Here is a 115343-nt window from a genome sequence, read left to right as displayed (position 1 = left end):
GGCAGCATTGTTGGCGCAGGGAATGTCGATGGAACAAGCGATCAGCGCTGCGCAGACGTATTGTCAGCAAACGTTGACATCGTCATACGGCATCGCCGATGGGCAGCGCATACCGAATCGTTTAAAGCAACTTGCTTAACCCACATCGGCTAACTTTGGCGTCGGCATTTTTTTAGAATACGAAGGAGTCGTTATGAAAACGTTTAACCTGAAAGGCCTCTATATTGTCACGCCGGACTGGGATGATACGGCCAAATTGCTCGCGGTAAGCGAGCAAGCATTGCAAGGCGGTGCGACGTTACTACAGTATCGTCATAAGACCGCAGATGCCGCGTTACGTCAGGAGCAAGCCGCATTATTATTTGCATTGTGTCGGCGCTACCAGCGACCGTTCATCATCAATGATCATGTTGATCTTTGTCTGGCTTTGGACGCGGACGGCATTCACGTTGGTGGCACTGACGCCAGCGTGGCAGAAATACGTGCCAAAGTCGGTCCAGATAAAATCGTTGGTGCATCCTGTTACGGCAGCTTGGAACTGGCGCACGATGCTGTACGTTGTGGTGCTAGTTATGTTGCATTCGGTGGATTCTATCCATCCAAAGTAAAAAAATACGACGTGACGACGCAAGCGTCAATCATGACAATCGCTAAAACTGAGATCGCGTTACCAAATGTCGTTATCGGCGGCATGACGGCACAAAATGCGATGCCATTAGTGGCGGCTGGCGCTGATATGGTGGCGGCGATTAGTAGTGTTTATCTGGCTGATGATCCGGTCGCAGCAGCGCGTGAATTCGTCGCTCTGTTTACGCGTTAGCACTTCGAAATTGCTCACGACGGTGAAAAAAAACGGCGCTGATTGCGCCGTTTTAATATCTTCATACGATTGGCCACGGCCTAAAAATTAGCCCTCTAGCAAACTACGCAACATCCATGCATTTTTTTCATGCAGCTGCATGCGTTGCGTCAAAAGATCCGCCGTTGGCTCATCAGATGCGGCGTCGACTACTGGGAAAATTGAGCGAGCAGTGCGTGTGACGGACTCTTGTCCTGCGACGAGTTGTTGAATCATTTCTGTTGCGGTCGGGACGCCAACTGCCTCGGCGATTGTCGATAATTTAGCAAACGCAGCATATGAACCAGGTGCCGGGTAACCCAATGCGCGGATGCGTTCAGCAATCAGGTCAACGGCAAGCGAGAGTTCTGTGTACTGACCTTCAAACATCAAATGCAATGTGTTGAACATTGGACCGGTCACATTCCAATGGAAATTGTGCGTTTTCAGATATAACGTGTACGTGTCGGCGAGTAATTTGCTGAGGCCGTCTGCAATTTTCTTGCGGTCTTTATCGTTGATGCCGATGTTGATGACTGCGACGTTTTTCTTTGCGGCTATCTTTGCCATTGGATTACTCCTTCTGTGGGCTACGGGTTTTGGAATTGCCAAAATACTTATATGTTTGTTTGCAACTATTCTATGTCAATTTGATGCATAGCGACACCAGACGTCTAAATCCGATTGCCTTGTCACGATTGAAGTTACGTTCAATCGTGTAGGACGCGCTGTTAACCAATCACTCAATCGACATATTTCCCATCGACTGTTCCGAGCGTCTATACAGAGTGATCGTTAAGGCAACACCTGCAAGCGCAGCCAGGGCAGCGAACAGGAATACTTCGGGATAACCAAATGCGGTGGCGATTAATCCCGCTAACGGTCCGGTAATGCCGAGCGCCACGTCTAAAAACATGGAGTAAGCGCCTAGCGCACTTCCGCGATTATGCTGCGGCACCCTGCGCACGGCCTCGACACCTAGTGCAGGAAAAACCAGCGCAAAGCCACAGCCGGTTAGGGCCGCTCCGCATAACGCGACCCAAGAAGCGGTGGAGAAGCCAAGCAACAGCAATCCCACTGCCTCGACTGCAAAGCAGGCAACTGCCACGCGAAAGCCGCCAAATCGTGTAATCACCGAACCAAATAAGAGCCGGGCACCCACAAAAAAGCCACCAAATAATGTGAGAGCGAAGGCGGCGTTAGACCAATGATGGCTCGCATAAAAGAGGGTAATAAAAGTAGCAATTGATCCAAATCCGACTGACCCAAGGGCCAGCCCGAGACCATGCGGCAACACGCGGCGCAACACGTTTCTAAACGGAAGGTGATCACCTTTAATCACTGCGGTGGCTTGTTTGCGCCGGGCTAGATAGTAACCAAGCCCGCCCAGCCCGATAATGGCAACGCCGACCCATGCCAAACCCCATGCGTGAACGATCACGACGCCCAATGGCGCTCCCACTGCAAGTGCGCCGTAGGTAGCAATGCCGTTCCACGAAATCATGCGTGCGGTATGTTGAGATCCAACGCGACCAATGCCCCAGGCAATGGCCCCGGTGCCAACCAGACTTTCCGAGTAACCGAGCACTAACCTGCTAAGCATCAATATAACCAAGCTGAGCCATGGGATGGATGGCAATAATGCCGCGACAATTAATATTGCTCCACTTGCCGTACATCCAATTAAGCCATACAACACCGATGTTTTGGGACCGACTGAATCAGCAATGCGGCCAGCGCGCGGGCGGCTTAGCATGGTGGCCAGATATTGAATACTGATGGCGAGGCCAGCTAGCACCGAACTGTAGCCTAAATCTACATGGACGTAGCCAGGCAATACCGCCAATGGCAGGCCAATTGACAGGTAGCAGATAAAAGTAAAAAAAGAAGTGGCGATAATATGGAAGCTAACGGCACCCTCTGAAAGGGGCTGCGCGTCTAGCTTTGACGCTTGCTGTAAATCAGGCGCAGGCGACATGCCAGGTTCGGAAGTGGACGGCTTACCGCGGTTGAAGCGGGCTGGTTCGGACATGGTAGTTAACGTAGAAAGATGAGGAAGCGAGAGTAATCGACAAAAAGCGGTGTAACCAGGATGTAACCTAAGAGGTCAACGCAGACAGGATTTTTGCTTTGCTGCAACGCAGTATTTTACTCTTTGGAGTGAATTATTGCTTGCCGTGTGCCGATGTTATAGCGTATACCCTTCCTAACAGTCTCGGCACTCTCGTGGAACGCGCTTCTTTTATAGCCGCGCAGTTATAATGATGGGATGCAAAATCTTCTTCAGAATCTCAATCCCGAACAACTCGCCGCAGTCACTTTGCCCGCTCAACCAGCCTTGATTCTCGCCGGTGCCGGATCCGGTAAGACGCGCGTACTGATCACCCGCATTGCGTGGCTTATTCAAACCGGACAAGTTTCACCGTCAGGCGTACTAGCCGTCACCTTTACCAATAAGGCGGCCAAAGAAATGATGATGCGATTATCAGCGATGTTGCCGATTAATACACGCGGGATGTGGATAGGGACGTTCCACGGCCTCTGCAACCGCCTGCTACGTGCGCATCACAAGGATGCCGCGCTGACGCCGACGTTTCAGATTCTTGATTCGCAAGATCAGTTATCGGCGATCAAACGGTTGCTTAAATCATTGAGCATCGATGATGAGAAGTATCCGCCGCGTAACTTGATGTACTTTATCAATGGTGCAAAAGATCAGGGTTTGCGTGCGCACGATGTCGAAGCTAACGATGACTACAATCGCAAATTTGTCGAGTTATACGCCCTTTATGATCAGCAATGCCAGCGCGAAGGGGTCGTTGATTTTGCCGAACTATTATTGCGCACCTATGAATTGATGGTCAGAAATCAGCCTTTGCGTGAGCATTATCAAGCCCGTTTTAAACATATTTTGGTGGACGAATTTCAAGATACCAACGATCTTCAATATAAATGGTTAAAGTTGATGGCAGGGCAAGGCGGCGCGGTGTTTGCCGTTGGCGATGACGATCAAAGTATTTATGCATTTCGCGGCGCGAATGTCGGCAACATGAGTACCTTTCAGCGTGAATTTCAGGTCGAAAATTTGATCAAGCTGGAGCAAAACTATCGCTCGCAAGGTCATATTCTAGACTCTGCCAATACGCTAATCGCTAATAATAGCAAGCGTCTGGGTAAAAACTTGCGTACCGATGCTGGGCACGGCGAGCCGGTGAGAATTTACGAGTCAACCAGTGATTTACTCGAAGCCCAGTGGATTATCGAGGAAGCCAAGAGCCTGATCAATGAGGGTGCAACGCGTAGCGAAATAGCGATCCTGTATCGTTCAAACGCGCAATCGCGGGTGATTGAGCATGCGTTATTTTCAGCTGGCATTCCGTATCGGGTGTATGGCGGTCAACGCTATTTTGAGCGTGCAGAAGTCAAGCATGCAATCGCGTATTTGCAACTGATGGACAATCCCCATAACGATTCAGCATTTTTGCGCGTCGTGAATTTTCCAACACGCGGTATTGGCGCGCGTTCTCTCGAACACCTACAGGATGCCGCACGTCAGCAAGGTATTTCGCTGTATGCAGCGGTACCGTACGTGGCGGGAAAGGCCGGCACCTCTCTCGGCGCATTTCTCAAGTTAATTGAAGGTGCACGCTTTGAAACGCAGCATTTGCCGTTGCCAGAAATGGTGCAGATTATGCTCGGCATGAGTGGGCTAATAACGCATTACGGTACCGAGCGCGAGGGCGCCGACCGCATCGAAAATCTGGAGCAATTGGTCAACGCTGCGACCTTATTCGTCTCAGAAGAAGGATTTGGAGTAGAAGCGCCGGCATTGCTCGGCCCGCAAGCCGATGTGTTGGCAGCGGCCTCTATTACGACCGCGGATGGGATTGAAATTATTGATGCGGACGCACGGCTGTCGTTCATCATGTCGCCGTTGTCAGCATTTTTGTCACATGCCTCGTTAGAGGCGGGAGATAATCAGGCTAAAACCGGGCAAGACGCCTTGCAGCTAATGACGGTGCATTCATCCAAAGGTCTGGAGTTTGAAGCGGTATTTATTACAGGGCTGGAAGAGGGATTGTTTCCCCATGAGAATTCCCAAAAAGAAGACTCTGGCGTGGAAGAAGAGCGGCGTCTGATGTATGTCGCTATCACGCGTGCTAAAAAGCGCCTTTACATGAGTTTCTCGCAGACGCGAATGCTGCACGGGCAGACGCGTTATAACCTGCGGTCACGATTCTTCGATGAGTTGCCTGAAGACTCGCTCAAGTGGTTGTCACCCAAAATACAACCACAGCAACAAAGCTGGTTTGCGCACCCGAAAGCGGCATGGGTTGATGAGCCCCAATATGGCGCCAATGCCATTGCAAACAAAATCACGAAACAGGATGTGGGTTGGCGCATTGGGGAAAATGTCGCCCATCAAAAATTCGGTGAAGGCGTGATTGTCAATATCGAAGGTGGTGGTGGAAACGCCCGCGCGCAAATTAACTTTGGCAAGCATGGAATGAAATTGCTGGACTTAACGATCGCCAAGCTGGATAAGGTGTAGGCATCAGATCTCTTATAATTCACTTCTCCGGGGAGACCGGGGAAGTGAACAAGCTACAAGAGTTTACTTTTCAGAGGGTTCCGGCTCGCCAAATACCTGCTTGTAGGTGGGATAAAACGAGCAATACATGACGACTGTTAGCAGGATCGACAGTGGCAACAGCACCATAAGCGTAATCGATGCATTACCTACTAACAGCGCGACGATCACGCTGATAATGGCAGGGAACAATACGCCGAAAACGACCCATGAAAGTCCGTACACCATAAACGCTTTTGTCTCACGCTGAACCGCGAAAAAGCTATAAAAAATCGCCTTGAATACGCTCATTTTTTGCCACGCAATAAGAGGAGCCGCGTACCAGAATCCCATGGCAAAGGGCACGTACACGGCGGCAGAGAACATCATGGCTAATGTCATATTCGATTCTTGCGCCGTTTTGGCATCAAGTGGAATCTGTCCGGTCATAGCTTCCCAGAAAACGCCGCCATCAATCAATGCCGAGGCGCCAATGGCGATCATTGCGGCGAGTAAATATAAGCACCCAAGTAGTAACAGATTTTTCACTGCAGGCGAACGAAATCCCGTCAGCAGTAAATTTGGGAAAACGCGTTTGTCGTTCTCAATTTGCACACAGGCCTGCATGAACGCCATTGAAAATACAGGTATCAGTATCAGCGGTAGCAGTTGACCCAATACAGGTACGATACCGACAGCCAGCATCAGGAACATATAGGCAAGGAAAAGAGTCGAGATTTCAGCTGGTTGTTTGCGGAATAACGCAAAGCCACTTTTTACCCAGATCCAACCAGTTTTTGCAGGTAATTTTTCCATTATATTCAGAGCAGGGCCGGAGCCGGGTGAGCGATGCGTTGTCGCAAGATCCGTTCAAAATGCGCCGGATCATGCGGCGTCAGCATTTCTGCTGCGCGAGGTAAGTAAAAGTCATAAAGACGAGATAGCCAGAAGCGCAATGCGGCGGCGCGTAACATGGGTTGCCAGGCGGTTTGATCGTCACTACTAAACGCTTGCACTGAGCGGTAGCCGTCCAGCATTGCCGCTACGCGCACCTCGTCAAGTTCTCCTGTATCGACGTCGATACACCAATCGTTAACGGTGACGGCAAGATCGAATAGCCAAGTATCGCATCCAGCAAAATAAAAGTCGAAAAAGCCCGATAATTTATCGCCGTCAAACATCACATTATTGCGGAAAAGATCGGCATGCACGGGCCCTTTGGACAGGCTTTGATAAGTGGCAGTTACCGCAAAATCCTCCTGAAACTTAATTTCGGAACCGAGCAGCTGTTTAATCTCTGCAGGCAAAAATGGCAGCACGGCAGGTGCTGTGTCCCGCCACCATGCGAGTCCACGCAAGTTAGGCTGATAAATCGGAAAATCTTGTGCCGCCAGATGCATTTTTGCCAGCATGACCCCGACTTCGCGGCAATGCACAGGACCCGGCGACATTTCGGATTCGCCACGCAGTTTGCTAACGATCGCAGCGGGTTTGCCGTGTAGTGCATTAATAAGCGCGCCATGCTGATTGGCTATGGGAGCAGGCACCGCCACGCCACGCTGCGCCAGGTGACGCATAAGTTCAAGGTAAAAAGGCAATTGTTCGAACGTCAGTTTTTCAAAAACTGTCAGCACGTATTCGCCGGCCTCGGTATTGATGAAAAAATTACTATTTTCGATACCGGACGAAATACCTTTGATCGCCAGTGCTTTGCCTAAGGGAAATTGTGAAAGCCATTGGCTAAGGTCATCGAGGCTGACCGGGGTAAATACTGCCATGAGAAAAATTTAAAAAAAGAGATTTCGGAAAAAGTCGAAAGGTCACGCTATTTGTGAGAATGTAGAAAAAAGACCCAACATTTGAATCTCTCATCAACATTTGCCGCAGGGCTACAAAAAGCACCAGAAAAGCCGCCTTATTGGGCTGGCGTGGTAGGTGGCATTGGCGCTGTTTTACTATCAACAGCCTGTTCTTGGCCGGGAGTTGCTGGCTTTTCTTTCTTTTGGCCCCAATCGAACTCCTTAATCACCCATCGCGCACCGTTCGCTGGTGCACTTGGCGTATCGCCCGGCAACGACGTGCCGGCTGTTCTAGGTACGATGTGATAAGTACTGCCGCCGCTGTTAACCTTGATGTCCGTGACAACGCCTTGCTGGCGCTGCTGCGTGATGGTGTCTTCCGGCGCTTTCTCGTTTTTTTGAATGGTAATGGCAGGTTTTTCACCCTCTTCCAGATTCTGTAGTTCGGGCGGCGGCGGTGCCAGATTTGCAGGCCGCGGCGTATTCGTCTGCTGCTGTGCCTGCACCATTGATGTCGTCATTACACCAACCGCAGCAATTAAAAGCGCTGATAACGTTGCCACTGGCCAGACTTTAAGGTTATTCATGGTTTTTTGGATGCCATAGTTGTTCGTTGGTATCGAACTAGTAAAAAAATCTAGTGAGATGCAATGGTTCCATTGTAGCAAACCGGCCGTAACGATAGGGCACAAGTCGTAGATCAAGCCCAATTAGCACAGATAAATCGCACCTTTTTGGGGCTGTTGTTGTTGCTTGGCGATGTCACTGCCATTCATAGCGCAACGCTGTCGACCGGCAGGCTGGAAAGTCAGCGCTTAATCTTGTTTAAGCGAAGCCAATAGGAGTCGGACGAAATCGTCCAAATCCAGCTATCCTGGCCATAGGCAGGACCGACACTTTATATGTCGATCCCGTTGTAGTGCGGGTAAAAATTACAACAATGCGCCGGTGTCGGTATGACGGTCTACAGAATCTGCCAGCGATGTTTCACCTTTGTCATAAAAGTCGAAGACGGCATCTACAATCAGCGCAGGATCGTCGATAACCTGAATCAGATCAAGGTCTTTTGCGCCGATCATTCCAGTGGTAACCAACGTCGTACGGAACCACTCCAGCAGGCCTTCCCAGAACGTACTGCCGACTAAAATGATCGGAATCTTTCGACATTTCCCGGTCTGAATCAAGGTCAGGACCTCGGTTAGCTCATCCATGGTGCCAAAGCCGCCGGGTAATACGATATAGGCATCCGCATGCCGTACGAAGGCAACCTTACGCGCAAAAAAGTGGCGGAAACTTAACGAAATATCTTGCCACTTATTACTGCTTTGCTCGTGTGGTAGCTCAATATTGAGGCCAATCGAGGGTGACTTTCCTTCAAACGCGCCCTTATTGGCCGCTTCCATCAAACCAGGACCGCCGCCTGAAATAACCGCGAATCCAGCGTCCGAAAAGCGTCGTGCAATATCCGAACATTGTTCGTAATACGGGTTATCTTCTTTAATCCGCGCCGAGCCAAAGATGGAGACTGCAGGATGTAACTCAGACAGACGTTCGGTCGACTCGATAAACTCTGCCATAATTGTGAACATATGCCATGATTCGCGCGCCTTCTTGGAGGTAGCACGTTCGATGTCCGTCACTTGCCGCAACCGCGGTACATTTTTTCCGTTCGAGTTCGATTCCATATGCAAAAAACCCTGCTGTTAGTTGATGGTTCCAGTTACCTTTATCGGGCTTTTCATGCTCTGCCCGATATGCGCAATGCCGACAACGAGCCGACCGGCGCGTTGTACGGTATTTTAAATATGCTTCGTCGTTTACGTCTTGATTACCCTGCAGCTTACATTGCCTGCGTGTTCGATGCAAAAGGGAAAACGTTTCGTGACGATATGTATACCGAGTACAAGGCTACACGCGCTTCAATGCCGGAAGACCTAGTTAAACAGATTACGCCTATTCACGCTGCAGTGCGCGCTATGGGATGGCCTATTTTAATGGTTGAAGGTGTTGAAGCCGACGATGTCATCGGTACCTTGACAGTTCAGGCGGTCGCGCACGGGATGACCGCGGTGGTTTCCACCGGCGACAAGGACCTGGCGCAACTGGTTAATCAGCACGTGACACTGATTAACACAATGAATAATGAGAAATTGGATCCGCCGGGGGTAATTGCCAAATTTGGCGTTCCCCCAGACCGTATTGTTGACTACCTGACCTTGATCGGTGATACGGTCGATAATATTCCCGGCGTCTCTAAAGTTGGTCCGAAAACCGCGGTGAAATGGCTGGCCCAATACGATACGGTGGATCAAGTGATTGCCAATGCCGCAAACATCGGTGGCGCGGTGGGCGAAAATCTGCGGAAGGCGGTCGATTGGCTACCTCAGGCTAAAGCGCTGGTTACCGTTAAGACCGATTGCGATCTTAGCGAACACATGGGCTTATTTCCAGATTCACTGGCTATTTTGCCGCAAGATAAAGAAACATTAATCTCGCTTTATACGCGTTACAATTTTAAAACATGGCTACGTGAGCTTAGTAGTAGTGTGGCTAGCAGTGTGGCTGCAACGGCCAAAGTAGAAAATACCAGTAAAGCGGATGGCGATGAAAAAGTCGACCTGATCGATGCCGTCACGACGGCAGTGGAAAGTCTGGGGCAAAGTAGTTTGTTTCCGCGGGCGGTAACAAATTATGAGGCCGTCACGACCGAACAGCAACTTGATCACTGGATGACCGTCATTGCCGATGCGCCATTAACCTCGGTCGATACTGAGACAACCTCGCTTGATCCGATGACTGCACAATTAGTCGGTATTTCGCTCAGTTGCACTATAGGCGTGGCCGCGTATATTCCAGTAGCGCATCGGACGCAAGACGGCGCGCAACAGCTATCGTTGGAATTTGTATTGGGAAAAATGAAATCCTGGCTGGAAGATCCAATTAAGTTAAAAGTCGGCCAAAATTTAAAATACGACAGTCATATTTTTGCCAATCAAGGCGTGACACTACGCGGCATCGAGCACGATACGATGCTGGAATCGTATGTTTTCGAATCCCACCGTCCGCATGACATGGACAGCATGGCGTTGCGCCATCTTGGACATAAAACGATTACTTTTCAAGAGGTCTGCGGAAAAGGCGCGTCACAAATTTGTTTCGATGAAGTCGAGATTGCACGTGCCACTGAATATGCCGCGGAAGATGCTGACGTCACTTTGCGCTTGCATCAGACTATGTGGCCGCATATTGAGAGCGACGAAAAGCTGCGTTTTATTTACGAAAGTATCGAAGTCCCAACCGCGGTTGTTTTACAAAAAATTGAACGCAATGGCGTCTTGATCGATGCGGGTTTGTTGAAGACCCAATCGAATGAAATAGGTAAACGCCTGTTGGAAATTGAACAGCAAGCTTATATCCTGGCGGGTCAGCCATTCAATCTTAATTCTCCTAAACAATTGGGAGAAATTTTCTTTGAAAAGCTGCAATTACCAATCATCAAGAAAACGCCTTCCGGTGCACCGTCGACCGATGAAGAAGTACTGCAAAAGCTAGCGGAAGACTATCCGCTACCGAAGATTTTGCTCGATTATCGTAGTCTTTCAAAGTTGAAGTCGACCTATACTGACAAGTTGCCGAAAATGGTCAATCAGTCTACTGGACGGGTGCATACCAACTACGCACAGGCGGTGGCGGTGACGGGGCGATTGGCTTCGAACGATCCGAATTTACAAAACATTCCCATCCGCACCGCCGAAGGGCGTCGTATCAGGGAGGCGTTCGTTGCGCCTGAAAATAGCGTGATCGTCTCGGCTGATTATTCGCAAATTGAACTACGTATCATGGCGCACATTTCCGGCGATGAAAACATGTTGCGGGCGTTTGCTGATGGTATTGATATTCACCGCGCAACCGGGGCCGAAATTTTCGGTGTAACAGCTTCGGATGTCAGTAGCGAGCAGCGTCGTTACGCCAAGGTGATTAACTTCGGTTTGATTTATGGCATGAGCGCGTTCGGTCTGGCAGGTAATCTGGGTATCGAGCGGGCGGCGGCGCAAATGTATATCGAAAAATATTTTATGCGCTTTTCCGGCGTCAAATTGTTTATGGACAACACGCGCTTGCAGGCCAAAGCGCAAGGTTACGTTGAAACGGTTTTCGGCCGTCGTTTATGGTTGCCAGAAATCAACTCGCCAAACGGACCACGCCGCCAAGGTGCAGAGCGCGCTGCGATTAACGCACCGATGCAAGGCACCGCTGCCGACTTGATTAAGTTGTCCATGATTGCCGTGCAGGGCTGGCTTGAGGCAGAACAGCTAAAATCCAAAATGGTGATGCAGGTCCATGATGAATTGGTGCTTGAAGTGCCGCAAGAAGAGTTGGAATTAGTTCGCGTAAAGTTGCCTGAACTGATGGCTAGCGTAGCAAAGTTACGGGTCCCGCTGATTGCCGAAGTCGGGGTTGGAAAAAATTGGGATGAAGCACATTGATGCTGGTTTGAATTGAGTCTGTATGAACGATGCGACGGTTTGTATCGTGTTGATGTCGCTCTCAGCGTACAAATGCTGAGAGCAGTTCATGCAAAGGAGTTAGACGTGGTTAGACAGTCTTAACCGTTTTTTAAATAATTCCATGTGTATTTCATCGCTTTCACGACGACAACTTGACCCACGATAGTTTCACCACTTTTTAGGAGAATCTGAGTGCCGAACTTAAAAGATGATTTTGATAGCCTGGTAGGAAAAGCGCGGTTATCCGACGACGTTGATCGCAGGACCTTTATTAAGACCGCCCTGGGCACCGGCTTTGCGGCTGCGGTTTTGCCGGTCTGCGCACAGACTGTGATTAAGACCGATACCATTGGATTGACCGCCGGTACTGTTGAAGTACAAATCAATGGTCTGACCGTGCCAATATACCGGGCCCAACCGGAAGGTAAGCGCAACTTGCCGGTAGTGCTGGTAATCTCCGAAATTTTTGGTGTACATGAACATATCGCGGACGTGGCACGACGTTTTGCGAAGCTTGGCTATCTGGCTATCGCACCCGATTTGTTTATTCGTCAGGGAAATCCGGCGGCCTTCGCCTCGATTGCGGAACTGCAAAAAGAAGTGATTTCGAAGGTGCCGGACGATCAGGTACTTGGGGATTTGGATGCCTGCGTAGCTTGGGCCAAAGAAAATGGTGGAAATATCGATAAGCTTGCCATTAACGGATTTTGTTGGGGCGGTCGCATTACGTGGTTGTACTGTGCCCACAATCCTAAAGTCACAGCGGGAGCGGCATGGTACGGCCGTCTGGTCGGCGATAAGAGCGCGCTCAATCCCCATCAACCGGTCGATATCGCAGCCGCATTGAAAGTGCCGGTACTCGGTTTATATGGCGGCAAAGATGAGGGAATTACGCAAGATAGTATTCAGCAAATGAAGGCTGCACTTGCAAAGGGCAGCAGCAAATCGACCTTTGTCGTGTATCCAAACTCAGGCCACGCGTTTAACGCGGATTATCGTTCGAGTTATGTTGAAGCTGACGCCAGGGATGGCTGGAAACGCGCCCTGGAATGGTTTAAAAGCCACGGTGTTAGTTGAGCTGAATTGAACGGCGTTGCTCTCGTTAGAGTAGTGCAATTTGAGTGACGCGCATCGTCGGAAGAGTGTGTAGGTCAGTTGCCTTTGCGACTAACCAAACACTCTTTTATTTACTACCGCCAGCGCTGTTTGGAAGGAATATCAAGCACCGGTGGCAATCGGGCGACTTGGATCTGCGCACCATTCGCTCCACGATCCAGGATACAACGCTGCGCCGTGCAAGCCAGCAATTTCCAAAGCCAGCAAGTTGTGACATGCAGTTACGCCAGATCCGCATTGCATCACTGCAGCCTGGGATGCACTGATAATGTTACTAAACTCTTCGTGCAGTTGATGACCCGGTTTAAAGCGTCCATCGGCTTGTAAATTATTTTTAAAGAAGCGATTTTTTGCACCAGGAATATGACCGCCGATGGGGTCTATGGTCTCGTTTTCGCCACGGAAGCGGTCCGGTGCGCGGGCATCGACCACAGTACGTTGTGGATTGGTTAAATTATTTAAAACATCCTGCGCATCAACGTTGGTGACTAACGCGGGTTTGATGCTGATAGTACCCTTCACGTTTGTAGTGACTGTGGTTGATAGCGTTTGCCCTTCTGCTAGCCAAGCCGCTAATCCACCATCAAGCACCGCTACGGAGGCATGACCAATTGAGCGCAGCAGCCACCAAAGTCGCGCAGCAAAGATGCCGCCTTGCGCATCGTAAGCAACGACCTGCGTATCGTCATTGATACCCCATTGGCGCAAAGTCGCGATCAGGGCATCTTGTTCTGGTAACGGATGGCGTCCTTTGAAAACGCCATCTGCAGCTAGCTTGGCACCAGATAAATCTTGATCGAGATGCGCGAATTGCGCCATAGGAATATGGCCAGAAGTATAGGCTGCGCGGCCAGCATCCAGATCGGCCAAATCGTGACGGCAATCGATTATGACCCAGTTCGCTTGCGGCGCATTTTGCAACAGGTTGGCAGCTGAAATCAGCGTGGTGTAAGGATGTTTGTTTGGCATAGCGATCTCCTGTAGTTCTTGCATGTAGCAGCGAATATATTGTACCCAAGCTTGCCATTTAAGTTCGCAATAGTGCCTTGAAATTCAATCTCACATTTGATACTTGGTTTATCGCTCGCTTTTGAGGCGATAAGCGATTTAGCAGTCGAGAATGTTCACTTTAATTATAGAGCGTTGTTGTCGATCAGCCGTTGATAATTAATGGCGGTAGCGACCACATAAAGGGGATTACAAAAAAATCATCAAACTTGGAAAATAAGATAAAGCAACTATCTCAGTAAATGTCGCAGTTGATGCGGACTAAATGCCACAAAGCGCTGCTAATCTTTGATGGCGCACTTATCGCTGCGAGGAACAAATTTGATGGTGTTTCAGCCATAATCAAGTTGAAAAGCGCGGGAGTACGAGCGATAAGTCAAAAACGAGGGAGAAGAAAGGAAGAGAAGAATGAATCTGAACGACTGATTTTTCGAAGTCGTACAGATTAAAGTAATTGATCAGCGGGTGTTAGTCGACGTTAGTTTTTGGTAGGTCCATCTGGCTGCGATACCATTCGTGGAAATGCTGCATACCATCCTCCATCGGTGATTGATATGGCCCGACTTCGCTTACGCCTCGCGCCATTAAAATACTGCGGCCAGCGTCCATGCGTAGCGCAATTTCATCATCTTCGACACAGGTTTCCATGTATGCAGCGCGTTCGGCCTCTACCATTTCGCGCTCGAATAACGCGATTTCTTCAGGGTAGTAGAACTCAACCACATTCGTTGTCTTTTGAGGCCCCCTTGGCCACAAAGTGGATACCACCAATACGTGGGGATACCATTCGACCATGATGTTTGGATATATTGTTAGCCAAATTGCACCGAATTTTGGTGGTTTGCCGTTGCCAAATTTGAGAACCTGTTCTTGCCATTTTTTGTAAGCCGGTGATCCGGATTTTGCCAGACCATGATTGACACCGACTGTTTGTACGCTGTAATCCTTGCTGAATTCCCACGTGAGATCGTCGCAACTGACAAAACTACCCAATCCGGGGTGAAACGGCTCAACGTGATAATCCTCCAGATAAACCTCAATAAAAGTTTTCCAGTTGTAATCGCATTCATGCACTTCAACGTGATCAAACAAATAGTTGCTGAAATCAAGGTCTTTCGACACCCCTAACTTGTTGAGTTTTTCCCCGACATTAAAGCCGTTTTCTTCAAACAGTAAGCCGTTCCAGCTTTGCAGCGGTGTTTGAGACAGGTTCATACATGGAGTTTCGCCGAAATGCGGCGCTCCGATGAGTTCACCTTTGAGGTCATAAGTCCAGCGATGTAGCGGACAGACGATAGTGCGGGCGTTGCCATGACCGTCGAGCATCTTCGCTTGACGATGACGACAGACGTTAGAAACTAGCACAATGCCCTCAGGATTGCGCACTAACATGCGGCCTTCATTTTCGGATGCCATTGTGGCGTAATCGCCAACATTGGGTACCATTAACTCGTGGCCAACATAACGTGGACCACTTTGAAATAGCTGTTGTATTTCGCGTTTTAACAGTGTTTCGTCAAAATAGACGTCGACTGGAAGTTGCGCATCAGACCGCGCCAGCGTGGCAAAAATAGCCAGATCGGACATTCCCGTCCCCCAAATTAATCTGCACCAACCTAAGAGAGAAAGAATCCGTAAAAATCTGTATTCAAATAATATAAAATTAATATGAAGCGGAAGTTTCGGACATAACCTACTATTATGCCACAGCTAGACTTGCTTTTCTCTATTTGACCATAAATTGCCGGATAATCCCTCAGAAATTCAACGGGTTATAACTGTTTGCACTAAAATAGCGGACACCACAATTAAGCACTCGCCTAGAGTTTCTGACTTTAGCTTTTGCTTCCCCGCAATCAGGCGTTACCATCTGCAGTGCTCGGCTTGGTATTGATTCAGATCAACGACGACATCGTGCAGGCTGGCCAATGACTGATGGTAAGGCAACATTATTTTGAACAGGCTTTAACAATTATGGCAAAGAACGCACTTTCTGCCAGTAATCCGGCATCATTTGAACAGGCAATGGCTGAATTGGAGCAACTTGTTGCCCAGATGGAAGCCGGTGAGTTACCGTTGGAGGCGTCGGTAGCGGCTTATAAACGCGGCTCAGAACTGGTTAAATTTTGCGCAGTACAACTCGATAAAGTTGATAGTCAGGTAAAAGTTCTGGAGGGAGATATGTTGAAACCTTTCGCCGCGCCCGCTGATCAGTCCGATGGAAGCGATGCATGACGGGTGCTGACAATACGACGGAAGCTATAGAGTCGCTTCACGCAATTGGAGTGCCGGATGATATTGCTGGGTTTTCTGAATGGATGCGGCAGATTCAGTCAGTAACTGAAGCTGCATTGACAACATTTTTGCCCTTGCCTACGGATGTTCCGGTACGCTTGCACCAGGCTATGCGTTATGCGGTTTTAGATGGCGGCAAGCGGATACGGCCTCTTTTGGTATTCGCGGCTGGTGAGCTGTTCGGAGCACCTCAACCTATGTTGGAACGCGCAGCAGCAGCAGTCGAAATGATTCATGCGTATTCGCTGGTGCATGACGATATGCCGTGTATGGACGACGACGCACTACGCCGCGGTAAACCGACCGTGCATGTGCAATATGATGAACCAACCGCATTATTAGTTGGCGATGCATTGCAGTCGCAAGCGTTTATTGTGTTGTCTGCCAATGTCGAGACTGTTGATCCGGTGCGCCAGATGATGATGTTGCGCTTGCTGGCGGCGGCGTCCGGGTCTTTCGGTATGTGCGGCGGTCAGGCAATTGATTTGGATAGTGTCGGTTTGCAGCTATCTCTGGATGCGCTGGAGTTGATGCATCGATTGAAGACCGGCGCCTTACTACGCGCCTCAGTCCTATTGGGGGCCACCAGCGGCAAGACGTTATCGTTTACGGAAGTGCAAGCATTAGAAGCATACGGTACGGCGATTGGGTTGGCGTTTCAGGTGGTCGACGATATCCTTGATGCGACTGCCGATTCAGCAACTTTAGGCAAGACAGCGGGCAAGGACGCAGCGAATAATAAACCAACCTATGTATCGATCATCGGGTTGACGGAATCGCAGGTATTGGCAGATAAGTTGCGTAACGACGCTCACGCGGCGATTGCGCCCTTTGGAAATAAAGCCCGTCGCCTGCGTGAATTGGCAGATTTGATTGTGCAGCGGAAAGCTTAGTCCCATGAATTTACTTAATACAATAAACAGCCCGGCCGACTTGCGCCTTTTAACGCGTGCGCAATTGCGACCGCTGGCTGATGAACTACGCGAATTCGTTATTGATTCCGTGTCCCAGACTGGCGGCCATTTGTCGTCAAATTTAGGAACCGTTGAACTGACAATCGCGCTGCATTACGTTTTTAATACGCCCGAAGATCGTATCGTATGGGACGTAGGTCACCAAACCTACCCGCACAAAATACTGACAGGTCGTCGTGATCAAATGAAAACCTTACGTCAGTTTGAAGGTATTTCGGGATTTCCTCGTCGTGACGAGAGTGAATACGATACCTTTGGGACGGCGCATTCCTCAACATCGATTTCGGCAGCGCTGGGCATGGCCTTGGCCGCCAAGACCAAAGGTGAAAAGGATCGTCACGCTGTCGCAGTGATCGGTGACGGTGCAATGACCGCCGGTATGGTTTTTGAGGCGATGAACAACGCTGGCGTGTATGACGATATCAATCTGTTGGTTATCTTAAATGACAACGATATGTCGATCTCTCCACCGGTCGGCGCATTGAATCGTTATCTGGCGCGCTTGATGTCCGGTCAATTTTATGCCAAGGCCAAAAATGTCGGCAAATCGATGCTGCCGGGACCAGTGTTGCAATTGGCCAAGCGGTTTGAAGAGCACGCCAAAGGCATGATTGTACCTGCCACCATGTTTGAGGAATTAGGTTTCAATTACATCGGCCCTATTGATGGGCATGATTTGGAATCGCTGATTCCAACGTTGCAAAATCTGAAGCATTTGAAAGGTCCGCAATTTTTGCACGTGGTAACAAAAAAAGGTCAGGGTTATAAGTTGGCTGAGGCCGATCCCGTGCTTTATCACGGGCCCGGAAAGTTTAATCCAGCCGTCGGCATCAAGCCAGCGACGTCCAGCAAGATGACGTATACACAAGTTTTCAGTGACTGGCTATGCGATATGGCAGCGCAAGATGAAAAACTAATCGGTATTACGCCAGCAATGGCGGGCGGCTCTGGATTGGTGGAGTTTGAGCAGCGCTTTCCAGAGCGTTACTACGATGTTGGTATCGCCGAGCAACACGCGGTGACTTTTGCCGCTGGCCTTGCTTGCGAAGGCCTCAAGCCAGTTGTGGCGATTTATTCGACCTTCTTGCAACGTGCTTATGATCAATTGATACATGATGTCGCGCTGCAAAATCTGGATGTCACCTTTGCGCTTGATCGTGCTGGTCTGGTCGGAGCTGATGGCGCGACTCACGCTGGTAATTATGACATCGCTTTCTTGCGTTGTATTCCCAACATGGTGGTCATGGCTGCGTCTGACGAAAACGAATGTCGCCAGATGTTGTCGACAGCTTATCTCTACAAAGGGCCAGCCGCCGTGCGCTATCCCCGTGGCAGTGGTGTTGGCGCAGTGATTGATCAGGCATTAGTTGGGTTGCCATTTGGCAAAGGCGAGATTCGGCGCGAAGGTAAGGGAATAGCGATTTTGGCCTTTGGTACGATGGTTGCGCCAAGTCTTGAAGCGGCCGAAGCATTGAATGCGACCGTCGCTAATATGCGCTTCATTAAACCGCTGGATGTTGCGCTGTTACTCGAACTGGCAAATTCGCACGAGGCAATTGTCACTGTAGAAGAAGGTTCGATCATGGGTGGCGCTGGCGCCGCGGTGGCAGAAGCTTTGGCGGCGGCAGGATGTGTCAAACCGCTTCTGAATCTGGGTTTGCCCGATCGTTTTATCGATCATGGTGACGCTACACAGTTATTGGCGATGTGTGGTTTGAATGCAGAAGGAATTGCGGCGAGTATTCGTCAACGATTTGGCAAAGAGGTATTGCATTTGGTGGCTATGCAGAATTAGATTGGGTTTTTGATTCCCTCTGATGATGGGTGATTAAGTGTGTTGTCAGCTACGGTCTTCGATAGGTAATTTACAAAGACCGTAGTGAGTGCATTAGTGGACGATCCGGCCAATAAAAAAGTCTTCATCGGTGCAGTCTGATTTGCTTTGTTGGAGCATCTGCCCGAAGCAGAAAAGGAACGCATTACGCAACCGATCCAGATCACCATCGACGCTAAAATCTTGTCAACGCTCAGGTCTCATCAATAGCGCAATAGCGATCAAAGCGGCTCAAACGTCACTGCGCCCGACATTTTTCCACAAAACATCACTGCCGCCATCCAACCGATTTAACACCCGCGACAACACAAACAACAAATCCGATAGTCGATTGACGTAAAGCCGCACAGGAACGTTGACCGTTTCACTCTTGCCCAGCGTGATGATACTGCGCTCAGCGCGGCGACACACTGTCCGGCAAACATGTGCCAGCGCCGCTGTGCGTGCTCCGCCAGGTAAAATAAATTCCCGTAACGGTGGCAAGTCTGCATTATATTTTTCGAGCAATGCGTCAAGTCGCGCCACTTGTGACTCCTTGATCATCACGTAACCCGGAATACACAACTCGCCACCGAGATCGAATAAATCATGCTGAATCGTCAGCAGATCATCGCGCAAAGTAGTCGGTAATACCTCGCAGAGTAAAACACCGAGATGTGAGTTCAGTTCATCGACATCGCCGATTGCGTGAATCCGCAGACTATCTTTGTCTGTGCGGCTACCGTCGCCAAGGCCAGTTGTGCCGTTGTCGCCCGTGCGCGTAGCTATTTTTGAGAGTCGATTACCCATGTTGGTTGTATATAGTGAAATTATAGTGAGATAGGCGATTACTTTACACTAGTGGCCCAATGCCGTGACAAATTCCCGGCAATCGCTATCGAAGAGTAAAATCTTAACAAAACGGAGACTCTTATGAATCATATCGCCACATTGGCAGCATTAAAAAAGCCGCTGCCTGACGCGTTGCTTGTTGTACTCAAAACCTTATTTGGGGACCGCTTCTCCACTACGCATGCCATGCGCGCGCATCACGGTAGTGACGAATCGTCCTACGATCCGATGTTGCCTGATGCCGTGGTGTTTGCTGAGTCGACCGAAGATGTCGCGGCGACCGTCAAATTGTGCAGTGAATATCAAATACCGCTCATTCCGTACGGTTGCGGGACATCTCTGGAAGGCCATATATTGGCCTTGCAAGGCGGTATTTCGATCGACTTGTCACGCATGAATCGTCTGTTGGCGGTGCACGCTGAAGATATGACCGCTACGGTTCAGGCCGGTGTGACGCGCAAGCAGATCAATCACGAAATCAAAGATAGCGGACTGTTTTTCCCCATTGATCCGGGTGCTGATGCGTCGCTTGGTGGCATGGCCGCGACGCGTGCGTCCGGGACTAACGCCGTGCGTTACGGCACCATGCGTGAGAACACTTTGGCGCTGACCGTCGTCACATCGGATGGCCGTATTATCAAAACCGGCACGCGCGCTAAAAAATCTTCCGCTGGCTATGATCTGACGCGCATATTTGTCGGTAGTGAAGGGACGTTGGGCATTATTACAGAGGTGACCGTTCGGCTATATCCGCAGCCCGAAGCTATTTCTGCGGCGGTGTGTTCGTTCGAGACTATCGGTGACGCCGTCACCTCAGTGATTCAGATTATTCAGCTTGGTGTACCGATTGCGCGGGTCGAATTTCTCGATGAAAATAGTGTCAAGGCGATTAATGCCAATGCTAAATTTTTCTTGCCAGAAAAACCATTATTACTATTTGAGTTTCACGGCAGCGAAAACGGCGTGAAAGAACAAGCCGAAGTGGTCCAGTCCGTGGTCAATGAGTTCCACGCAATTGGCTTCGAATGGGCGACGCAGCCTGAAGATCGTTCACGTTTGTGGGCTGCGCGACATAACGCTTTTTTTTCGCTCTTGCAGTTGCGTCCGGGATCTCGCGCCATATCAACCGATTGTTGCGTGCCGATTTCGCGCTTAGCAGAATGCATGTTGTCGACCAAAGCAGATTGCGATGCTCACGGCATGATTTATTCGATATTAGGCCATGTTGGTGATGGCAATTTTCATGTGCAAATGCTGGTTGATCCAGATAATGCGGAGGAGATTGCTTGCGCCGAAGGTATTAATAGTCGCATGGTGGCGTTAGCGATTTCGATGGATGGAACTTGCACCGGTGAACATGGTGTCGGCTTGCATAAGATGGATTTTTTGATCGCTGAACATGGCGACGCCGCGATTGAGACTATGCGGGTGCTGAAGCATGCTTTTGATCCGAAGAATATTCTTAATCCCGGTAAAATTATTCGTTGGTAGGGCGATACGACTATCTATAAAAGCAAAATGGATACTTTCAGTTAGTCCTAAAAGTATCTTCGGCCCTAAGCCTTGCAGCGCGGTATGCTACAGCGTTCAGTGATTGCAACATCAGATCAGTGAATCACTAAATCGCACTTTCGGATATCGAATGAAAATTGCCTCATACGGAATATGCTAAACAAGTCCTCCATCGCGACCCGATTGCCACCGGTCCACGCCCTGTCGGCGTTCGAGGCCGCAGCGCGCCATAACTCATTTGCACTCGCTGCCGATGAGTTATGCATTACGCCTTCGGCGCTGTCGCACCGGATTCGCTTGCTTGAGGATTTCGTCGGTGAGCGGCTGTTTAGTCGTGAAGGGCGCACCGTCACTTTGTCGGAATTTGGCCGCCGGTATCTGGACGTGGTACGCAATGCTTTGCGCACATTAATTGAGTTTCCGATGCCGCATCGCGCTTCTCAGGCGCAGCCGCGGATCAAAATAACAGTGCCACCCACCTTTGCACGCTATTTGCTGATTCCGCATTTAGGCAGTTTTATCGCAGAGCATCCGGACATAGTTGTAGAAATATTCTTGTCGGTTCCGCTGTACGACTTAAGTCTTTCGGAAAGTGATATTGAAGTGCGTTTTGGCGCTGGCAGATATCCCAACACCACGACCGAAAAACTCTTCGAGGAACCTGCGTTTGCCGTTGCTACGCCGGATTATTTGCGTCAAATCGGTGGTATTGATACGCCTGCCGATTTGCGCAAGGCAACACTATTACGCTCTGCTTTAGAGCCTTGGCAGCCTTGGTTTGAGGCAGCCGGATTGGATTGGCCGGAGCCTGCGTCGGGATTGCGCGCAGACGATTTAGGATTGCTGCTTGAGTTGATTCGAAATGGATTTGGCGTCGGATTGACGCGCAAACACTTTGCACAAAAAATGATCGCAGATGGAGAGTTGGTGCAATTGTTTGACGTGAGTCTGACTTCTCCGCCGCATGCTTATTATCTGGTGTACGAGCAAAAGCCCTATGAACGTCCGGAAGTGACGATTTTCATTGCCTGGATGAAAAAAACCTTCAAACGACTTTAAAAAATCGATTTGCGTAGCCTGTCTTACTCGAGCGGTTTTGAAACACGTGAAAAAAATTCATCCGCACAGCATAAGAGTTTCAGCCGCAGATGTTACATAAGCGCCGCCTGACAATGACATTTTCGCTATACTCTGCACTACAAAGCGTGCGCGGGCGGGCGAGAGTGATGGCGTATTCATGGCCTGTTCGGCATGGTTAAAGTCAGGTAACTGATTCCCTTCTCTCTTAAAGTCTGAATTAAAGTTTGTCATTTAGCCTCCGACAGCACGTTACTACCTTACAGTTATCTCGCATAGGAATCGCATGAACGCCCCCGCAGAGACTTCAATTACACCTTCTTTTACTGCTGAACGGCAACGTCAGGTTGCTGCTGCGTTGCGTGCTGTTCTGCCGACGCATTCAGTGCTATTCAATGAGGAGGACACGCGCCCCTACGAGTGTGATGGTTTGGCCGCGTATCGGCAATTACCAATGGTCGTCGCGTTGCCGGAAAACGAGGCGCAAGTTGCCGCGATTCTCAAGATTTGCCGTGATCTGAAAGTACCGATCGTGCCACGCGGCGCGGGAACGGGCTTGTCCGGTGGGGCAATGCCGATTGCCGATGGCGTTGTAGTGTCGACGGCCAAACTTAACCGTATCGTCAAAATGGACGCCTATTCCCGTACCGCGGTTGTCCAGCCGGGCGTGCGTAATCTAGCCATTTCTGACGCTGCGGCGGCACATAATTTGTATTACGCACCAGACCCGTCATCGCAGATTGCCTGCACGATAGGTGGTAACGTTGCAGAAAACTCGGGCGGCGTTCATTGCCTGAAATACGGCCTCACGGTGCATAACGTCATGCGCGTGCGTATGGTTACGATTGATGGTGAGATCGTCGAACTGGGCGGCGCGTCGCTGGACGCACCGGGCCTCGATTTGCTTTCCGTTTTTGTCGGCTCCGAAGGCATGCTCGGTATCGTCACTGAAGTCACCGTCAAGCTCATTCCAAAACCACAACTGGCTCGCGTCATTATGGCGTCGTTCGACGATGTCGTAAAAAGCGGCAATGCTGTTGCCAACGTGATTGCCGCCGGGATTATTCCCGCCGGTTTGGAGATGATGGATAAAACCAGTTCGCGCATGGTTGAACCGTTTGTCAAAGCCGGTTACGACATTGATGCCGCCGCAATTTTGCTATGCGAGTCGGACGGTACAACGGAAGAAGTAGAGGAAGAAATCGGTCGTATGAGCGCGGTACTTGATGCCAGCGGCGCGACCCGGATTGAGGTGTCGCAATCGGAAGCTGAGCGACTGCGGTTTTGGTCTGGACGCAAAAATGCGTTCCCGGCGGCAGGGCGTATTTCACCTGATTATTATTGTATGGACGGGACGATTCCAAGGAAAAATCTGGCGCAAGTATTGCTGCGGATTGAAGAAATGGAAACCAAACATGGCTTACGTTGCGCTAACGTGTTCCATGCCGGTGATGGTAATTTGCACCCTTTGATTTTGTTCGATGCAAACGTGCCGGGCGAGTTTCATCGTGCTGAAGCTTTTGGCGCTGAAATTCTGGAGTTGTGTGTCGAAGTCGGTGGCACGATTACCGGTGAACATGGTGTTGGAATTGAAAAAATTAATTCGATGTGTGTGCAGTTTTCGCCACTCGAGCGTGAGGCATTCTTTGGCGTAAAGCGAGCGTTTGACACGGCGTTTTTGCTCAACCCCGATAAGGCAATCCCGACGTTACAACGATGTGCCGAATACGGGAAAATGCACGTAAAGCGTGGTCAACTAAAATTCCCGGATTTACCGCGGTTCTAAAAAATAGTGCGACGTTGCCAGAAAAAATGAAAACAGGTCTGGAAATCAGGCCAAAAGCGAGACCAGAAACGAGACGATGGATAATCAAAAATTTAAGGATCAGATCCTTTCCGCCAACAGCACAGGAAGTGCGCTGCAAATTCGCGGCGGCGGGACCAAAGATTGGTACGGCCAAACGCCGCAAGGCGCGGTGCTTGACACCCGCGAACACAGCGGCATCATCGATTACGAGCCTACCGAACTAGTGATTACCGCACGTTGCGGCACGCCCTTGGCAGACATTGAGACCGCACTCGCAGAACGCGGTCAGGCGCTTGCATTTGAGCCTCCGCACTTTGGCGCAAATGCCACCGTCGGCGGTATGGTGGCGGGTGGATTATCTGGTCCTTCTCGGCAGTCGGTTGGCGCTTTACGCGATTATGTATTAGGCGTGGTGTTGATGGATGGCAAAGGCGATGTGCTACATTTTGGCGGTCAAGTCATGAAGAACGTTGCTGGCTATGATGTCTCACGTTTATTAACCGGATCGATGGGTACGCTGGGTTTGATACTTGAAGCGTCTATCAAAGTGCTGCCACGCGCAATTGCGAGCAGCAGTCGCCGTTTTGTGGTCGCCGAGGCTGAAGCGCTACGTTGGTTGAACGAATGGGGTGGTCAACCATTGCCGATTTCTGCCAGTTGCTGGTGTGATGGCGTATTGACCGTTCGATTAGCCGGCGCACAAGCTGCGGTCAGCGCAGCAGAGAAAAAAATGGGCGGCGAAGCAGTGTCCGATGCCGACGCTTTCTGGCAGGGAGTACGTGAGCAAACGCATGCATTTTTTGATACACAATCGCCAATTTGGCGTTTGTCGGTGCCATCTGTAACACCTCCGCTTGCGTTATCAGGAACGTCAATGATTGAGTGGGGCGGCGCGCAACGCTGGTTGCTCACTGATGCCAATCCTTTGGATATACGGGCCGCTGCCAGTGCAGTCGGAGGACACGCGACTCTGTATCGCGGTGGCGATAAGAATGTCGGCGTATTCCAGCCGTTAGCGCCAGCAGTCTCAAAAATTCATCATAATTTGAAAGCGACGTTTGATCCGGCCAGAATTTTTAATCGCGGACGAATGTATCAGGATTTATAAGATAAAAATGTTTTTTTGCGAACGGTCATTGTGCGATACAAGTGACGCGTTTTCTACGACACATTTTTTTGCGTTTAATTTAATGCACCGACTGCGTCAGGCATGCGCAATTGTTAGCACGCCAGCATAGAGAAGGGTAGTGAATTTCCCCGCAAGGATATTTGCCAACTCTCGATGCAAGCCAATAACTGAACCTCAGGATTCTATGCAAACCAATTTAGCGCCATTCATCAAAGATACCCGCGAAGGCCAGGAGGCCGAGGCAATTTTGCGCGCCTGTGTGCATTGCGGATTTTGCACTGCCACCTGTCCCACCTATCAGATTTTGGGTGATGAGCTGGATGGACCGCGTGGACGGATTTATCTCATCAAGCAAGTTCTGGAAGGACAACCCGCCACGGCCAAGACACAGCTGCATTTGGATCGCTGCCTGACATGCCGCAATTGCGAATCGACTTGCCCATCCGGTGTGGAATACGGCCGACTACTGGATATTGGTCGCAAGGTTGTCGACGATCAAGTACCAAGATCATTAGAGCAGCGCATCACACGGACGGCATTGAAACAACTGCTACCGCGCAAATGGCTATTCACGCCTGCGTTTAAAACGGGGCAAGCTTTGCGTTCCTGGATGCCGCAAAAACTGAAAGAAAAATTACCGGCAAAACAGGCGGCCGGAAGCTGGCCGCAACGCCAGCATGCACGCAAAATGTTACTTCTCGATGGCTGCGTGCAACCAGCGATGGCACCCAATATCAATAGCGCAACCGCGCGAGTATTGGACGCGCTGGAAGTACAAGTATTAATTGCCCCCAAAGCAGGTTGTTGCGGGGCGATTCGTTATCACCTTAACGACCACGAAGGCGGCCTTGATGATATGCGCCGCAATATCGACGCATGGTGGCCGTATGTCGATGGTAGCAATGGTCAAAAGATTGAGGCGATTGTGATGACTGCATCGGGTTGCGGCACTACCGTCAAAGAATACGGACACTTGTTGGCTGCCGATGCTGAGTACGCCGAAAAAGCGCAAAAAATCTCTGCGCTGACACGTGATTTAAGTGAGATTTTGCCTGAGCTTGAGACGCCGTTACTCGCTAAATTAAAAGGGAAAATCAGTAAGCGTGTTGTCTTTCATCCGCCGTGTACTTTGCAGCATGGTCAACAAATTCGCGGCAAGGTAGAGGGTTTGCTACGTGGCGCTGGCGTTGACGTGCAACTGTGTGCTGACAGTCACCTGTGTTGCGGTTCAGCCGGGACTTATTCTGTGTTGCAACCAGAACTCTCGCATCAGTTGCGGGATAACAAATTGCGTAATCTGGAAGCTACGCAGCCTGAGATGATCGTATCTGCCAACATTGGTTGTCTGACGCATTTACAGTCGGGAACGCAGACGCCTGTGAAGCATTGGATTGAGCTGTTGGATCAGGCTTTAGGGCAGCCTGCGGTGCATTAAACAAGTTGCACCTTTCACGCTAATGTGGTCGCCATGCAATGCTATGGCGGCCTTTTTTTTTGCATCAGAATCTTTATTTTCGTGCGGTTTGAAGAGGCTTATTAAAATAAATATGCTTATTAAAAAAGACAAATCTAACAAGTTTATTGTTATTTAGTTAAATATATTTTGGCAAAATAATATTGCTATCGCACAATAAATGTCTATAAAAAAATTTGCCTTTCAATGTTCGAATTCGAACATTATAATTTCGAATGTAAATATTTAATGTCCATTTGCAACTAAAGTGCTCAACTTGAGTCAATTAACGGTAAATAGTTGACGATTATCAGTAGACGAAATCGAGGGGAAATTGTGAGCGCAGGAAAAATTGTTGATTTGTTAGTGGTGGGTGGCGGTGTTAATGGCGCAGGCATTGCGCGAGATGCTGCCGGGCGAGGTCTAAGCGTGTTTCTGTGCGAGCAGGACGATTTGGCCGCGCACACGTCCTCCGCCAGCACAAAGCTGATCCACGGTGGCCTTCGCTATTTAGAACACTACGAATTTAGTCTCGTGCGCAAGGCATTACAAGAGCGGGAAATATTGCTGCGTCTCGCACCGCATATCATTTCACCTTTGCGCTTCGTTATGCCGCATGTCTCCAGCCTGCGGCCAGCATGGATGATCCGTGCGGGCTTATTTTTGTATGACCATCTGAGCAAACGTGAAGTATTACCTAGTTCACATGGCATTGATTTCCGCACGCATATCTCTGGCGGACCGTTAAAAAAGTCGTTGAAAAAAGGTTTTGTCTATTCAGACGCCGCAGTGCAGGATGCGCGCCTAGTAGTTCTCAATGCGATGGATGCGCGGGAGCGTGGCGCGACCATTCTCACTAAAACACGCTTGATTGCAGCAAAGCAAGGACCGCAACATTGGGATGCGACGTTGCAGTCGACGCTTAACGGCGAAACCACGCTCGTGCAAGCGCGCTGTGTTGTCAACGCAGCGGGGCCTTGGGTCGGGAGTTTGCTAAGCGGTGCATTGAATACCTCGGCACGACACCATGTCCGCCTGGTTAAGGGTAGCCATATCGTGACAAAACGGTTGTTTGATCATGATTACGCTTATATTTTTCAAAATCCGGATAAACGGATCGTGTTCGCGATTCCTTACGAAAACGATTTCACCGCAATTGGTACGACCGATGTCGAATACAGCGGCGACCCAAGCAAGGTTGATATTTCGGAAGAAGAAACAGCTTATCTATGCGAATCGGTGAATCGCTATTTCGATATCCCTGTATCGCCATCGCAAGTTGTCTGGTCGTGGTCCGGCGTTCGCCCATTGCTTGAGGAAGAAGTTGCGAATCCTTCTGCCGTGACCCGAGACTATCGTCTGGACCTGACGGCTGAAAACAATCTCGCCCCGGTGTTATCTGTGTTTGGCGGAAAAATCACCACCTACCGGCGTTTGGCGGAAGAGGCGATGGAAAAGTTGCAGCCGTTGTTCAGCTATATGGAAACAGAAGACTGGACGGCACACGCGCCATTACCAGGTGGAGATATTGAAAATGCAGATTTTGCGCGGTTCCTGACGCAATTTCGGCAACGTTGCCCTTGGTTGCCAGTGGTGACCGCCAAGCGTTACGCGCATGCGTATGGGACCCGCGTAGACATGTTGTTGGACGGTATCCACGATGTGACGGAGCTCGGCGAATTATTCGGAGCTGATCTGTACGAGGTTGAGGTGCGCTATCTTATTGAACATGAGTGGGCGCTTACAGCAGAAGATATTATCTGGCGTCGTTCCAAGTTGGGTTTACGTTTAAATGCTGCTGAAGTCGCACGATTAACCGCATGGTTGCAAACTCAAAATAGCGTGAACATTAGTGCGCCGACCATTGAATGCACAGAAGGTATTTGAACCACTGGAAAATCCAGTGACAAAGCAGGCGACGGTTCATTCTTAACTAGTCAACGTTACTGTGATTGGTCAGCAGTTTTAGGGATAAAAATAATGGCGCATCTATGCGCCTCCAACCTTGGAGTAGACAGTTGAAAGATAAATATATATTGGCCTTGGATCAAGGCACTACCAGTTCGCGTGCGATCCTTTTTGACCGGCAAGGAAACATCGTTTCATCTGCCCAGAAAGAATTCCACCAAATCTATCCGCAACCAGGTTGGGTTGAGCATGATCCGCAGGAAATCTGGTCGACGCAGGTTGGCGTGGCCGCCGAAGCGACGACTAGCGTTGGTTTGAATGGTGCTTCAATCGCCGCTATCGGCATTACCAATCAGCGCGAAACAACGATAGTCTGGGATCGCGAAACCGGCAAAGCAATTTATAACGCCATCGTTTGGCAGGATCGCCGGACTGCTTTATTTTGCGACGACCTAAAGCGTCAGGGTCTGGCAGATCAAATTCGTGAAAAAACCGGACTATTAGTAGACTCATATTTTTCGGGTACTAAAATACGCTGGATTCTGGATAATGTCGACGGTGCGCGACAACTGGCGGATCAAGGTCGTCTGGCGTTCGGCACTGTTGATACCTGGCTAGTCTGGAATATGACGCGTGGCAAACTTCACATTACTGATGTGTCGAATGCCTCTCGCACTATGTTGTTTAACATTCATACGCTGGATTGGGACGACGAACTTTTGAATATTATCGGCGTCCCGCGCAGTATGTTGCCGACGGTAAAATCATCCAGCGAAGTGTATGGTCATACTGAAAAATCAGGCTTCGGTGCCGAAATTCCGATCGCTGGTATTGCCGGTGATCAGCAAGCGGCGCTGTTCGGGCAAATGTGTACAGAACCGGGGATGGTGAAAAACACCTACGGTACGGGTTGTTTCATGGTGATGAACACCGGCACTAAGCCTATCGTTTCCAAAAATAACTTACTCACGACCGTCGCATGGAAAATCGGTGATGAAGTAAATTATGCGTTAGAGGGCAGTATTTTTATCGGCGGCGCTGTCGTGCAATGGTTACGTGATGGGTTAGGAATCATCAAAAAATCCAGCGAAGTTGAGGGTCTGGCGCGCAGTGTCAAGAATACAGACGGTGTCTATCTGGTACCAGCGTTCGCCGGTCTGGGTGCGCCACATTGGAATCCGCATGCACGCGGCACCGTATTTGGTGTGACGCGTGGCACCACCTCCGCTCATTACGCCCGCGCGGCGCTGGACAGTATCGCCTATCAGACGATGGACGTATTAAAGGCCATGGAAGCGGATTCAGGAATTGTTATTCCTGAATTGCGCGTTGATGGTGGCGCGACTGCAAATAATTTACTGATGCAATTTCAGTCGGACATTCTAGGCGTCGACGTGGTTCGCCCAACAGTCACCGAAACCACGGCACTAGGCGCAGCGTATCTTGCGGGTCTGGCTGTCGGGTATTGGAGCAGCATTGACGAAGTGCGCGGTCAATGGCAGCTAGACAAACGCTTTCATTCCGAGATGCCGATTGACGAGGTCAATGCCAATATCAAAGGCTGGCAACGTGCCATCGTAGCCGCTATCGCTTGGGCCGATGATCGTACCTAAAACATAATTTATGGTGGCGTTGCGCTATTCAATGTCGGACCTTGTTATTCGAAAGATTTTCTATGCATCCCTTATTAGGTGAATTTGTGGGGACAACGTTGGTTGTCTTGCTGGGAAATGGCGTCGTTGCCAATGTCATCTTGAGTAAAACAAAAGGTCATGGCGGCGGATTGATCGTGATTACTGTTGGTTGGGCAATGGCGGTTTTTGTCGGTGTTTTTACCGTAGCTTCGGCTAGCGGCGCGCATCTTAATCCTGCTGTGACAGTCGCTTTGGCGGTCGCCGGAAAATTTCCGTGGGGAAGTGTGCCGGGATATATTGCGGCCCAAATGTTAGGTGGCATGACGGGTGCTTTTTTAGTCTGGTTAGTATATCGAAAGCATTTTGAACAGACGACAGATGGCGATACCAAGCTCGCCGTATTTTGTACGGGGCCAGCGATACGCAACATCTTTGGCAATTTGATATCCGAGATTGTCGGGACATTTGTCCTGGTATTTGGCGTATTAAGTATTGCTTCACCAAAATTTGGACTGGGTGCGCTCGATGCGTTGCCAGTCGCGTTGCTGGTAATGAGTATCGGTGTTTCGTTAGGCGGTACTACCGGCTATGCGATTAACCCGGCACGCGATCTGGGGCCGCGTCTGATGCATGCTTTGTTACCCATCCCGGGCAAACGTGACAGTGACTGGGGTTATGCTTTTGTGCCGGTGTTTGGTTCCATTGCAGGTGGCGTCCTGGCGGCATTGTTATATGGTTTAGGTTCTACGATGACGCATTAAAGCCATCGTGAAAGGTTCTCTCCGCAGTCCCTTTGCGCAGCCTTTCGGTTGCGCTTTTTTTATCGTATTGGTAAGTTTACAGTGCCAGCAATTTTTCAATGTCTGTCGTTAGTGCTTCGGGTTTTGTTTGTGGTGCGTAACGATCAAATACCGTACCGTCTTTGTTGATTAGAAATTTGGTGAAATTCCATTTGATTCCTTCACTTCCGAGTAAGCCTGGCGCGGAATTTTTCAGATATTGGAAAAGCGGTGCAGCGTGATCTCCATTGACGTCGATTTTGGCGAAAAGTGGAAAGTTCACGCCGAAGTTTTTTTCGCAAAATGCACCGATTTCCTCTGCGGTTCCTGGCTCTTGCGACCCGAACTGATTACAGGGGAAACCAAGTACCTCAAATCCCTGAGAGTGATATTTATCATACAGTTCTTCAAGCCCTTTGTATTGGGGCGTGAATCCGCATTTGCTGGCGGTATTGACGATGAGTACCACCTTGCCGCGGTAGTCTGCCAATGTTGTGGGTGTGCCGTCGAGTCGCTCAACGGCGAAATCGTAGATGTTGGTCGGTTGATGATTCATATTATTCCCAAATGTTCGGTGCCCGCACTTAAGTCGCGCGTGTTGGCATCTTTGCTGCGTAACTTGATGGCTAGTCGAAGATCGTTGAGCGAGTCGGCATTGCGCAACGCATCTTCATAGGTAATTTTATCCGCTTCGTACAAATCGAACAACGCCTGATCAAAAGTTTGCATGCCGAGTTCACGTGATTTCTTCATGATTTCTTTAATTTCGAGTACATCACCCTTAAAAATTAATTCAGAAATCAGTGGTGAATTAAGCATAATTTCCACAGCAAGACAGCGTCCCTTGGTCTTTTTCAGAGGAATTAATCGTTGCGATACGACGCCTTTTAAATTTAAAGAAAGATCCATCAATAATTGTGCGCGCCGCTCTTCGGGGAAAAAGTTGATGATGCGATCCAGTGCCTGGTTCGCGCTATTGGCATGTAATGTTGCCAGGCACAAATGACCAGTCTCAGCAAAAGAAATCGCATAATCCATGGTCTCGCGGTCGCGAATTTCGCCGATTAAAATGACGTCTGGCGCTTGACGTAATGTATTCTTCAGCGCGACGCCCCAACTTTCAGTATCCACACCGATCTCACGCTGTGTGATGATGCAGTTCTTGTGTGGATGCACGTATTCGACCGGGTCCTCCAGCGTGATGATGTGACCGTGACTGTTCTCGTTACGAAAGCCGATCATCGCCGCTAACGTGGTCGATTTGCCGGATCCGGTAGCGCCGACCATGATCACCAGACCGCGCTTGGTCATCGCGATTTCTTTTAACGATTCGGGTAAGCCAAGGTCGTCGAAGTTTGGAATCTCCGTGGTGATCATTCGAAGCACCATTCCCACGCGTCCTTGTTGTATAAACGCAGATACCCGAAAGCGTCCGACTCCAGTCGGGGTAATCGCAAAATTGCACTCTTTTGACGCCTCAAAATCTGCTGCTTGCTTGTCATTCATGATCGCGCGCGCGAGCTCCATCGTGTGCGCCGTGCTCAGCGGTTGATTCGATACCGGTGTGATTTTGCCATCGATTTTGAAGGCTGGCGGAAAGTCCGCTGTGATGAACAGGTCGGAGCCGCGCTTACTAACCATCAAGCGCAGCAGGTCGTGCATGAATTTGGTAGCCTGATCCCGTTCCATAATACTTTTGCCTAACAAAAAAAATAGTGCGAATAGTGGATAAGGAGTAATTTTTTAAATACTAACCTGGAAAATTATCTGGCGTCTTCGCCGCAGCGCGGGCCGTGGCCACGGAGATAATATTGCGTTTTACCAGATCGGTCAGATTACTATCAAGTGTTTGCATGCCAACGTTGCTGCTCGTTTGAATGGTTGAATACATCTGTGCAATTTTGCTATCGCGAATCAGACTACGGATCGCTGGGGTTCCCAGCATGATTTCATGGGCAGCGACGCGACCGGTGCCGTCTTTTGTTTTAAGAAGTGTTTGCGAAATCACAGCTTGCAAGGATTCAGACAGCATCGCCCTCACCATTTCTTTTTCCTCGCCCGGAAATACGTCGACTATGCGGTCAATGGTCTTGGCTGCGGAAGAGGTGTGCAATGTACCGAACACCAAATGACCGGTTTCAGCCGCTGTCAGGGCCAGTCGGATGGTTTCCAGATCGCGTAATTCGCCGACCAGAATGACATCTGGATCTTCCCGCAATGCTGATCGCAGTGCATTGTCGAACGAGTGGGTGTGCGGCCCGACTTCGCGTTGATTGATCAGACATTTATTCGACTGATGAACAAATTCAATCGGATCTTCAATCGTCAGAATGTGGGCATATTCGTTTTCATTGACGTGATTAACCATCGCTGCCAGCGTAGTGGATTTGCCAGAACCGGTCGGCCCCGTAACCAACACCAAACCACGCGGTTTCAACGCAAGCTCAGTAAAAATACGCGGTGTATTAAGTTGTTCAAGAGAAAGAATTTTGGACGGAATCGTCCGCATGACCGCTGCCGCACCGCGATCCTGATTAAAGGCATTCACGCGAAATCGGGCTAATCCAGGAATTTCAAACGAAAAATCGCATTCCAGATTTTCTTCATATACTTTACGTTGGCCGTCGTTCATGATGTCATAAATCATGCTGTGAACGGCTTTGTGATCCAGCGGCGGCAGATTAATGCGGCGTACATCGCCATTTACCCGGATCATTGGTGGCAGCCCCGCAGATAAATGCAAGTCGGAAGCCTTGTTCTTAACCGAAAAGGCCAGAAGTTCGGTAATGTCCATTTATAATCCCTGAGCTATTTTGTTTCGCTAACGATGAAAAGTGTTGCTGGTCCGCTCGCGGTACCGGCGCGTTTGAATGAGTATTAATGCAGTGTATTTACGGGTATTACGTTTGACCATGTGCCGAACGGCAAATTCAACCAAGTCGATTATGTCCTCAATCTCTCAGAAGTTGCAAGCTGTGCACGAAAGTATCCTGAACGCGACGACCCGGGCGTCGCGTCCGCTCGACACCGTGGCGTTATTAGCCGTATCAAAAACATTTGGTGCCGAAGCGGTATTAGAGGCAATTGCCGCTGGTCAACGTGCCTTTGGTGAGAATTATCTGCAGGAAGCATTAGACAAGATGGTGAAGGTCAGTGCATCTGGATTGGCCAGCGGTATTGAATGGCATTTTATTGGGCCAATTCAAAGCAATAAGACACGACCAATTGCCGAGCATTTTGACTGGGTCCATACGATTGAGCGTGAAAAAATTGCACAGCGTTTGTCCGATCAACGGCCGCCGGAACGCGTGCCGTTGAATGTTTGCCTGCAAATAAATATTAGCGGTGAGGCTAGCAAAAGTGGCGTGTCACCCGATCAGGCGCTCACCGTAGCACATGCCATTGCCGCTTTGCCCCGTTTGAGGTTAAGAGGTTTGATGGCGATCCCGGAAGCTACTGACGACGTGGTTCGGCAGCGCGCAGCATTCCGCCAGGTGAGAGAATTATTTGAACATTTACAAGGTGGCGGATTGGCATTGGATACCTTATCAATGGGGATGTCGGCTGACATGGATTCCGCAATTGCAGAAGGCGCCACGATTATACGTATTGGCAGTGCTATTTTTGGGCAGCGGGATTATTCCTGATGCTGATTCTGGCCGATCATGATCGATCAGCCCAGATTGTTGCTGAAACCACGTGCTGTGATTGATGCGCAATATTATACAAAAAACACCTATTAATAATGATTGGGAAATAAGATGGAACAGAAGCTAAAAATAAGCTTTATCGGCGGTGGCAACATGGCGACTGCCTTGATTGGCGGTTTGGCTGGGACCGTCACCGAGGGTGTAAATATACATGTGGTGGATGTTAATTCTGCGGCGCTTCAAAAACTTGCACAGCGATTTTTAGTCACCACATCGACCGAAATCGATGCCACCGTCAGCGGCAGTGATGTTGTCGTTTTAGCCGTAAAACCGCAACAAATGAAGCAGGTAATTACCGCTTTGTTGCCTTACGTCAATGGTCAGCTAATACTTTCCATTGCTGCTGGAATTCAAGCTGTGGATTTATCTCGTTGGTTAAATGGCCACAATGCGATCGTCCGTTGTATGCCCAATACCCCCGCACTTATCGGTAAAGGAATTACCGGCATGGTCGCAACCGCTGGAGTATCCCCACAGCAGCACGCTATGGCCGACTTGATTATGTGTGCAGTTGGTTCAACTATTTGGCTGGATGATGAAGCGTTGATTGATTCTGTTACCGCGATTTCCGGCAGCGGCCCGGCTTATGTGTTTTACTTTATCGAGGCGATGCAGCAAGCGGCCCAGGAATTGGGGTTGACTCCTGAACAAGGCAACGCATTAGCGATTGCGACCTTTGTTGGCGCATCCCAGTTAGCTGTAGAGTCTTCCGATCCGGTGTCGATTTTACGTGAGCGGGTAACGTCAAAAGGCGGCACCACTTATGCAGCCTTAAACAGTTTGGAGGCGAGCGGAGTAAAGGCGTCCATCATCGAGGCAGCGAAAGCGGCAGCGTTGCGTGGCAAGGAGTTAGGCGAAGAATTTGGGCGTGATTAACGAAGCGATAAAAACAGGGATATTTTGCTCTTCCTGGACAGCTTAACGAAAGATTGCCGGAAGGCCGACCCAGTTTAAAAAGGCGTAAACGATTTTCGTTTGCGCCTTTTTTTACCAAAATTTATGTAATTCTTACTTGCTGCGACCAATCACGATGCCAGCCAGCAGACCAATCGCCGCAGCCACGCCGACAGCTTTCCATGGATTCCCGCCAACGTATTCGTCGGTGACATGTGCGGCGTGCTTGCTTTTTTCTACCGCTTTTTTTGTCACTTTCGGGAGTTCTGATTTTGCGCTCTGTAAGGCTGCTTTCAGCTTCTCACGGGCGACTTTGAAACGGTCATCTACCTGATCACCTGTTGCATCGATAAGGTCTTGCGCATCTTGCATAACAGATTTCAGTCCGCCGCCTAAGTTCTCGCGACCGTCTTTTATGGATTCGTTATTAATAGCCATAATTTACCTCTTTCATGTGAGTGAGCAAAACAATTAATTCGAAATGGTTCTATAGGAAAATTAGAATAATTGTATGATTTATTATCGTAAAGCATAGTCAAGTACAACGCCACAAAATAGTGCCGCACCGAGCCAATTGTTATGCCGGAATGCGGCGAAACAACGGGCTCGATCACGACCTCGTATCAGAATGTAATGATAGATTGCAAACAAACTTGCTACCAATAAACCCGCGCTGAACCACCCACGCAAACCGTACTGCCAGCCAACAAAAAACAGCAATAAAAAACAGATGGCATAGCAGATCATCACAGCTAAAACATCAAAACGACCAAATGTAATGGCTGAGGTTTTTATGCCGATATGGAGATCATCTTCACGATCCACCATTGCATATTCAGTGTCGTAGGCAATCGCCCAAAATACATTTGAGATCAACAAAATCCATACTAGTAGTGGTACAGCATTTTGAACGGCAGCAAAACTCATTGGTATGCCAAAGCCGAATGCGATACCCAGATATGCTTGCGGTATTGCAAAAAAACGTTTGAAATAAGGATACGTTCCAGCGATGATCACGGCCGCGACCGAGAGTTGTTTGGTATAGGTGTTCAGGGGTATGATCAGCAATAATGCCGCGACAGCCAACACAGCCGCTACCATCAATGCTTCCCAACTGGCAATCTTGCCGCTTGTTAAAGGGCGCAGAGCGGTACGTGAAACATGTTTATCGAAATCGCGATCAGCATAATCGTTGATGGCGCAACCGGCGGACCGCATCAAAACCGTGCCCACTGCAAAAATCAAGACTAGCTTCCAATCCGGTTTGCCATCGCTCGCTAACCAGAGAGCGATGAGAGTCGGCCACAGCAATAACAGGATGCCGATGGGTTTGTCGATGCGGATGAGTTGGCAGTAAAGTTTAAATCGGTTCATGGTTTCTAATCGTGGTGTCTTTATCTATCTGCACTCTTTGCGTTTGGATAGATAAAGAACATGCTGGCGCGCTAACAGTCGTTTCTTTATTTGGTAAATATTGATGATGCAAAAAATAAATAAAGAGCTTACATAACCAGCGGTGACACTTTCCAGTCGGTATGTCGTTTATTCTGCTTTACTCTTGGTGCCGTTTGCCTGATGGTCGGCCAAAGACTCCGTGCTAGTAAGCCAATAGTTGGCCGGATGCTGCCATTTAAACGATGGTTTCTGAAGCGGCGATTAACCCGCAATCATCCCTCAATCACTTTTTCATCTGGCAGAAAGCTCACTCCTGGCAAACCGCATGCCAGCACCGCTTGCCGGACTGACTCGATTGCGGCAAGTCGGGTAAAACTTTTGCGCCACGCAATCACGACGCGTCGTGATGGACGAGGAGAGGAAAACGGAATGTAGCGCAGGTTACCTTCTTTCGTATCCATGTCGGGCACGGATGCACGTGGTAACGCAGTGATGCCGATACCGGACGCGACCATGTGGCGGATTGTTTCCAATGATGAACCTTCAAAAGTTCGGGCTATACCGTCACCGGTTGTGGAGAAGCGAGACATTTCTGGGCACACTTCTAACACCTGATCGCGGAAGCAATGGCCGTTGCCAAGCAGCAGCATGGTTTCTGATTTTAAATCTTCTGCACTAATATTTTTACGACTGGCCCAGTCGTGATCCTTAGGTAGCGCGACGACAAATTCTTCGTCGTAAAGCGGTTGCACCATCAGACCGTGCTCCTGAAATGGCAATGCCATGATGGCAGCGTCTAACTCCCCTTGACGTAATAATTCTAGCAGCCGCACTGTAAAATTTTCTTGCAAAACCAAGGGCATTTGGGGGACGCGGTCGATCATGGTTTTGACCAGCGGCGGTAGCAAATAAGGGCCAACGGTATAAATAATGCCAAGTCTTAGCGGGCCAGCTAACGGGTCTTTATTTTGATTTGCGATCTCGCGGATGGTGGCTGTTTGTTCCAATACCCGTTCGGCCTGCGCGACAATTTGCAAACCCAATGGCGTGATGGAAATTTCACTGCCACCGCGCTCAAAAATCACAACACCCAGTTCCTCTTCCAGCTTTCTAATGGCAACGGACAGAGTCGGTTGTGCGACAAAGCAGGCTTCCGCTGCATGGCCAAAATGTTTTACGCGGGCTACGGCGACGATATATTTTAGTTCGGTTAGAGTCATGTCATTATCTTCGCATATTTTTTAAGACGTTTTTTTACAATTGAATAATTGGGACATCATCGTGATGTACATCAAGCGGGCATCAAGGCGTGCATTAAAGGATGCACCAACCGCGCATCAAGTCGCACACCGTATCCAATATATTCAGGGCAGCAGCACAATAAAACTGACAATAATACGATGGCCGCTACGTTACTGTACGGCGTGTGACCGTAGCAGATTTTACACCTTCAAAAAATCTTCGCGGCCAGCAAGCCAGCGCGCCAGATGTGCCTCGACTGTTATCACGTTTTCTGGCGTTGAATGGTGCAAAAGACTCTCTGCGAGCGCGCTTGCCTGATCGACGATCCATTGATCAGTACTCAAGTCCGCAAAGCGCAGCATGGCTTGTCCAGATTGACGCGCTCCTAAAAATTCTCCAGGGCCGCGTATTTCCAGATCACGACGTGCAATCTCAAAGCCATCCGTCGTTTCTCTCATTGTCATGAGACGCTGCTTAGCAATCGGGCCTAATGGACTTTGATATAGTAACAAACATACGCTGGCCGCGAGGCCACGTCCAACCCGGCCCCGTAATTGATGTAATTGCGACAAGCCAAAGCGCTCTGCGTGTTCGATTACCATCAAAGAGGCATTGGGTACGTCGACACCGACTTCGATCACGGTTGTGGCGACCAGCACGTGAATATTACCGGCTATGAAGGCCTCCATGACAGCTTGCTTTTCGGCGGGTTTAAGACGCCCGTGCACCAGGCCAATCTGCAAGTCTGGCAGCGCTTCGACCAGCATCGCATAGGTATCCGTCGCAGTTTGTAATTGCAAGGCCTCAGACTCTTCGATCAAGGGGCAGACCCAATACACCTGGCGACCTTCCTGTGCCGCGGCGTGGACGCGCTGGATGACTTCTTCACGACGATTCTGGTCGACGCTGCGGGTTACGATCGGGGTGCGTCCAGGTGGGAGCTCGTCGATGACAGAAATTTCCAGATCTGCGTAATAGGTCATCGCTAGCGTACGCGGAATCGGCGTTGCGCTCATCATCAATTGATGTGGCACTACCTCGGATGCGACGGCATCCGGATTACTGCTTTCGGTCGTCGATTTTTGCCTTAGCGTCAGGCGCTGACCGACACCGAAACGATGCTGTTCATCGACAATTACTAGCCCAAGTTTAAAAAATTGCACGGTTTCCTGGATCAACGCATGCGTGCCGATGACCAATTGCGCCTCTCCGGACGCAATGCGCACCAACGATGCGAGTTTTTCTTTTTTCTTTAAACTACCGGTTAGCCAAGCCACGCTGATACCTAACGGTTCCATCCAGCCAGCAATTTTACGGAAATGCTGATCTGCCAGGATTTCCGTCGGGGCCATCAAAACTGCTTGAAAGCCGCTATCGATTGCTTGCGCAGCGGCCAGCGCGGCAACCACGGTTTTGCCGCTGCCGACATCGCCTTGAAGCAAGCGCTGCATCGGAAATGGCTCCTTGATATCGGTGCGAATCTCTGCCATCACCCGCTGTTGTGCGGCAGTCAGGGTGAACGGCAACGTTTTTAAAAAAGCATCGGATAATGCGCCGATCAACGGAAGCGCCCGCGCATTTTGGGCGCGACGTGCGAATTGCGCACGTTTTAGCGACAACTGTTGGGCCAATAGTTCATCAAATTTCATTCGTACCCACGCAGGGTGAGAACGATCTGCCAACGCTCCTTCGTCAATTTCAGGCGGTGGATTATGTAATAAACGGACAGCTGGCTCAAACGGGACTAATTGATAGGTTTTTAGCTGGGCCGGGGATAAAGTGTCACGCCATTCTATTTTTTGCATGGCATCGGCGATTGATTTGCGCAGAAAAAGTTGCGACAAACCTTCGCCTGACGGATAAACGGGCGTTAATGCGCTTGGCAGCGGCGCACCCTCAAGGACGATTTTGTAGGTTGGATGGACTACCTCGGCACCAAAAAAACCGTGCCGGATTTCGCCGCGCGCACGAACGCGTGTGCCGACCGCCAATTGCGTGATTTGGCTGCCGTAAAAATTGAGAAACCGCATCATCAACTGACCACTGTCATCTGCCAATGTCACAACCAGTTGGCGCCGTGGCCGATATTGAACGTCGCAGGCGCTGACAATGCCTTCGACTTGTGCGACGGTGGTTCCCATCATACTAGCCTGATGGATGGTGACGACCTGGGTTTCGTCCTCATAGCGGGCTGGCAGATGCAACACCAGATCCATATCGGTACGTAAGCCGAGGCGTGCTAACTTGGTTTCCCTGCTCGCAGCAGGGGCTTTGGCGGGCTTACGAAGTTTGGTGGCAGATGATGGTTTTCGCGTTGGTTCAGGCATATAGGCCGTAAATGTGGCGGCTGGGCGTAAAATAGCGGGTTGTTTGAGGTTAATACAGAACTTATGCAAAACTTATGCAATATAAGCGCAACGCCTGGTCCTTAGAGTTGTGCCATTGTAAAGGCTACTCGACACATTCGTAAGGTGCATAAACCTTAAGTGTTGATAGATCGGATATTTTTAATCTTATTATTTACTCAGTTATTAGTTAAGTATGCATTCTCTTTCCGATTACGATTTCACCCTACCACCCGAATTGATTGCGCAATTGCCGTTGAGCGAGCGTAGCGCCTCCCGTTTATTGCATGTTGACGATGCATCGTTTGGCGCATTAGATGGTGCGTCATTAATTGATCGCCAGTTTACGGATGTGGTGGATTTGCTATCACCCGGTGATTTATTGGTATTCAACGATACCCGCGTATTGAAAGCCCGTTTCTTTGGTGTCAAAGCGACTGGCGGCAAAGTCGAGGTACTGGTCGAACGCGTGATCGATAACCGCACCGTGCACGCGCAGGTGCGCGCGTCAAAATCGCCGCAAACGGGGACGCAGATACGTTTAGCTGAAGCTTTTGACGTCACCGTCGGCGAGCGTGTCGGTGAGTTTTTTACACTGATATTCCCAGCGGATGTATTCGAACTGATCGAGACGCATGGTCGCTTGCCGTTGCCGCCCTACATAGAGCACACGGCAGACGCGTTCGACGAGACGCGCTATCAGACCGTCTATGCGAAGCAACCTGGTGCCGTAGCGGCGCCGACTGCAGGCTTGCATTTCGATTTGGCGTTGCTCGAGCGTTTGCGTGAAAAAGGCATCGGTTTTGCCTACGTCACCTTGCACGTCGGGGCCGGGACTTTCCAGCCGGTACGTACTGAAAACCTTGCCGACCATAAAATGCATACAGAGTGGTACACAATCGATTCTGCGACTGTGGAGGCAGTCCGGGCGACCAAGGCCGCTGGTGGTAACGTCGTCGCTGTGGGAACTACTAGCTTGCGTGCGCTGGAATCAGCTTCCCAAACCGGTGAATTGCTGGCCGGCGGTGCCGATACTGCGTTATTTATAACGCCGGGTTATCGCTTTAAGACTGTTGATCGTCTCATTACCAATTTCCATTTGCCGAAATCGACATTGCTGATGTTAGTGTCGGCTTTTGCCGGTTACGATGTGATCAAGGCAGCTTACGCGCACGCGATTTTACAAAAGTATCGGTTTTTTAGCTATGGCGATGCCATGTTGCTTACTTATCGGCGAAGTAGCGGTAAAGGTGCCGAAAAATGAAATGATATTGCGTTTATGCTGGGCTACGTTGTAGAGCATTTGTTCTGTGATCGCCCGCAATATAAAATGCAAAGCGCGTGACGGCGCGTTTGATGATGTCAGGCGTGCCAAAGTGCGTGCCAAAAATACAATTGAGAATCCATATGCTTGAATTTACGCTGCTTAAAACTGAAGGAAACGCACGCCGAGGCCGCGTTAAACTCAATCACGGTATAGTCGAAACACCGATTTTCATGCCAGTCGGCACATACGGTTCAGTCAAGGCCATGTCGCCGCTGGAACTAAAAGAGATCGACGCACATATTATCTTGGGTAATACCTTTCATCTGTGGTTGCGCCCGGGTATCGAAGTCGTCAAAAAGTTTGGTGGTCTTCATAAATTTATGGGCTGGGACAAGCCGATCTTGACAGATTCCGGCGGATTTCAGGTGTTTTCTCTCGGGGCGATGCGCAAGATTACCGAAGAAGGTGTCAAGTTTTCATCGCCTATTAATGGTGATAAGTTATTTTTGTCGCCGGAAGTATCGATGCAAATTCAGAAAGTCCTGAATTCTGACATCGTGATGCAGTTTGATGAGTGTACGCCGTACGAAATTGACGGTCGTCCTGCCACGCAAGTTGAGGCAGCTGAGTCGATGCGCATGTCTTTACGCTGGGCCAAGCGCTCGCAAGATGAGTTCAATGGCGGCGAAAACCCCAATGCTTTGTTCGGTATCGTCCAGGGCGGGATGTTTGAACATTTGCGCGATGAGTCGTTGGCGGGTCTAAGCGAGCTGGATTTCCATGGCGTGGCGATTGGCGGTCTGTCGGTCGGCGAGCCAAAAGAAGAAATGATGCGCGTACTGGAACATATCGGCCCTAAGTTGCCAGCCAACAAGCCGCATTATTTAATGGGTGTCGGCACGCCGGAAGATCTGGTGGCCGGTGTTCAAAGCGGCATTGACATGTTTGACTGCGTTATGCCGACGCGAAACGCGCGAAACGGTTGGTTGTTCACGCGTTTTGGTGATGTGAAAATCAAAAATGCGCGCTATAAAGAGGATATTCAACCGCTTGATGAAACCTGCGGTTGCTATGCATGCCAAAACTTTTCACGTGCTTATTTACATCATTTGCACCGCACTGGCGAGATTCTGGGCGCGCGTTTAAATACGATTCATAACTTGCATTACTACCTCGATTTAATGCAAAACATTCGTAATTCTCTCGATGTCGGGGGATTTTCGGCATTTGTAGAGCAATTTCATGCAGATCGCGCGCGCGGGGTTTAACGAAGAAATACTGCAAAAAAGTGCCAAAAACTGGCAAAAAATAGGTAATTAAGAGGGGGAAGTCGCAAATCACTCAGCGTTGCCCCATAAGCATCTGCCTAGTATTTAGGCAGTATGCTATTCCTGGGCCGCCCAATGCTAAAATGCGAGGCTATTTTAAAACAACCATCAGGAGCATTCTCGTGTTTATTACTACTGCACATGCGCAGACTGCGCCCGCCGCCACAGCATCTACAGGCCCTTTTGGTCTGGGTGGCAATCTGACTAGTTTCCTGCCGATCATCTTGATGTTCGTCGTTTTATACTTCCTGATGATTCGTCCGCAGATGAAACGTCAGAAAGAACAAAAATCCATGATGGATGCTTTGGGTAAGGGCGACGAAGTCGTCACAACCGGCGGCATTCTGGGTAAAGTTGTAAAAGTCGCTGATGGTTACGTGACGTTGGAAATCGCCAGTGGCACTGAAGTTACTCTGCAAAAAAACGCAGTGACAACATTGCTGCCTAAAGGCACGATCAAAGCACTGTAAGCACCTCGCTGATTGCTGGCGTGATAAGAACGTTCACTGATAATTTTACGATTTGGGCGTTAAGAGTGAGTTTATTGGTTGCATAGTGGTTGCTTACTATTCACCCATTGCTCGCTCTCATAAATTGTGATTTTATCGGTGAGGCGTTCTTAATATCATCAGGTTCAGTAGTGGTTGTGGATGTGAGTATTGAATCGTAAAAGTTGAAAAGCCAAATTTTTGCCGTTTTGCCAATAGCTTCGCTATTGATCATAAAAACCGACAAAATTTGTTTTTCTTAGTAATTTTTCGCCTTGAATCCTCGCCTTGATTCCTGAAGTGAGACGCTGTCTGTTTTATCAGACGTTTCTATCGGTATCGGGCATTATTTTTAGTAGTACGAGTATGTTGCAAATTGCGTTTTGCAAGTTGCGGACTCACACCAAACGCTGAATCACTATGAATCGCTATCCAATCTGGAAATATATTGTGATCGTCATCGCGCTGTTGTTTGGCGTGCTGTACACACTGCCGAATTTTTTTGGCGAATCACCTGCGGTACAAATCAGCAGCATAAAGTCTACCCTGAAGGTAGATAGTGCGTTGAGTGGGAGGGTGGAACAGGTTCTGGACCAAGCCAATCTGGCGCCCCTCAATGTTATCTTTGATAATGCCGGTGCCGAAGGCTCGGTGCGTGCGCGTTTCAAGGATACGGACACCCAGTTCAAGGCTAAGACCGTACTGGAAAAAGCATTAAATACCGATCCGACCGATCCAACTTATAGCGTCGCGTTTAATCTGGTCCCGAATACGCCGCAATGGCTACAAAGTATTCACGCGTTCCCTATGTTTCTTGGGCTTGATTTGCGCGGCGGAGTGTATTTCCTGATGCAAGTTGATGTTAAGGCGGTCGCCAACAAGCGCATTCAGGGTTTGCAATCAAGTGCTCGCAGCATTTTGCGCGACAAGGATATACGTTATAGCGGTATTGATCGTAACGGTGATGCGATTGAAATCAGTTTCCGCGATCAAGATACTCTGGGCAAGGCAAAAACCTTACTGGCAGATCAATTGCCGGAGCTGACGCTGACCGATGGACCAGTTGGTGCCGATCCAAAGCTGATTGCGACCTTGAAAGCGGATGTGTTGAAAACAACCACTGATCAGAGCGTGCAGCAAAATATTCTGACGTTGTCCAAGCGCGTCAACGAGTTGGGTGTTGCCGAACCGATCATTCAACGCCAAGGCGCTGATCGCATCGTGGTGCAGTTGCCGGGTGTGCAAGATGTAGCGCGCGCCAAGGACATTATTGGTCGTACCGCCACCCTGGAAGTGCGGATGGTCGATGAGTCAGTTACGCGCGGTACCGAGGCAACTGCCGCTGTGCCGTTTGGTTCTGAATTGTTCAAGATTGGCAAGAACGCCCCGGTGGTTTTGTACAAAGATCCCGTACTGACCGGCGACTATATCTCTAACGCGTCTGTGTCGTTTGATCAAAATCATCAGCCAGCGGTGAGTATTGATTTGAATGGTGATGGCGGGCGCAAGATGCGCGCTGCTACACGCGACAAAATCGGTAAAGCGATGGCAGTCGTTCTGTTTGAAAAAGGCAAGGGCGAAGTCCTGACGGTAGCAACAATTCAAAGTGAGTTGGGTTCCAGCTTTCAGATTACGGGCATGGGTACGCCACAAGCGGCTGCCGATCTGTCGTTGTTGATGCGTGCTGGTTCGCTGGCTGCACCAATGGAAATTATTGAAGAGCGGACCATCGGACCGCAACTCGGTGCCGAGAATATCAAAAAAGGTTTTGATTCAACCATGTACGGCTTCCTGGTGGTCTCGATCTTCATGATCGCGTACTACTTGTTATTTGGTGCGTTTAGTGTGATTGCGTTGTCGGTCAATCTGTTGCTTCTGGTAGCAGTATTATCGACGCTGCAAGCAACCTTGACGCTGCCCGGTATCGCCGCGATCGCGTTGACACTCGGTATGGCAATTGATGCCAACGTGCTGGTGAACGAGCGGATACGAGAAGAATTACGCAAAGGGAACTCACCGCAAGCGGCGATTGCTTTGGGCTTCGAGCATGCCTGGCATACCATTCTCGACTCTAATGTGACCGCATTAATTGCCGGTATTGCGTTGCTGACGTTTGGTTCAGGTGCGATTCGCGGCTTTGCAGTGGTGCATTGCCTTGGTATTCTGACCTCGATGTTTTCAGCGGTGTTCTTCTCGCGTGGTTTGGCCAATTTGTGGTACGGCCGCCGTAAGAAACTGACATCATTGTCGATTGGTAAAGTCTGGACGCCGGGCGATTAATTGTTTGTCTGTTGTCTGATAAAAATTGCTAAAGTAATTGTTGATATGACCGGAGTGCCAATTTTTACTCCCTGCAGTGCAGGTTAGAAAGATGGCACGGTCGAACTGAAAGGTCTGTGATGGAATTTTTCCGAATTAAAAAAGATATTCCGTTTATGCGCCACGCATTGATTTTGAATGCGGTGTCAGCGCTAACGTTTGTCTTAGCCGTGTTTTTCCTTTTTCATAAAGGATTGCATTTATCGATCGAATTCACCGGTGGTACAGTGATGGAGCTGACGTACAGTCAACCGGCAAATATCGACGGCATCCGCAAGACGGTCGAAGATATTGGTTTTACTGACAATCAGATCCAAAGTTTTGGTACTGCGCAGGATGTCTTGATTCGCCTTCCAGCCAAAAAAGGCGTCAGTTCATCTCAACAGAGTGAGACTGTTTTGACTGCGTTGAAGGCCGTGAATCCTGACGTTCAGTTGAAACGCACCGAGTTTGTCGGGCCGCAGGTTGGTGACGAACTGGCACATGACGGTTTGATGGCATTGCTGTTCGTGATTATTGGTATCGTTATCTATCTGGCGATTCGCTTTGAGTGGAAATACGCAGTCGCAGCGATCATCGCTAACTTGCATGATGTGGTGATTATTCTAGGATTTTTTGCCTTCTTCCAGTGGGAATTTTCTCTTACCGTATTGGCGGCAGTATTGGCCGTATTGGGATATTCGGTCAATGAATCGGTGGTGGTGTTTGACCGGGTTCGCGAGACATTCCGTGACCGAAAATACGGCAAAATGGCGACGCCGGATGTATTGAATCACGCGATTACAAGCACAATCTCTCGCACAATTATCACTCACGGTAGTACCGAAATCATGGTGTTATCAATGCTGATATTCGGCGGCCCAACGCTGCATTATTTTGCTGCTGCGCTGACCATCGGTATTCTGTTTGGTATTTATTCTTCGGTATTTGTCGCTGCTGCGCTGGCTATGTGGTTGGGTGTTAAGCGCGAAGATCTGATCAAGCCGATTAAAGAAAAAGATGAAACTGAAGGCGCTGTAGTTTAAGTGTCAGTTTGAAATCCCAGTTTGACTCCCGATCAGCCCCGTTAAGAAAAACGGGGCTTTTTTTCGTCTGTTGCTGACGTCTTTGCAATTATCAGTATGGATATGACTGCTCAGTTATTTATGCGGCCACTGAGCACTTTAAGCGTCAGGGATGTTGAGACTCAGTAACGCTGAACTAAGGCATTTTCCATGTGCATCAAGCGCTAGCGAGCGAGTAACGCCGCCGCCGAGTGCTTTCTGCAAAACAAAATTCATAGCGCCGAGGTTGGGTAGCATATAGCGGACGACTTCGCCAAATACGATATCGGCGAAGTGCGCTTTCACTACCTCGGCGGTGACATATTTTTCTAATAGTGGATAGTCTTTGCCATCATAAGCAATGAGCGAAAGGTTAGAAATATCTCCCTTGTCGCCAGCGCGAGAATGGGCAATATCGCGAAGCTTCATGTCAGGTCTCCTTATGCTGAATAGTGAATAGAGGTCATGACCGAAGCCTCCGGCAGCAACGTTGAGCGCACGGCAACCACATCTTTCGCCACCTTGGTTGCACCGCCGCCGCCAGCTGGTCCGCAGGTATATAAAGTCTCAACTTCATTACCGATGCGGATGGCTTCTTTCAGGCTGTCGGTACGCGCTACTACGCGGATGCGGACTTCGTACGGCTCCGAATCTGGCATACTTAAGCCAGCGCCATGGATAGCATTGACGCCGATTAAGTCATACCGGATTTCGTCAACTTTCACTTCGGTTGTTTTCAATCTTTCAGCAACAATATCTAGCGCGAATTGAGCGCGTGCCAAGGCACCGGGACCGGCATACGACATTTGTCCTTCACCGATATAACTATCGATGTAGCCAATCGATACCTTTAGCATGCCGGTCTTTGGATGGCCTGTCGCGCCATGAATGGCGACCCGATCCGTGCCGATTTCGGAGATCGTTACTGCAGAGAAGTCGGCCACGACATCTGGCGTCAAATAGGCCGCCGGATTATGAATTTCGTAGAGCAGTTGTTCCTTGCATGTCGCGGCCGTGACCCGCCCGCCAGAACCAGCCACCTTGGTAATAATCACGCTGCCATCCTCGGATACCTCGCCAATCGGAAAGCCCAACCGTGCCAGGTCAGGGACGTCCTTATAACCTGGGTCAGCAAAATAGCCACCGGTAATTTGCCCTGCGCATTCGAGCAAATGGCCTACTAACGTACCTTGCCCGAGTCGATGCCAATCGTCCATCTCCCATCCAAACGCATGAATCAGCGGTGCGAGAACTAAGGCCGGATCGGCCACACGGCCGGTGACGATCACGTCTGCGCCCTGGGCCAAGGCATCCACCAACGGTTGGGCGCCAAGATAAGCGTTGGCAGACAGTAAGCGCTCGCCCAATGCCATCACTGGACTGCCACTATCGTCTACATAATGACCTTGCTGAAGGATGGACAAAACGTCATCGCCAGAAATCGCAGCAATTTTCAGTTTGGTCAAACCCAGTGATAACGCAATCTCCTTAATCTTGGCGGCGGCGCCAAGTGGGTTTGCGGCACCCATATTGGTAATGATTTTGATCCCTTTTTCGCTGCAAATCCGCAATACCGCCTGCATCCTGTCTGCGAGCAGCGGATCGTAACCCAGCGTAGGATCTTTCATTTTTGCTTGTTGGGCCAAGGCAATCGTGCGCTCTGCAAGGCATTCGAATATCAAATAGTCGATATTGCCTTTTTCGGCCAGTTCAATTGCTGGCTCAATGCGGTCGCCCGAGTAGCCAGCACCGGCTCCAATACGGATATGTTTCATTATTTCTCCTTTCACCTAGCGCCTGTATTCGGACGCCAGCCATCAAAGTGGACATTATTAATTCGGCACTATCGATATAAAAATACCAACGTAGATAACACTGGTCACGGTCATCATTGGGCCTGACGTTACAGCGGAAAAATCCCGAGAATAACGCAAGCGATGGTCATCACAATTGATGCTGCAAATAGATATTTGAACGTGTATTTTTGATGATCAGCCAGATCGATTCCGGCAAGTCCTGCGACCAAAAATGTGGCTGGTGTCAGCGGACTGATAGGAAATCCTGTCGTCATCTGACCCAATAATGCCGCCTGTGCCACCTGGATCGGCGGCACACCCAGCATATGACTGATCTCCGCGACTACCGGAAGCACGCCGAAATAAAACGAGTCGGGATCGAACAGTAAAGAGAGCGGCATCGACAGCAATCCCAGCACCACAGGAATATGCGACGCCATTGAGGGTGGCACCAAGGCGACCGCTGCCTTTGCCATCGCCGAAAGCATGCCTGATTTGGTCATGATGCCGGTAAATACGCCTGCCGCAAATAGAATGCTGGCCATCAGCAATGCCGCTTTAGCATGTGCGTCGACGCGGGCGCGTTGCATGTCCACGTTCGGGTAATTGATCATCAGCGCGAGGACGACGCCAACCATAAACATCACCACTGGATCAATCTTGCCGCTGATCATGACGCCAAGGACGATCACTGTTAGTGCAATGTTGATCCAGAAATTGCGAGGCCGACGAATCTGCTTTTCGAGATCGGTCAATTCATGCTTGTGGACAAATCCGATCGGCGCGCCGTTGGTCAGACCTAAACGGATTTCCTCTTTCCGGCCCAACCAATAGGACACTCCGAAAACAAATACCAGACCGATCAGTTGAATCGGTATCAATGGAGTGAAAATTTCGCTTACCGGTATATGAAGCGCAGCCGAAGCACGGATCATCGGGCCAGTCCATGGTAAAAAATTTACGCCGGCTGCCAGCGATGCAACACAAGCGAGAACCCGTTTGTCTATACCAAGCCGCGTATACAGCGGCAGCATCGCTGGAATTGTCACCAGAAAGGTTACCGCGCCCGAGCCGTCAAGATGGATCAGCAATGCCAGCAACGCTGTGCCGGGAACAATGCGCGTCGGACGACTTCCCACCACCCGCAAGATGCCGCTGATGACGGGGTCGAGCATGCCTGCGTCAGTGACGATTCCGAAGAACAAAATAGCAAATACGAACATTCCTGCGACGGGCGCAATATTGGTAATGCCGGCGACAATGAATTTTGAGGTTTCCAGCCCGAAGCCACCGATCAGCGCGGCAATAATTGGTATGGCAATAAGCGCCACCAACGGCGACATTTTTTTGGTGAGGATCATCGTCAGCAATACGATAATCGTGATAAATCCGAGCAGTGCCAGCATGTTGTCTCCAGGTTTTTTAAATATGCTTATCTAGGTAGCATTTGGGTATATTCTGAATGGCTTTATTTATATTGTAAAATTAGATTTTTAGATGAATTAATCGGTAATTGAGATTAATTGACCGTCAAATCAAAATGCGAGTGGTGGGTAGCGAACACTAACTTTTCTCAATCTATCGTTGAGCCGAACGTATGCAGCCTAATATCTCCACAAAGTTACTCCACGCGTTTCTTGCCCTCAACGAGTGCCGGCATTTTACGCGGGCGGCGCAGCGATGCCATTTGTCGCAGTCGGCATTTAGCGTGGTGATTCAAAAATTGGAGACGACAGTCGGTACGCAACTGGTCGAGCGCGATACACGTAACGTCACACTCACTGCAGAAGGTGAAATTTTTGTGGAAGTGGCGCGCAGTCTTGTTGCTGATATCGAATCCGCATTTTCGGATATGGCCGATTACGTGGCTCGCCGTAAAGGACGGGTATCCATGGCGGCACTGCCATCGTTGGCCGCCAATGGCTTACCGGCGGTGATTGCGGCGTATAAAAAACAATTTCCGGGGATTAGCGTTCAGCTTTATGACGCGCTATCCGATCAATGTCTGGAATTGTTGCGATTGGGAAAGGTCGATCTGGTGGTGACCGCACCTGGCGCTCGTTTGATGGAGTTTGAGACGAGAACGCTTTGCAGTGATCCGTTTTACCTCGTTTGCCGACGGGATCATCCTTTGGCGGAAAAAACGAGTATCGCCTTAACCGACTTAACCGGCTGCGATTTGATTCACCTGGCGAAGTCCACTAGCGTGCGGCAAAAGGTCGATCTTCTTATCCGCAATATAGCGGTCAACGATACGGGATTCGAAGTCGAGCATTTAGCGACAGTAGCGGGGCTAATCGAGCACGGCTTGGGCATAAGCTTGGTTCCTGCGCTCACTTTATTCCAATTTCGACAGTTGAATCTGAAGGCGATTCCGGTCGAAACCGAGGGCGTAATCCGTCCGATATATATCGTGAAACAAAAGGATCGCAATCTCTCTATCGCCGCACGGGGAATGTTCGATTTGATCGTGGCAAGCTTTCAAAACCCTGCATTGCCAGATCCATACCTATGATCTCGATTCTGCGCTGACCGTTTAGCTAATCGGCTCTTTCAGGCAATTATCCAGCGAAGATGATGGTAGCGCTAGCCGAGAAGACATGCCGTAACCAGAGCGCTCCGTTACATCTATTGAATGAGATCCAGCGTATAAAAAAGCAAGATATCAAGTCTACAGGCATAATTAGATCGGTCGTGAACTGAGGCGTGCTCCTATCGTCATAACGCTATCCACCAAAAAATGTTTGGCATTGTCGGCATTGGATTTTTGTACAGAATTGTTGTAAATCAATATTCAAAAAAATGATGCGCCAATTGGCGATTAGCGGACAGGAGTAAAGATGGATTGGAATAATGCGCTGCTGGAAAGCCTGATATGGATCAGTAAGGCTTTCGTTATCAGCATTATCTGCTTGACCCTGATCGTGCTGATTCTGGCGCGTTTTACAACCTGGGGGAAACAGTTTAGCCGGCTAACAGCGGATTTTTTTAATCCTGCAAGAAGTAAGCAACCATTAATCTGGTTAGTTGGGATTGTTATTCTGACCCTTTCTTCGGTGCGAATGACTGTTCTATTTTCATTTTGGAGCAACGGTCTTTACAGTGCGTTGCAAAAATTGGATGCCAAAACGTTTTGGGCCATGATGATGATTTTTTCCATCTTGGCTACCGTTCACGTTTTCCGTGTGTTAGTTAATTTTTATGTGCGGCAGGCTTTTTTGATTCATTGGCGCGTGTGGCTTACCAACAATTTGGTGGATCGCTGGCTGGCCAATCAAGCCTATCACCGCACACAATTTGTTGCGCAAAAAATCGATAACCCCGACCAACGTATTCAGCAGGATGTAGAAGGTTTTGTGTCAAGTTCGCTGACCTTATCGATGGGCGTGCTGGATTCGGTCGTTTCACTCTTCTCGTTTAGTATTATCTTATGGGGCTTGTCTGGCGCGCTGGCAATGTTTGGTATTGAGATCCCGCGCGGCATGGTATTTGTGGTTTATATTTACGTACTGATCGCCACAATTTTTGCAGTAAAAGTTGGTCATCCATTGATGCGATTAGCGTTCTTAAGCGAAAAATTTAACGCGGATTTTCGTTATGCATTGGTCCGCATACGCGAATATGCGGAAAGTATCGCTTTTTTTCGTGGTGAGAATGTTGAGCGCAACACGTTGGGTATCCGTTTCGGCAATTTGATTGGCAACATGTGGGCGATCGTTTCTCGATCCCTGAAGTTTCAAGGCTTGAATCTCGTCATTAGTCAGATCGCGGTAGTGTTTCCCCTAATCATTCAAGCGCCACGTTTTTTCAGTAAACAGATTACGTTGGGCGACATGATGCAAACGGCGCAAGCATTTGGGCAAGTCCAGGATGCGCTTTCGTTCTTCCGTAATGCGTATGATGATTTTGCAAGCTATCGGGCGATTATGAATCGCCTTACAGGCTTCCTTGATTCGATCGACGCCGCACAACAGTTACCGGGCGCTCAGATCGATTATCAACAGAATGCGTTTATCGTCGACGGGCTGACGGTCAAAACGCCAACGCAGGTGGCTTTGGTAGAAAATCTAAGTTTTAGTTTGATGCCAGCGTCGTCGCTTCTAATACGCGGTCGTTCGGGTGTCGGAAAGACTACATTGTTGCGTGCAGTTTCTGGATTGTGGCCTTACGTTGAGGGCGATGTGGTACGTCCGGACGTTGAGCACACTTTATTTCTACCGCAAAAGCCGTATCTTCCTTTGGGTACGCTGCGTACCGCCTTGCATTATCCAAACCTTGTGCTTAACGATGATAGTGCAGCTGAAGTGCTGCGCCAGTGCCAACTCGGACATTTGATTGGGCGGCTCGATGATCCGGCTGACTGGACGCAAATACTATCGCTAGGTGAACAACAACGGCTGGCAATTGGCCGCGTGTTATTGAGTCGACCGCAAGTCGTTTTTCTCGATGAGGCGAGTTCGGCAATGGATGAAGGGTTGGAGCATGCGATGTATCAATTAATGCGCGAATCGTTGCCGCAATTGATCATGGTCAGCGTTGGGCATAGGAGCAGTTTAGCGATGTTCCACGCCCAGGAATTGGTCTTGCTTGGCAGTGGAAAATGGCGGCTCGGGGCGATGGAAGGTTGGCTGGATGCTTCCGAAACGCCGCTGCTACCGGTGGTTTGACGGGTTTGCACACCCGGTCAGTTTAATCGAATGATTTTGTTTTTGATTTGGTTACGCCGGGTCAAGAGCTTCAAAATACTTTTTATGGTGCGACTATTTTTATAGTCCTAAAATATTAAGTCGAAAAAAATGGCTACCGTAAGTAGCCATTTTTTTGTCGGGCAAGGGAAACGCAGCAACCTAAACTACGTTTCTATTAAATCTTCTTCGCAAGTTCAGCTGCATAGCCGATGTAATTTGCTGGCGTCATTGCCAGCAAAAGATCTTTTGCTTCTTGCGGAATGGCCAGTGTCAAAATGAACGTCCGCAATGCGTCTTTGGAAATGCCTTTGCCACGGGTTAGTTCCTTTAATTGCTCGTAGGGATTTTCGATACCATAGCGACGCATCACGGTTTGGACCGGTTCTGCCAATACTTCCCACGTTGCATCAAGGTCTTCCGCCAGGCGGGATGGATTGACTTCCAGCTTGTTCAGGCCGCGCAAGCAACTGTCATAAGCCAGCAGCGAATAGCCAAGTCCGACACCGATATTGCGCAGCACGGTGGAGTCGGTCAAGTCACGCTGCCAGCGCGAGACCGGCAATTTTTCCGACATGTGTTTGAGTACAGCGTTGGCCATACCCAGATTGCCTTCGGAGTTTTCAAAGTCAATAGGATTGACCTTATGCGGCATTGTCGACGAGCCGATTTCACCAGCCTTAAGGCGCTGCTTGAAATAACCAAGGGCAACATAGCCCCAAATATCGCGATTCAGGTCGAGCAATATCGTGTTGGTGCGGGCAACCGCATCAAACAGTTCCGCCATGTAATCGTGTGGCTCAATTTGAATTGTGTAGGGGTTGTAAATCAGGCCGAGGCGTTGTTCAATCACATTTTTCGAGAATGCTTCCCAATCAAATGTTGGGTAGGCAGAAAGGTGGGCGTTGTAGTTGCCGACTGCACCATTCATTTTGCCCAGTATTTCCACATCAGCTATACGCTTGGCGGCACGCTGAAGGCGGGCGACGACGTTTGCCATTTCCTTGCCAAGCGTTGTCGGACTTGCCGGTTGACCATGCGTGCGCGACAGCATCGGTAGTTCGGCGTTCTCGTGCGCCATTGCGGTGAGCTTGGCGATTAATTGTTGTAGCGATGGCAGCAAAACAGTGTCTCGCGCTGCCTTCAACATCATACCGTGGGATGTATTATTAATGTCTTCTGAGGTGCAGGCAAAATGGATGAATTCCGATGCTGCGACGAGTTCGGGCACGTCCTTGACTTGCTCTTTAAGCCAGTATTCCACTGCTTTTACGTCGTGGTTGGTGATTGCTTCTATTTCTTTAATTCTCGCGGCGTCTGACTCAGTAAATTCAGCGGCTATCCTATCCAACTGTGCGTTTGCGATTGCCGAAAACGGTTTGATTTCGGTAAAACCAGCGTTAGATAGAGCTTGCAGCCACGATATTTCTACTTTGACACGGTGGTGCATGAAGCCGGACTCAGACAAGATCGGGCGCAGTTTGTCGGTTTTTGCGGCATAACGACCGTCTAGCGGAGACAAGGCAGAAAGTGCGGTAAGGGACATGGTAGTGAAGATCAGAAAGTGTGAATCAAAGCGCCGAGAATTTCTTTGGCGAAACTATTGTATTGGTGTCAATTGAGCGAGCACCATCGCTATTGCGTGTTCTGTACGATGTTACTGCGATGCGCGTGATCCGGAAGTCTAGGATAACCAACAACTTCTGCATTGCCGCAGGCACGACCAGAGTCGAATTTTACCATTTGCGAGGGTGATGATCTGTTGTTTTGCATGTCGGCCAGTGATGGGAGTTGCCGAAAATGATAAACCCCGAGTTATAATCGGGGCCAATTATTTCTATAAGTAGCATATGAAGCTGATCGGATCTCTAGGTAGTCCCTACGTGCGTAAAGTCCGCGTTGTCATGGCGGAAAAAAAACTCGACTATACTTTTGTCCTGGAGGACGTCTGGTCTGATAACACCGCGATTCAGATATCCAACCCACTGGGCAAGGTACCGTGCCTGGTGATGGAAGATGGCGGCGCGATGTTTGACTCACATGTGATTGTTGAATATCTCGACACCCTGACCCCGGTCGGTAAATTGATTCCGGTGAACACTCGCGAGCGTGCTGAAGTTAAATGCTGGGAAGCATTAGCCGACGGTGTGTCGGATGCGGCAATCTTAATGCGGCTGGAGCGCTTGCAACGTCCCGTCGAACATCAAAGTGAAGCGTGGGTTGCGCGTCAGCGCAGCAAGGTTGATGCGGGATTGAAAGCGATGGCGGCCGGTTTGGGCGAGAAGCCATTTTGTTCAGGTAATCATTACACGCTGGCGGACGTTGCTGTCGGTTGCGCACTGGCCTGGATCAGCTTTAGATTTCCTGAAATCGAATGGCGCGAGACTTATCCTACGCTTGCGAAGTTGGTTGATAAAGTATCAGAGCGTCCATCTTTTAAAGATACTGCGCCACAATAATTACACCATAGCTCAGTGATTGTGCAGTAAAGGCGCAGCAAAAAGCTGAGTAAAAGTATTTCGACTACTCATTCGGATGGTTAATCTTAGTGGGTAGCTGACTTTTTTTAGTCGTGAAAAAAGTCGATGGTGACTCTCCAAACGTCTTCTTGAACATTGCAGAAAATGCGGATTGGCTAGCGTAGCCCAATTCGGTAGCGACCAAAGAGAGTGGCATGCCACGGGTGATCATCGGTGCTGCGTGCGCAAGCCTGATTTGCTGCCTCCATTGTCCAAATGTCATTCCTAAATCGCGCTCAAATAAACGCGCTAACGTTCTTTCAGATGCGCCCACCCGTTGTGCCCAATCACCAAGTGTCATCGCAGAACCTGGATCGTTAAGCAACGCCTTGCATAGCGTCACCAGGCGTTTTTCGGTCGGTAACGCGACACGAATCGCTTGTGTCTCTGCGAGCGTCAGTTCGTTCAAAATAAGTTGGCTTAGAAGCGATTCACGCACGCTCTCCTTGTCAGCATCGACTAACGTTAATGCAGCGATCAATTCACGCAACAGCGAGGAAACTTCCACAACGATGCATTGACCACCCTGAAATGGTGTGGCGCTGGTATGGATATATAGTGCACGCAACTGTGCTTTCTCGATGGTCTTGATTTCATGTACGACTTGCGGAGGAATCCAGATTGCACGAAGCGGCGGTACGATCCACGTGCTGTTGCCGACTGAAACACGAAGCGTGCCTTCAGGCGCATATGTGACTTGACCCCAAGCGTGCATATGCGGGTGCAATACCGCAGATGCGGCAAGATCGCGTGCTCGCATCCGAACAGGGTGACGTTGATCCGGCACCGAATCTCTAAGGTCTGTCTCAGTATGAGTCAGTATTGGAATTGGCATGATGGTGGCAATCGGTATGAGCGAATGGCAGAAATGCGATAGAAGATGACATTTTATCTTAAAACAGTCGCCGTGTTTTTGCTTACACTGCAGTGAGTAGCGGTGTAATCTGTCCGCTTTAAAAGTGATTTTCGCCTGATACCCAGAGTTGTTAAGCCCGGCCATCCAAAAGGTATCCGGGAGATAATTAGCGTAACAAGATCAGGATTAAGTCAAAGTCAGCAAATGTTGAGGCAAGTTGCTGGCACCGTCGGCCCTAAGCCTTATTGAGCTTATGCCTTCCACCATCAGTTTTTATACTTTTTTCTACTCGCCATGCAAACAGCTATCAATCAATTACCCGTTTCGCAGAAAGAGCAAAGTTCGGAAAAAACCGGCTTTCGCGTTCTAGGCGCGATCAGTTTTGCCCATTTTTTGAATGACATGATTCAGTCGCTGATTCTGGCGATTTATCCGTTGTTAAAGGCTAACTTTAGCCTCAGTTTTGCTGAAATCGGGCTTATTACCTTAACCTATCAGATTACTGCCTCGATTTTGCAACCAGTGGTTGGTCTCTACACTGACAAGCATCCAAAGCCGTATTCGTTGGCGGCAGGAATGTGTTTCACGCTGGTCGGGTTGGTAACGTTGGCAATGGCACCAAGTTTTGGGGTGTTATTGGTCGCAGCGGCGCTGGTCGGTACTGGATCATCTATCTTTCATCCAGAGTCATCGCGTGTGGCGCGTATGGCGTCAGGTGGGCGGCACGGTCTGGCGCAATCAATATTTCAGGTCGGCGGCAATGCGGGTAGCTCGATGGGACCGTTGCTGGCCGCATGGATTATTATTCCACACGGACAAACCAGCATTGCCTGGTTTTCGTTGGCGGCGTTGTTAGCCATTGCAGTGTTATGGCAAATTGGCAACTGGTACAAACAACAGGGGCGGATAAAAAAGAGCGCCAAAGCACATCAGGTCTTCGTTGCTTTACCACGCAAAAAAGTACTATTTTCAATTGGTATTTTGCTGCTACTCATTTTTTCTAAGTATTTTTACATGGCTAGTTTGAGCAGCTATTTTACTTTTTACCTGATTGATAAATTTCATTTGTCAGTGCAGTCGGCGCAAGTGCATCTGTTCATATTTTTGTTTGCGGTTGCGGCTGGCACAATGCTGGGCGGTCCAATCGGCGACCGCGTCGGGCGCAAGTTGGTGATTTGGGTATCGATATTAGGCGTTGCGCCTTTTACGCTGATGTTGCCCTATGCTAATTTGTTCTGGACCGGCATTTTGACGGTTGTGATTGGCTTAATTCTGGCTTCTGCGTTCTCAGCCATTTTGGTATTCGCTCAGGAGTTGGTGCCGGGCAAAGTTGGTACTGTGTCTGGTTTATTCTTTGGATTTGCGTTCGGCATGGGAGGGATTGGCGCGGCAGCTTTGGGTAAATTAGCCGATATGACCGATATTCACTTTGTTTATCAGGTGTGTTCGTTCCTCCCTTTGATTGGGTTATTCGCGGCTTTTCTACCTAATCTTGATGCGCACAGACAAAAAGCGGTGGCTAGCTAAAAAGCTAACCGCTCAAGGTGGCGCGACAGCAGGATGTCAACAGTAATAATTGGCATGAGAAGCAAGATTATTGTCAATTTACGACTGTCGATAGCCACACCTGAAGCTATTACCTTTATGCAGATTTGGAAGCTAGAAATATAAAAGCGCGCTTACTCATCGTAAGCGCGCTTTTTTGTATGCTTTAGCAACAATACTCAACGTTAGTCGTTAAATTATTTTTTATTGTTCGTGACCCATTGCTGCAATGCCTGCATTGTATTTTCAACGTGCTTTTCAGGGCTCAAGCTGCTGTATTCGTAAATAATATTGCCATTCGGGGCAATAACATAAGATACGCGATCGGCATAACTGGTCTTGGATAGCAGAACTGAGTCGTATGACTTCATGATGCTTTGGGTAGTATCGGCTGCAACAGCAAATTTACTACGACATTCGCTGAGAGAAAATTTATTGAGTGTGTCAATATTGTCGTTGGAAACACCGATTACAGTCGCGCCGAGAGCCTTGTATTTATCGGTTGCATCAGCAAACAAGTGGGCTTCAATCGTGCAGCCTTTAGTGAATGCCGCGGGATAAAAATACAATACGACCGGCCCCTTTTTCAGCTCATTGGCTAAAGAATAAGTAAAGACCTTGCCACCCAAAGATGCCTCGGTGGTGAAGTTGGGCGCTTTTTCGCCAACTTTCAGTGCTGCCAGCGCAGGCACGATTACAGTCGCGCTCACCACAAGTCCAGCTAGTGCGGCAATCCATCGTCTCATGTCAATTCCTTTAGAGATAACCATTAAAAGTATTGGTTATCATGCGGCCTTAACGTTGCTTTGTCGACTGGATTTTGATTGCTGCGGAGACTCTTAGCGTCCGCCGCCCCAATGACCGCCTCCGCCACGTCCACCTCCACCGCGCCCGCCGTGACCCCATCCGCCGTGACCCCATCCGCCGCCGCGACCACCATGCCAACCGTTACCCCAGCGATACGGGCTGTACCCAAAGTTAGAGTATCCGAACCCTAACGATACTGCTGGTGCTGCGTAAACGGGGCCCCCGCCGACATAGGCGCCATCTACCGCACCATAAGGCGTATAGCCACCGCCATAACCGTAGCCGGAGTTTCCATAACCGTCATAAGGGACGGCAACACAGCCACCGAGTAGCAGCATTGCGCCCACGGCGCCTAATAAAAGAATTTTTTTCATGATCCCTGCTTCCTTGTCGTGATGCAATATTGGACGCGGAACGACAGGTGAAGTTCATAAGCGGTTTTTATTGATCTTAACAATGAAAAAAATGCAATGAACCACGATAAGGGGCGAAATATTCTGATCTTCGCTTAAATAGTAGCTATTTAAGCGCAATTTAGCTTCGGGTTATGAGCGCCCTCATGATTTCCGGTTAAACTTTGATTATCATTTTACAATTGGTAACCAAATGCCTTTTGAAAACGATCATCGATTTCTGCGCGAGTTGGAGCATGATTTTGCGGTCCTTGCTCAGCGATTTTTATACTACCCATTAAATTGGACAGTCGCGTAATCGTAGGCCAGTCCATACCCGTTGTAAGTCCGTATAACATTCCGGCGCGGAAAGCATCGCCGCATCCGGTCGGATCTAGCAAGCGTTCAGCCTCCACGCAAGGAATCGTGACTTTGTTGCCACTGGTAAAGACATCCGCTCCTAACTCGCCACGTGTCACCACCAGCGCAGTTACTTGATCAGCAATTTGTGACAGCGACAGACCTGTCCGTGAAGTCAGTAATTCAGCCTCGTAATCATTGACCGCAATGTAGGTTGCCCAATCAATAAAACGCCGCAACTCCGCGCCGTCAAACATGGGCATACCTTGGCCTGGATCAAAGATCAGCGGAATGCCATGTGATACCGCATGCTCAGCATGTTGCAGCATCCCGTCACGACCATCCGGTGCGACGATGGCGTATTTGATAGCGCTACGCGTGCTTAAATCAGCCATGGTCACTTCGTGTGAGTGCGTCATTGCACCTGGGTGGAAAGCGGTAATCTGGTTGTTATTTGCATCCGTGGTGATAAAGCATTGTGCGGTGTAGATGGAGTCGATGGTGCGAATGCCGGCACATGAAATATCCAACTGTTTCAACCGTTCCAGATAGGGGGCCGCATCATTGCCAACGGTCGCCATGATCAATGGTTCGCCACCCAGCAATTTTAAATTGTAAGCAATATTGCCAGCGCACCCGCCGAAATCCCGGCGCATGGTGGGTACTAAAAAGGACACGTTTATTTTATGCAATTGATCCGGCAGAAGGGCATCCGCAAAGCGGCCCGGATATTGCATGATGACGTCGTAAGCTAATGAACCGGAGATGAGGGATGTCATAGGTGGTTTTCAGAATAAGGAGAAATCGGTTGGAATGTGGTTGTAAATCAGTTCGGTAATCAGTTTAGCAATAATGCCGAAAACAGATCAGAATACCCACTTTAAAATTTGGTAGTTGACGCGCAGAAACTATGGGTAAAAGAGGTAAACCCGATATCCGGATGGCTTTAACTGTAACAGTTCAAACGTCAATATGACGGGATGTTCGGTGTTACGGCGGAATCCATCTGCTGTATCCGCCACGGTCGTTAGATAGTCGCTTGGCGCAAAGACACGTCGCGCTATCGCTTTTTCGCTAGCGTCATTCAATGTCAGTTCGACTGTTGGCCAAGCTTGCGCCGTGCTGCTGCGATTACGCATCAGCAATGTTAAGGCAAACAGATTACGCGCAGGCGCGATTAATTGCAGTTCATTAGATTCGATCGATATATCGTCGATGCTGGTTGGTAAGTTTATCTGGCATCCAAATTTGCCGCATGCCCTCTGCAGTAATGGTTTGAGCATGGGGACACTTGCCGCGAGTTGATCCCGATAGCGATAACCCGTTTGTCCAATCAAGCCAACGGTCAGGATCACACTAGCGATCCACATGAAGGTCCTAACCACGCCGCCGACACGCTGTTTGCGTTTTGCTTGCTGCATAAATCGCGGTTCTGCTAGGACATCGTGCATGCCTTGGTCGGCCTGGCGCGGGTTTTCTTGACTGGTTTCATTGCTGCGGCCCTTGAAAGTAACGTCTACGCCACTCTCAATGGTTGGCTCTGGCGGATTCTTCTTTTTTCCATTCCAGTGCCTATTTTGCAGCTCGTCAATCAGTCGATCAAGCTCTTCATCTTCAGCAGTATCTGTGCCGTCCGGCAAGAATACGTTTTCAGCATGAGGCGAATTGCCAGAGGCTACCTGAAATAAGGTCATCCGCTGCAACGGGTCTTCCTCGTCGACCGGACTATTTATTCCACTTAGATCTGGTTCGTTGGTCTGAAGACGATGCCACACATCTGGTAATTTTATGCTGCTAGTCGCAGAAGTTGTATGCTGAACGTCAACCCCAACTTGTGGGGTCGCTTCGCCTGGCGCTTCTACTTCGGTTGGCTTAACGTCCTGATCTGAAGATGGCGCAAACGTTGGCTCAAACGGATGGCCTTCCACGCCCTCTGTGAATGCGAGAGGTTTAGTTGGCGGAGAGTATAGCGTTGACGAAAGCGCCGAGGACAGATATTCAGAAGTTGACGACGGCGGTTGTGCTGAATCAGGTAAATAAACTGGACGACGTTCCAGTGGCCCAAACCACTTACTGTTGGCGATGGCAGTGGAAGAGGTTTTTGTCAGTACTATTTCTGGAGCAATTGGCGCAGGTGCTGAAAATGTGGTGCGATCTGGAAAAGCTGTTGAGGCCTGAAATGCAGGCGTCGTTTGAGACGGATCGCTATGGTCTTTAGCTGTTAGGCTTATAGGGATTTCGGTCGGCGCTGAATGGTCTGGCCTTACCAAGTGTTCGATGCCATTGAACACTTCACGGCAGGAGCCGCATCGGACCAACCCTGCGCGCAATTTCAATTGATCATTAGCGACCCGAAAGGTGGTCTGACAATGGGGGCATCGCGTCGCCAGCGCCATAATTACCTAGGTAATCCAGCTGACACTGTCGGTAAAGTGCCCGACAATGCAACCCAGCCATCCTGCTCGCGCCAGACCGTCAGCTCTATCCACGGTGCATAAGCCGCAATGACGTCCTGTGCTTGCTCTGCTAAAACGCCTGACAACGTGAGGCTGCCGCCAAGTGCAATGCGCGCGCACAACATCGCAGACATCAGCTGTAACGGACCTGACAAAATGTTTGCCACGACGATGTCGAATGTCTCTTGTCCTGCGCGTTTCACGAAATCATCTGGCAAATAATAATTAATATCACAGTGATTGCGGGCGCTATTGTCGCTCGCGGACACGATCGCCTGGGGATCAATGTCCACCCCAATGACGCTCGCTGCGCCGAGTTTTTTAGCTACCATCGCCAAAATACCTGAGCCGCATCCGTAATCGAGTACAGACTCCACCTTTTGTTCGCCAAGATGGGTTTCTAGCCACTCCATGCACAAACGTGTGGTCGGATGGCTGCCGGTGCCGAATGCGAGGCCGGGATCCAGTTCGAGGATCAGTCCATTTGCTTCAGGCGCATCGTGCCAGCTTGGCACGACCCAAATATTTTTACCGATATGAATGGGAGCAAACTGTGACTGCGTTAACCGCACCCAGTCTTGCTCGCCAACCGAGCGCAACGTGTATACCGGTGCTGATTGCAAGCCGCACGCTAATGCGGCGGCGGTGACAATGGCGTCATGATCAACGTCGACGTCACTCAACGCGACAACACGGCTCCGCTCCCATGCTGCTTCTTCCGGTTCCATGCCCGGTTCGCCGAACAAAGGTTGTTCGGCTGCCGTGCCTTCGTCCGCGTCTTCCACTGAGACCGATAATGCGCCAGCTTCCATCAATGCGTCTGACAACGCTTCAGCGTGACTGCGCGCTACTTCTATAACAATTTCGGTCCAGCTCATGTGCAGCCTTACTTCTTTTCAGGTTTAGGTAAATCCGGTCTTTCGGCCAGTTTATGTTCCAGATAGTGGATGTTGGTACCGCCTTCAATAAAGCGCGCATCGATCATTAACTCACGATGCAGTGGAATATTGGTGCTAATACCTTCGACTACCATCTCGGAGAGCGCAATTTGCATGCGCTTGATCGCTTGTTCGCGGGTAGTGCCGTATGAGATCACCTTGCCGATCATTGAATCATAGTGTGGCGGTACGTAATAGCCAGCGTATGCATGCGAGTCAACCCGAATTCCAGGGCCGCCCGGGACATGCCACGTGAGAATTTTACCCGGCGATGGCGTGAACTTGAACGCATCTTCGGCGTTGATGCGACATTCTATCGAATGACCGGTCAGATGAATATCGCGTTGGCGATACCGCAATTTTTCGCCTGCAGCGATATGAATTTGCTCTTGAACGATGTCAACACCGGTAATCATTTCGGTGATCGGATGTTCAACCTGGACGCGTGTATTCATTTCGATGAAATAGAACTCACCGTTTTCATACAAAAATTCAAACGTCCCAGCGCCGCGATAATCCATCTTGCGACAGGCTTCGGCACAACGATCGCCAATTTTTTCAACGACTTTGCGCGGGATGCCCGGTGCTGGTGCTTCTTCAATCACTTTTTGGTGGCGGCGTTGCATGGAGCAGTCGCGCTCACCGAGCCAAATGGCATTCTTATACTGATCGGCCAAAATCTGAATTTCCACGTGACGCGGATTTTCCAGATATTTTTCCATATAGACTTCTGGATTGCCGAAAGCTGCGCCAGCTTCAGTTTTTGTCATCGTGACGGCATTAGCCAATGCTGCTTCCGTATGGACAACACGCATACCGCGTCCGCCACCACCGCCTGATGCTTTAATAATGACCGGATAACCGACTTTACGAGCAATCTTAATTACTTCTTTCGGATCGTCTGGCAGTGCGCCTTCTGAACCTGGAACGCATGGCACGCCAGCACGGATCATTGCTTGTTTGGCGGAGACTTTATCGCCCATCAAGCGGATATTTGCTGGCCGCGGTCCAATAAAGACAAAACCGGATTGTTCAACACGTTCAGCAAAATCGGCATTTTCGGATAGGAAACCGTAGCCGGGATGAATTGCTTCAGCATCAGTTACTTCTGCCGCGCTAATAATCGCTGGCATATTTAGATAACTAAGACTTGAGGGTGCGGGGCCGATACAAACTGATTCATCTGCCAACTTCACATATTTGGCGTCGCGGTCAGCTTCTGAGTGGACCACCACGGTTTTGATGCCCATTTCGCGGCATGCGCGCTGGATTCGCAAAGCAATTTCGCCGCGATTGGCGATGAGAATTTTTTCAAACATAGTAAATGGTATTCCGTGGCTAGTATTTAAGCGTTAATTCGAACGATATCAAGCGTTCGGGCGGCAGATGCGTGAAAGGCGTACGACGACACTTCTGAGAAGAGCCGCTGTCTACATAAATACGCCGGTATCATGCTCAATGCCGTCCGCAAGTTTATTCGGTTCTCCCGAATAAACTCTCCGTTGGCGCGAACTTAACCGATGATAAACAAAGGTTGACCGAATTCTACCGGTTGGCCATTTTCCACCAGAATTTTTTTCACCACACCAGAAACGTCGGCTTCGATTTCATTCAGCAGCTTCATCGCTTCAATGATGCACAACGTTTCGCCTTCCTTGATTTCCGAGCCGACCTCTACAAATACTCCCGCGCCTGGCGCTGACGAACGATAAAACGTGCCGACCATAGGTGATTTGACGATGTGACCTTCTGGGACCGCAGGGACTTCTACCGCTGGCGCGCTGACTGGTGCCGCCATTTGCGCCTGGTACGGTTGTTGAGCAACTTGCGGTTGCATCATCACGACCTGATTGTGCGATGACTTAACAATACGTACTTTGCTTTCACCCTCGGTGACTTCCAGCTCTTCGATATCCGATTCAGCGACTAGGTCGATTAACGTTTTAAGTTTTCTCAAATCCATAATGCAATCCTTCAGTGTATGTTTTAAGAATAAAAAGTGTTAACGAATGAATTACTGCCATTCTTGTTTTTTAGTAGGCAGAACCATCCGTTTGGTACGAATTAATGTTTGTAAGCCTAAAGTTGATCGATTGCGAACGAAATCGCGATGCGATAACCCTCTACGCCCAACCCGCAGATGACGCCAACGGCAATGCCTGATAGATAAGAGTGATGCCTAAACTCTTCTCGTTGGTGAATATTGGAAATATGCATTTCCACAAAGCGTATTGCCACGCCAGATAATGCATCTCTCAATGCAACACTGGTGTGTGTCAGTCCACCGGGGTTGATAACAATAGCATCTACCCCTTCAGCTTTTGCGGCATGGATACGATCAATCAGCGCACCTTCGTGGTTGCTCTGAAAATGCGCCAGGCGAACACCAGCATCGGCTGCTTGAGCCTGCGCTGCGAGCACAATATCTGCTAGCGTAGTTGATCCGTAGACTTCTGGCTCACGCCTGCCCAACAAATTCAGGTTAGGACCATTGAGGAGAAGTAAATTTTTTGCCATGGAGATCGTGCTTCGTTTGACGACGTTGAGCGCATTTTGCCGTTAAATGACTTTAACTGGCAAGCGGAATTTTGTTATGGTTCGATTGGGTTTATTTTTTCGCGTCCATAAATCCCAATTATCTCAGCGCAGACGATAGTTATTTTAATTGCTAATGATCAACTATTTAGTGCTGCAATAATGACAAATCTTTGCGTAATTCATCAAATTTAATGCTTCCAAGGTAAGTCTTTTTTACCTGCCCGTCAGCGCCGATCAATACGGTAAATGGCAATCCGCCAGCGGCATTACCAAATTGTCGCAAGAGAGATGTGCCGTCTGTTCCTGCAACATATAAAGGATAGGTAATTTTATATTTCTCAGCAAACTTAGCGATCGCCTCTTGTGAGTCAATACCGACGCCAATCACATGAATATCTTTTTTAACAAGTTCAGTGCGTAATGCATTCAATTCTGGCATTTCTTCGACGCAAGGGCCGCACCAGGTCGCCCAAAAATTCACTATGAGCGGTTTCCCTTTCCATTGGGATAACGGCGTTTGCTTACCGCTAGTGTCTGCCATCGATTGAGCGAATAGATTAGCAACAGCCGGCGCTTGAGGAGGAGATGGTGTCAGTCGTTGAAGATTGAAATAGACGCCGATAGCGCAAAATAGGATCGCAATCGGTATATATAGGAACAATTTTTTTTTCATTCGGTATCGTTTGTCTTTGAAAGTGTGGCTCTTACTTGCTCTGTAGTAATGCCAATTTGTTGTTCAAGCAACAAGCGTGCTGCAACCAGATCCAGTCGGTCGCTGCGCGATAAGTGTGTTCGGCTCGGCCTGATACTACCGCGTAAGGCGTTACTTTCATATAGCGCTAAGTGTATACCCTCGTTTTTATAGGCAAAATGAAGAATTTCAGCTGGATCGTTACCCGTATGATGGCGATGGCGTTTTTCGGTCTGGTTATCGCTCTCCAGGTCGGACACAGTGAATTGCACATTTTTATTAAGCAGGTAAATTTCCACATCTTTAGGACTATCAACGAATAACTGTAAATGGATATCAGAGTGTTCGCCAGCGGTGCCATTGCACACTGCCCCGGTCAAATAAGGGCAAAAGGCCGAAAGTTCAGACATTACCTCAATCGCAATTTTTCTTAAATGCAATAGCCTGACGGGCTGGGTCTCAGCCAAGAACAATGCATTATATGAACGCACTTCCTCTTCTATCTGACTATTATTTGGTATGAAATCACTATCAATTCGCCTATTGCCCAGTAACTGTTGCGCGGCTTTTCGCTTGGCGCTAGCGTAATCTGCCCCATCTTCTGCAATCAAACGTGCCGCGGCGACGGCAATTTCTGATCTTAGTTGATGCGATGGATTAAATTCAGAGGATTTTTTGTAAGCCATAGCAATCATCATAATGTTATTCGCTACTGATTTCTTGCTAGACCTCATTTGCGGTCGCCAAGAAATAGCGGTGTAAACAAGCGTCACTTAAGCATAATTGATAAATACGCGTTCGACTTTTAACGGCGGCGCTGGCGTGTCAGGTAAAATTCACTATTCTTCTTTTACGAATGTTGACACTTTAGAATGCACATCCATATCCTGGGTATTTGTGGCACCTTTATGGGCGGTTTGGCCGTTCTCGCAAAACAAGCCGGACATAAAGTCACAGGCTGCGATGCGAACGTCTATCCCCCAATGAGTACGCAACTCGAAGCGCAAGGGATACAGTTAATTCAGGGCTTTGGGGCCGAGCAGACCGCACTGACACCGGATTTGTTCGTGATAGGCAACGTCGTCTCCCGTGGCAATCCTTTAATGGAAGAGATTCTTAATCGCGGTTTACCTTACACTTCTGGCCCCCAATGGATCGGTGAGCACATCCTGGCCGACAAATGGGTACTGGCCGTTGCCGGTACGCATGGCAAAACCACCACCTCGGCAATGCTCGCGTGGATATTGGAAGATGCTGGTTACAATCCGGGCTTTTTGATTGGTGGCGTGCCGATGAATTTTGGTATTTCGGCGCGATTATCGGGTAACGGGATCGAGACGTCTGCGTCTCCTTTTTTTGTGATCGAAGCAGATGAATACGATACGGCTTTCTTCGATAAGCGTAGTAAGTTCGTGCATTACCACGCAAAGACTGCAATTCTGAATAATCTCGAATACGATCATGCCGACATTTTCCCCGATCTTGCCGCGATAGAGACGCAGTTTCACCACTTGGTGCGCACCGTGCCAGGAATAGGTCGATTAGTTGTCAACGCGCGCGAACCCGCTTTGCAGCGCGTATTGACGCGTGGCTGTTGGAGCGAGCAAGAGTTATTCGGGATTGACGCACAAGCCGCCCAACATAACCCGACGCAGCTGGGCTGGTCCTTGACCACTCATACGGATGGCAACTTTGACGTGATTTTCAACGGCGATCACCAGGGAACCGTGGTGTGGTCGCTGACTGGCGAGCATAATCGCATGAATGCGATCGCGGCGATTGCTGCAGCGCGCCATGTTGGCATACCAACTGTTCAGGCTATCAAGGCACTCGGACGGTTTGAGAACGTGAAGCGCAGGATGGAATTGCGCGGCACCGTCAATCAGATTGCGGTGTATGACGACTTTGCGCATCACCCGACGGCGATTACCACCACCATCGCAGGTTTACGTAAAAAGATTGGCAATGCCCGCATTTTGGCTGTTTTGGAGCCGCGTTCCAATACGATGAAACTTGGGGCCATGAAAGAGGCGTTGCCGGATAGTCTGATTGATGCCGATCTGGTGTTTGGTTATGGGGCCAAGGGTGAAGGTAAGGAAGCGCTCGGATGGGATCTCGGTCAGGCCTTGGCTCCGTTAGGCAATAAGGCGCAAGCTTTCGACGTGCTGGATCGATTGATCGGCGCGGTTGCGCAGGCCGCACACCCGGGCGATCAGATATTGGTGATGAGCAATGGCGGATTTGGCGGTGTTCATCAAAAAATCCTGGATGCGTTGGCAAATCCGGGTACACACTCTTTGCCAGAGTCAGCGCCACATTCTGGCAATGCATCGGCCACGGCGTCAGTGATCATTCCAGCGCGATCATGATCCTTTACTTGCACGGCTTTCGCTCATCGCCCTCGTCATTTAAGGCGCGTTTTCTGGCTGAGCGACTACAAAGTTTAGGACTGCAAGACAAGTATATCTGTCCTCAATTACCAGCCTCACCTCAGGCTGCGATCCAACTCGCGCAGGCTTGTATCGCGCACGTCAACCCAGGCGATCTGACGGTAATCGGTTCTTCACTTGGCGGTTTTTATGCAACGTGGCTGGCCGAACAGACCGGTTGTCGGGCGGTATTGCTCAATCCTGCGGTAAAGCCGCCGCGCGATCTGGAAAAATATGTGGGTATGCATACGCAGTATCACTCTGACGCACCTTTTGAATTCAAGCGCGAATATATTGCTGAACTTGAAGTGCTTGTTTCGGCGAAAATTACGCTGCCGTCACGCTATTTCCTTGTTGCAGCCACCGGCGACGAGGTTCTCGATTGGCACGAAATGGTTGATCACTATCCATTGACGAAGCAATTGATTATCAATGGAGGTGATCACGGTCTCAGCGACTTTGCGGATTATGCCGATGCCATACTGACGTTTTGCGGAGTAGACGTTCCTCCTTTGCCGAGTGATCGCTGATGGCGCGCTCGCCGAGTTTTGCGCATTGGCATGATCATCCAAATGGTGTTCACCCAACGGCGTCGATGCGCGACTGGTTGATTGATCGCGCGTCGCTGACCTATAAGTTAATGGCAAACAGCACGCAATTTCGAGTGCAGCGTTTGCATCAGCATCGTGCAATGTGTCTTGCTGACGAATGCGCTGCAATTTTGTTGCCTCAGCGGCAAGTGGTGCAAGAGCGGGATGTATTGCTAATCTGCGATGGTCATCCTGTGGTGTTAGGTCATACTGTCTTGTCATTGGGCGCGACAACTGCCGAGTGGCCATTTTTCGGCACATTGGGTGAGCGCTCATTAGGCACCACACTGTTTGGCGATCCACTTGTGGCGCGGGGACAATTGCAATATGCCCGTTTGTATAATGGTCATCCGTTGGTCCGTCGGATGCGCGCGGCGACTGGTTTGGCAACACTGCCGACTCCCCTATTTGCGCGGCGTTCGACGTTTCGTCGCAAAGGCGGCGTAATGCTGGTGACTGAAGTGTTTTTTCCGGAAATTAAATTTTTACGGAATGTTTTAACGGGTTAGTCGAATGAATCCGGCGTTATTTTGTTGATCATCATTTTTTTTGAATGATAAAAGTTGTTCTTTGCCGTTATCGATTAAAAACAGATACGGGATTTACGCAAGATGCGTGCTGCAGCATGTCACTATTTGTTGCCGATGTGGTGGTGATGTTAATGCAACGCAATGCACCATCTTGCGTAAGTCATCATTACACCATGCAGGCGGTATCAACTAGCAAAGTAGTCATCACCGCAATACTCAGAATCCATAATTAAAGTAATCAATGAATCGTAATCAATGAATCTATTTTTTGAAGAGTCCGGCGACTTTAAAGCAGGGTCTGTTTTGTCACAGCAGGGCGAGGCTTATCAGGTCGAACTACCTACCGGAAAGCGTAGCAAAATTAAGTCAAAAGACGTATTGATACAGTTTGGCGCCCCGACACCGCAACAACTGCTCGATGACGCAAAACTTATCGCACAAGAAGTTGATGTTGATTTCTTATGGGAAGTTGCGGGTCAGGAAGAGTTTGGTTTTGCAGAATTGGGTGCCGAGTATTTTGGTCATGCTCCAATACCGTCTGAAGCCGCCGGATTGTTGATGTGCTTACATTCGGCACCGATATATTTTTATAAAAAGGGTCGTGGGCGCTATAAGGCTGCGCCTGAAGCGTCGCTTAAAGCCGCGCAGGCTGGCGTCGAAAAAAAGCGCCAGCAAGCGCTCATACAGGCTGAATATGTCGAACAATTGGTCGCTAATCAGTTGCCCGATGCGATGAAGCCGTTGGCTTTGCAGTTATTATTTAAACCAGATAAAAATAGTATTGAATACAAGGCGCTTGATGCCGCTTGCGTTTTCTTGCAAACCACACCGCAGCGTTTGATGCTGGTCGTTGGGGGCATTGCATCGCCAAAGGATCTGCATTTTTCCAAGTTTCTGTTTGAGTTTTTCCCGAAAGGCGCGGGTTTCCCAGAAATCTCGGTGCCAACTATTCCGACCGCTGCAACCTTGCCTTTGGCTGACGTCCTTGCATTTTCTATCGATGACGTGACAACCACCGAAATCGACGATGCGCTGTCAGTTGCGATATTGCCAGATGGCAATGTACGGATCGGTATCCATATCGCTGCGCCTGGACTCTCGATCAAACGTGATGACGCCATCGATGCGATCGCGCGTCATCGCATGTCAACCGTCTACATGCCCGGCGACAAAATTACCATGTTGCCAGATGCGTTGGTCGAAGCGTTCTCTCTGGATGAGGGAAAGAACTGTCCGGCTTTGTCGTTATACGCAACGCTGGACCCGCAAGACTGGCGCTTGATCAGCACCGAAACCAAAGCCGAATTGGTACCAATCTCCGCTAATTTACGTCACAACACGCTCGATATGCTGGTGACAGAAGATAACTTGGCGAGCGGTGAAGGCGACTATCCCCATAAGGCGGATATCGCCATTCTGTGGCAATGGATTTCTGTACTCGAACAAGGTCGGATGGCGAAGCGAGAAAGTTTCGGCCTGCGTCCCGAACAAAATAATCGCGTTGACTTCAATTTTTATGTTGAAGACGACGTTGTCACGATTGCTCGTCGCAAACGTGGTGCGCCGCTCGACAAGATCGTTGCTGAACTGATGATTTTTGCCAATAGTACTTGGGGAAAACTGATGAATGACCACGGTGTGCCGGGAATTTATCGTGCACAGGGCGGCGGCAGTGGTGGTTGGGCGACAAAAATGCAGGTGCGCATGGTAACCCACGCCGCGCCTCATCAGGGATTGGGCGTCGACCAATATGCATGGAGTACTTCACCGTTGCGTCGTTATACCGATCTTGTGAATCAATGGCAGATTTTGGCGTGCGTTGAGAGTGGCGTCACGGCGCCACTGGTGGCGCCATTCAAACCGCGCGATGCAGACTTGTTCGCGATTGTTTCGGCTTTCGATGCAACCTACGCGGGTTACAGTGATTTTCAGTCAACGATGGAACGCTATTGGTGTCTTCGTTGGCTGGGCCAGGAACAGGTGAAGCAGGTTGAAGCGGTTGTGTTGAAGGACGAAATTTTACGTCTGACCGATATACCTTTAGTAATCAAGTTACCTGGTATGCCACAAGTTGCACGGGGCGCGTCGGTAAAACTTGATTTGATTCGTTGGGACGAAATCGATTTGAGTATCGAGGTACGATTGCTGGAAGTGTTGACGCCGCCCGCGACCACGGCACAGGGCGATCCAAATGATGCCTCGGATGATGATGAAATGGTGGACGAACTTAATGCGGCCATGGATTTGCCGAACGAGCATTCGGGAATAGAAAAAGAGGGTGAGGGAACCGCGGAGGACGGTAATATCAATAGTATTGATGACCGTGAAGTTACAGATGTCGCGGTCAATGGTGTCGATGCGGAAACTGATGCCAAAGCAGATGTGGTTGCGGGCAGCGCTGCTTCAACCGACATGAAGCCTTAAGCTTTTGACGACCGGACGCCCAATCTTGCTGCGCGTGAAACCATTTTCTCAAAATCTGGTTTTATATATCGCCATCGCTATTTCGGTTTTAGTGCACGGGGCGCTGCTGGCCGTTCGCTTTACGCTGCCAGCATCGGCTAAGGTCAGGCTAACTGATCCAGCACTAGAAGTGATTCTCGTGAACGCCAAAACGCAGAGTGCGCCGGTGAAAGCGGAGGCGTTGGCGCAAGCAAATCTGGATGGAGGTGGTAACGCCGACGCTGGCCGTGCCAAGTCGCCGTTACCGGATATGCTGAAAACAGAAGATGGCGACAGCCTCAACACCGCCGATCACCGGATCGCGGCGCTAGAGAAAAAGCAGCAGCAAATGTTGTCACAGATGCAGAGCGCGGCATTGTTTTCGGTTCCGGAAACGACATCTCAGGATAGCCGTACAGATGCCGTGCCGACAGAGGATGGTAATGAGCTTACGCCGGATACCAAAGCACTGCGTCGCGAACAGGCCGAAATTGCCAAGAGTATCGAAGACTATAACAAGCGGCCGCGGAAAACTGTGATAACGCCCAGTACGCGTGGCGTGCGGTACGCGATGTATTACAAAGCTTTTGCGGACAGAGTGGAGCGCTTGGGAACGTTGAATTTTCCTCGTAAAAATGGGAGAAAATTGTACGGTAAATTAGTAGTGTCGGTCCCGATCTTTCAGGACGGGAGTATTTATACAAAAGACGGCGGCCTGGAAGTGGAGAGAAGTTCGAACGTTCCTGGCCTTGATGCCGCCGCGCTGAAAATAATCGAAAGAGCAGCGCCGTTTAACCGTTTTCCGCATAATATGCGCTCTGGCACTGCGGATGAAGTGTGGGAAGTGATTGTAACCTTGGATTTTTCTCGCGAAGGTCAACTTGAGACCAAATTGCGGAGTGTTGATAATCATTAAGCAAAGCTGTCGTCGCTTCTTTTGGGCAAGTATGGGTGAATATGAATCTATAAGATTGGTTTTTCATATCCGGCGATCTTTGTCTTGTTTGTATCAATATAAATATTAATAAAAAATTTTCATAAAGCTTTCAATATCAGTCTTTATCGATAGAACATCGATGTGTGGTGTTCCAAAAAATAACATAAAAAACTGCCAACATTATGTCTGCACCTGCTTCAAACTCATGCGATTTATCAAACGCAATATTAGCTTCCGTGCAATCTTCTTCCATGCCAGATCGCTATGTCGTCATTGGCAATCCGATAGCGCATAGCAAGTCCCCCGATATTCATGCGCGTTTTGCTGCTGAAACCGGACAGTCTATCGACTATGCGCGCTTGCTTGCGCCGCTGGATGGTTTTGCGAATGCGGTACGGGAATTTATCTTGCAAGGCGGTAAAGGCGCGAATGTTACCGTGCCATTTAAACTTGCTGCCTACGCATTGGCAACAACGTTGACCGCACGCGCCGAAGCCGCAGGGGCAGTCAACACCCTCGCTTTCAGAGATGAACAGATAATTGGCGATAATACCGACGGTATCGGTTTGGTGACAGATATCGTGCGTAATGCAGGGTCGCCAATCGCTGGAAAGCGCGTCTTGTTATTGGGAGCTGGTGGTGCGGCGCGTGGGGCGCTATTGCCACTATTGCTGGCGCGTCCAGCGCAACTGGTTTTGGCTAACCGGACAGTGGCTAAAGCGCAAGAATTAGTGGACCAGTTTGCACAAAAATTTCCTCAGGAAAATACCATCATTGCTTGCGGGTTTGCGGATGTGCATGGTCCGTTTGACTTGATCATCAACGCGACGTCTGCCAGTTTACAAGCCGACGTGCCGCCAATCTCAGCAAACGTTTTTGGACCGCAGACCTTGGCCTATGACATGATGTATGGCAAACAAGCTACCGTGTTTATGCAGTTTGCCAGTGCCCATGGTGCAACGGTGCGCGATGGTTTAGGAATGTTGGTGGAGCAAGCGGCAGAGTCGTTTTTTGTTTGGCGCTCCGTCCGACCGAACACTAGCGACGTGTTTGCCGCATTGCGTGCGCAGCTTTAATTCTGACGGGAAATAATGATGAAATCTGTCAGTAAACTGGTGTGGCGTTTGTTCCTGATTGTCATTGTCGCAATATTAGCGTTGCAACTTTATTTTTTCGTTCAAATTTGGTGGTGGGTCGATCACAACCCTAGTTCCACCAGCTTCATGCGACATCAATTGTCAGTCCTGCGCGAAACGAATCCGACTGTTCAGTTGCAATACAAATGGGTACCGTATAACCGTATTTCGACTAACTTAAAGCGTGCCATCATTGCTTCGGAAGATGCTAATTTTTCAGAGCATGAAGGAATTGACTGGGATGCACTGGAAAAAGCGTACGCGCGAAATAATAAAAAAGGCAAAATCATGCTTGGTGGTTCAACCATCACCCAGCAATTAGCCAAAAATCTCTTTTTATCGGGGGAGCGCAGTTATATTCGCAAAGGTCAGGAATTCGTTATCACGTACATGCTTGAATTTCTCATGGATAAAGAGCGGATTTACGAGATCTATCTGAACGTTGTGGAATGGGGAAGCGGCGTCTACGGCGCTGAAGCAGCAGCCCAACATTATTACCGTTCATCAGCGGCTAATCTTGGTGCTAGTCAGGCTGCGCGGTTGGCGGTCATGCTGCCACGTCCGCGTTTTTATGACAAAAATCGCGGATCAGCTTATTTGTCGAGGCGCACTGGTTTGATTTTGCGGCGCATGGGATCGGCCGAGTTGCCGTAAGCAGCCAATAAAATATTGGCTTTATAAAAATAAAACCGCTGGTAAAGCAACGTGCTTTACCAGCGGTTTTATTGTTAGTCCATCACACTTTAGCGGTATTGGATGACTAGTCGGATAATTTACGAGGTTGCGCGTAACTTTGCAAAAGCCCCACACGCCGCCTCAAGCGTCGCCTCTATCACTGCATCATCATGTTGTGCGGACACGAAGCCAGCCTCAAAGGCAGACGGTGCCAAATACACGCCCGCATCCAGCATTGCATGGAAAAATACGTTGAACTGCTCTTTATCGGTAGCCATCATTTCAGCAAAAGTATTCGGTACTTTTTCTGAGAAGTAGAGACCGAACATGCCACCGATAGCGTCAGCACAAAAAGCAACTCCGGCGTCAGCCGCAGCTTTAGTCAGGCCTTGTGTCAGCCTCAGGGTTTGCGCGCTGAGGTGTTGGTAGAAACCAGGCTCCTGAATCAACTTCAGTGTCGTCATGCCGGCTGCGACTGCGACTGGATTGCCGGATAGTGTACCGGCTTGGTAGACGCCGCCGAGTGGTGCCATGTGCTGCATCAGGTCAGCGCGACCGCCGAATGCGGCCACCGGCAAGCCGCCACCAATGACTTTGCCGAGCGCGGTAATATCCGGGACAACCTGATACAACGCTTGCGCACCGCCAAGTGCCACGCGGAAGCCACACATGACTTCATCAAAAATGAGCACAGCACCATATTTTGTACACAAACTACGCATAGCTTGTAAGAATTCCGGCGTGGCGCGAATCAAATTCATGTTGCCAGCAACCGGTTCGACGATCACACAGGCGATTTCGTCACCCATGTTTGCAAACGCTTCTTCCAGCTGGGAAACATTATTGTAGTCAAGTACCAGTGTGTGCTTGACGAAATCGGCTGGAACGCCAGACGAAGTAGGGTTGCCAAAGGTTAGCAAACCACTACCAGCTTTAACCAGTAACGAGTCAGCATGACCGTGATAGCAACCTTCAAACTTGACGATTTTGTCGCGTCCGGTGGCACCGCGTGCCAGGCGCAGGGCGCTCATGGTGGCTTCTGTGCCGCTCGAAACTAGACGCAGTTGCTCAATTGATGGCATCAGTTTGCAGATTTCTTCGGCAATCAGGATTTCGCCTTCGGTTGGCGCTCCAAAGCTTAGTCCGCGGGCGGCGGCGTCCTGAACTGCTTTAACCACGGTTGGATGAGCGTGACCAACGATCGCGGGACCCCACGACCCAATGTAATCAATGTAGCGACGATCATCCGCATCCCAGAAATAAGGTCCTTCAGCACGCGTGATAAAACGTGGTGTCCCGCCTACCGAGCGAAAAGCGCGCACTGGCGAATTAACACCGCCAGGAGTCGTTAATTGCGCACGGGAAAATAGCGTATCGTTATTGGATGTCATGTCGTAAGGATCATTAGAATAGGGTGCGCGCCCTTCATATTAAGGGCAAAAAAATGAACAGTCAGGCAATGCAGCCCAACTACATCAAGATACTATTGGTGGATTTTGTTCTTTCTCGTCGTTTTGTTGGCTTTCCTCTTCCGCAAGTCCATCCAAAACATCTTCTCGGGCCCAGAAAAAACGGTCGGGGACCAATTTTCCCATACCGAGTCGTTGGCCGGCCATGACCGCAGCGAGGGTGAACTCTTGTGCTTCGGAGACCGCTTCGGGAACATCAAGCCCGTTTGCCAGCATTGCAGCAATGGCAGCGGAGAGCGTAGTGCCAGCACCGCTAAACGAGCCAGAGACGCGCGGCCAGCTATCTTGCCGCAGTATCCCGGTATCGTTAAACAGCGTATTGCTGATTTCTGCTGCTGTCCCGGGTGTTCCGGTGACGAACAGGTATTCGCATCCCAGTTCGATGATGTGCATTGCATCGACAGTCGATAGATCCTGTGTCGACGGTTCGCGCCAGGTTTCGGCTAGTCGCGATAATTCGACGGCCGACAAGACCATTACCGTGCTTTGCGGGATCAATAGTTCGCGCATCGCGGTCAGAAGATCTTCGCTATCCTGACCTTGATCAGGCATCGCCGTCAGGAACGGATCGAGAATTAAAGGAATGTCAGGGTAATCGGAGACGATCTCTGCGATCACGGAGACACTTTCAATACTGCCGATTGCGCCAACCTTAAAGGCGGCCACCGGCATATCTTCGAGTAAAACGCGGGCTTGATCAGCGACCCAATCGGCGTCAATCTGCTGCGTATCTTCGATACGTGCAGTGTCACCGATTAAAATCGAGGTAATAACCGATAATCCATGGCAACCCATGGAAGAAAATGTGGCAAGATCTGCCTGAATTCCAGCGGCGCCGACTGGATCAGCAACACCGAATGTCAATATAAGAGGAGAAGTTTGGTTTTGCACGGCTGTTAGATTAAGATATCCGACTTTACATTTTACTTGATTGAAGGGTTTCCGCCGTGAGCAATACCAACGAAACATCGAACGAAGCGTCAAAACCAGCATATAAAACCTGGATGTGTCTGATTTGCGGCTGGATTTACGACGAAGAGCAGGGATTGCCGGAAGAGGGAATCGCTGCCGGAACGCTGTGGGATGACGTGCCTATGAACTGGACTTGTCCGGAATGTGGTGCGCGAAAGGAAGATTTTGAAATGGTAGTAATGTAATTTTAGCAATTTAGTTGTTAGTTGCAATTTGATCCCATCTGGATGAAATGTCATGCAGATTAAACCGCGTAATTAATCTGTGTAAATAGCAGATTAATCGCTACTCAACGATCAAAAGTGACAGACTTTTCTGTAGTAAACTCAAAAAAAACCGTCAAATTTGGCGGTGCGTCGAAATGTTGTTCTAAAGTTTCTTGAACTTTGTTACAGTGATTTGGTAAATCAAATTGATCTGGACAAAAACTTCATGACACAACCCATTGGCATCGCAAGCCTGAAGGTTATGGTGATTGACGATAGCAGCACTATTCGTCGTTCCGCCGAGATTTTTTTAAATTTGGCGGGTTATCAAGTGATCCTCGCAGAGGATGGTTTTGATGCCCTTGCCAAAATTAACGACCATAAGCCCGCCCTTATTTTTTGTGATATTTTGATGCCCCGACTGGATGGGTATCAAACCTGTGCGCTTATCAAAAAGAGTGCCAGATTTCATGCAACGCCAGTGGTGATGTTGTCTTCAAAAGACGGCTTATTCGATCGTGCCAGAGGCGCGATGGTGGGTGCCGACGAGTATCTGACCAAGCCTTTCACCAAAGATAGTCTGCTAAAGACTGTCCACCACTACACACAGCATCTTCAGGAAGCGAATCAGGCATTCGCTTCTACGACGTCCCCTGTTATGCCAGCTGAAACAGCGCTGGTACCTATTCCGACATAATTGAAGTAAAGGTTGAGCATGGCCATTCAAAAGGTTTTGGTTGTTGACGACTCTCCTACAGAGCGTTATTTTCTGACAGATATTCTGGCAAGAGGCGGTTACTCCGTCTCGACCTCTGAGAGTGGCGACGGCGTTATCAGCAAAATCAAGGCCGACAAACCGGACTTGATATTGATGGATATTGTGATGCCCGGTCAAAACGGATTTCAGGTCACACGTTCCATTTCACGCGATCCGGAGTTGCAAGATATTCCCATCATCATCTGTAGCAGTAAGGGCCTGGAGACAGATCGGATTTGGGGCTTGCGCCAAGGTGCGCGTGATTATCTGGTGAAGCCGATTAATCCGCAGGAGTTGCTGGCTAAAATCGCAGCACTCGGCTAATTCCAGGCGCTATTCAATGAGCCAATCAGAAGCTGATCCGCATATACCGTATTTGGCTGTCCCTCCTCCGCGCAAATTCGGCACTGACGCGGATGCGCGGCGTAGTCGTCTACGTGAATTTCAATCGCATTTACTCGAACGGATGGAAGCTGCACGCAGCGGTGTCAAGGTCCACCATAACCAATTAGGTTTATTAATCGGGCAACAACGCTGGCTACTTAGCCTGGAAGAAGCGGGTGAAATTGTCGCTGTTGACCGCATCACCAAAGTACCGTTGACGCAGGATTGGTATCTCGGTCTGACAAATATCCGCGGTACCTTAATAAGCGTTATCGATTTTGCACGCTATCAAGGGCAGGCCATCACGGTCATCGACAAAGATACGAGGATTGTCGCATTTGCCAATGCACTAGCATTTAACAGCGGTTTATTGGTAAGTCGAGTTCTCGGCTTACGCAATATCGATGAAATGGTCTTGCAACCGATTTCCCAGGATGTCGACGGGATTGGAGTTGAAGCCGCCGGTAGGGCTGATCCAGTTAATAGTGTGAAGGCAAGTGCCGCACAGTATTTGGATAGTGAGTCGCAGCTCTGGACTGAACTCAAATTGACGCAGGTACTAAGTAGCCCACGATTTTTACACATTGGTAGATGAAATCAGGGAAATAGAGGCCAGTTTATCGACGTCAGCAGTTGACGTAATAGTGGTGACATCGGGCAGCATCGAATTGGCAATTAGGAGATTCAGCAATGGCATTTAAACTACCGTTCCTATTCAAGACGGCGAAAGAAGAACAGATTAATGGCGGCAATTTTTTTCGACAAGAGTCGGGACCCGCAGGGATAGCATCGCTTGCCGCAGTCGGCGAGCATGGCGCAACGTCGAACAAAAGCCAGGCACCGCTGATGATGCGGGGCCATGAAGCATCATCGCTCAACGCCTCGGCAGTATTTCCATCATCGGAATTTATAGACGCAACTAGTTCAGTGGAGTCATCTGGTGCATCTGGTGCAGCAAGTCAGCCCTTCAGATCGTATCAAGACAAGCCATTACCACTGATCGGCAAGTTGCCGCAACAGCAGCAAGTTCGTACCCTATTGGCCATAATGGGTGCCGGCCTCGTGCTGACGATTGTCTTCCTGTGGTTGAGTACCAGAAGTGACACGCTAATTGCGACGCAGACCCAAATTGCAGGCGATGCGTTGATGCATTCCCAGCGGATTGGTAAAGCGACGCCGAATGCTATTCAGGGTAATACAGAAGCGTTTAAGCAGTTGTCCGATAGCCGCAAAGAACTTAATCAGGATTTGGTTTTACTGACTACCGGTGGGGTGTACAAAGGAAGCGAAATTCCTGCGCCGAGCCCACGAATGGCTTCTGCAGCCGCGGATGTGGAGAAAGTTTGGTTGAACACCGATAAGGCAGCTGAGACTATCTTAAAGCACCAAAAAGAATTGTCAGGCTTTGGCGTAATCTTACAAAAGCTAAACGGGATTTCGCCTGTATTGCTGGATTTGTCGGAGCAAATTGCCGCGATGAAGACGGAAGGCAGAGCAACACCGCGCGAAATTTCCGCAGCCTCACAACTTGTAATGCTGACGCAGCGTCTAGGGCGCAGCGCCAATGAATTTCTGACTTCTCAGGGGGTTAATCCTGAAACTGCATTTTTGCTTGGCAAGGATACCAACACCTTTCGCGACATCGTTAGTGGGTTTTTGAATGGTAGCGCCATATTGCGTTTGCCCGCTTCCAAAAATGAAGAAGAGCGCCAAAAATTAGCTGAGTTAGAAAACAGCTTTGCTGAATACCAGGTCGCCGTCACCGCTATTTTGGCGAACATACAGAACTTTGTATCGACTAAGCAATCCGAAGAATTGATCTTTACCGAAAACGAACTGTTAAAGCAGCGCCTGAGTACCTTGCAAGATAGTTATCGTAATGCACAGGATGAACTTAGCCTTCCATTTTGGCTGATGCTGGCATCGGCGTTGCTCGCCCTATTGGCTGCGGCCGGAATCGCGTGGGTCCAATTACAGGACGGACACCGTCGAACGCACGACGCAGACATGCGTCGACTTGAAGCCGAAGATCAGCGCTTAATGGCTATTCAGCATGAACTGGATACCAGCAACTTGAACGACCAGAATCAGGCAGCTATTTTACGTTTAATGAACGAGTTGCAAGAGGTAGCGGACGGTGATTTGACGGTGCAAGCGACAGTCTCTGAAGACATAACCGGGGCTATTGCGGATTCCGTGAACTACACAGTTGAAGAGTTGCGCGGACTGGTTGGTCGTGTCACCGCGACTGCACGACAAGTAACGACAGCGTCAGATCAGGCGCAAAGCATTTCGACCGAATTGTTAGAGGCATCCCAAACACAGGCGCGCGAGATCAAGGAAGCTACGCTAGCGGTGTTGGCAATGGCAACACAGATTACGGATGTATCCAAATCCGCGAGCGCGTCCGTTGATGTGGCACGGCAATCGGTAAGTGCGGCAGAAGAGGGTTCAAAAGCCGTTGAAAACGCCATTACCGGCATGAATGAAATTCGTGAGCAGATTCAGGAAACCTCAAAGCGGATTAAGCGTCTTGGAGAATCTTCACAAGAGATTGGTGAAATCACTGAGCTTATCGCTGATATTACGGAGCAGACCAATGTGCTGGCATTGAATGCAGCGATTCAGGCTGCATCCGCTGGTGAGGCGGGTCGTGGCTTTTCGGTGGTGGCTGAAGAAGTCCAGCGCCTGGCAGAGCGCTCCGGTGCGGCAACCAAGCAGATTGGCGCGCTGGTACGCACCATTCAAACCGATACGCACGATGCCGTGGTCGCGATGGAAAAGTCGACACAGGGCGTGGTCGAAGGAGCAAAGCTATCCGATGCCGCTGGCGCTGCACTGTCAGACATTCGTGGCGTGTCGAACCTGTTGGCCGAATTGATTCAAAATATTTCGTTGGCAACTGAGCAGCAGGCAAACTCGGCAAATGGTGTCGCTTCCAACATTCAGAATATTCTTACGGTGACCGAAAAAACACGGGAAGGAACTAGTCAGACTGCGTCGTCTATTCGTGAGTTGTCTAAACTTGCAGAAGATTTGAAAAGTTCGGTATCGCGCTTCCGCGTCACCAACTAACAACACCTTTATTGATTCGATTGCAGCGTGGCTATCTTTCCTGGTAACGGAATTGAGAGACTGGCGATAAAGTTAGTCTCTATAGTCTGAATGTTAAATTGCAAAATTTGAAAAAATATCACTCACACTTTTTACGTTCAATAAGATCAAGTCACCTGAATCAGGTCAACCCGTGGGATGACCGTATTGATTCCTTAGAACTGATGAGGCAGTCATGAGCACAGATTTTCACGGGCCCGCTACAGTGTCACAAATACAGCCAATGCAACCAATGCAATTAGATACCGGCCCGTTGTCTTGGGTGATGAGCGAAATTCGCGTAGCACTTGGACAATCACTCCAGGCTTTACAGTACTCATTGGCGGTAAGTGATGATCTTTCGGCAACCGACGTTGTTGAGACACCAGTTGTGGGTGGCGTTGTGCCCCCGTACGATCAAACTACTGCGCTGCAATATGCCAAGACATATTTGCATCAGGCGCACGGTGCGTTGCAAATGGTGGATATAGACGGTGTCACAGTGATTACTGACGCCGTTGAAAATCTACTTGAATATGCGCAAACTGAGCAATGTATTGGTCGGACAGCGCTAACCGTTGAAAACGTGCAGAGTATTCAATCTGCTTATCAGGCATTGATCGAATATCTGGAAGAACTATTGGCTGGGGCGATGCACCAGCCTGTGAAATTGTTCCCCTATTACAAAGCACTACTAGAAATTCGCGGCGCTGATCGGATTCATCCTGCAGACTTGTTTTTCCCTGATTTGACGACTCGTCCGCAGTTCGACATGATCGAGAGTTCTACCAGCTTCGGAGCGAGCCCGTTGCTTGGACAATTGAGCGATCAGGTGATCGACCAGTCGGTCGACTACAGCCCATTGCGCAAACGTTTTGAAATGGCCCTCTTGCCATTTTTAAAAAGTGCCGATAGCACCGTTGAGTGTACCAATGCGGCGATTATGCAGGCTGTTATTGCTGATATTTCTCTTGTGCAAAAAAATCATCAGGTAAGGGCTTTCTGGTGGGTATTGCAAGGGTTTGCCGATGGCGTGGCGAATGCGCAAATTGCAAACGAGTTGTTCGTTAAGCAGTTATTTGCCCGCATCAATTTACAGCTACGTCGTTTAAGTCAGGGCTCATCAAGTATCTCGGAACGTCTTTTACGCGATGCATTATTTTTTATCTCCAGAATAGATGCTCCATCAGCACTAAACGCACAGATTCGTAGCACTTATCGGCTGGATGGACTCGTTCCATCGGATTTTTCTTTGCATCGGTATGGTCAGGTTGATTTGGCAGCTTTACGTGCGGCCAAAGAACATTTAACGCGGGCTAAACAAATGTGGGATTGTCTCGCCGCTGGTGAGCCCGATCTTCACCAGGAGTTTGAGCAAGAAATGCTTGGGTTGAGCGCTGTTGGCAGTAAGTTAAACGCGCCATCTCTCGCTAAGTTATTGCGAGAGTTAAGCGGTATTGCGCGTCATGCCACCTTGGCCAGACAGGGTGATCCAATCGGTTTGGAGATAGCGACGAGTTTACTATTTATCGAATACTCCCTTAGCTGTATTAACCGTTTGCCGGTGAATTTTTCGGAAAGTGCCGATGCCATGACGGCACACTTATTATCAGTGATGTCAGATGAGCCACCCGCTGAACCGATGCCTTGGTTGGATGATATCTATCGGGACGCGCAACAAAAAAAAATAGTCAAGGTGCTAGTTGGCGAGATGCTAGTTAGCTTGCGCCATGTCGAAAAGTTACTCGACGAATATTTTGTAATGCAAACCAAGCGCGAAGTATTAACTCAGATCGACTATGTCTTACATCAGATCGAAGGGGCGCTTGCTATACAAGAGAAGTCAGAGGCGGCAGCCGTGGTTGCGCATACGCGCGTCGCACTTCAACAGCTTTTTGACGCGGGAGAGGATGTGGCTGAGCCAGCACAGGAGGAGTTTGAGCGCATTGCACAAAACATCGGCGCGCTCAGTTTCTATCTTGAGGCAGTGCAGCACCAAGCCGATAAGTCTGACTTCACGGATGCCTTCGGTTCGCAAACTATACGCTTAAGTTTCGATCCGCAACGCAGTGTATTTCGCGTGAATTTATTAGAGCGCCACACTGCGGTGCACTTGCTACAGAGTGGAGCGATGCCGCATTCAGTTGCCTCGATCTCCACCATTACAATATCGCCTATAGAAACCTCGTTTGAGAAATTAGAACAGACCGATGTTTTTACGGAAAAATCTGGCGACAGCAGTCAGTCAATATCGTCGTCATTCTTGGAAGCGCTACCATCGTTGTCTTTTCTTGATGTGCCGACTGTAGAAGTCGAGTTGTTGCAACATCAGACCCAATCTGTAGAGTTGGCGCGGTCACTGGCGGCAAACCCAGAGAATGCCGCTCTGCACGGGCAGCTAAAAGACGCGTTAGTGCAATTGCGGGTCGACGCAGCCCTAAGTGACGATCATGCGGCTGTCGAACGAGCTCAAGCTGCGATTAAGATTCTCAACGACCAATATTTTTCCGCATCACAGCAGTCGCTCACTGAGATTATTGCTGTGATTGTGCCACATCATAATGTCGAAAATTTTCCAGAAATGGATTTGGATGCGCCGTCTCAGATCAGTGAAGAAGAGGCCGACGCCGAGCTTCTCGATATTTTTCTGTCAGAAGCAGAGGAAGTGCTGGACATCGTCCAGCAGACAGTTCCGCTTGCCCGCTCAGCACCTGATGCGCAAGAACATCTCATCGTATTACGACGGGCTTTTCACACATTAAAGGGTAGTAGCCGGATGATCGGCATGAATGCATTTGGGGATGCATCGTGGGCTGTTGAGCAAGTGCTGAATTTGTGGCTCACCGAGGCAAGATCCGGTACGCCCGATTTATATGCGTTGCTTGACCATGCGGTAGTCTTCCTCGACGACTGGGTAAAAGAGGTTTACGCAGATGGAGGCTCAACCCGTACCTCACAAATACTCATCGAATATGCAGAACAAGTACGCGATGGGAAAACATTTTTGTTGGTCGAGTCCGCTACGACGCCAATTAAGCCAAGCAGCGCGGCATTCCGTGACATTGATCTATCACTTTCGTCAAATATAGAGAATATTGCTTTAATTGGTAACGCGGAGGCGCTACTCTTTTCTTTTAATCGCGATAATTCAGCGTTAGAAAACGATGAGGCAGCCTATCAACCAAGTCAGATTGGGTCGATTGATCAGAGCAAATTTTCTCACGCGAGCTTGTCGAATATTCACGCCGATTTTTTTGATCCCGGCGCAGAGATATTTAGTTTTCCAGGTTTGCCCGAGACGCGACAAGATGACAGCATTAAAAAAATTGGAGATTTGTCGATCAGCCTGCCGCTGTATAACATTTACTTGTCGGAGACCGACCAGTTGGTACGCTTGTTATCACACGACTTTTCTGAATGGCGTCACGAACCAGAACGGCCAGTCGCCGTGCAATCCATCTACGCCGCGCATTCGCTGGCGGGAAGCTCTGCGACCGTTGGCTTTAAACCATTACATAACGTTGCGCATGCGCTAGAAATGGTTTTGCAGAGGATGGCCTTACAGCCAAGCCCCGTGCGCGAGCAAGAATTCGACATTATTGAATCGACGATCACGCGGGCCAAATGGATGTTGCAGCAATTTGCGCAAAGTGAAATGCCGTACTACGAACCTGCATTGGTCAGCGCGCTTGAGGCTTTACGGCATGGGCCGCAAGTGCAGATTGATGATCTCGCTGATGAGACAGTTATTCAATCAGATGTTTATCCCGAACATCAGCGAATAAACCCTTCAGAAAACGCGGCTAGCGTCAGGCCACATCAACAATCGCTAACGATTAACCGACGACCGCTTATATCTGCGTCGTTACAAGCGATCAATGCTACCGGGCTCGACGTTGATCCCTCTTCGATTTTACGTGACGAGATTGATGTTGATTTATTGCCTGTATTTTTGGAAGAAGGGCGCGATATTCTTCCGCAAATCGAAAGTGCATTACGAAGTTGGCAGAGTACTGCAATGTATGGCGACGATGGCAATTCTGATCGTAATAGTGGCATTCATAGCCACGCTCTTACTGCCATTCCAGTAGAAACCGTACACGCTATTTTGCGACATTTGCACACCATTAAAGGTAGCGCGCGTATGGCAGGTGCGATGGTGCTTGGTCAGCATATGCACGAGATGGAAAGTCATATTGAGGCAACGTTATACAGCCCCACGCCATCGCCGCATGTGATTGAAGAATTGCTGGCGCATTACGATCATGGCGTCCAGATGTTCGAAGGCTTGCAACGTCCAAGCCCAATTTCTTCTGCTCAACAGGCTCTCCAACAAGCTCTCCAACAGGCGACACCACAGGCGATAAGTGGAAGTGCATTGGAAGACGCGAAGGTGTTCAATCCGAGAAATATGGTGTCAACGTCGGTTGGTGCCACGAACCTGATGTCGGCGAATGCTGTTCACGGTAGCGCGCCAGCGCCATGGCTAGCAACAGTTCCTGGTGTTGCCGCAGTGACGCAGGTGCGCGTCAATGCCGATGTGTTAGACCGCTTGGTGAATCAGGCTGGTGAAGTGTCGATTGCCCGCTCTCGGATGGAATCTGGCGTGGGTTCGCTCCAACAATCCTTGGTGGAGTTGACCGAAAATGTTGACCGCTTGCGTGGTCAGTTACGTGAAATTGAAATGCAAGCAGAAACACAGATATCCTCGCGGATGACATTGGCAGGTGAGCGCGAATTTGATCCACTCGAGTTTGATCGCTTTACGCGCCTGCAAGAATTAACCAGGATCATGGCAGAGAGCGTCAATGATGTGTCGTCTCTACAAAAAAGCCTGACCAAGACGGTAGAAAGCACTAGCGCAGACCTTGTTATGCAAGGACGCCTTACGCGTGATTTACAACAAGACTTGATGCATGTGCGGATGGTGCAGTTTGCCAGTGTCGCCGAGCGATTATATCGATTGACGCGCCAGGTATCGAAAGAAATCGACAAACGTGTGAATTTGGATATTCGCGGTAGCACGGTGGAAATTGATCGTAGCGTTCTAGAAAAAATGGTCGGACCTTTTGAGCATTTGCTGCGTAATGCGATCGTTCACGGCATTGAATCACGTGAAGGTCGTCGCGCCGCCGGTAAGAACGATGTTGGCCAATTGAAAATTGAAATTCGTCAGAATGGTAACGAGATATTGATTCAGCTGTCTGATGACGGCCAAGGTTTGCAATTAGGCCACATCCGCGACAAGGCTGAGGCACTTGGCTTGTTGGACAGCGGGCAGCAACTCTCTGACGGTGAGTTAAATGATTTTATTTTCCGGTCAGGATTTTCTACCGTTACTGAAGTGACTAAACTTGCAGGTCGTGGAATTGGTATGGATGTTGTGCGCTCTGAAGCCGCAGCGCTCGGTGGCCGTGTTGCAGTCTCCAGTGAAGCCGGCAAGGGAACGCATTTTACGATTCATTTACCGCTTACGCTTGCTGTGACGCAAGTAGTCATTTTTTCGACCGGCAGCAATACTTATGCAGTACCGTCGGCCTTGGTAGAGCAAGTGCAACACTTGAAAGCAACAGCGTTGGCGAGTGCCTATAATGACGGCACAGTATTGTGGCAGGACCAATACGTCCCGCTACATTACTTGTCGGCGTTGTTGGGGGAGCATCAGGTGACGCCGATAACCCAGCAATACTCGCCAATTATTCTTTTGCGCAGCGGTAACGATCGGGTGGCAATCCACGTGGACGCTATCATTGGTAACCGAGAAGTGGTCGTCAAAAATATCGGTCCGCAATTGTCGCGCATGATCGGTATCGTCGGTGCGACGGTTCTCGGGTCAGGTGACATTGTATTAATTTTGAACCCTGTGCCAGTGGCGTTGCGGTTGGCCCAGCAATTGCGCTCACCGCTTAAAGTAAAAAGTAACGAGTCAAATATGGCGGAGATTAGCCAATACGTTAATGAAGAGTTAGTCAATCCTGGTCAGGTGATTGGTGCGGTCGCCAGCATCGTCGCACCCAATCAACCGGCCGTACCTGTGCAGGGTCTCCGAACGCAAAAAATTGTTATGGTAGTCGACGATTCGCTAACCGTACGTCGCGTCACGCAGCGCTTGTTATCGCGCGAAGGGTATCAGGTGGTATTAGCAAAAGACGGTATCGATGCCCTGCAACAATTACAGGCAGTCAGGCCCGACGTCATGCTCGTAGATATTGAAATGCCACATATGGATGGCTTTGATCTGACACGTAACATCCGCAACGATGATCGGACTCGCCATATTCCCATCATCATGATTACGTCGCGCACAGCCGCAAAACATCGAACTTACGCAATGGAATTAGGTGTCAATGAATACCTCGGAAAACCATTTCAGGAGGACGCGTTGTTGGCTGCGATTAGTGCATTTGTAAAAAAAGAAATAGCAATAATGTGATTTGGTGTGATTTGGTGTGATTTGGTGTGGTTTGCTGTGATAGCAGATCAAGCTGACAACCGGAGCGTCAAGTTGGGGGTGTCCGGCAAGGGACGCCCGCCTTATAGTTCCAGGACTCAGGAGTCCTTCCAGGTTGTCACGCAATTTCACTTGTCTAAGTATTGGTTAGCGCTAAAAATCTACGTTAGCGCGTGTTGATGGAACTTCCTGATTCGTATCGGATGGCGTGCCGAAACGCGAATGAAGCCAGGTCATGTTTATTCTTCCGTGACCTTCTTGACCACTGCGTAACGCGCCAGTGTCTGTTTACGTGCTTCATCATGTTGGATCAAAGGTCTTGGGTAGTCGACGCCCAGCTTAATTCCTGCGTCGGCCAGCGTGTCAGCGTCGGCCAGCCATGGAGCATGGATGGCTTTGTTGCTGAGTTTGGCCAATTGGGGAAGATAGCGGCGGATAAACTTGCCTTCACTATCAAATTTTTCCGATTGGGTAATCGGATTAAATATGCGGAAATAAGGTTGGGCGTCACAGCCCGATGATGCTGCCCATTGCCAGCCGCCATTGTTGGCCGACAGATCGAAGTCATTTAGTTGCGCAGCAAAGTACGCCTCGCCCCAACGCCAGTCGATACCAAGGTCTTTGATTAAAAATGACGCCACTACCATTCGCAGACGGTTGTGCATATAACCCGTTTGATTGATTTGCAGCATGGCGGCATCAACCAAGGGATAGCCAGTGCGGCCATCGCACCACGCCTGAAAAGCGGCCTCCGCAGGAGCGCCGGTCTCCCATTGAATCGCATCGTAGTCCGGTTTGAAGGCGCGTTGGGCGACATGCGGATGGTGATGCAGGATCATAAAATAAAAGTCGCGCCACACCAACTCCGATAGCCATACCGAAGCACCGCTTCCTTCGATTCCTTGTCGCATCGCCTGATAGGCATTCCGAGCCAGTGTGCGGATAGAAATGGTCCCAAACCGTAAATGGACGGATAAATAGGACGGCCCCTTCACAGCCGGAAAGTTGCGCGTCGTGTCATATCCGCCAATGCGCGGCATGAAGTCTTCGAGCAATTCTTCTGCGCCGGCGATGCCGGTAGGAATTTTCAGCTCACTTAAATTGGTCTGAGTAAAGCCCAATTCTGACAACGAAGGGATCGGTACTGCATTCTCTGGCGGTATGGTTGCCAATCGGGATGCATAGGACGAAATCGGATAGGGCTTGAGGAAGAACTCACCGTCCGCCGCGGCAAGTCGTTTCATCCATGCATTTTTGTACGGTGTAAATACCGAAAAAGGTTTGGCGGAGAGCGACAATATTTCATCGGTTTCAAAAATCACCTGATCTTTGTAACTGTGCCAGATGCAACCATTTTTGGCCAAAGTGGCTTTAACTGCGTTGTCGCGCGTAACCGCCTGTGGCTCATAATCACGATTGGTGAATACTGCGTTGACGTCAAGTTCGCTTGCTAAAGACGAAATTTCTGGCAATGCCGAGCCATGTCGGACGATCAAACCACCACCCAATTCTCGTAACGCTGTGTCTAAAGCCATGATACTGGCATGAATAAATTCAACCCGGCGGTCGGCGGTCAGCCCTGCCTCGCGTAGCGGTTGCAGAATATCGGTGTCAAATACAAATACACAAAAGACGGCGCGACTATTCTTTAATGCATGATGCAACGCGGCATTGTCGAATACGCGCAAATCGCGACGAAACCAGACTAGGGACTTGTCAAATTGGGGCATATTGATGGGTGATGGGAAAAGAAACGGGTGGACATCGAACCATTGCTAAAAGTCATTATTTCGAGAAAATTATCTTAGCAAGTCAGATTCTGGGCAAATGAGGCTACTTTACGCGAGGTCAGCAGCTATTCAAAGCAGGATAGTCACATTTAAAAATGATAAAATGCAGATTATGGCTAAGCTACTAAACCCCTACGAAACATTCTGGCAGCCCGACCACGCGGTAACTTCTTCCTCTGAGGAAGCAACGGCGCTTGACCTGACTAATCATTTTTTGATTGCCATGCCCACGATGCAAGATCCCGTGTTTGGCGGCAGTGTCGTCTACCTGTGCGAGCATAACGCCAACGGCGCACTTGGGGTGGTGATTAACAAGCCCACCGATATGACAATGGACGTATTGTTTGACCGAATCGAACTGACGCTCGAAATCGCGCCGCAGCATACGCATGCCGTTGCGTACTCCGATAGCATTAGCAAGTTTGGCGACAGCATGTCTACTTGCCCAGTCATGTTTGGCGGTCCGGTACAAGTTGAGCGTGGCTTTGTGCTGCACTCTCCGCTCAATACCTATTCTTCGACGCTCAAAGTCACCGATCAGATTGCGATGACGACCTCCAAAGACGTACTGGAAGCGGTTGCGCATGGCAACGGTCCTGCACAAATCCTGGTCAGCCTGGGTTGCTCTGGTTGGGAAGCTGGCCAACTTGAAGAGGAAATTGCGCGCAATGGCTGGCTGACCGTCGCGGCAGATCCTACTATTATTTTTGATTTACCGATTGAACAGCGGTTTTTGGCAGCCCTGAAACTACTTGGTATCGATCCTCATATGCTGACAGGGGAATCTGGCCGTGCTTGAGTTGATGTCAGGCCGGCGGAATATTGCATTTCGACCTGGATTTAAGGTTGCAATGACCGCGGCGGTGCGCTAGTGGAAACGATCCTGGGCTTTGATTTTGGTCTTAAACGCGTTGGCGTAGCAGTTGGTAATACCATGATGAAGCAGGCGCAACCGTTATCCATCATCAGCGCCATCAGCAACGATGGCAAGTTTGAAGAAATAGCTGTTTTAATGCGCGAGTGGCAACCGGCCCGTTGCATTGTCGGTTTGCCTTTGCACCCAGACGGCGCAGATCATGAGATGACTGTGCGCTGCCGCCGGTTTGCCAACCAGTTACACGGGCGCTATGGCGTCGCCATCGTACTAGTCGACGAGCGTTATTCGTCGGCCGTGATTGCGCACCAGCGCGGCGAGTTGATTGACGATCGCGCAGCGGCGATCATCTTGCAACAATACTTTGATGAGTTGAGTGAATGAGCTGTGCGCGCAAGGTTGAATCGGGGCGCGCATCCCACACTCAATGGCGGCGAACCTTAATGAGATTTATTTAATAAAACTAATTTAATAATAAACTTTAATAAAAAAACTTAAAAAAAACTTAACCAGACTGATTACTTATAAAAAAGATAAATTTTCATGACAATAACTCACTCACCAGATTCATCCTATGATGCTGAAGCGTTATATCGGATATTGGAAGCGCAGGTAATCGCCGGTTTAGCCAACGCCGATAAAATTGCGGTGGTCGGCATCTATTCCGGCGGTGCGTGGCTTGCTGAACGGTTGGTGGCCGCATTGAACCTGTCTGACAAAGATCGCCTGGGGTTTATCGATGTCTCCTTTTATCGTGATGATTTTGCCGAAAAAGGGCTGCGTGCCGACATCAAGCCGACCCATATTTCGTTCGACGTCAACGGCGCTACCATTTTGCTGGTGGACGACGTGCTTTACACAGGCCGTACTACGCGAGCAGCCATCAATGAATTATTTGACTACGGTCGTCCGGCAAAAATCATGCTGGCGGCATTGATTGATCGCGGTGGGCGTGAATTACCGATTTCGGCTGATTTTGTGGCCGAAACTATCACGTTGCTGGCTGGCGAATCATTAGAACTTCATCGCGCCGAAAATGGCGAACTCTCTTTGACTGTGCATCACAATGCTTAATCCCCAACTGAATAAAAACGGCGAACTACAACATTTGCTGACCATCGAAGGACTGCCGACCTCAGTCGTTACGCACATTCTCGACACTGCATCATCGTTTGTGGGTATCAGCGACCGCGACGTTAAAAAAGTACCGTTAATGCGCGGCAAAAGCGTATTCAATCTATTCTTCGAAAACTCCACCCGTACGCGTACCACTTTTGAAATTGCATCGAAGCGCTTATCGGCAGATGTGATCAACCTGAACATTTCTGCCTCCAGCGCAAGCAAGGGCGAGTCATTGTTGGATACCATCGACAATCTGGCCGCCATGCACGCCGACATGTTCGTGGTACGCCATTCGCAATCGGGCGCGCCTTATCTGATCGCTAAACATCTGACGGATACTAAACAGTCCCACGTACACGTTGTCAATGCCGGTGACGGACGTCATGCGCACCCGACACAGGGCTTGCTCGACATGTACACGATTCGTCATTACAAAAAAGATTTTACCAATCTGACCGTTGCGATCGTTGGCGATATTTTGCATAGCCGCGTCGCGCGTTCCGACATTCATGGGTTGACAACATTGGGCGTGCCGGAAGTGCGCGCAATCGGTCCGCGCACGCTATTGCCGAGTGGCTTGGAGCAAATGGGCGTGCGGGTTTTCACCGATATGAATGAAGGTTTGAAAGGCGTCGATGTCATCATCATGTTACGCCTTCAAAACGAGCGTATGACCGGAGCGCTGTTGCCGTCGGCGCAGGAATTTTTCAAGAGCTACGGCCTCACGCCAGAGCGCCTGGCGCTGGCAAAACCGGACGCCATTGTGATGCACCCTGGGCCAATGAACCGTGGTGTCGAAATTGATTCTGCCGTGGCTGATGGCGCGCAAGCGGTGATTTTGCCACAAGTGACTTTTGGGATTGCAGTAAGGATGGCGGTGATGAGTATTTTGGCAGGAAATTAAATGTGCGGAAAATAATGCTCGCCGGTCGATGAGGACGCATGAATATTCATGCGCCGATTTATACACTACCGCCGGGCATACGGATCAACATAATCGCTGGTTTGCTAAGCCAATAAGTAACTAACTTATTGGCTTACTTAGCAACTTCCTAAAGACTTGACCAACGATTTTGTGTCATTAAAAAACTCGCTAAGAAAAAATTTATACATGAAACTGCACATTAAAAACGGTCACCTGATTGATCCTGCAAACGGTATCGATGCCAAGCAAGATCTGTATATAGCCGATGGTAAGGTAATCGCTATTGGCCAGCCTCCCGCCGATTTTGTTGCGGCTAAAACGATTGATGCCAGCGGGCTGATAGTCGCTCCTGGTCTGGTCGATCTGAGTGCGCGTTTGCGTGAGCCGGGTTACGAATATAAGGCGACGCTTGAATCGGAAATGCAAGCAGCCATGCAAGGCGGAGTGACTAGTCTGGTTTGCCCGCCAGACACCGATCCAGTGCTGGATGAACCTGGTCTGGTGGAGATGTTAAAACATCGCGCCAAGTCGTTAAATCAGGCACACGTCTACCCGCTCGGTGCGTTGACGGTTGGCTTGAAAGGGCGAGAGTTGACTGAAATGTCTGAGTTGACCGACGCCGGGTGTATTGGATTTTCTCAGGCCGATGAACCGATTTTGGATACAACCGTACTATTGCGCTCGCTGCAATATGCGCAGACGTTCAATTACACCGTATGGTTGCGCCCGCAGGATCCGTATCTTGGGCACGATGGTATCGCCAACAGCGGGGCGGTAGCGTCGCGTTTGGGATTGTCCGGCGTTCCTGTCATGGCCGAGACTATCCGGTTGTACACCATTTTTGAATTGGTACGGGCAACCGGCGCACGCGTGCATTTATGCCGAATTTCTTCGGGAGCCGGTGTTGATTTGGTACGGTTGGCGAAAAAAGAAGGTCTGCCGATCACGTGTGACGTCGGCGCGCATCATATTCATATGACTGAAGTGGATATTGGCTTCTTTGATTCGAATGCGCGTATGACGCCACCGTTCCGTTCGCAACGCGACCGTGACGGAATTCGTCAAGGTTTGCTGGATGGCACCATCGATGCTATCTGCTCAGACCACACGCCAGTTGATGACGATGAAAAATTGCTGCCGTTTGGAGAAGCAACGCCAGGCGCTACGGGACTTGAACTGCTGTTATCGCTGGCGCTCAAGTGGGCCGAAGAACACGTGGCACCTTCTGAGCAACCACTCAGCCGTGCATTAGCAAAAATTACCAACGATGCGGCCCGCGTAGCCGGTTTGTCAGCCGGTCAACTGAATGTGGGCAGTATTGCCGACATCTGCCTTTTTGATCCGTCGGTACGTTGGACGGTGGATGCTAAATCACTGGCGAGTCAAGGTAAGCACACGCCATTTTTGGGTTACGAGTTAACCGGCCAGGTAAAAGCGACGATCGTTGCTGGCCACATTGCTTACGAACGCTTACTTGATGGCGTTGATGGCGTACCTAAACGCGCATGATCGCCTATCGGCTGTTCAGGATAATCGCGCATCTGTTCGCCGGTCTTTTGACCTGCGCGTTGGTGTTTCCGTTTACCGATGCTGCCGGTCGTCATTGGCGCATTCGTCGTTGGTCAATCAAGGTATTAGCTATTTGCCGCGTAACCGTCGAAGTCAGTAATCCGTATCAACGTGACATTGCATCGCCAGCGTTGATCATCGCCAATCATGTCTCGTGGCTAGATATCTTTGTGATCAACTCAACAGAACCTTGTCGCTTTGTCGCAAAATCAGATATCCGTGACTGGCCGTTAATCGGCTGGCTGTGCGCGCAGGCCGATACAATTTTTATTGCGCGTGGCAAGCAGCGCGATGTGCGTCGGATTTTTCAGGGCCTCGTCAGCAGTATCCATGCCGGCGAGCGCGTCGCCTTTTTCCCTGAAGGCACAACTGCTGCACAAGGCGCAATATTGCCATTTCATGCAAATTTGTTTGAGGCGGCGGTTGATGCGCACGTGCCGATTCAGCCCTACGCGTTACGTTATGTCGATGCAGCCGGTCAATTGCATCCGGCTGCAGATTTTATCGGAGACATGAGCTTTGCTCAAAGCATGATTGCAATCATGAAAGCAGCACCTATTAAGGCAGAGTTGATTCAGCTGAAATCAATTGAAACAGCAGGAATACATCGACGCGATCTGGCGGCGATTGCTCACGTCGCCATTGCGGAAGCGTTAGGGCAAAGGCGACCAGAAGAGCAAGTTGTCAGTATGGCCAGTGTTGGAAATTAGAGCGATAGTGGAAAAGTGCAGAATAGTGCAGAATAGTGCATTCTGCACAAGTACGGTGCTCAACAGACGCTTAGTAAAAAAAGACCCAAAATTAACTCGGTTTTTGTGATTCTGGACAGCTAACCTGAAACAAAGCACGGTCTTCAAGCCGTACAGCAGTCAACTTCCCACCCCACACGCAACCGGTATCAAGACCAATTAAGTTCGGTCTCAAGGTCAGACCCAAAGTCGACCAATGTCCGAATACAACGGTAACGTCTTTTGTCTGGCGCTGGGCTACGTCAAACCAAGGCAGATAACCGGGCAACGCTGTTCCCGCGCTTTCCTTTGCCGCAAATTCCATCGTTCCATCCTCGGTACAAAATCGCAGTCGGGTCAAAGCATTCACGATGCAGCGTAAACGCGCGTTACCTTGCAATGTATCGTCCCAGCGCGTCGGTTCGTTACCATACATTTCACGTAAAAAATTAACCCAATCCGGACTCTGCAACACCGCCTCAACCTCTCGTGCAAGTGCTAAGGTCTGGGTTGCCGACCATTGCGGCAAAACGCCCGCATGCAGTAACAAATGACCATTTTCAAACAAAGCCATTGGTCGTCGTCGTAACCAGTCCAGCAGTTCGTCGCAGTCCGGTGCATCCAACACTTGCGCCAGGGTATCCTGTCGATGCAGTTTGCGAATCCCATGCGCCGCCGCTAATAAATGCAAATCATGGTTGCCAAGCACTGCCTGCGCGCGATCCCCAAGGGAACGTATTAATCGTAAAGTAGCCACTGAGTCCGGCCCCCTATTGACCAGGTCACCAACAAAAATTAATTTCGCGTCTGGTGTCGCAGCGTCAATTTGCGCAAGCAATTCGACCAGACTTTGATAGCAGCCTTGCAGATCGCCGATGGCGTAAGTATGGGTATTGTTAGTTGTCATGGTTTGATTGGATGGCTGATAAATGAATGCCTTATTGTAGGGCATTCATTTTATGTTTCAGGTTGGTCCTGATATGTCGCAGGTAAAACTGCATTAATCCACGCATTGGTATTTTGAACGCGGTTAATGGTTGATTCCCAGAGGGTTGATTGCTAAAAAATTAACCGAGAACCAGCATTTTATCGGTCTCGACTTTTTTTGCTTTAATTCATTTCAGAAGGTATCTAAATGGCAATGGTGGCATCACAATAGAATGATACTTTGCAACAAAGTGTTACTTCAGGTGTCTTTTCTCAGGGGAAACGAAATATAAAGTGCTGTTTTGGTAACTTAATGACCGCGATAATAGTGGATAATTATGGGCTAGTGGCAAATTGGTGTATTTCCCTGTACGACATTCTTTTTTAGTCGGGTAGATCGCTATCATTTTTAAACGCATTCAGGATACCCACATGATTCTCATTACTGGCGGCGCCGGTTTTATCGGCTCTAATTTTGTACTCGACTGGTTGGCACAAAGTGATGAATCGGTAATTAATCTCGATAAGCTAACTTACGCGGGCAATATTAATAACCTCGCCACCGTTAATGAGGATCAACGACATATTTTTGTGCATGGGGATATCGGTGATACCGCACAAGTTGCCGAACTGCTGGCCCAATATAAACCACGTGCCGTTGTTCACTTCGCCGCAGAAAGTCATGTTGACCGTTCAATACACGGACCTGCTGCGTTTATCGAAACCAACGTTAATGGCACTTTTGGTCTATTGGAAGCAGTGCGCGCCCATTGGTCAGTTTTGCCTGAAACCGATAAGGCCGCTTTCCGTTTTCTGCACGTGTCGACCGATGAGGTATACGGCACGCTGGGCGCAGACGATGCGCCGTTCACAGAAACGACAGCATACGCCCCGAATAGCCCTTACTCAGCCTCGAAAGCCGCATCAGATCACCTGGTGCGCGCCTATCACCATACATATGGCTTGCCGACGCTAACCACCAATTGCTCGAATAATTACGGGCCGTATCATTTCCCCGAGAAGCTCATCCCGCTCATTATTACCAACGCCCGTGCAGGGAAGCCGTTACCCATTTATGGCGACGGTCAGCAAGTGCGTGACTGGCTCTATGTCAGCGATCATTGCGCCGCAATTCGTCGTGTTTTAGAGGCAGGACGGCCAGGCGAAGTCTATAACATCGGCGGCTGGAACGAGAAAGCCAACCTGGATGTGGTCCATGTTTTATGCGACATCCTGGATGCCCTCGATCCAAAAACGAATGGCAGCTACCGCGATCAAATTACTTACGTAACTGACCGTCCCGGGCATGACCGCCGTTACGCAATTGATGCAGGAAAAATTGCTCGAGAGCTAGACTGGAAGCCAGCTGAGACTTTCGAAACAGGCATTCGCAAGACGGTCCAGTGGTATCTTGATAATCAGCCTTGGGTGAACAATGTTCAGTCAGGCGATTATCTGAAATGGGTTGAGCAAAACTATAGCCAACGTAAAGCCAGCGAGGAGATCAAGTAATGACGTTAGCACGTAAAGGAATTATTCTCGCAGGTGGGTCAGGCACCCGTTTATATCCAGTCACCATGGCGGTTTCCAAGCAGTTACTGCCGGTCTATGACAAACCGATGATTTACTATCCGCTGACCACGTTGATGTTGGCGGGTATTCGCGAAATCCTGATCATATCGACACCGCAAGACACCCCGCGCTTCAAGGAACTGCTTGGTGATGGTAGTCAATGGGGTCTCGCTTTAACCTATGCAGTACAACCGACACCCGACGGACTGGCGCAGGCTTTTATTATCGGACGCGAATTCGTTGGTGATGCGCCATCAGCTTTGATCCTCGGCGATAACATCTATTACGGTCATGATTTCGAAACGCAATTGCGGGATGCGTCTGCTCGGGCCACGGGTTCGACCGTGTTTGCCTATCACGTGCAGGATCCGGAGCGATACGGTGTAGTCGAGTTTGACGGTGAACGCCGTGCAGTCAGCATTGAAGAAAAGCCAGCGCATCCGAAGTCTAACTATGCGGTTACCGGTTTGTATTTCTACGATCAACAGGTCTGTGATATCGCAGCCAGTATAAAACCCTCCGCACGTGGTGAATTAGAGATTACGGACGTTAATCGGGTTTATCTTGAAACTAATCAGCTTAATGTGGAACTAATGGGCCGCGGTATGGCGTGGCTGGATACTGGCACGCATGAATCTTTGCTGGAAGCAGGTCAATTCATTGCGACTATCGAAAATCGTCAAGGTTTGAAAGTCGCTTGCCCAGAAGAAATCGCTTTCCGCAAAGGGTATATCAGCGCCGAACATCTCGAAGCGCTTGCGCAACCATTAAAGAAAAATGGCTACGGTCAATATTTGCTGCGGTTACTGACAGATAAGGTTTATTAAAGATGCACATTCAAACAACCGATATTCCCGATGTACTCATCATCGAACCCAAAGTATTCGGTGACGATCGAGGATTCTTTTACGAGAGTTTTAACGAGCGCACCTTTCAAGAACTGACCGGTGTCACGACCACTTTCGTGCAGGATAATCACTCCAAATCGGCTAAGAATGTGCTGCGCGGTTTGCATTATCAAATCCAGCAACCACAAGGTAAATTGGTCCGCGTCGTAGCCGGCGAAGTATTTGACGTTGCCGTCGATATCCGCAAAAGTTCTCCTACATTTGGTCGTTGGGTCGGCGTGGTCTTATCGGCTGAAAATAAGCGTCAAATGTGGGTACCACCGGGCTTCGCGCATGGCTTCGTCGTGACCAGCGATTCTGCTGAATTTCTTTATAAAACAACCGATTATTGGGCGCCAGAGTTTGAGCGCTCTATTCTCTGGAATGATCCCGCTATCGGCATAAAGTGGCCGATCGAAGGTAGCCCATTGCTGTCGGGTAAAGACCAGATCGCAGCATTGCTCGGCGATGCCGAGGTGTTTCCATGAAAATTTTGGTGACAGGAAAAAATGGCCAAGTAGGATATGAACTTGAGCGCAGCTTAAAAGGTCTGGGCGAGATTATCGCAGTTGATCGCAGCCAAATGGATCTGTCTAACCTGGATCAAGTGCGTGATGTCATTCGTACAGTTAAACCGAACCTGATCATCAACGCCGCCGCATACACGGCGGTAGACAAAGCGGAAAGCGAGCCAGAGCTGGCGATGCGCATCAACGGTGAAGCGCCAGGAGTGATGGCAGAAGAAGCACAAAAACTTGGTGCCGCGATGATTCATTACTCAACTGATTATGTGTTTGATGGCACCAAAAAGAGTCCGTACACAGAAGAAGATATTACCAACCCTCAAAGTGTGTACGGCCGCACCAAACGAGAAGGGGAAATTGCAGTAGCGAAGGCGTGTGAAGCGCATTGGATCATGCGTACCAGTTGGGTCTATGGCGTGCACGGCGGCAATTTTCTAAAAACAATATTACGTTTGGCCCAAGAACGGGAAGCTATTCGGATCGTGGCTGATCAAACCGGCGCCCCAACTTGGGCGCGTACTATTGCTCGTGTAACAACTGCCGCATTAGAGACGCAAGAATCGACTTGGAATCACATTTTAGCAAGTGCCGGCATTTACAATTTATGCGCCAGTGGTGAGACAACGTGGCACGGCTATGCGAAGCGTGTGGTTACACTGGCAGGACTTAATGGTCTGGCGCTTATGCTTTCCCTTGACGCTATTGAACCGATCCCAACCGAAGCTTATCCTCTTCCGGCGCCAAGACCGGGTAACTCTCGTTTAGCGACAGATAAATTACAAAATACGTTCAAACTTGGACTGCCGGATTGGCATACCGATCTGGATATTTGTTTAAGTGAATTGATACAAGGAATAAATGATAAACCATAATATCTGCTCAATCGCTGAAGACGAGTCGTTGATATGAGCGTTCAAACAACCTCTGTTAACCCGCACGCCGCTCACACAACATCTCTGTTGGCTCTTGTCAAAAGTCTTTGGCGCAACCGCCAGCTTATTCTGCAAATGACTAGGCGTGAAGTCGTTGGACGCTACAAAGGCTCCGCGATGGGAATGGCTTGGTCATTCTTTAATCCTGTATTTATGTTGGTGGTGTACACCTTTGTTTTTTCCGAAATTTTTAAGTCCCGATGGGGTGGAATCGGCGGTGATAATAGTAAAACACAATTTGCCTTGGTGCTTTTTGTTGGCATGATTGTATTAAATTTGTTTAGCGAGGTGCTGAACCGCGCCCCTGGTTTAATTATCTCCAATGTCAATTACGTGAAAAAAGTAGTGTTTCCGATTGAAATATTACCGGTTGTCACGATAGGCGCAGCACTCTTTCATAGCATTATTAGTCTTGGCGTGCTTCTGGCTGCCTTTGCTATATTCAATGGCTACTTACATTGGACGGCGCTTTTTGCACCTTTGGTCCTGCTTCCGCTACTTATCTTGACTGTAGGTCTTGCCTGGATGCTCGCATCCTTAGGCGTTTTTCTCCGTGACGTGGGACAGTTCATCACTATCATTACCACCGTATTGATGTTCCTGGCCCCGGTTTTTTATCCATTAACCGCGGTACCGGCACGATTTCTCCCGTTTATCATGGCTAATCCGCTTACCTTCATCATCGAACAGGCGCGGGAGGTGCTGATCTGGGGGCATCTTCCCAATTGGCTCGGATTGGGTGGTTACACCTTGGCGGCTATTTTCATTGCCTGGATAGGCTACGCCTGGTTCCAAAAAACCAGAAAGGGGTTTGCCGATGTCCTCTGAACTAGATATCTACTCTTCGAATCAATCTTCAAACCAAGCTGACGTTGCGATCCGGATCCAAAATGTCACTAAGCGGTACGAAATATACGACGCACCGCGTGACCGTCTCAAGCAATTTATCCTTCCTCGTTTGCGCCGAATGATTGGCAAAGTATCAAAACAATACTTTCGTGAATTTTCGGCGTTAACAGACGTTTCGTTTGAGGTAAAAAAAGGCGAGACCGTTGGTGTTATCGGCAGAAATGGCGCCGGTAAATCGACTTTACTACAGATTATTTGCGGCACGATAACTCCCACCAGCGGCACAGTTGAGGTTAACGGGCGTGTTGCGGCTCTGCTCGAATTAGGTTCAGGTTTTAATGCTGAATTCACTGGTCGTGAGAACGTCTACATGAATGCGGGCGTTTTGGGCTTACTTAAAAATGAAATCGATGAGCGATTTGAAAACATTGTGGCCTTTGCTGATATTGGTGAGTTCATTGATCAACCAGTCAAAACTTACTCAAGTGGAATGTACATTCGTCTTGCCTTCGCGGTTATCGCCCATGTGGACGCCGATATCCTGATAATTGACGAAGCTCTATCAGTAGGAGATATATTTTTCCAGCAAAAATGTATGCGTTACTTACGCGCCCTCCAAGAGAAGGGTGGGACAGTGCTGTTTGTTAGTCACGATACAAGTGCTGTTGTCAGCCTCTGCAATAGAGCCATTTTGCTTTCACGTGGGAAGGATACTGTTGTAGGAAAAACAGATGAGATTTGTCGGATGTACATTAAAGATTTTTACTCGGAACGTACTACTCCAGTAATGACGACTCCAATAAAAGCGATTGAGACCAGTTCCCGCGAGCCAATTAGTAATCAAGCTAGTGACTTTTTTGAGGGTTTAGTGGAAGGTGAGGAGCAGACTTCCAACCTGATTCGAATAACCCCTTTTCGTCAAGATGCAGACTCGTTCGGGAGCGGTGGCGTTAATATCGTCGACATTTGGTTTGAGGGCGAAGATAACTCAAAGCTTTCAATGATTAACGGTGGGGATCTTGTCAAGTTTTGTATCAAAGCCCAGTCTAAGCAGGACATTCATCATGCTGCTTTCGGTTTCATGATTAAAGATCGCCTGGGTCAATACATTTTTGCCGAGGGGTCGGACCTCGCATATCGCAATCAGCCACCCGCCTTGAAATCTGGAAAAACGATATTAGTAACATTTTCATTTCTCATGCCTATATTAATTCAGGGGGAATATTCTCTGAATGTAGCAGTTGCAGAGGGGTTGGGAGATGATCATATTCAGCATCAATGGATAAATGATGCAATGGCATTGCACAGCTTAAAAAGTAGATTGGTTCACGGTATCTGTGGACTGCAGAGTTTGCGCATAGGCATTCAAGTATCTTCAGCATTTCAATCGGAGTCGTAATGAGTATCGTTGTAACGCAGTATGGAAAAATGCGCATTATTGATGCGGATAAAGTGGTGTCTCATGCGTTAGGGCTATATGGCGAATGGGCAATGGATGAGCTTGATTTGCTCGGTCAGATAATTTCTCCTGGAATGCGTGTTTTAGATGTAGGTGCTTTTATTGGCACGCACTCACTTGCCTTCTCGCAATTTGTTGGTGAAAAGGGGCGGGTATATGCGTTCGAGCCACGTAAAGAAATTTATGCAATTTTGTCGGAAAATTTATTATTAAATAATTGTGAAAATGTCACAGCGCTTAACATTGGTCTGGCTGAGATCGAAAAAGATTTAGTTCTCCAATCGATAGACTTAAATGAGATGGTTAATTTTGGCGGCCTCTCGATTGATGCAGAGGTAACTTTATTAAATTCTGCCACATATAAAATTCATGTTTCGACTATTGATGGTTTAGGAATCGGGAAAATAGACGTTATAAAGTTGGACGTTGAAGGGATGGAAAGAAGCGTATTGGATGGTGCAACAGAAACTATTTTGCGTGATCGCCCTATCGTTTTTTGTGAATGTAACTCTTTAAGTTCGGGAAACGAAGTTCTGACATTTTGTCAGGCACGGGAGTACGACACGTACGGGTTTTTGGCGAGCGCATATAATCCCAATAATTTTAATGCCATAACCGAAAATATTTTCGGAATGGCAAAGGAACTGGCTTTACTTTTAGTGCCACGAGAAAATACCGCAAAAATTATCAGTGCAATATCCGATACTCTTTTATTCCCCATTCGAAATATTGAGGATTTAGTATTGCCGTTACTGCATAAGCCGCAATACGCCTATGAGGTTTTAGCCAATACCTCGACTTCTTTACCGCTGGGTATAAATTTTCCTTCCCCGGCCGCCGTGGGGCAAGATGAAAAGATAGTTAGTCTTAGTCAAGGAATTGTGCAGCGTGACCAAATGATTACTAGTCGCTCCCGTGAATTGGAGGAGCGTAATGAAGTAATTGTCGGTTTAAGTGAAACGATTACTGGTCTGCAGCAAATGAAAGATCGCAGGGAGGAAGATATTGCCAGGCTTCAGCAAATAGTGATTGATCGGAATGCTTATATTCAAAAATTGGTAAATTCTACATCATGGTTTATTACAAAGCCGATACGTTTTGCCGGTAGGTTGATCCGAGGTGATTTTGTAGCTGCTATGACTTCGATTAAGAGCGCGTTAAATGTAAGCAATACCATTACCCAAGCATCGCCAAATGGTGGGCTGAAACTGGAGAAAACTAGTAGTTATTTAGTGACTGCCTCCCCTATAGCACCTACACATCCTGTCGCGGTCATCCTCCCGGTATATCGCGGGGTGGAAATGACCAGGCGCTGCATTGATGCTGCTATACCAAACATACTGTCTAATCCTGGTGCGCGTATTGTCGCAATAAATGATGCAAGTCCGGATGCCGGTATGCAAGAAATGTTGGAAGAGTTAGGTAAAAAATGGCCGGATGTTTTTGTGGTGCTAAAGAATGAAAGCAACCTAGGTTTCGTTCGAACCGTAAATCGTGGTTTTGCACATTTCCCGCAACATGATGTGGTGTTGCTCAATAGCGATGTCATCGTTCCCAAGGACTGGCTGAGCAGATTAATCGACGAGGGATATTCTCGAAAGAATATCGCGACTGTTACGCCTTTTTCTAATAACGCAACCATCTGTAGTTTCCCGTACTTCTTACAAGAAAATCCTCAACCTTTTGGTCTCGATGTTGATTCGGTGGATGCGGTGTTCAGGCAAGCCAAGTTACCTTGTATTGAGGCACCAACTGGGGTCGGATTTTGTATGTATATTCGTAGAGAATGTCTCGATACCATAGGCTATCTGAACGAGGAGAAATTTGGCAGAGGCTATGGTGAAGAAAACGACCTATGTCAACGAGCGTTAAAAAGCGGTTGGTTAAATATAATTTCCCCAAATTTGTATGCCTATCATGAGGGTGGGGTTAGTTTTTCCTCAGAAAAGCATGCGCTGGTTACTCGTGCCATGGGCGTCATCGAAGACTTGCATCCTAGTTACCATTCTGACATCGAATTATTTGTTAAGAATGATCCCCTCCGGTCGGCAAGGGTAGCGCGTTACGTGCAACTTTTGTCGACGCTCCCGATACCAAAGGTTCTTCACATTTCCCATGCAGTTGGTGGCGGAGTCGCGCAACATGTTAATGAGTTGGCACAATATTTTGGTCAAAGCGTCGCGCATGTTTTACTTGCTCCGCATGTAGAAGAGGGTGAGATTAGTATTAGTTTGGGTATTGATCAACATGCTGACAAAGTCATTTTTTCTCTGCCGTCTGGATATAAGGACGTCGTTAGTTTGTTGAAAGCTATCGGTGTAAGTGCCATCCATTATCACCATACTCAGGGTCTGGATCCATCTGTGTTGCGCTTACCGGTTGATTTGAACGTTGCATCGATTCTTACCGCACATGATTTTTATTGGCTTAACGCCAATCCAACTCTTACTAATGAGAGCGGTAGATATCCTGGATTTTATTCTGATAAGCTCAGAAATCCGTTATATCCGTTGCCGCCGGGGGAAACGCTGGAAACATGGCAAGAGCGATTTCGCCCATTAATCGAAACTGCGCAATGCGTTATATTTCCTTCAAGTGCTACAAAGTCACTTTTCGAGAATGTCTATCATATTGAAACAGGTATTATTGCTCCGCATGTCGAAATGCAATTGGATGTAAATAGAATACCAAGCATCTTTACAAAAAGAGACTCTTACACTATTGGAGTCATTGGTGCAGTTGGCCGCGAAAAAGGGGCGGACATACTGGAGGAAATGGCTGAGAAAGCGAAAATTCTAGGGCTGCCACTTAGATTTAAATTAATTGGTTACGCCTACAGATTACTTAAAGTCGTAGACACTACTGGCCCATATGATGTTAACGATTTGGGAGAGCTGATGCGCGAACATGCGCTGGATATTGTCTTATTTCCTGCGCAATGGCCAGAAACCTACAGCTATACACTTAGCCATGCCTTAAATTCAGGACTCCCAATTATCGCTCCGAGTATTGGTGCCTTTCCAGAGCGTTTATCAGGTCGTTCTAACACAATGCTGTTTAATCACTTGAGTTCGCCCAATGAATTGCTGGATCAATTTAACGCATTTATTGAAAATCTGTCAAAGGGTGTATCAGTAGTTGCGCCAATTTTTGAGGGGGTTAGCTCCAAAACTGATTTTTATGACTTAGAGTACAAACAACTTATCTCGTGCGATTTGAAAGTTATTAAAAGCGATCAGACTGCCCCGATCATTTTTCACGCAGCCCAGATTCTGAGCGGTTCATCTCATAATAAGTCGACTTGGAGAGGTTCCGTTTTAGGCGCACTTTGGTATTTATATACCCACCCATTAATGAGACGGGTTAGTTCTGCTGTACCGTACAAAATGCGTCGCTCGATTAAGCGCTCACTTAGCCGCAGTGCGCTTCACGACATAAATAAATTTAAATGAAAGTAAATATAGCGCTGTCTATCCCCACTGCTATACCTACGTTTTGTTTCTATCAAAGCATGAATAAGTGAACGAATACTGTTATAGGTTTGGGACATAAAATCGTTGATGAATTTGAACGAATAAAAGATATTTACATTCACCTCATTGAAATTTTGTTACCGCTTTTTATGACTCGGAAATCTGAAACTTCTAAGTTTCGTAATTTATTTAGGGCGGACTAAAGTGCCGTTTGTTTTAAGTCGAATTTAACGTTGGCCTGCGTTGTGTTGAGTTTTTCCCACTGACAAATAGAGTGACACCCTGCTCAGACGTAACGTAAAATACTTGGAATGTTGATAAAAGAGGGCGCTAATCGTGTGAAGAGCGTTTAAAGGGGTATTAAATGGCGTTTTTTCCGATTTTTCTGTCGATCGTATTTGTCGTACGCAACCAAGCAGCAAATACTGAAAAAATATTATCCGACGCTGCTTCTTGTATTGCTAACCTGGTTAGTGATTATGAAATCATCATTGTCGATAATGCGTCCGACGATGACAGCATTTCTGTACTCAAAAAACTCACAGGAGAAAATGGTTTACCCAACCTGCAAATCTATGCGTTGACTAAAGAGGTCGATGCCGACACTGCGTCATGGGTCGGATTGGAGAATGCATTGGGCGACTACGTAGCGGTCATTGATTCTCAAGCAGACGATATCGCATTTCTGCCAGAAATGCTCGAGAAGGCGGTAAGGGGAGCTGATGTAGTATTTGCTAGCAATCAGCAAAAAGTGCCACAAAGCTTTGCTTATCGAGTTTCATGCGCCATTTTTAACGGATTCTATAAGCGCTTTAATGGCATCCATCTAGCCAAAGAAGCGCCTCAGTATCGTGTATTAAGCAAAAAAGTCGTTAACTTTATTCTGCAACATTCCCAGCCTGCGATGACTTATCGGCATCTACCGGCTACAGGCGGATTTGCACGCGTTAATCTGACGTATAGCGCAGCGCCAAGACTCTCGCACACGAAACGGTTGGGCGAAAGTATTGACCGAGGTATGCGTCTGTTGGTGTCGACCACCCGTGCCCCAATGCGTCTTGTTACATCATTGTCATTATTTGGAGCCGTTGCTAACCTGGCCTATTCTATCTACGTTGTCGCTGTCGGTTTTTTGAAACCTCATATCGCGCCTGGTTGGGTTAGTCTGTCCCTTCAGCAATCTGGCATGTTTTTCTTGATTTCCCTGGTTCTCCTTGTATTGGGCGAATACATCCTGCACATGGTCAGCTCAGCCAATGAGGGCCCGCTTTATCACGTAGGGCAAGAGTTCACCAGTATTCGTATGACTAGGCGAGAGAAATTAAATATCGAGGAAGTATCCACTAACCCGAAATATATACCAGACACCCGCGCTGAACAAATTGCCTCATGCCAACCACAAATATAAATCTGGATGCAATTATTGTCGGAGGCGGATTTTACGGTGCTGCTATTGCGATCTACCTGGCTAAGCAGCGTGGGTTGAGGCGCGTCGTTTTGGTGGAGCGTGAGGCCGGCCTTCTGACTCGTGCCTCGTACAACAATCAGGCACGGGTTCACAACGGTTATCACTATCCGCGCAGCTTTACAACAGCGTATCGAAGTCGCGTTAATTTGCCTAAATTCGTACGCGACTGGCCTGAAGCAGTAACGCAAGATTTTATGAAGCTTTATGCGATTGCACGTCGTAACTCCAAGGTCACTGCCAAGCAGTTTGAGCGCTTCTGCGGGGATATCGGTGCCAAAATTCAAGTAGTAGAACCCTCTCTGCGAGCATTATTTGAGCCGCGTCTTATCGAGGATGTGTTTTTGGTAGAGGAGTATGCATTTGATTCAACCAAGTTGGCTAGTTGGGCCGCGCGAGAATTACAAGATTCTGGTGTACAGATTCATCTTCAAACAAGCGTAACGGCGATATCAAACGGGCCAAATCAAACACTGCAAGTGGTTTTAAAGTCCGATGACGGATCAGAAGAAATGCTGTCTTGCCGCTACGTCTTCAACTGCACCTACAGTGGGCTTAATCAATTTAAAGGTGATTTTCCTGGGACGCAAACTGGTCTTAAGCAGGAAATCACGGAAATGGCGCTGATGGAGGTGCCGCCCGTACTAGCTGGACTGGGCATTACAGTGATGGATGGCCCATTCTTTTCGATGATGCCGTTCCCCGCCCGTGGGTTGCATACGCTTTCCCATGTCCGGTATACCCCGCATATGCACTGGAATGACGATCAGGGCATTAATCCTTACCAAAAACTTAGTGAATATGAGCGTGCAACGCGTGTTGACCGCATGATCAGGGATGTAGGTCGTTATCTCCCTGCCGTTTTTGATGCCAAGTATGTCGACTCGTTATTTGAAATCAAAACCGTTCTGGTAAAGAATGAGGGGGATGACGGTAGGCCGATTTTGTTCGAAAAGCATCCAGAATTACCGGGGTGTTACTCCGTCCTAGGTGGAAAAATAGACAATATTTATGATGTGCTTGAAAAGCTTGAAACAGAGTCTTTTAGCAGCTACTAAGCGATGCCGATATTTGGAAATAAATAGGAACTGATTTTGATGAAAAAATTGATCTCCGTAATTGGTCCAATGTACAATGAAGAGGAGCTTGTTTCCACGTTTTGCGAGGAAATTTTGACAGCTCTGGAGCCGATTACAGACCGTTATGAACTTGAAATAGTGTTGGTAGATGATGGCTCTAAGGATGGAACGCTAGTCCAAATGCGACAGCTTCGTGAGCGCTTCCCGGAAACTGTCACTTTAGTGCAACTATCTCGAAATTTTGGTCTGGAGGGCGCTATACATGCCGGTCTCCGCATAGCGGCGGGAGATGCGGTAATTGTAATGGACGCTGACCTTCAAGATCCCCCTGGCATAATTCTGCAAATGGTGAAGGAATGGGAAGAGGGAGCCAATGTCGTCGTCGGATCTCGGGCAGGTCGGCCCAATGACAGCGTTTTTAAGCGCCTGAGTGCCCATTTGTTTTATAGCACTTTGAATTCGCTATCGGGCAGAATTTGTTTAGAAAAAGATGCTGCCAATTTTCGTTTGCTGGATAGAAAAGCTGTGGCGACTCTTTTGGCACTTCCCGAAGTCAACGGAGTATTTCGGGTAATAGTTCCCTTTTTAGGTATGAAGACAGCGGTAGTTTCGTACGACAGGGACAAGCGATTTGCAGGAGAAACAAAATATCGTTTGAAGTCAATGATCAGGTATGCGCTGGATAGTCTTACGGGAATTTCTATTGAGCCCTTAAGAAAAATCCCTTCTGCTGCTGTGGCCTCATTCGTTTTGATGCTCCTATCGTTAGCTGGTATGTGCTTTGGTCCTGGCCAATGGCAGCCATCATTTTTAGTTTGCGCTGTAATGTCCCTGTTATTTTCCCTTCTTTTTGTTGTACTTTCAGTGATTGCCGAATATCTGGGTCAAGTCTGCACCGAGGTCAAGGGTCGCCCGACTTCACTCGTGTATGATTTTGAGCCTAGCAATTCTGCCCTTAAAAAGGTAACTCATGAAACCCTTTAAAAGGGTCGGTATGTCCGGCCTTAAGTTGTCCCAAATCACCTTTGGAAGTGCTCTGACCATTGGGACCGAAGATTCTGGCAAGGCATTTGCTCAGATGATGATCGACGGCGCCTGGGACCTGGGTATCAGATCCTTCGATACCTCGAACAATTATGGGATGGGGATGGCGGAAACACTTTTAGGGCATGCGCTGAAGAAATACCCTAGGGAAGAGTTTGTCTTGGCCACCAAGGGTTCATGGCCAATTGGTTCACACACCTATCATCAGGGTTTGGGAAGAAAGCATATTCTCTGGGCTTTCGACGAGTCCATGAAAAGGTTGGGAATGGAATATGTGGATGTTTATTATGCCCACCGTTACGATCCAGAAACCCCTATGGAGGAGGTTGTACGCACCTTCAACCGGCTGATCAACTCCGGCCGAATTCTATATTGGGCCACCTCAGAATGGCCTCTCGCAGCTTTAGTTGAATGCCACGAGGTTTGCAATCGACTAGGGCTCGAAAAGCCTATCCTTGACCAATTCATTTATTCGTATGCAATTAATAAAGCCGATATTAATGGTGTCCGCGCTTTCTGTCAGGCGGAAGGCGTTGGAATGTTAGGCTTTGCTCCCTTAGCTCAAGGTCTCCTTACCGGAAAGTATCGCGATTCTATTCCTCCAGAGTCCCGGATCGCAAAAAGTGGCCAGCTTGGGTACGACAAAACACAGAAAATATACGAGCAAAACAAGGCTAGGATCGATCATTTTTCCAGGGTATGCGTTGAACATGAGGTCAAGGGATCCCATGCCGCTATTCAGTGGGTTTTACGTCGTGGCGTTCTACCGGTCTTGGGTGCAAGTAGTCCCACACAACTGAAGGAGAACGTGGGCGCCTTAGATAGCGAAATCCCTGATGATTTTTGGGTTGAGGTTGATGCGTTTGAGGTAGATAAAATATGAAAATTTCAGCATCGAATATCGCATGGGGCCTCGAAGACGATCAAGAGGTTTATTCAAAGATGAAGGCTGAAGGCTTTTCCGCGCTCGAAATTGCTCCGACCCGGCTAGTACCGCAGAAGCCTTATCAGCCCGAAAATATTATTGTGGCCGCTTCCCTGGCTGCAGAGATTCAAAATAGTTGGGGCTTTGGTATCTGCTCTATGCAGTCTCTTTGGTACGGCCTGACTGAGCGAATTTTTGGCACTCCAGAGGAAAGGGCATTTTTATTGCAATACACATGTTCGGCACTGGATTTCGCCGCAGCCGTTGGCTGCCCGCATGTGGTTTTTGGAAGCCCCCGAAACCGGATCATCGAGCATCCTGAGCAGAGACCGGTAGGGGAGGAGTTTTTCGCTGCCTGTGCCGCCTATGCAGAGTCCAAGTCCGTCACTATCGGCATTGAGGCGAACCCGTCCTCTTACGGAACCAACTATCTAAACACTACGCCCGAGGCATTGGAGTTGGTTCAAGCTATTAATTCTCCTTTTTTTAAGTTAAACCTTGATCTAGGGACGATGTTGGAAAACGAGGAAAATTTGAGCACACTTGAGACCTTAATCCCTCATATCAGTCATGTTCACATCAGTGAACCATCCTTGGCGGCTGTTATTGACCGGTACGAACACCAGGAACTCGCTCGACGTTTGGAGGATGGGGGCTACACCGGCTGGGTATCTTTGGAAATGAGAAACCTTGGGACAGAAACTTTATTTCGGTCCCTGGAAACGGTAGCTAAGGTTTTCAATAGATGACGGCGGCATCCTGGGAACGTCATAGACCACTTTTGAATGGCTTTCTAAAATTTGCCGTCATTGGAGGGCTCGGAACCCTTACCAACTTACTTCTGTTTTTCTTGTTGGTGGACTGCCTTCGTGGCCCCGCTCTGCCCATCGCTGTGCTGTGTTACATACTTGCATCAACCCAGAATTATATTCTTAATCACTATTGGACCTTCAAAAGGGACGTTGGCCCCAGCATAAGGCTTTGGCAAATGTACCTTGTGGGATCCTTGGGTGGCTTAGTGGTCAACATATTAATACTTCGGATAACGTTGTCTTGGTTCCCTATGATTGTCTATTCTCAGTTACTTGGGATTGGTGCGGGTTTAATAGTGAATTTTTTCATGGTTAAAGTATTTGTCTTTAAAAATGAACACTCAGCAAATTTGCATAAGGATACGGATTTAAGTCCGAATTCAATTTTTTTTAATTTAATTAACTTCAAGACCATTAGAAATTATTTTTTTAATCTCCAGAAAGAGGACAAAAAATATTTTATTTTAGCTTGGATTGTTATGTGTTTCGGTGTCTTTTTGAGATTCTATCATCTGGACAAGGTCGGATTGTGGTCAGACGAATTGTTCACCGTAGCTGCCGCTTTGGACGTGGGGCATGGATCATCATGGCTAAATTTCACTCCCAAAGTTATACCTGAGTTAAATTTTAATGATTCCTTTATTACTTGGAAGGCCGCTGATAATACTCCTCCGTTATTTGACTTATTAGTTATCCTTTGGGCTAAATGTTTTGGTAGTTCGGATTTCGTACTGAGGTCTTTATCGGCTTTCTTAGGGGCGCTCTCTCCATTTATATTTTTCTATGGGTTGAAAAAAAATGTCGGCTATTTGTCGGCATTTTTAGGTGTCACTTTATTGGCACTTTCTCCTTCTGCAATCATTTATTCGCAGGAAGTACGTAGTTACACATTAACTTTATTGTTATGCACGATAGCAACTGTTAGAGTTACTAATCATATATTACAAGCATCAAATTTTCCGACCGACAAAAAATGGACATCAAGTATATGGGTAGATGTAGCCATATACGTATTGATGGCTTACTCCCATTACACTGGTTTATTTATGGCCGGTCTTTTTGCTGGAATTTACACTCTTTTTGTCATATTTCCGAGCCGCAGATATTTTGAAATCACAAAATTTTTAATTGTTCCTCTTGCTATTTTTCCGTGGATGTTGCTGAGCAAAAAAGCATTCATATTTAGTAGTCATGGAGGTTATGCTTGGGGGGAGTATCATCTCTCTCAAATAATTACCCAAATGATTCCCGGGACGTTAAATTTCTTGCTGCCAGGTTATGGAGTCGGATTTAGTGTAGTCTGGGCTGTTTTTCTTATGACATGCTTGACTGGTTACTCTGAAAAACAAAATTGGATTTTTTCACTCAAGCATATAAGAGAACGGATTTTTGATAAAAAAATTATTTTAGCGATTTTATTGATAGCTACTATTTTATTTTTATTCTTATATTCTGTATATAACGCCTTTACATCAAAAATGTGGCATCCTCGCTATTTTTTAGTCGCGTTGCCGGTCATCTATTGTTCATTTTCATTGTTATTTTCTGCGTCAAAGCTAAAAGAATTACTCTCAATTATATTAACAATAATAATTTCAATATTAAGTTTGATTGGTATATTTAATTATTTTTATAAAGATAACTCTTACAAAGAAGAATATAGGGAAGGCGCGGATTTTATTGCAAATAATATAAAGGACGATTCTGTAATTCTTCTAAATTGGCCGGCAAATGAAGCGTATTACCGTCATTATTTAGACAAGTTGTTACCCAAAACGGGCCTTAAATACACATATAAACCTGTTGCAAACTATGATGACGTAAAGAAAATTTGTGCTTCCGATCAGAAAAAAGGACGGAGTTTCTTTGTATTTCAACACCAGGATCAAACGCCTCTCTTCCAAGAACTTGATCGTTGTTCAGGTATGGTGAAGATTGCTGGCCAAAAATTTAGGGGTGTCTTAGTGTATGAATATGTCGTTAAGTAAGGCCGTTTATTAAACGCTTACTTTCTCATACTTAAGTCATAATCGCCGCCTATTACTTATGAATATGGATATATTAACGATCAAGATAAATGTAAGCATATCTGCTACGGGCAAGGTGTTATCATTAAGCCGCTGCTTAGGGACGTGATCGGTTAATGTCATGCATATTTGACTTTTAACCGCGAAAGATATGTTGCGATTCTAATGTGAGTTTGAACTGATACGTAGTAACTTGTGTGTAATGAAGCGCTGAACCTATACTTACTTGATGTAAAAAGTTATTTAAGATTATTTCAGCCTGTAAGTTCATATGTCTAAAAGAGCGGCAGGATAAATTTCAATTTTAAATTACTAATATATTTATCCGTAATACACGCCAAACCATTACGCGCCTTCTTTTATACGTTCAAGCCTGTATATTACAATTTCTGAGGTTAAATTGAATTTTCGTATTTCGTACCTGCGCGCCTTGGCTTGTATATTAGTTGTTTTACTCCATGTCAGTGGCGAGGAGTTCGGGGCCTTTTCCGATCGGTGGGCTGCTGCGAATATATATGCAGCAATTTCACGCGTATGCGTCCCCATATTCTTTATGATTGCTGGGGCGACATTGCTTGGTAAAGTTGAGCCCTTAGGCGAATTTTTCTCTAAACGAGTGATAAGAATAGGACCACCAATCTTGTTTTGGTCTGCTATTTATATAGCCTGGTCTTATTACTGGATGCGTTCAGACGATTGGCCAATTAAATTTATTAATGGACAGGCTGCGTTCCATTTATGGTATCTATACTCACTAATTGGAATATATGCCTTCATTCCGCTGTTGCGTCGCTTATATCAGAGCGGAACAAATGGCGAAATTGCCCTCTATCTCGGCGGGTGGGCCATTACCTCTACTTACATGACTTTTAAGGTAGCGTTACCTGCCAGTTTACAGAGTTTATTAGAGGGTTGGCATCTTTGGCAATTCTACGGAAATACAGGATACCTACTTCTCGGTGCTTGTTTGTACGATGATCGCTTGTTTTCCCGATTAGGTCGGATGTCTTGGGGGGTGGTATTTATTGTAGCGTTCGCCGTGACTACCTTATCAACCTATTATTATTCGCATTTAATTGGTACACCCTCACAACTGTTTTACTCGAATTTATCTCCAAACATTATATTGTTATCAGCGGCGGTATTCTCACTCGTTCTTCGAGTTAAGAAATTGCCTCAGTTACTTGACATACCAATACAGTCTCTCAGCAGCTGCTCACTCGGGATTTATGGAATTCATGTACTGATAGTTGGTCAACTAACAGCAAACTGGGGAGTGCCGCCCACTATAGGAAGCCCTTGGACAGGACCACTAATTTCTACTGTTGCAGCACTCGGCATATCGTTTGCAGTTGTCCGAACTCTGCGTTTTTTGCCATTCATGCGGAGCGTTGCTTAGCATTGTATAAATGGTAAGAGTTTTAGCCCAGAAGTTCAAGCAAAGACGTATTTATATGATGTGCTTTATAAAAAATGGTGTGTCTTGTTTAATTCGAACTTAGACGTGCTCCTTGTACGCTTTAAACGTAAGCGTATTCCCACGGCCGTCTCGATAAATTCCGGCAGAGAAATTCAATCGGCAAGAATTAGCGGGCTATCGCCA

General features: G+C 48.7%; 97 protein-coding genes (1 of these 97 running past the window's edge). 61 read left to right on the top strand and 36 right to left on the bottom strand.

Translation table 11 applies throughout. The annotated features are described in order from the left end of the window. Positions 1 to 139 carry the 3' end of a hydroxymethylpyrimidine/phosphomethylpyrimidine kinase gene (locus tag QN379_RS12110; RefSeq protein ID WP_323506729.1) on the top strand. 707 nt of this gene lie to the left of the window's left edge, so 139 of the gene's 846 nt are visible here — the last part of the coding sequence; its start codon lies beyond the left edge, outside the window; its stop codon occupies positions 137 to 139. Positions 140 to 193: 54 nt separating this feature from the next. Next, positions 194 to 820 carry a thiamine phosphate synthase gene (gene thiE, locus QN379_RS12105; protein ID WP_323506728.1) on the top strand — a complete coding sequence of 209 codons (627 nt, stop codon included), beginning with the start codon at positions 194 to 196 and terminating at the stop codon, positions 818 to 820. An 87-nt stretch (positions 821 to 907) separates the two neighbouring features. Here the strand turns inward: thiE and QN379_RS12100 are convergent, their stop codons facing one another. Both QN379_RS12100 and QN379_RS12095 read right to left on the bottom strand, forming a co-directional pair. Beyond that, complete coding sequence (locus QN379_RS12100; protein ID WP_322233307.1) at positions 908 to 1408, bottom strand: Dps family protein; 501 nt, start codon at positions 1406 to 1408, stop codon at positions 908 to 910. A gap of 169 nt (positions 1409 to 1577) precedes the next feature. Then, positions 1578 to 2816, bottom strand: coding sequence for an MFS transporter (locus QN379_RS12095; RefSeq protein WP_322240223.1), 1239 nt, complete (start codon positions 2814 to 2816; stop codon positions 1578 to 1580). 291 nt (positions 2817 to 3107) lie between these two features. On the opposite strand from QN379_RS12095, the gene QN379_RS12090 reads away from it, so the two are divergent. Further along, entirely contained in the window at positions 3108 to 5390 is a 2283-nt protein-coding gene (locus QN379_RS12090) for a UvrD-helicase domain-containing protein (protein ID WP_322233305.1), read from the top strand. Between the two features lie 63 nt (positions 5391 to 5453). On the opposite strand, the gene QN379_RS12085 is transcribed toward QN379_RS12090, so the two are convergent. The 4 genes from QN379_RS12085 to QN379_RS12070 all read right to left on the bottom strand — a co-directional run bounded on the left by QN379_RS12085 (position 5454) and on the right by QN379_RS12070 (position 8892). Beyond that, on the bottom strand, positions 5454 to 6224 hold the full coding sequence (locus QN379_RS12085) for a BPSS1780 family membrane protein (protein WP_322233303.1): 771 nt from the start codon (positions 6222 to 6224) through the stop codon (positions 5454 to 5456). Between the two features lie 5 nt (positions 6225 to 6229). Continuing rightward, positions 6230 to 7186, bottom strand: a complete 957-nt coding sequence (locus tag QN379_RS12080; RefSeq protein WP_322233301.1) for a homoserine kinase — start codon at positions 7184 to 7186, stop codon at positions 6230 to 6232. Positions 7187 to 7323: 137 nt separating this feature from the next. Continuing rightward, positions 7324 to 7794, bottom strand: a complete 471-nt coding sequence (locus QN379_RS12075) for a hypothetical protein (RefSeq protein WP_323506727.1) — start codon at positions 7792 to 7794, stop codon at positions 7324 to 7326. A 345-nt stretch (positions 7795 to 8139) separates the two neighbouring features. Then, complete coding sequence (locus QN379_RS12070; protein WP_323506726.1) at positions 8140 to 8892, bottom strand: TIGR00730 family Rossman fold protein; 753 nt, start codon at positions 8890 to 8892, stop codon at positions 8140 to 8142. Here QN379_RS12070 and polA point away from each other — a divergent pair, their 5' ends adjacent. Continuing rightward, the gene (gene polA, locus QN379_RS12065) at positions 8893 to 11694 is read left to right on the top strand and encodes a DNA polymerase I (protein ID WP_323506725.1); all 2802 of its coding nucleotides are present in this window, start codon (positions 8893 to 8895) and stop codon (positions 11692 to 11694) included. It begins immediately after the preceding gene. A 213-nt stretch (positions 11695 to 11907) separates the two neighbouring features. After that, complete coding sequence (locus tag QN379_RS12060) at positions 11908 to 12792, top strand: dienelactone hydrolase family protein (RefSeq protein WP_323506724.1); 885 nt, start codon at positions 11908 to 11910, stop codon at positions 12790 to 12792. A 141-nt stretch (positions 12793 to 12933) separates the two neighbouring features. Here the strand turns inward: QN379_RS12060 and QN379_RS12055 are convergent, their stop codons facing one another. Both QN379_RS12055 and QN379_RS12050 read right to left on the bottom strand, forming a co-directional pair. Further along, positions 12934 to 13800 (bottom strand): sulfurtransferase, encoded by an 867-nt coding sequence (locus tag QN379_RS12055; protein WP_322233293.1) that lies wholly within the window; start codon positions 13798 to 13800, stop codon positions 12934 to 12936. A gap of 507 nt (positions 13801 to 14307) precedes the next feature. Next, positions 14308 to 15426 carry an aromatic ring-hydroxylating dioxygenase subunit alpha gene (locus QN379_RS12050; RefSeq protein ID WP_322233291.1) on the bottom strand — a complete coding sequence of 373 codons (1119 nt, stop codon included), beginning with the start codon at positions 15424 to 15426 and terminating at the stop codon, positions 14308 to 14310. Positions 15427 to 15813: 387 nt separating this feature from the next. On the opposite strand from QN379_RS12050, the gene QN379_RS12045 reads away from it, so the two are divergent. The 3 genes from QN379_RS12045 to dxs all read left to right on the top strand — a co-directional run bounded on the left by QN379_RS12045 (position 15814) and on the right by dxs (position 18903). Beyond that, positions 15814 to 16074, top strand: coding sequence for an exodeoxyribonuclease VII small subunit (locus tag QN379_RS12045; RefSeq protein WP_322233289.1), 261 nt, complete (start codon positions 15814 to 15816; stop codon positions 16072 to 16074). Positions 16075 to 16157: 83 nt separating this feature from the next. Continuing rightward, positions 16158 to 17027 (top strand): farnesyl diphosphate synthase, encoded by an 870-nt coding sequence (locus tag QN379_RS12040; RefSeq protein WP_322240221.1) that lies wholly within the window; start codon positions 16158 to 16160, stop codon positions 17025 to 17027. Between the two features lie 4 nt (positions 17028 to 17031). Continuing rightward, a complete protein-coding gene (gene dxs, locus QN379_RS12035) occupies positions 17032 to 18903 on the top strand; it encodes a 1-deoxy-D-xylulose-5-phosphate synthase (protein WP_323506723.1) in 1872 nt (623 codons plus the stop codon). A 270-nt stretch (positions 18904 to 19173) separates the two neighbouring features. Here the strand turns inward: dxs and QN379_RS12030 are convergent, their stop codons facing one another. Then, positions 19174 to 19731, bottom strand: coding sequence for a cob(I)yrinic acid a,c-diamide adenosyltransferase (locus tag QN379_RS12030; protein WP_322233285.1), 558 nt, complete (start codon positions 19729 to 19731; stop codon positions 19174 to 19176). 123 nt (positions 19732 to 19854) lie between these two features. Between QN379_RS12030 and QN379_RS12025 the strand changes: the two genes are divergently transcribed. Beyond that, positions 19855 to 21264, top strand: coding sequence for an FAD-binding oxidoreductase (locus QN379_RS12025; protein ID WP_323506722.1), 1410 nt, complete (start codon positions 19855 to 19857; stop codon positions 21262 to 21264). Between the two features lie 192 nt (positions 21265 to 21456). After that, positions 21457 to 22344: a LysR substrate-binding domain-containing protein gene (locus QN379_RS12020; RefSeq protein ID WP_322240219.1), complete on the top strand. Its 888-nt coding sequence runs from the start codon at positions 21457 to 21459 to the stop codon at positions 22342 to 22344. 57 nt (positions 22345 to 22401) lie between these two features. Here QN379_RS12020 and QN379_RS12015 read toward each other — a convergent pair whose 3' ends face one another. Continuing rightward, positions 22402 to 22596 carry a hypothetical protein gene (locus QN379_RS12015; RefSeq protein ID WP_323506721.1) on the bottom strand — a complete coding sequence of 65 codons (195 nt, stop codon included), beginning with the start codon at positions 22594 to 22596 and terminating at the stop codon, positions 22402 to 22404. Positions 22597 to 22648: 52 nt separating this feature from the next. Between QN379_RS12015 and QN379_RS12010 the strand changes: the two genes are divergently transcribed. From QN379_RS12010 to QN379_RS11985, 6 genes are all read left to right on the top strand, one after another. Beyond that, positions 22649 to 24148, top strand: coding sequence for an FAD-linked oxidase C-terminal domain-containing protein (locus tag QN379_RS12010; protein WP_322233279.1), 1500 nt, complete (start codon positions 22649 to 22651; stop codon positions 24146 to 24148). A 76-nt stretch (positions 24149 to 24224) separates the two neighbouring features. Next, positions 24225 to 25277 (top strand): glycolate oxidase subunit GlcE, encoded by a 1053-nt coding sequence (gene glcE / locus QN379_RS12005; RefSeq protein ID WP_323506720.1) that lies wholly within the window; start codon positions 24225 to 24227, stop codon positions 25275 to 25277. Positions 25278 to 25482: 205 nt separating this feature from the next. Further along, on the top strand, positions 25483 to 26733 hold the full coding sequence (gene glcF, locus QN379_RS12000; RefSeq protein ID WP_322233275.1) for a glycolate oxidase subunit GlcF: 1251 nt from the start codon (positions 25483 to 25485) through the stop codon (positions 26731 to 26733). 354 nt (positions 26734 to 27087) lie between these two features. Next, a complete protein-coding gene (gene glpD, locus QN379_RS11995) occupies positions 27088 to 28638 on the top strand; it encodes a glycerol-3-phosphate dehydrogenase (RefSeq protein ID WP_323506719.1) in 1551 nt (516 codons plus the stop codon). Positions 28639 to 28769: 131 nt separating this feature from the next. After that, positions 28770 to 30272: a glycerol kinase GlpK gene (gene glpK, locus QN379_RS11990; RefSeq protein ID WP_323506737.1), complete on the top strand. Its 1503-nt coding sequence runs from the start codon at positions 28770 to 28772 to the stop codon at positions 30270 to 30272. Positions 30273 to 30334: 62 nt separating this feature from the next. Then, positions 30335 to 31054 carry an MIP/aquaporin family protein gene (locus QN379_RS11985; protein WP_322233271.1) on the top strand — a complete coding sequence of 240 codons (720 nt, stop codon included), beginning with the start codon at positions 30335 to 30337 and terminating at the stop codon, positions 31052 to 31054. 76 nt (positions 31055 to 31130) lie between these two features. On the opposite strand, the gene QN379_RS11980 is transcribed toward QN379_RS11985, so the two are convergent. From QN379_RS11980 to QN379_RS11970, 3 genes are all read right to left on the bottom strand, one after another. Next, complete coding sequence (locus tag QN379_RS11980) at positions 31131 to 31628, bottom strand: glutathione peroxidase (protein WP_322233269.1); 498 nt, start codon at positions 31626 to 31628, stop codon at positions 31131 to 31133. Then, positions 31625 to 32761 carry a PilT/PilU family type 4a pilus ATPase gene (locus tag QN379_RS11975; protein WP_322233267.1) on the bottom strand — a complete coding sequence of 379 codons (1137 nt, stop codon included), beginning with the start codon at positions 32759 to 32761 and terminating at the stop codon, positions 31625 to 31627. Before QN379_RS11975 ends, QN379_RS11980 begins: the two co-directional genes overlap by 4 nt. Before the next feature lie 61 nt (positions 32762 to 32822). Continuing rightward, positions 32823 to 33866 carry a type IV pilus twitching motility protein PilT gene (locus QN379_RS11970; protein WP_322233265.1) on the bottom strand — a complete coding sequence of 348 codons (1044 nt, stop codon included), beginning with the start codon at positions 33864 to 33866 and terminating at the stop codon, positions 32823 to 32825. Positions 33867 to 34017: 151 nt separating this feature from the next. Here QN379_RS11970 and QN379_RS11965 point away from each other — a divergent pair, with 151 nt between their 5' ends. Together QN379_RS11965 and proC are read left to right on the top strand one after the other, a co-directional pair. Next, positions 34018 to 34719 (top strand): YggS family pyridoxal phosphate-dependent enzyme, encoded by a 702-nt coding sequence (locus QN379_RS11965; RefSeq protein WP_323506736.1) that lies wholly within the window; start codon positions 34018 to 34020, stop codon positions 34717 to 34719. Between the two features lie 114 nt (positions 34720 to 34833). Beyond that, positions 34834 to 35658 carry a pyrroline-5-carboxylate reductase gene (gene proC / locus QN379_RS11960; protein WP_322233263.1) on the top strand — a complete coding sequence of 275 codons (825 nt, stop codon included), beginning with the start codon at positions 34834 to 34836 and terminating at the stop codon, positions 35656 to 35658. Between the two features lie 132 nt (positions 35659 to 35790). Here proC and QN379_RS11955 read toward each other — a convergent pair whose 3' ends face one another. The 4 genes from QN379_RS11955 to recG form a co-directional block, all read right to left on the bottom strand. After that, on the bottom strand, positions 35791 to 36114 hold the full coding sequence (locus tag QN379_RS11955; protein ID WP_322233261.1) for a DUF883 family protein: 324 nt from the start codon (positions 36112 to 36114) through the stop codon (positions 35791 to 35793). An 81-nt stretch (positions 36115 to 36195) separates the two neighbouring features. Further along, entirely contained in the window at positions 36196 to 37050 is an 855-nt protein-coding gene (ubiA, locus tag QN379_RS11950) for a 4-hydroxybenzoate octaprenyltransferase (protein WP_323506718.1), read from the bottom strand. A 293-nt stretch (positions 37051 to 37343) separates the two neighbouring features. Continuing rightward, on the bottom strand, positions 37344 to 38291 hold the full coding sequence (locus QN379_RS11945) for a LysR substrate-binding domain-containing protein (protein ID WP_322233256.1): 948 nt from the start codon (positions 38289 to 38291) through the stop codon (positions 37344 to 37346). Between the two features lie 222 nt (positions 38292 to 38513). Then, positions 38514 to 40640: an ATP-dependent DNA helicase RecG gene (gene recG, locus QN379_RS11940; RefSeq protein WP_322233254.1), complete on the bottom strand. Its 2127-nt coding sequence runs from the start codon at positions 40638 to 40640 to the stop codon at positions 38514 to 38516. 214 nt (positions 40641 to 40854) lie between these two features. On the opposite strand from recG, the gene queA reads away from it, so the two are divergent. The 5 genes from queA to secF all read left to right on the top strand — a co-directional run bounded on the left by queA (position 40855) and on the right by secF (position 47085). Beyond that, positions 40855 to 41922 carry a tRNA preQ1(34) S-adenosylmethionine ribosyltransferase-isomerase QueA gene (gene queA, locus QN379_RS11935; protein WP_323506717.1) on the top strand — a complete coding sequence of 356 codons (1068 nt, stop codon included), beginning with the start codon at positions 40855 to 40857 and terminating at the stop codon, positions 41920 to 41922. Positions 41923 to 42065: 143 nt separating this feature from the next. Then, positions 42066 to 43193: a tRNA guanosine(34) transglycosylase Tgt gene (gene tgt, locus QN379_RS11930; protein WP_323506716.1), complete on the top strand. Its 1128-nt coding sequence runs from the start codon at positions 42066 to 42068 to the stop codon at positions 43191 to 43193. 182 nt (positions 43194 to 43375) lie between these two features. Beyond that, on the top strand, positions 43376 to 43723 hold the full coding sequence (yajC, locus tag QN379_RS11925; RefSeq protein ID WP_322233248.1) for a preprotein translocase subunit YajC: 348 nt from the start codon (positions 43376 to 43378) through the stop codon (positions 43721 to 43723). 438 nt (positions 43724 to 44161) lie between these two features. After that, the gene (secD, locus tag QN379_RS11920) at positions 44162 to 46021 is read left to right on the top strand and encodes a protein translocase subunit SecD (protein WP_322233246.1); all 1860 of its coding nucleotides are present in this window, start codon (positions 44162 to 44164) and stop codon (positions 46019 to 46021) included. Between the two features lie 119 nt (positions 46022 to 46140). Continuing rightward, positions 46141 to 47085 carry a protein translocase subunit SecF gene (gene secF / locus QN379_RS11915; protein ID WP_322233244.1) on the top strand — a complete coding sequence of 315 codons (945 nt, stop codon included), beginning with the start codon at positions 46141 to 46143 and terminating at the stop codon, positions 47083 to 47085. 138 nt (positions 47086 to 47223) lie between these two features. Here the strand turns inward: secF and QN379_RS11910 are convergent, their stop codons facing one another. The 3 genes from QN379_RS11910 to QN379_RS11900 all read right to left on the bottom strand — a co-directional run bounded on the left by QN379_RS11910 (position 47224) and on the right by QN379_RS11900 (position 50305). Next, positions 47224 to 47532, bottom strand: coding sequence for a hypothetical protein (locus QN379_RS11910; RefSeq protein ID WP_322233242.1), 309 nt, complete (start codon positions 47530 to 47532; stop codon positions 47224 to 47226). Positions 47533 to 47543: 11 nt separating this feature from the next. After that, the gene (locus QN379_RS11905; protein WP_323506715.1) at positions 47544 to 48878 is read right to left on the bottom strand and encodes an acyclic terpene utilization AtuA family protein; all 1335 of its coding nucleotides are present in this window, start codon (positions 48876 to 48878) and stop codon (positions 47544 to 47546) included. Between the two features lie 128 nt (positions 48879 to 49006). Continuing rightward, the gene (locus tag QN379_RS11900) at positions 49007 to 50305 is read right to left on the bottom strand and encodes a citrate:proton symporter (protein ID WP_323506714.1); all 1299 of its coding nucleotides are present in this window, start codon (positions 50303 to 50305) and stop codon (positions 49007 to 49009) included. A 191-nt stretch (positions 50306 to 50496) separates the two neighbouring features. Between QN379_RS11900 and QN379_RS11895 the strand changes: the two genes are divergently transcribed. Further along, positions 50497 to 51414, top strand: coding sequence for a LysR family transcriptional regulator (locus QN379_RS11895; protein ID WP_323506713.1), 918 nt, complete (start codon positions 50497 to 50499; stop codon positions 51412 to 51414). Between the two features lie 325 nt (positions 51415 to 51739). Continuing rightward, positions 51740 to 53566 (top strand): ABC transporter ATP-binding protein/permease, encoded by a 1827-nt coding sequence (locus QN379_RS11890; RefSeq protein ID WP_323506712.1) that lies wholly within the window; start codon positions 51740 to 51742, stop codon positions 53564 to 53566. A 196-nt stretch (positions 53567 to 53762) separates the two neighbouring features. Here the strand turns inward: QN379_RS11890 and purB are convergent, their stop codons facing one another. Then, complete coding sequence (gene purB, locus QN379_RS11885; RefSeq protein WP_323506711.1) at positions 53763 to 55130, bottom strand: adenylosuccinate lyase; 1368 nt, start codon at positions 55128 to 55130, stop codon at positions 53763 to 53765. A 304-nt stretch (positions 55131 to 55434) separates the two neighbouring features. Here purB and QN379_RS11880 point away from each other — a divergent pair, with 304 nt between their 5' ends. Beyond that, positions 55435 to 56043 (top strand): glutathione S-transferase N-terminal domain-containing protein, encoded by a 609-nt coding sequence (locus QN379_RS11880; RefSeq protein WP_322233230.1) that lies wholly within the window; start codon positions 55435 to 55437, stop codon positions 56041 to 56043. A 64-nt stretch (positions 56044 to 56107) separates the two neighbouring features. Here QN379_RS11880 and QN379_RS11875 read toward each other — a convergent pair whose 3' ends face one another. Continuing rightward, positions 56108 to 56938, bottom strand: coding sequence for a helix-turn-helix transcriptional regulator (locus tag QN379_RS11875; protein WP_323506710.1), 831 nt, complete (start codon positions 56936 to 56938; stop codon positions 56108 to 56110). 315 nt (positions 56939 to 57253) lie between these two features. Between QN379_RS11875 and QN379_RS11870 the strand changes: the two genes are divergently transcribed. Continuing rightward, complete coding sequence (locus tag QN379_RS11870; RefSeq protein ID WP_322233227.1) at positions 57254 to 58486, top strand: MFS transporter; 1233 nt, start codon at positions 57254 to 57256, stop codon at positions 58484 to 58486. A 215-nt stretch (positions 58487 to 58701) separates the two neighbouring features. On the opposite strand, the gene QN379_RS11865 is transcribed toward QN379_RS11870, so the two are convergent. From QN379_RS11865 to QN379_RS11820, 10 genes are all read right to left on the bottom strand, one after another. Further along, positions 58702 to 59250, bottom strand: coding sequence for a peroxiredoxin (locus tag QN379_RS11865; RefSeq protein ID WP_323506709.1), 549 nt, complete (start codon positions 59248 to 59250; stop codon positions 58702 to 58704). A 93-nt stretch (positions 59251 to 59343) separates the two neighbouring features. Beyond that, complete coding sequence (locus QN379_RS11860) at positions 59344 to 59685, bottom strand: hypothetical protein (protein ID WP_323506708.1); 342 nt, start codon at positions 59683 to 59685, stop codon at positions 59344 to 59346. Between the two features lie 215 nt (positions 59686 to 59900). Further along, a complete protein-coding gene (locus QN379_RS11855; protein WP_323506707.1) occupies positions 59901 to 60842 on the bottom strand; it encodes a carbohydrate kinase family protein in 942 nt (313 codons plus the stop codon). Positions 60843 to 60971: 129 nt separating this feature from the next. Next, positions 60972 to 62459 carry a DUF3426 domain-containing protein gene (locus QN379_RS11850; RefSeq protein WP_323506706.1) on the bottom strand — a complete coding sequence of 496 codons (1488 nt, stop codon included), beginning with the start codon at positions 62457 to 62459 and terminating at the stop codon, positions 60972 to 60974. Between the two features lie 2 nt (positions 62460 to 62461). Continuing rightward, entirely contained in the window at positions 62462 to 63397 is a 936-nt protein-coding gene (gene prmA / locus QN379_RS11845) for a 50S ribosomal protein L11 methyltransferase (protein WP_323506705.1), read from the bottom strand. An 8-nt stretch (positions 63398 to 63405) separates the two neighbouring features. After that, positions 63406 to 64776 (bottom strand): acetyl-CoA carboxylase biotin carboxylase subunit, encoded by a 1371-nt coding sequence (accC, locus tag QN379_RS11840; protein ID WP_322233215.1) that lies wholly within the window; start codon positions 64774 to 64776, stop codon positions 63406 to 63408. 194 nt (positions 64777 to 64970) lie between these two features. Next, complete coding sequence (gene accB / locus QN379_RS11835; protein ID WP_322233213.1) at positions 64971 to 65420, bottom strand: acetyl-CoA carboxylase biotin carboxyl carrier protein; 450 nt, start codon at positions 65418 to 65420, stop codon at positions 64971 to 64973. 116 nt (positions 65421 to 65536) lie between these two features. Then, positions 65537 to 65974, bottom strand: coding sequence for a type II 3-dehydroquinate dehydratase (gene aroQ, locus QN379_RS11830; protein WP_323506704.1), 438 nt, complete (start codon positions 65972 to 65974; stop codon positions 65537 to 65539). Positions 65975 to 66140: 166 nt separating this feature from the next. Beyond that, complete coding sequence (locus QN379_RS11825) at positions 66141 to 66668, bottom strand: TlpA disulfide reductase family protein (protein ID WP_322233209.1); 528 nt, start codon at positions 66666 to 66668, stop codon at positions 66141 to 66143. Beyond that, complete coding sequence (locus tag QN379_RS11820) at positions 66665 to 67384, bottom strand: hypothetical protein (protein WP_323506703.1); 720 nt, start codon at positions 67382 to 67384, stop codon at positions 66665 to 66667. The genes QN379_RS11825 and QN379_RS11820 overlap by 4 nt, the downstream gene beginning before the upstream one ends. A 174-nt stretch (positions 67385 to 67558) precedes the next feature. Here QN379_RS11820 and mpl point away from each other — a divergent pair, with 174 nt between their 5' ends. The 8 genes from mpl (at position 67559) to mtgA (ending at position 75404) form a co-directional block, all read left to right on the top strand. Further along, positions 67559 to 69055: a UDP-N-acetylmuramate:L-alanyl-gamma-D-glutamyl-meso-diaminopimelate ligase gene (gene mpl, locus QN379_RS11815; protein ID WP_323506702.1), complete on the top strand. Its 1497-nt coding sequence runs from the start codon at positions 67559 to 67561 to the stop codon at positions 69053 to 69055. Further along, positions 69052 to 69645, top strand: a complete 594-nt coding sequence (locus tag QN379_RS11810) for a YqiA/YcfP family alpha/beta fold hydrolase (RefSeq protein ID WP_322233204.1) — start codon at positions 69052 to 69054, stop codon at positions 69643 to 69645. Before mpl ends, QN379_RS11810 begins: the two co-directional genes overlap by 4 nt. Then, a complete protein-coding gene (locus tag QN379_RS11805; protein ID WP_323506701.1) occupies positions 69645 to 70214 on the top strand; it encodes a chorismate--pyruvate lyase family protein in 570 nt (189 codons plus the stop codon). Before QN379_RS11810 ends, QN379_RS11805 begins: the two co-directional genes overlap by 1 nt. Positions 70215 to 70330: 116 nt before the next feature. After that, the gene (locus tag QN379_RS11800) at positions 70331 to 70468 is read left to right on the top strand and encodes a hypothetical protein (RefSeq protein ID WP_323506700.1); all 138 of its coding nucleotides are present in this window, start codon (positions 70331 to 70333) and stop codon (positions 70466 to 70468) included. A 22-nt stretch (positions 70469 to 70490) separates the two neighbouring features. Then, positions 70491 to 72659: a ribonuclease catalytic domain-containing protein gene (locus tag QN379_RS11795; RefSeq protein WP_323506699.1), complete on the top strand. Its 2169-nt coding sequence runs from the start codon at positions 70491 to 70493 to the stop codon at positions 72657 to 72659. A gap of 34 nt (positions 72660 to 72693) precedes the next feature. Continuing rightward, the gene (locus QN379_RS11790; protein ID WP_323506735.1) at positions 72694 to 73593 is read left to right on the top strand and encodes an energy transducer TonB; all 900 of its coding nucleotides are present in this window, start codon (positions 72694 to 72696) and stop codon (positions 73591 to 73593) included. Between the two features lie 272 nt (positions 73594 to 73865). Then, complete coding sequence (gene aroE, locus QN379_RS11785; protein ID WP_322240212.1) at positions 73866 to 74690, top strand: shikimate dehydrogenase; 825 nt, start codon at positions 73866 to 73868, stop codon at positions 74688 to 74690. 18 nt (positions 74691 to 74708) lie between these two features. Beyond that, entirely contained in the window at positions 74709 to 75404 is a 696-nt protein-coding gene (gene mtgA, locus QN379_RS11780; protein WP_323506734.1) for a monofunctional biosynthetic peptidoglycan transglycosylase, read from the top strand. Between the two features lie 119 nt (positions 75405 to 75523). On the opposite strand, the gene hemL is transcribed toward mtgA, so the two are convergent. Both hemL and QN379_RS11770 read right to left on the bottom strand, forming a co-directional pair. Then, positions 75524 to 76816 (bottom strand): glutamate-1-semialdehyde 2,1-aminomutase, encoded by a 1293-nt coding sequence (hemL, locus tag QN379_RS11775; protein WP_323506698.1) that lies wholly within the window; start codon positions 76814 to 76816, stop codon positions 75524 to 75526. 84 nt (positions 76817 to 76900) lie between these two features. Beyond that, positions 76901 to 77785: a hydroxymethylpyrimidine/phosphomethylpyrimidine kinase gene (locus tag QN379_RS11770; protein ID WP_323506697.1), complete on the bottom strand. Its 885-nt coding sequence runs from the start codon at positions 77783 to 77785 to the stop codon at positions 76901 to 76903. A 113-nt stretch (positions 77786 to 77898) separates the two neighbouring features. Here QN379_RS11770 and QN379_RS11765 point away from each other — a divergent pair, with 113 nt between their 5' ends. From QN379_RS11765 to QN379_RS11740, 6 genes are all read left to right on the top strand, one after another. Beyond that, on the top strand, positions 77899 to 78051 hold the full coding sequence (locus QN379_RS11765) for a rubredoxin (protein WP_323506733.1): 153 nt from the start codon (positions 77899 to 77901) through the stop codon (positions 78049 to 78051). A gap of 247 nt (positions 78052 to 78298) precedes the next feature. Then, positions 78299 to 78769, top strand: a complete 471-nt coding sequence (locus QN379_RS11760) for a response regulator (RefSeq protein ID WP_322233193.1) — start codon at positions 78299 to 78301, stop codon at positions 78767 to 78769. An 18-nt stretch (positions 78770 to 78787) separates the two neighbouring features. Further along, positions 78788 to 79153 carry a response regulator transcription factor gene (locus QN379_RS11755; protein WP_322233191.1) on the top strand — a complete coding sequence of 122 codons (366 nt, stop codon included), beginning with the start codon at positions 78788 to 78790 and terminating at the stop codon, positions 79151 to 79153. A 16-nt stretch (positions 79154 to 79169) separates the two neighbouring features. Further along, the gene (locus QN379_RS11750) at positions 79170 to 79808 is read left to right on the top strand and encodes a chemotaxis protein CheW (protein ID WP_322233189.1); all 639 of its coding nucleotides are present in this window, start codon (positions 79170 to 79172) and stop codon (positions 79806 to 79808) included. 95 nt (positions 79809 to 79903) lie between these two features. Then, the gene (locus QN379_RS11745; protein ID WP_322233187.1) at positions 79904 to 82288 is read left to right on the top strand and encodes a methyl-accepting chemotaxis protein; all 2385 of its coding nucleotides are present in this window, start codon (positions 79904 to 79906) and stop codon (positions 82286 to 82288) included. A gap of 214 nt (positions 82289 to 82502) precedes the next feature. Then, a complete protein-coding gene (locus QN379_RS11740; protein ID WP_323506696.1) occupies positions 82503 to 88739 on the top strand; it encodes an Hpt domain-containing protein in 6237 nt (2078 codons plus the stop codon). 257 nt (positions 88740 to 88996) lie between these two features. On the opposite strand, the gene QN379_RS11735 is transcribed toward QN379_RS11740, so the two are convergent. Further along, a complete protein-coding gene (locus tag QN379_RS11735) occupies positions 88997 to 90487 on the bottom strand; it encodes a deoxyribodipyrimidine photo-lyase (RefSeq protein WP_323506695.1) in 1491 nt (496 codons plus the stop codon). A gap of 283 nt (positions 90488 to 90770) precedes the next feature. Between QN379_RS11735 and QN379_RS11730 the strand changes: the two genes are divergently transcribed. The 6 genes from QN379_RS11730 to QN379_RS11705 all read left to right on the top strand — a co-directional run bounded on the left by QN379_RS11730 (position 90771) and on the right by QN379_RS11705 (position 95747). Continuing rightward, a complete protein-coding gene (locus QN379_RS11730; protein ID WP_416186848.1) occupies positions 90771 to 91346 on the top strand; it encodes a YqgE/AlgH family protein in 576 nt (191 codons plus the stop codon). A gap of 72 nt (positions 91347 to 91418) precedes the next feature. Next, a complete protein-coding gene (gene ruvX / locus QN379_RS11725) occupies positions 91419 to 91805 on the top strand; it encodes a Holliday junction resolvase RuvX (RefSeq protein ID WP_322233179.1) in 387 nt (128 codons plus the stop codon). A 159-nt stretch (positions 91806 to 91964) separates the two neighbouring features. After that, positions 91965 to 92495, top strand: coding sequence for a bifunctional pyr operon transcriptional regulator/uracil phosphoribosyltransferase PyrR (gene pyrR, locus QN379_RS11720; RefSeq protein WP_322233177.1), 531 nt, complete (start codon positions 91965 to 91967; stop codon positions 92493 to 92495). Next, positions 92488 to 93447: an aspartate carbamoyltransferase catalytic subunit gene (locus QN379_RS11715; protein ID WP_322233175.1), complete on the top strand. Its 960-nt coding sequence runs from the start codon at positions 92488 to 92490 to the stop codon at positions 93445 to 93447. Before pyrR ends, QN379_RS11715 begins: the two co-directional genes overlap by 8 nt. Before the next feature lie 207 nt (positions 93448 to 93654). Then, entirely contained in the window at positions 93655 to 94977 is a 1323-nt protein-coding gene (locus QN379_RS11710) for a dihydroorotase (RefSeq protein ID WP_323506694.1), read from the top strand. Then, positions 94974 to 95747 carry a lysophospholipid acyltransferase family protein gene (locus tag QN379_RS11705; RefSeq protein WP_323506693.1) on the top strand — a complete coding sequence of 258 codons (774 nt, stop codon included), beginning with the start codon at positions 94974 to 94976 and terminating at the stop codon, positions 95745 to 95747. Before QN379_RS11710 ends, QN379_RS11705 begins: the two co-directional genes overlap by 4 nt. Positions 95748 to 95838: 91 nt before the next feature. On the opposite strand, the gene QN379_RS11700 is transcribed toward QN379_RS11705, so the two are convergent. After that, positions 95839 to 96672: a symmetrical bis(5'-nucleosyl)-tetraphosphatase gene (locus QN379_RS11700; RefSeq protein ID WP_323506692.1), complete on the bottom strand. Its 834-nt coding sequence runs from the start codon at positions 96670 to 96672 to the stop codon at positions 95839 to 95841. Between the two features lie 452 nt (positions 96673 to 97124). Between QN379_RS11700 and rfbB the strand changes: the two genes are divergently transcribed. The 14 genes from rfbB (at position 97125) to QN379_RS11630 (ending at position 115139) form a co-directional block, all read left to right on the top strand. Continuing rightward, positions 97125 to 98204, top strand: coding sequence for a dTDP-glucose 4,6-dehydratase (rfbB, locus tag QN379_RS11695; protein ID WP_323506691.1), 1080 nt, complete (start codon positions 97125 to 97127; stop codon positions 98202 to 98204). Continuing rightward, positions 98204 to 99091, top strand: a complete 888-nt coding sequence (rfbA, locus tag QN379_RS11690) for a glucose-1-phosphate thymidylyltransferase RfbA (protein WP_322233164.1) — start codon at positions 98204 to 98206, stop codon at positions 99089 to 99091. The genes rfbB and rfbA overlap by 1 nt, the downstream gene beginning before the upstream one ends. A 2-nt stretch (positions 99092 to 99093) precedes the next feature. Continuing rightward, positions 99094 to 99639 (top strand): dTDP-4-dehydrorhamnose 3,5-epimerase, encoded by a 546-nt coding sequence (gene rfbC, locus QN379_RS11685; RefSeq protein ID WP_323506690.1) that lies wholly within the window; start codon positions 99094 to 99096, stop codon positions 99637 to 99639. Continuing rightward, positions 99636 to 100547, top strand: coding sequence for a dTDP-4-dehydrorhamnose reductase (gene rfbD, locus QN379_RS11680; protein WP_323506689.1), 912 nt, complete (start codon positions 99636 to 99638; stop codon positions 100545 to 100547). Before rfbC ends, rfbD begins: the two co-directional genes overlap by 4 nt. A gap of 33 nt (positions 100548 to 100580) precedes the next feature. Then, positions 100581 to 101435, top strand: coding sequence for an ABC transporter permease (locus QN379_RS11675; RefSeq protein ID WP_323506688.1), 855 nt, complete (start codon positions 100581 to 100583; stop codon positions 101433 to 101435). Continuing rightward, positions 101425 to 102855, top strand: coding sequence for an ABC transporter ATP-binding protein (locus QN379_RS11670; RefSeq protein ID WP_323506687.1), 1431 nt, complete (start codon positions 101425 to 101427; stop codon positions 102853 to 102855). The genes QN379_RS11675 and QN379_RS11670 overlap by 11 nt, the downstream gene beginning before the upstream one ends. Then, positions 102855 to 106367 carry an FkbM family methyltransferase gene (locus QN379_RS11665; protein ID WP_323506686.1) on the top strand — a complete coding sequence of 1171 codons (3513 nt, stop codon included), beginning with the start codon at positions 102855 to 102857 and terminating at the stop codon, positions 106365 to 106367. The genes QN379_RS11670 and QN379_RS11665 overlap by 1 nt, the downstream gene beginning before the upstream one ends. 385 nt (positions 106368 to 106752) lie before the next feature. Continuing rightward, positions 106753 to 107796 carry a glycosyltransferase gene (locus QN379_RS11660; RefSeq protein ID WP_323506685.1) on the top strand — a complete coding sequence of 348 codons (1044 nt, stop codon included), beginning with the start codon at positions 106753 to 106755 and terminating at the stop codon, positions 107794 to 107796. Then, positions 107778 to 108911: an FAD-dependent oxidoreductase gene (locus tag QN379_RS11655; protein WP_323506684.1), complete on the top strand. Its 1134-nt coding sequence runs from the start codon at positions 107778 to 107780 to the stop codon at positions 108909 to 108911. The genes QN379_RS11660 and QN379_RS11655 overlap by 19 nt, the downstream gene beginning before the upstream one ends. Positions 108912 to 108950: 39 nt before the next feature. Continuing rightward, positions 108951 to 109916 (top strand): glycosyltransferase family 2 protein, encoded by a 966-nt coding sequence (locus QN379_RS11650; RefSeq protein ID WP_322233154.1) that lies wholly within the window; start codon positions 108951 to 108953, stop codon positions 109914 to 109916. Beyond that, entirely contained in the window at positions 109903 to 110859 is a 957-nt protein-coding gene (locus QN379_RS11645; RefSeq protein WP_323506683.1) for an aldo/keto reductase, read from the top strand. The genes QN379_RS11650 and QN379_RS11645 overlap by 14 nt, the downstream gene beginning before the upstream one ends. After that, entirely contained in the window at positions 110856 to 111650 is a 795-nt protein-coding gene (locus QN379_RS11640) for a sugar phosphate isomerase/epimerase family protein (protein ID WP_322233151.1), read from the top strand. Before QN379_RS11645 ends, QN379_RS11640 begins: the two co-directional genes overlap by 4 nt. Beyond that, entirely contained in the window at positions 111647 to 113701 is a 2055-nt protein-coding gene (locus tag QN379_RS11635; protein WP_323506682.1) for a GtrA family protein, read from the top strand. Before QN379_RS11640 ends, QN379_RS11635 begins: the two co-directional genes overlap by 4 nt. Positions 113702 to 114140: 439 nt before the next feature. Beyond that, the gene (locus QN379_RS11630) at positions 114141 to 115139 is read left to right on the top strand and encodes an acyltransferase (RefSeq protein ID WP_323506681.1); all 999 of its coding nucleotides are present in this window, start codon (positions 114141 to 114143) and stop codon (positions 115137 to 115139) included. Positions 115140 to 115343 lie beyond the last annotated feature (204 nt).

Origin of the sequence: Glaciimonas sp. Gout2, assembly GCF_035018905.1 — a bacterium.
Lineage (GTDB): Bacteria > Pseudomonadota > Gammaproteobacteria > Burkholderiales > Burkholderiaceae_D > Glaciimonas.
Note: the sequence above shows the minus strand (reverse complement) of the source record. Positions and strands in the feature narration are given on the sequence as shown.

What these genes read in the sequence shown, in the direction of transcription:
- thiE (WP_323506728.1), top strand. Translation starts at nt 194, where the DNA reads ATGAAAACGTTTAACCTGAAAGGCCTCTATATTGTCACGCCGGACTGG.
- QN379_RS12100 (WP_322233307.1), bottom strand. Translation starts at nt 1,408, where the DNA reads ATGGCAAAGATAGCCGCAAAGAAAAACGTCGCAGTCATCAACATCGGC.
- QN379_RS12095 (WP_322240223.1), bottom strand. Translation starts at nt 2,816, where the DNA reads ATGTCGCCTGCGCCTGATTTACAGCAAGCGTCAAAGCTAGACGCGCAG.
- QN379_RS12090 (WP_322233305.1), top strand. Translation starts at nt 3,108, where the DNA reads ATGCAAAATCTTCTTCAGAATCTCAATCCCGAACAACTCGCCGCAGTC.
- QN379_RS12085 (WP_322233303.1), bottom strand. Translation starts at nt 6,224, where the DNA reads ATGGAAAAATTACCTGCAAAAACTGGTTGGATCTGGGTAAAAAGTGGC.
- QN379_RS12080 (WP_322233301.1), bottom strand. Translation starts at nt 7,186, where the DNA reads ATGGCAGTATTTACCCCGGTCAGCCTCGATGACCTTAGCCAATGGCTT.
- QN379_RS12075 (WP_323506727.1), bottom strand. Translation starts at nt 7,794, where the DNA reads ATGAATAACCTTAAAGTCTGGCCAGTGGCAACGTTATCAGCGCTTTTA.
- QN379_RS12070 (WP_323506726.1), bottom strand. Translation starts at nt 8,892, where the DNA reads ATGGAATCGAACTCGAACGGAAAAAATGTACCGCGGTTGCGGCAAGTG.
- polA (WP_323506725.1), top strand. Translation starts at nt 8,893, where the DNA reads ATGCAAAAAACCCTGCTGTTAGTTGATGGTTCCAGTTACCTTTATCGG.
- QN379_RS12055 (WP_322233293.1), bottom strand. Translation starts at nt 13,800, where the DNA reads ATGCCAAACAAACATCCTTACACCACGCTGATTTCAGCTGCCAACCTG.
- QN379_RS12050 (WP_322233291.1), bottom strand. Translation starts at nt 15,426, where the DNA reads ATGTCCGATCTGGCTATTTTTGCCACGCTGGCGCGGTCTGATGCGCAA.
- QN379_RS12045 (WP_322233289.1), top strand. Translation starts at nt 15,814, where the DNA reads ATGGCAAAGAACGCACTTTCTGCCAGTAATCCGGCATCATTTGAACAG.
- QN379_RS12040 (WP_322240221.1), top strand. Translation starts at nt 16,158, where the DNA reads ATGCGGCAGATTCAGTCAGTAACTGAAGCTGCATTGACAACATTTTTG.
- dxs (WP_323506723.1), top strand. Translation starts at nt 17,032, where the DNA reads ATGAATTTACTTAATACAATAAACAGCCCGGCCGACTTGCGCCTTTTA.
- QN379_RS12030 (WP_322233285.1), bottom strand. Translation starts at nt 19,731, where the DNA reads ATGGGTAATCGACTCTCAAAAATAGCTACGCGCACGGGCGACAACGGC.
- QN379_RS12025 (WP_323506722.1), top strand. Translation starts at nt 19,855, where the DNA reads ATGAATCATATCGCCACATTGGCAGCATTAAAAAAGCCGCTGCCTGAC.
- QN379_RS12015 (WP_323506721.1), bottom strand. Translation starts at nt 22,596, where the DNA reads ATGACAAACTTTAATTCAGACTTTAAGAGAGAAGGGAATCAGTTACCT.
- QN379_RS12010 (WP_322233279.1), top strand. Translation starts at nt 22,649, where the DNA reads ATGAACGCCCCCGCAGAGACTTCAATTACACCTTCTTTTACTGCTGAA.
- glcE (WP_323506720.1), top strand. Translation starts at nt 24,225, where the DNA reads ATGGATAATCAAAAATTTAAGGATCAGATCCTTTCCGCCAACAGCACA.
- glcF (WP_322233275.1), top strand. Translation starts at nt 25,483, where the DNA reads ATGCAAACCAATTTAGCGCCATTCATCAAAGATACCCGCGAAGGCCAG.
- QN379_RS11985 (WP_322233271.1), top strand. Translation starts at nt 30,335, where the DNA reads ATGCATCCCTTATTAGGTGAATTTGTGGGGACAACGTTGGTTGTCTTG.
- QN379_RS11980 (WP_322233269.1), bottom strand. Translation starts at nt 31,628, where the DNA reads ATGAATCATCAACCGACCAACATCTACGATTTCGCCGTTGAGCGACTC.
- QN379_RS11975 (WP_322233267.1), bottom strand. Translation starts at nt 32,761, where the DNA reads ATGGAACGGGATCAGGCTACCAAATTCATGCACGACCTGCTGCGCTTG.
- QN379_RS11970 (WP_322233265.1), bottom strand. Translation starts at nt 33,866, where the DNA reads ATGGACATTACCGAACTTCTGGCCTTTTCGGTTAAGAACAAGGCTTCC.
- QN379_RS11965 (WP_323506736.1), top strand. Translation starts at nt 34,018, where the DNA reads ATGTCCTCAATCTCTCAGAAGTTGCAAGCTGTGCACGAAAGTATCCTG.
- proC (WP_322233263.1), top strand. Translation starts at nt 34,834, where the DNA reads ATGGAACAGAAGCTAAAAATAAGCTTTATCGGCGGTGGCAACATGGCG.
- QN379_RS11955 (WP_322233261.1), bottom strand. Translation starts at nt 36,114, where the DNA reads ATGGCTATTAATAACGAATCCATAAAAGACGGTCGCGAGAACTTAGGC.
- ubiA (WP_323506718.1), bottom strand. Translation starts at nt 37,050, where the DNA reads ATGAACCGATTTAAACTTTACTGCCAACTCATCCGCATCGACAAACCC.
- QN379_RS11945 (WP_322233256.1), bottom strand. Translation starts at nt 38,291, where the DNA reads ATGACTCTAACCGAACTAAAATATATCGTCGCCGTAGCCCGCGTAAAA.
- recG (WP_322233254.1), bottom strand. Translation starts at nt 40,640, where the DNA reads ATGCCTGAACCAACGCGAAAACCATCATCTGCCACCAAACTTCGTAAG.
- queA (WP_323506717.1), top strand. Translation starts at nt 40,855, where the DNA reads ATGCATTCTCTTTCCGATTACGATTTCACCCTACCACCCGAATTGATT.
- tgt (WP_323506716.1), top strand. Translation starts at nt 42,066, where the DNA reads ATGCTTGAATTTACGCTGCTTAAAACTGAAGGAAACGCACGCCGAGGC.
- secD (WP_322233246.1), top strand. Translation starts at nt 44,162, where the DNA reads ATGAATCGCTATCCAATCTGGAAATATATTGTGATCGTCATCGCGCTG.
- secF (WP_322233244.1), top strand. Translation starts at nt 46,141, where the DNA reads ATGGAATTTTTCCGAATTAAAAAAGATATTCCGTTTATGCGCCACGCA.
- QN379_RS11910 (WP_322233242.1), bottom strand. Translation starts at nt 47,532, where the DNA reads ATGAAGCTTCGCGATATTGCCCATTCTCGCGCTGGCGACAAGGGAGAT.
- QN379_RS11905 (WP_323506715.1), bottom strand. Translation starts at nt 48,878, where the DNA reads ATGAAACATATCCGTATTGGAGCCGGTGCTGGCTACTCGGGCGACCGC.
- QN379_RS11900 (WP_323506714.1), bottom strand. Translation starts at nt 50,305, where the DNA reads ATGCTGGCACTGCTCGGATTTATCACGATTATCGTATTGCTGACGATG.
- QN379_RS11895 (WP_323506713.1), top strand. Translation starts at nt 50,497, where the DNA reads ATGCAGCCTAATATCTCCACAAAGTTACTCCACGCGTTTCTTGCCCTC.
- QN379_RS11890 (WP_323506712.1), top strand. Translation starts at nt 51,740, where the DNA reads ATGGATTGGAATAATGCGCTGCTGGAAAGCCTGATATGGATCAGTAAG.
- purB (WP_323506711.1), bottom strand. Translation starts at nt 55,130, where the DNA reads ATGTCCCTTACCGCACTTTCTGCCTTGTCTCCGCTAGACGGTCGTTAT.
- QN379_RS11880 (WP_322233230.1), top strand. Translation starts at nt 55,435, where the DNA reads ATGAAGCTGATCGGATCTCTAGGTAGTCCCTACGTGCGTAAAGTCCGC.
- QN379_RS11875 (WP_323506710.1), bottom strand. Translation starts at nt 56,938, where the DNA reads ATGCCAATTCCAATACTGACTCATACTGAGACAGACCTTAGAGATTCG.
- QN379_RS11870 (WP_322233227.1), top strand. Translation starts at nt 57,254, where the DNA reads ATGCAAACAGCTATCAATCAATTACCCGTTTCGCAGAAAGAGCAAAGT.
- QN379_RS11865 (WP_323506709.1), bottom strand. Translation starts at nt 59,250, where the DNA reads ATGAGACGATGGATTGCCGCACTAGCTGGACTTGTGGTGAGCGCGACT.
- QN379_RS11860 (WP_323506708.1), bottom strand. Translation starts at nt 59,685, where the DNA reads ATGAAAAAAATTCTTTTATTAGGCGCCGTGGGCGCAATGCTGCTACTC.
- QN379_RS11855 (WP_323506707.1), bottom strand. Translation starts at nt 60,842, where the DNA reads ATGACATCCCTCATCTCCGGTTCATTAGCTTACGACGTCATCATGCAA.
- QN379_RS11850 (WP_323506706.1), bottom strand. Translation starts at nt 62,459, where the DNA reads ATGGCGCTGGCGACGCGATGCCCCCATTGTCAGACCACCTTTCGGGTC.
- prmA (WP_323506705.1), bottom strand. Translation starts at nt 63,397, where the DNA reads ATGAGCTGGACCGAAATTGTTATAGAAGTAGCGCGCAGTCACGCTGAA.
- accC (WP_322233215.1), bottom strand. Translation starts at nt 64,776, where the DNA reads ATGTTTGAAAAAATTCTCATCGCCAATCGCGGCGAAATTGCTTTGCGA.
- accB (WP_322233213.1), bottom strand. Translation starts at nt 65,420, where the DNA reads ATGGATTTGAGAAAACTTAAAACGTTAATCGACCTAGTCGCTGAATCG.
- aroQ (WP_323506704.1), bottom strand. Translation starts at nt 65,974, where the DNA reads ATGGCAAAAAATTTACTTCTCCTCAATGGTCCTAACCTGAATTTGTTG.
- QN379_RS11825 (WP_322233209.1), bottom strand. Translation starts at nt 66,668, where the DNA reads ATGAAAAAAAAATTGTTCCTATATATACCGATTGCGATCCTATTTTGC.
- QN379_RS11820 (WP_323506703.1), bottom strand. Translation starts at nt 67,384, where the DNA reads ATGATGATTGCTATGGCTTACAAAAAATCCTCTGAATTTAATCCATCG.
- mpl (WP_323506702.1), top strand. Translation starts at nt 67,559, where the DNA reads ATGCACATCCATATCCTGGGTATTTGTGGCACCTTTATGGGCGGTTTG.
- QN379_RS11810 (WP_322233204.1), top strand. Translation starts at nt 69,052, where the DNA reads ATGATCCTTTACTTGCACGGCTTTCGCTCATCGCCCTCGTCATTTAAG.
- QN379_RS11805 (WP_323506701.1), top strand. Translation starts at nt 69,645, where the DNA reads ATGGCGCGCTCGCCGAGTTTTGCGCATTGGCATGATCATCCAAATGGT.
- QN379_RS11800 (WP_323506700.1), top strand. Translation starts at nt 70,331, where the DNA reads ATGTCACTATTTGTTGCCGATGTGGTGGTGATGTTAATGCAACGCAAT.
- QN379_RS11795 (WP_323506699.1), top strand. Translation starts at nt 70,491, where the DNA reads ATGAATCTATTTTTTGAAGAGTCCGGCGACTTTAAAGCAGGGTCTGTT.
- aroE (WP_322240212.1), top strand. Translation starts at nt 73,866, where the DNA reads ATGCCAGATCGCTATGTCGTCATTGGCAATCCGATAGCGCATAGCAAG.
- mtgA (WP_323506734.1), top strand. Translation starts at nt 74,709, where the DNA reads ATGAAATCTGTCAGTAAACTGGTGTGGCGTTTGTTCCTGATTGTCATT.
- hemL (WP_323506698.1), bottom strand. Translation starts at nt 76,816, where the DNA reads ATGACATCCAATAACGATACGCTATTTTCCCGTGCGCAATTAACGACT.
- QN379_RS11765 (WP_323506733.1), top strand. Translation starts at nt 77,899, where the DNA reads ATGTGTCTGATTTGCGGCTGGATTTACGACGAAGAGCAGGGATTGCCG.
- QN379_RS11760 (WP_322233193.1), top strand. Translation starts at nt 78,299, where the DNA reads ATGACACAACCCATTGGCATCGCAAGCCTGAAGGTTATGGTGATTGAC.
- QN379_RS11755 (WP_322233191.1), top strand. Translation starts at nt 78,788, where the DNA reads ATGGCCATTCAAAAGGTTTTGGTTGTTGACGACTCTCCTACAGAGCGT.
- QN379_RS11750 (WP_322233189.1), top strand. Translation starts at nt 79,170, where the DNA reads ATGAGCCAATCAGAAGCTGATCCGCATATACCGTATTTGGCTGTCCCT.
- QN379_RS11745 (WP_322233187.1), top strand. Translation starts at nt 79,904, where the DNA reads ATGGCATTTAAACTACCGTTCCTATTCAAGACGGCGAAAGAAGAACAG.
- QN379_RS11740 (WP_323506696.1), top strand. Translation starts at nt 82,503, where the DNA reads ATGAGCACAGATTTTCACGGGCCCGCTACAGTGTCACAAATACAGCCA.
- QN379_RS11735 (WP_323506695.1), bottom strand. Translation starts at nt 90,487, where the DNA reads ATGCCCCAATTTGACAAGTCCCTAGTCTGGTTTCGTCGCGATTTGCGC.
- QN379_RS11730 (WP_416186848.1), top strand. Translation starts at nt 90,771, where the DNA reads ATGCCCACGATGCAAGATCCCGTGTTTGGCGGCAGTGTCGTCTACCTG.
- pyrR (WP_322233177.1), top strand. Translation starts at nt 91,965, where the DNA reads ATGACAATAACTCACTCACCAGATTCATCCTATGATGCTGAAGCGTTA.
- QN379_RS11715 (WP_322233175.1), top strand. Translation starts at nt 92,488, where the DNA reads ATGCTTAATCCCCAACTGAATAAAAACGGCGAACTACAACATTTGCTG.
- QN379_RS11710 (WP_323506694.1), top strand. Translation starts at nt 93,655, where the DNA reads ATGAAACTGCACATTAAAAACGGTCACCTGATTGATCCTGCAAACGGT.
- QN379_RS11705 (WP_323506693.1), top strand. Translation starts at nt 94,974, where the DNA reads ATGATCGCCTATCGGCTGTTCAGGATAATCGCGCATCTGTTCGCCGGT.
- QN379_RS11700 (WP_323506692.1), bottom strand. Translation starts at nt 96,672, where the DNA reads ATGACAACTAACAATACCCATACTTACGCCATCGGCGATCTGCAAGGC.
- rfbB (WP_323506691.1), top strand. Translation starts at nt 97,125, where the DNA reads ATGATTCTCATTACTGGCGGCGCCGGTTTTATCGGCTCTAATTTTGTA.
- rfbA (WP_322233164.1), top strand. Translation starts at nt 98,204, where the DNA reads ATGACGTTAGCACGTAAAGGAATTATTCTCGCAGGTGGGTCAGGCACC.
- rfbC (WP_323506690.1), top strand. Translation starts at nt 99,094, where the DNA reads ATGCACATTCAAACAACCGATATTCCCGATGTACTCATCATCGAACCC.
- rfbD (WP_323506689.1), top strand. Translation starts at nt 99,636, where the DNA reads ATGAAAATTTTGGTGACAGGAAAAAATGGCCAAGTAGGATATGAACTT.
- QN379_RS11675 (WP_323506688.1), top strand. Translation starts at nt 100,581, where the DNA reads ATGAGCGTTCAAACAACCTCTGTTAACCCGCACGCCGCTCACACAACA.
- QN379_RS11670 (WP_323506687.1), top strand. Translation starts at nt 101,425, where the DNA reads ATGTCCTCTGAACTAGATATCTACTCTTCGAATCAATCTTCAAACCAA.
- QN379_RS11665 (WP_323506686.1), top strand. Translation starts at nt 102,855, where the DNA reads ATGAGTATCGTTGTAACGCAGTATGGAAAAATGCGCATTATTGATGCG.
- QN379_RS11660 (WP_323506685.1), top strand. Translation starts at nt 106,753, where the DNA reads ATGGCGTTTTTTCCGATTTTTCTGTCGATCGTATTTGTCGTACGCAAC.
- QN379_RS11655 (WP_323506684.1), top strand. Translation starts at nt 107,778, where the DNA reads ATGCCAACCACAAATATAAATCTGGATGCAATTATTGTCGGAGGCGGA.
- QN379_RS11650 (WP_322233154.1), top strand. Translation starts at nt 108,951, where the DNA reads ATGAAAAAATTGATCTCCGTAATTGGTCCAATGTACAATGAAGAGGAG.
- QN379_RS11645 (WP_323506683.1), top strand. Translation starts at nt 109,903, where the DNA reads ATGAAACCCTTTAAAAGGGTCGGTATGTCCGGCCTTAAGTTGTCCCAA.
- QN379_RS11640 (WP_322233151.1), top strand. Translation starts at nt 110,856, where the DNA reads ATGAAAATTTCAGCATCGAATATCGCATGGGGCCTCGAAGACGATCAA.
- QN379_RS11635 (WP_323506682.1), top strand. Translation starts at nt 111,647, where the DNA reads ATGACGGCGGCATCCTGGGAACGTCATAGACCACTTTTGAATGGCTTT.